Genomic DNA, 115,343 nt, shown 5'->3' with positions numbered 1-115,343 from the left:
ACCGCAAGCTACTTTATATAGACATATCCAAATTTTAGTGGACGAAAACATCATAAAAATTGTGAAGGAGCGAAAAGTCCGTTCTGTTACAGAGAAGTTTTATGCATTAAATGAAGGAGCAGCAAAACTTAGTAAGGAGGATTGGACACAGCTCACAACTAAGCAAAAATTAAATTACATTTCCTACTATCAATTAGCACTACTATCTCAATATCAAAATTATTTACATTCACTTGATGAAAAAGAAAGTATTACAGATTTAGCTACTTTTTCTTTCATTGACTTATCGTTAACAGCTGATCAATTTAAGAGCTTTGAATATGAATTGAACGACTTATTAACTAAATACTATAATATGGCCGACTCAAGTAAAGGTTCGGAGACTAAAACAATTGCAATAAATATTATTCCAAAACCTTAGGTAGTATTTTACGTAAAGAAATGGAGAAGATTTATGAAAAAAGGAAAGTCACTAGAAAACACTCGAAAATTCATTATGATTATTATTGGGGCAGTAATTGCTGCTTACGGACTAGAAGCTGTATTAATTCCAAATGCTGTCATTGATGGTGGTGTAACGGGTCTCAGTATTATGGGGGCACACCTATTTGGACTCCCATTAGGGTTACTGCTCTTTGTCTTAAATATTCCGTTCATCTATATCGGTTATAAGCAAGTTGGAAAAACCTTTGCCCTAATGAGTAGTGCTGGGATCGCAGCATTATCCATATCAACAGTTCTTTTACATGATGTCAAAACCATTTTAGGCCCAAATGATCCCTTACTAATTGTCCTATCTGGTGGTATGCTGCTTGGGGTAGGTATCGGGATTGTCTTACGTAACGGTGGTGCTTTAGATGGTTCGGAAGTTTTAGCTGTATTACTATCACGGAAAATTCCATTTTCAGTCGGCGATATTATCTTATTTATCAATGCCTTTATTTTCTTAGGGGCAAGCTTCATCTTTGGCTTAGAGAGCGCTTTATACTCAGCGTTAACATATTATATTGCAAAAAATGTTATCGATATTATCCAAGTTGGTTTAGAGAAATCAAAAGAAGTCCGTGTTGTTAGTGCTAAATCGGAGGAGATTGGGGACGCAATCCAAGCTCGTCTCGGACGTGGTGTTACCTATACCCATGGACGTGGCGGCTTCTCCAATGAACCAACAGAAATTTTAAACTGTGTCATTAACCGTATGGAAGAAAACAAGTTAGTTACTATTATTAAAGATATCGATGAAGGCGCCTTTGTTGTGATTTCTGATGTTTCAGAAGTTCGTGGCGGGAACTTTAAGAAAAGAGATATCCATTAAAGTAAAAGTAAGTAAGACTCAACCATGTCTTACTTACTTTTTTTATACTTATATAGATGAAACTACTTGTATTTTATTCCATCTAATAAACTCAACGCCCCAATGATTACGACTATTGATAACTATTGGTTTCAAGGTTGTATCCACTACATTTACTAGTCTATCCGTCACTTTTAGGGTTGTATCCACTACATTTACGGTTCTATCCGTCACTTTCAAAGTTGTATCTACCACTTTGAATATGACTTAATTAAAAAGCTGTTCAGTAGTTTTTACGCTACTGAACAGCTCCATTTTAGGAAATAACCGTTTCCGCTATGTTGGATGCATGATCTCCGATTCTTTCCAAATTACTTACGATATCAGCAAATACAATGCCCGCTGAACCCGAGCACACACCTTCATTTAATCGTTTAATATGCAATTTACGTAAACGTCTCTCCATATTATCTATTTCATTTTCCTTTTCTATCACTTGCTGTGCTAAAGATAAATCCTGCTTGTCAAGAGATTCAATAGCGACTTTTACAGTTTCTAATGTAAAAATAAACATATCTTCTAACTCTTTCAGTGCTTGATCACTTAAGCGGACGCGGTTGCTATCTTTATATTGAAGAAGCTCGATAATATTTTCTACATGGTCACCAATACGCTCGATATCACGAATATTGTCAAACAAAGCGTGGTGTAGTTTTGAATCATGGTTCGATAGAGATTGCTTGGATAACTCTATTAAATAGTCTGTGGATTTCCGATCTAAATTATTGATAGCTTCTTCCAATTGTTCGACCTTGCCTACCAATTTTGTGTCAGCTGTTTTTAAAATCGTTAACGTTTCTTCTAATCCTAGAATACTATATTCCCCCATACGCACGACTTCCATTTTTGCTTGGCCTAGTGCAATTGAAGGTGACTTGACAATTAAATTTTTATCCAAAAATTTTGGTTTATATTCGATGACTGAATCTTCACCAGGAATTAATTTTGTTACGACATATGCCCAAACGCCAATAAACGGCAGTTGAACGAGCGTATTAATGACATTAAAAGTTCCATGAGCAAAGGCTATTTGCATTTTTGGTTCTAAATTAAGCAACCCAGCAATCCATTCTACATAGTTCGTAAATAAGCCAAGTATCAGCATAAAGATAATAGTACCCACTACGTTAAATAGTAAATGAGTGGCAGCAGCTCTTTTTGCTGCTATAGAAGCACCTAAAGCCGCTAAGATGGCAGTAATAGTTGTTCCAATATTATCTCCAAACAAAACAGGTAATGCTCCGTGTAAAGAAATTAAGTCCTCAGCATAAAGTCCTTGTAAAATACCTACTGTAGCAGAAGAAGATTGAACAATTAACGTAAATATTGTCCCAACTAGTACACCTAAAATCGGTACATCGGACATTTGGACAGTCAAATCTAAAAATGGTTGCCAATCACGAAGGGGCTTCATCCCACCACTCATGAGCTCTAAACCAATAAATAAACCGGCAAACCCGAAAAGTACTTGTCCAATATTTTGAATGATACTTTTCTTAAAGAAAAATAAGCAAATGGCACCCACTGCCATAATGGGATATGCATATGCACCTACGTCAATCCCTATTATAAAGGCAGTAATAGTTGTTCCAATATTGGCACCCATAATAACGCCGATTGCTTGGCGCAATTTCATAAGTCCAGCACTTACTAGCCCTACTGTAATAACAGTGGTTCCTGAACTGGACTGTATAAGAACCGTAACAATAATACCAACTAGTACACCCATTAATGGATTTGTTGTAAATTTATCTAAAATATCTCGTAGACGGTCACCAGCAGCCTTCTGTAAACCATCTCCCATAAATTTAATAGCAAAAAGAAATAAGCCTAACCCTCCAAGAAATTGGAAAATCATTTCCTGTATATTGATATCCAATCTATTCAACCCTTTCCTTGTTGTCAGACTTTATTATTAATAGTTTTAAGCTTTCTGTACATATCATTTACAATGGATTAAATAAATGTTTACACTACCTTTACAATTAGTCCAAAAAACGGACATAATCAAACAAAATTCAACAAAAAGCAAACAAAAAAACATGAGAAAATTGCTGTTAAGATTTCCACATGTTTTCTTTTGACGACTGAGGAATTTTCCTTTAGGCTTGAAATAGACATAGAAGGGGGCTTTTTATGGATATTTTTATTGCCAGTAACCGTCAACTACCCATCCGTTATTATGTACAAGAAGCTGTTTGGATTCGCCGCGGTGGTAGTACCAAGCTTCCTGATTTAACATTGCCATTTTTCGTTGAAGTGGAAATTAACAGTCACTACAACCTTTCAATCATTAGAGATTATATTATTGATTTTCAAAAGCAATACAAACAGACAGAAATTCAAATATTAATTAAAAACACTGCTTTTTTAGCTGCCATGCAGGATATGCTTGCCAGCCATGAACAACCACATCATGCTATAACCATTTATCCACTTTGGACAAATTAGTTACGTCGTAAAGGGCAGTGAGATAACAAAGTACAATGTTTCGTTCTTGTATTTCGCGTGAATTGTACCTCCGTGAAGCTCCACGATGCTTTTGGCAATCGCTAGTCCAAGCCCCGAGCCCTCCGTCACACTTGTTCTTGATTGATATAGAAATATATATCCTACAAAAAAGCAAAAAAACCCTCCACAGATTTGTGGAAGGCAAAAGAAAACGTTGAAGCATTCTTTATCTATAGTTTTATTGGAAATTAAATGTCCAGGTCATCGTGCCCGTTTTGTTGTTGCTATCCGTGTAATCAAATGTTATTTGAACTGCGCCAACACCCTTTTTTTCCACGTTCAAAAAAACATGCCCCGATGGATTTGGACCCACAATCACTGCAGTTGCAATATTTATATCGTTACTTCTTGGATTACTAAACAGGACAATTGCGTTATCTTCTCCTACTATTACACCTGTCAAATTTACATTAGTTGATGATGAATAAGTTCCACTAATAGTCCCTCCATCAACATATGGTGCTGAAATATTTACTCTTGGTGTATCAGGAATTGAAATCGATACTGGAGCGGACTTGTAGACCACTACTTTTGTGTTAATATCCACAATTTTATAGGCTACAGTTACATCACCGGCTGTTACACCTCTGATAGCCCCAGTACTCGGGTGGATAAAAGCAGAACCTGTTCCATTGTTTGCTGTCCAAATGATAGATTGACCAGTAACTGGAGTCGTAAAACCTGTTGCCGCCGAGCCCCATCCGATAACTGAAAATGGTGCTGAAACTGTCGGTACTGCACCCACTGCTGCTTGGGAATAAACTGTCACCGTTATCGTTCCTTTTTCTACTACTACTCCATTATTGTCCTTCCCTACATACGTAATAACAGAACTTCCTGGACTTATTGCAGTTAATTGACCTGTCGTAGCATTAACCGTTGCCACACTCGTTGTACTAGATACAAAGCTTTTGTTTGTTGCACTGGCAGATAACCCTGTTCCCACTGTAGCTGTAGTTACTTCGCCCATTTGCAATACTTGCGTATAGGTTGGATTTTTTGCCATTGCTTCTCCATGTACGTTAAGATTGATAAAATTTTTTTTACCGTTACTACTTGCATACGAAATTGTTGCTATACCAGGAGCTTTAGCAGTAATTTTACCTGTGGTAGAATTGATTGTCACAACATTAGGATTGTTTGATGACCAAATAATTGTGCCTAACTCTATTGTTGCAGCAATTAATTCAGTAGTTTCACCCATTTGTAAAACAGATGAAGGGGTTCCTACTCCTGTAATTGCTGCACCTATGCCATTCTCGTCTTATCCTTCTTTTTCTTTAGGTTTATAACGAGCCTTCACCGCACAGGCGACTTTCATCGCATACGGCGATCCGTCAGCGAAAGACTTCTTAACTTACTTCCCCTACTATTAATTATATGCATGAATTTAAAATATAATATTGAGGAATGTTAATAATATTTATATATTGTTAATATTTTGGTTTATATAAACGTAAAGGCACTTATTGCACTAGAAGGGTATAGGATCAGTAGAAATATGTGAGACTACATCTATTTTTCCATCTAATATATGTGTGTTTAGTTTTATTGTGAAAGTCGATTTATCCCAAAATGTCATAATTAAATCATCTTCTATATTTGTTTTATAGTTTTCACCAAATTCTTTCTTATATTCTTCTAAATATATCTCATGTATATTTCTAATTGAATTGGATGCTTTCACTTGTGATTTCCAATTATATATATTCGTAATACTTTCAAGTTTTCCATCAAAAAACCCATAAGTAGTTTTCCCATCTAAACCATTCCTACCAACATTTGTAGAATACCATCTATCAGTTTGTTTATTAGTCATACGATGTTTAATTAACTCATATACTTCTGACTTAGATAAACCTAATTTTATCTTAGCATCATTAATCGGTTTATATCTTTCAGTACTCTCAATCAAAGGATCATTCAAAGGTACTTTTATGTTTTGCTCTTCTAAGTATTTAACTAATCTTGCCATAAACACATGTAAATGCATTTTCGTTAAAGGTTCATTGGGCTTAAATGTTCCATTACTATAACCTGTTGTAATCCCTGCTCCAACTAATTTTTTTACAGCTTTGTAAGCATCATTTGATTTTGGAACATCTCTGAACTCTTGATTACCCTCAGGCAAATATTTACCGAATGCTCTAACAATGAATAAAGCAAGATGTCCTCGCGTAAGACTGCCATCAGGCTTGAATGTGCCATCAGAATAACCATTTATAATCCCTAACTTAGATAATTCTAAAACGTGTCCACTAAATACTTCATCATAATCTACATCCTTATATGGAGTATATGTAGTGTACATTTTATAGCCCATTGTTTTTCCTATCATAGTCACAGCATCACCTCGTGTTGCTTTCCTATCTTTGCCAAAAGTTTGTTTCTTACCTACAACAGAATCAGATAATAAATCTTTATCATATAAAAATTTTAAGTCATTGTAATTAGGATTGGTTTCTTCAACATCTTTAAAAACAGATTCCGCACTTGCACTATTAGCAAAAATTGCAAAAAAGCTCAATAAAAATAAAAATGATAAAATCGTTATTTTCTTCATTATAATTCCCTCCATAACCAATAATATACATAAAAAGAGAGGTTTTGACTATATTTCAACAAAATTAACAGGGATAAAATACTAGTTTCTTCAATACTTTCTCTAGGTAATTAGTGACCACCAATTCATTCATGTGCAATATTGATATTCTCAATTTACTAATGGTCATCTATCTTTTCTATCTTTATATATACTGTCGTAATGAAGTGAACGGATATACGCTAAATGTTTCTTTCCTAAAAAGAGTGTCGATGTTTTTTCTCAAAAATCAAGATTTTAACTCGCTCACTGTCAGTTTAGTTAATTAAATCATGGTATACTATTAGTTAATTATTTCATAGTTTAGGAGATGATTATCCATGACATTAGAAGAAAAAATAGTGCAATTAACTAAAGAAACACTCGTTGATCTAGTAAATCTTCGCTACGATAAACTTAAAGAGGAGAATAAGATTAATGATGAGACTGCAGAGTTTTTACACGAAGTTTTTCAAATGCAAGGTACCCTTACCTTACCGAAAAGTGATGAAGAGATGGACATAGATGTATACGAATATAATGATAAAAGCGGCTTTCGTACAGAAGTAAGGTATTTATGGTTTGACGATGAGGAAAGTGCAATAGTACTATTTTGCGAAGCTAAAACAAATGTTGAAAAAACTGAGGTAACTAAGTTTTTTATTGAAACCATTGATGCTTAGGGGCAATTAAGCCCTTTATCAATTTCCCAAATACTCGCTCCACTACGATCTATCTTAATTATTGTTAATTTGTGTATGACTTTACTTTGAACTTTTTATAGCCTTTGAAATTATTGGGTTGAATCATTTTTCAACTTCCTTGTAGCTTCAATTCATACCTTGCCAATCCTCTATCTATTTAAAACATAGCGAATACTTTCAAACCAGTTTCATCTAATAAAGCTGGATGGTAACCATCCAATAAGTCCCCTCTCCCAATAACTCCACACATCTCCTCTTAGGACAAATTATTTTTTTTCGAAAGAGTCATAAAAGGTTAAAAGGTACATTGTTCTAATGATTATTTCCTACACAAATTAGGCATACAATTGCTACCAATCGAATAGAAACCTATATAGGGAACATTTTGTTATGGGAAAAATAAAGTGGGGTGTGAAAGGATGCTTAAAGTAAATGATGCAAAAGAGATGGTACTTGGAATTGTGCAAGATGACCCATTGTTTGTTGCGCTACAGCATACGCCTTTAGAGGAGAGCCTCTACAATGATGATTATTTAACGAACATCGATGAAACTAATCACTATACAATAGCAGAAATCGCTGGCTGGTTCGATATTACAGATGCCATGCTTCGCTACTATTTAAAGCCGTTTGAGCAGTACATTTTCGACAATGCTACACCGAATGAGCATGGAAATATCCGTTTAGACTTACCAGCTATATTAAGGCTAAGAATGATTTTATTATTAAAGGATGAATATCGTGTGAAGGGTATAAAATTATTGCTTGGTATTGATGATAATGGTCAGCTGTTGAGGCATCAAATTACGGCAACGACTATGGACTCCGGGGATTTATCCAATAAAATTGATGTTCTTGGGAATGTCCTACAGCAAATGATTCAAACAGGGCTTTTTCAGATTTTGCCGGATGAGAAGCATGGAACATTACAAGTTAACATTAATCAGGAATTTCTTGCCGAGAACATTCAACGATTATCCTCCGATTCGGCCCTTCAGTTTGAGGAAATTCAAAAGGAAACCTCGGAATTAAAACAGGAAAATGAAAATCTCCAACAACAGATTACCGAGCTACAAGAAAATGGTGTCAAGGAAATTGTACAGAAAATTAGAGAGCGTCATATCGAAAATGAAATCGTTTCTACCTTACGTACAGAAGCATTACAGCAATTTTCAATGAATAATCAAGTTAGTTTTTTCAAAAGGATGTTCAGATCCTCTCAAATTGAAATGGAAAAAGAGCAATTCGTTTTAAATTATATTTCTACACACTTAGAAGAACGCTTGGAAGTTGCATTAAATGATTATTATGGAAAATAATTTTGAATACGCTTAATTAGAACATGAGGTAGGCGATGTGAATGATGCCAATCATGTTCTTTTTCATTTTCCCATTGTTCTATTTCGCATACTTAGCGTTATTCTAGTTTTTATAAGGAGCAAAAATCTACATGGCCCATTCTACGTTATGTAGATTTTTGTGTTTAACTGCTAGCTACTACATTCCCTAAAAATCGCATTAACCGAAAATGCATCGTGACCATTTCTTCTACCGTTAAATTGTCATTGCCCTTTTCCAACCATTCTTGAATCACTCCTAAAATGGCAGATGCTATAAAGGCTTGTAAGTATTGCTGGAATTCTGGGTCCTTCACTTCCTCGCGAACTACCGATAATCTGTCCAAAATATGATTGCCAAATATGGTTTTCATCTTTTGTGTAAAGCTAGGGCTTCCCTGTTCACCTAATAACATACGATAGGCGGGTGCATGCTCTTTTATGCAGGTGATAACCTTGATGAACGGTTGATAGAGTTGTCCCATTTTCAATGTTTGAAAAGCATCTACTGGTTGTACATGTTTCACATAGCGTTCTAATTCCATCAACAGTTCCTGCTGCAAATCTTCCATTACTTTATATTTATCTGAGTAATGCAAGTAAAAGGTTCCTCGATTAATTTGGGCTGTTAGTGCTAAATTTTTTACTGTCACACGTTCAAAGCCCACCTCCTCTACTTGCTGGATCAATGCCGATTTAATGGCTTGTTTTGTTTCAAAATTCATCTTGTCATGTACGGACAATGTACTTCCCTCCATATACTTAACACATACTGGCAAACTGTTTATTGTATTTGCTCACATGCTACCTTAAAATTTTTATCAAATCAACATTGTGTTCAGTGAAGGAGTGAAATTTGTATGGTCGACCATGCCATCTTAATAAAAGACCTTGAAAAAAGTTTCCAACATAAGAAGGTTATTGCCCCCCTTTCTTTAACGATTCCAAAAGGGCAATTAATGGGTTTACTGGGTCCATCAGGCTGTGGTAAAACAACGTTAATTAAAATGATAATGGGCATGCTGAAACCTGATAACGGCACTGTTGAAGTATTAAATTTGGTTGTACCCCACCAACAATTATTGAAAGATATCGGCTATATGGCACAATCAGATGCTCTTTATACAGATTTAACGGGGGAGGAAAATTTACATTTTTTCGCTAAGCTTTATCCCTTATCGAAAGCCGAAAGAATGGAGCGTGTTGCCTATGCTGGCAATCTTGTCCGTCTTACCGATGATTTACAACGTAAAGTGGGGAATTATTCAGGCGGAATGAAAAGAAGATTATCGTTAGCGATTGCCCTTATTCAAGATCCTAAGCTATTGATTTTAGATGAACCAACAGTAGGAATTGATCCTGTCCTCAAAAAAGAAATTTGGCAAGAGCTCCTTCGTTTAAAAGATCAAGAACAGAAAACGATTTTAGTAACGACTCATGCAATGGATGAGGCAGAAAGATGTGATCAATTAGCTATGTTAAGAAATGGTCGAATTATTGCACAAGGTACACCCCAAGCATTAAAGGATCATTACCAAGCAAAGGATTTTGATGAAGTATTTTTAATGGCTGGAGGGGACGTATTATGAGAATGGGTGCAATTGTAACAAGAATCATCCAACAGATGAAACGAGATAAACGGACACTTGCATTATTGTTCTTTGCCCCACTGCTCGTACTGTCATTAATGTACTTTATTTTTAATAGTAACGAAGCTACGATCACACTAGTTGTCTCCGATGCCCCCGCGCCATTAATAGAGAAACTTAAAAATGCGGATTTTTCGATTGTTGTAGACGATCATTTTACGAAAAAACAACTGCAGGATAAAGAGTATGACGGATGGCTAGAAATAGAGCCAAATAGTAGTAAATTAACTTTATTAAATGATGATCCTTCCCAGTCAAAAGCTTTAACCATGCAGCTTGCACAAATTTTACAGCCATCACAAGCCGCAATGAGGAGCTTGAAAACAGACTATGTGTATGGTGATGAAGATACTGCCATTTTCGATATTTTTAGTCCCATGCTCATTGGCTTCTTTGTCTTTTTCTTTGTCTTTTTAATTACTGGCATTGCCCTGTTAAAGGAACGCACCTCTGGAACATTGGAACGTTTACTCGCCACACCGATTAAACGTTCAGAAATTGTAGCAGGTTATATGGTCGGCTATGGTCTATTTGCCTTTCTACAAACGATTATTATCGTGTTGTTTGGTATTTATGTACTAGATATTGTTCATGTAGGCTCTATCTGGCTTGTTTTACTCATTAATATGGTAGTCGCTCTTGTGTCCTTATCATTGGGTGCGCTATTATCAAGCTTTGCCGCTTCCGAATTTCAAATGATGCAATTTATACCATTAATTATTGTTCCACAAGTATTCTTTTCGGGCATTTTCCCACTTGATAGTATGGCTGAATGGCTTCAAAGTATGGGCAGAATCATGCCCCTTTACTATGCAGCAGACGCATTGAATGGCGTTATGTATAAAGGGTATGCCTTCCTGGATATTATCCTGAATCTCAGCATACTTGCTTGTTTCGCCATTGTTTTCATCACTTTAAATATTATTAGTTTAAAAAAATATCGCTCGTTATAATAAAACGTTAAAAGTTCTGCTCCATTCGGCAGAACTTTTTTTATTGCGGGTATGATAATATCTAAATATAGGGAATTTATCCAATTTCATTGAAGTGAAAGACCAAATTTCTTTATAATAATTTTATAGTCGAGATTTATCTAAAGAATAAAGGTGAGTGAAGATGGCTACTATTTTGGAAGTACAAAACGTTAGTAAACAATTTAATGGGAAAACAGTTTTAGAGCATGCATCGTTTTCGATTGCAGCCAAAGAAATTATTGCGCTTGTCGGAAAAAATGGATCTGGAAAAAGCACTTTACTCAAAATTATTGCGGCTTTCATTAAACCAGACAGCGGTAAAATTGTGGCGCATAAAACTTCGCTAAAAGTCGGTTATGTCCCAGAAGTCACCCCTTCCCATATTTTATTTACCCCGCAAGAATATCTGTATCATATGGGGCGGATTCGGGGTATGCCTAAAAAGCGTCTTTTGCAGAAAATAGATGAATTGCTTGAGATGTTTCAATTAAAAGAGTCTCAAAATACAAGGATCGTCCACTTCTCAAAAGGAATGAGGCAAAAGGTGATGATCATGCAGGCAATGCTAGAAGAAACAGATTTACTAATAATGGATGAGCCATTATCGGGGCTTGATGCCAAAGCACAAAATGATTTCGAACAAATATTGGCCACTGTAAGAGATAAAGGACTAAGCATCATCCTAACTTGCCATGAAACGAAATTACTCGAAAGTCTTGTCGATTCAGTTTTACTTATTCAAGAAAATCAACTCATTCAAGCAAAGGATTTGAATAGCCAGCCTGTATATCGACTAATATTTGATATTGCAAGCCTAGCATTACTCGATGAAATTGTACCTTTGATGGAAATTCAACAAAAACAACCTTTAGCGAATGGTCATTATGAAATCGTATCGATAGTGCAGGCAAAGGATTCAGATCAAATTTTGCTAAAACTACTACAAAAAAATGCCTCTATTAAATATTTAGCTAATGGCCATCACAAAAAAGAACAATTTTCTTCTCATTTTTAATAGGAGGTATCGAAAAAGATGAGCAGTTTATTGCGCTATCAATTTATTAATTATTTAAGAACCTATCAATACGTTCCACCTTTTACAATATTCATCCTCTGTCTTGTCGTTAACTATACGTTTGTGCCTAATCCAATATTAGATAGCTATTCATTTACATCGCTTATTCTGTTCTTTTTAATGGGCTGGTTTACTGTTACATTATTTCATGCTGAGGATGAGGGGCAAAAGTTGATTACTACTCTTCATGCCAAAAGTCCAACACATTACAATATTGGAGTTTTCATTATTTGTGGTTTAATTGCTTTTAGCTTAAGTTGTGTTTCAGTCTTCTATCCTATTCTCATTGATGCGTTTTTCGAAAAACCAACACCATTACATATAGGATTAGGTTTCTTGTCTCATTTTAGTTTATCGATTCTTGCTATTGCACTCACTGCCTTGTTCACAAGAGAGATTGTGAACAATAGGCAAAATACTTGGTGGGGTGTCATAAGTATCCTAATTATTTCTGTCGTTATCGCTACTTTAAAAAACAATATCCAAGCTGGTCTCCTGTGGCTACTACCGCCTGTTCATTTTTCACTAGAAATAATGAGCATTGGCGATCAAATAGAAGTAGTCCCTAACGTATTTTACTGGCATTTTGCTTGGATAATCATTTACGCATTCCTTATCATTACTTTATTTTTCTTCCTCGTTAATCGGAGAAGAAAATGATTTAGACATTAAATTAAGGAGAGATCATTTTAATGAAGAACATCAACGTTCTAATTGTGGAGGACGAAAATGATATTGCCAATATTATAAAGGATTACTTAAGCGTTCATCAGTTCGATTCACATATTGTAAGAACTGGCCATGAAGCTATCCTTTATTTGCAAGAATCCGCTCCAGATTTCGTGATCCTTGATCTTTCTCTACCCGATTGTGATGGGATCGAAATATGCCGTAAGATCCGTGAACATAGTAATGTGGCAATACTCATTTTAAGTGCTAGAGGGAGTGATACCGATAAAGTATTGGGGCTAGGATTTGGTGCGGATGATTATATGACTAAACCATTTTCACTAAGTGAACTAGTGGCAAGAATTAATGCCCATTTACGAAGGCAGGATAGATGGCTTCAAGATCATGACGTTCAGAAGGATGTCCTTCACATTGATAATATCATTATTAATAAGCAGGAATATCTTTTTTTGCGCGATAACAAGCCTATTCCCCTGTCAGCAAAAGAGTTCGAGTTACTATTTTTTCTAGCTAAAAATAGAAATCAAGTCTTCTCCAAAAGTCAGTTGCTTGATGCAGTTTGGGGTTATGACACCTATGGAGACGAAAATACAATTACAGTCTACATTAGACGGATTCGAGAAAAAATTGAAATCAATCCTTCTCATCCTGTTTATCTTCAAACCGTTTGGGGAGTTGGTTATAAATTCAGTACATCCAATCACGTATAGGAGACTCAAATGTACTTAAAAAAATGGATCAACAAATGGATATGGACGCTTATCATCTGTGTTGGACTATTGTTTATAGGAACTCTTATTCTATTCTTTGCTACCAACAAATCTCAAGAAGTATCAGAGGATCAATATGTCATCAATCAAATTCGATTATCCGTGAACCAGTTATTATTGTACATAGAAGATCATCTTTCAATTCTAGAACGAGATTCCGAGATACGTAGTATGCTGCAACAAATGAGCGATGACCAAGAAATTGATATGACCGTACTTCACCTAGATGGCAAAGTAATATTCCATACAAAAGAGAATGACCTTACATCTACGATTCAAATTAAAAATGATATACATTATGATTTATTTACATCACAACAAGAACCGGGAAAAATAAATATTGCTTTTCCTATTGTTAATGATGAGAGTCATGAACAAATAGGAAATGCTATTTTTACCCTAAACAAAGATAGTCTATTTCCATCCAAACAACCAAATTCAAACTACTTATTTTTAGTAGTCATGATGGGCGCTCTGAGCTTCTTTATTATATGCTTCGCCCTATATATGAATAGGAAAGTACAGAAAGACATTTTAACACCATTACATGAGCTGAAAAAAAACACCGAGGAAATTGTCAAAGGGAATTACGAACAAATGAGTAGCTATCCGAAATTGGATGAGCTTGGTGAATTGTATGCCGTATTTGACCAAATGCGATTAGAGATTAAACAATTAGTCATCCAACGAAATGAACAGGAGCAACATCAAAAAAAGCTCATTTCGAATATCTCTCATGATGTGAAAACACCTCTAACTACTATAAAAGCTTATTTGGACGCTATATCTGAGGGCGTTTGTCGAGATGAAGATTCACTTATGTCCTACATTCATATCATGCAGATAAATACGGAAAAAATGTCGAGACTCATTGATGATTTATTTATTCATACATTAAAGGAACTCGGCCACATCCCCATCCATTTAAAAGAACAATATAGCCGAGACGTCCTTACAAACATTTTGCAGCCGATTCACTATTATGTCCAAACAACCAATATTCATTTTATCAAACCTGCAATGATTCCTAATGTCCTTATTCAAGTAGATGAGGGACGGCTAGAGCAGGTTATATCCAACCTTGTTACCAATGCATTAAAGCATACCTCCAATGGAGATACCATAACTATTACTACTTATATTGAAGATCAAACACTTTATATCCAAGTAATAGATAATGGCAATGGGATGCTTCCCGAAGATATGCCCTTTATTTTTGAACGTTACTTTAGAGGTCATCAGGCCGAAAGAGAATCTGCTATTAAAAACGAAGGAGCGGGGCTTGGCCTATCCATTTGTCAGCATATTATGGAGGAACACTATGGTTCAATTTCATTTCATAGCAAGCACAAGGAAGGCACTACCTTTACACTTACACTCCCTATCTCGTAAAAAGACTCCCATTTTAGGTAGTCTTTTTATGGTTCATCGTTCTTTTCCGATATGCTAAACAGATGGAAAGGGTCAGTACACTACAAAAAAATGAATCGATGATACGGACAACCCATACCCCGTAGCTGCTTAACGGAATGCCATTGATCCACTGCCAAAAACATACATAAACAAACGTTAAGAAAGCTAGCGCACTCCAAAAAACTATTTTTTTCTGAGGAGATACCGCCGGCACTTTATTATGTTTGATCAAAGATGCCCTGTAATACATATATCCAAAAATAAGCGTAATGCCTAACAATGTACTTCCGTGCTGTAAAAACTTATAAATGGGGATATGAAATCCAAATAAAGTAAATGTTTGAGAAAGAAAACGAAGATTGGTCACCATATACCCATTTTGATGTGTAAATGAATCCCATATGACATGGGTTAGCATACCTAATAATGCTGAATAACTAAAAACAATGATTTTCCATGTTTTAGTCCCTGAAATTTGATAGCTATTAAAATCCTGTAAAAATTCTGGTAAATGGCTCATGATTGGTTGATGGATAAACCGATGATAAATCAAGTAGATTATTAGTACGAGTGGAAGATTGAATAAAAAGAACCCTGCAAATGTATGACCAATCTCCCCTATTGGGCGTCCCCTTAAAAAGTATTCGAAATCTGGAGCCATGCTACCTAATACCAAGGCAGAAAAATGAATATATTTACTTTTTCGAGAAAAAGGTAGGACCGCTGCTGGATGAGCAAATGTTAATGGCATAACTTCCATCTCCTTTTATGACATCTTTCAAATCGTTTACTACAACGTTTTTTTGTTCAAAAGGTTACTTTGACTGTAAGAATTTATTAATAATTTCATAAGGACCTACTAATAATTACATATTACACTAAAGAAAATAAATCAAAAGGAGGCCTTACTATGGAAAAAGAAGTACTGATACGAGCCCAAAATGTATGTAAAACCTTTTCAACGGGTAGCGAACAATTCCATGCCATTAAAAATATGAATATTGATATTTATAAGGGGGATTTCACTGTTATTATGGGGAATTCTGGTTCTGGTAAGTCAACGCTTCTTTATCTTTTAAGTGGACTGGATACGATTACGGCAGGTGAAATTTACTTTCAAGGGGAGAAGCTAGATACCTTTTCAGAAAGAAAGCTAGCGTCCTTTCGCTCACAGAAGGTTGGTTATATCTATCAAAATAGCAATCTCATCCCTGATTTGACGCTGCTAGAAAATATCGCCCTTCCTGGATACATCGCCAAAACTAATAAAAAAGTAATTATCCAAAAAGCAGAACAGCTACTACATTTAATGGGTCTTGATAAGCAACGAAATCGTTTACCTTCTCAAACATCAGGTGGTCAGCAACAAAGAGCTGCAATAGCTAGAGCATTGGTTAATAATCCTGAAGTGCTTTTTGCGGATGAACCAACTGGTAGTTTAAATTACGATCAAGGGGTAGCCGTATTAGATATCTTAACTAATTTAAATAGAAAAGGGCAATCTGTTGTTATGATAACCCATGATATAAAGGCAGCTTGTCGTGCAAATCGTCTTATTATCATTCAAGATGGAAAAATAGATGGGGTATTAAACTTCGAAAAATATGATCATCTTAATATACAAGAGCGAGAACATATTATCTTTTCTTATGTTGCTGGAAAGGAGTAGTCGATGTACGCAATTGTCACTCTTTGTTCCTCCCATTTAAGAAAAAGAAAATTGCAAAATAGTCTGATGGTTGTCCTTATTTTCCTATCAACGCTTTTACTCGCTACTTCTGTAACCATACTAATAAATACGAACAATATTTTTGAAAAAGCCCATTTTGATTCAAATGGTGCCCATCAAATTTTAACAATGGGTGATGATGTTCATAACCCTTTTGCCGTAAACGATTGGTGGCAGGAGCAGCAAGGGGTAACTTCCTCCGACTTAATACCCTATAGAAATTTATCTGGAATTACCTTCGATGGGAAAGAAATGCCCAATCTCTATTTATTTATGATGGATACGCAAAAAATGCCTTCAATGATCGATCAATTATTATTTTCTGAGGGAGAAAAGCAAACATCTCCACCTAAAGGGACCATTTGGATTCCTACCTCATTGGCATCAAGTGCTCACATTTCACTTGGCGATGCAATTGAATTTAATACAGGTGAGAGAACGTTTAGCTTAATGGTTTCAGGTGTTGTAGTAGATATGCCCTATGGTGGTCCTTTTACAACAAACGCTCGTATTTGGATGAACAATATTGACTATCAGTTGCATTTAGCATCCATGATCGGTACTGAACAATACATGATGGCACTACGCTTTGACGATTATCAGCAAAGCTCTAGCTATTGGCGTGATTTTGAAAACTATCTGCTAGGACCTTATCTCGAATCTAAAATGGAATATGAAGAAATAGCTTCTTTTTATTTAATTATTAATAAAATCATTGGTTTTATCATGATTGCCTTTGGTATAGCTATGCTTCTGGTATCTTTATTTATCATTGGTTTTAGCATTTCCGACGCCATTTTAGCGAACTACAGAACAATAGGCGTTATGAAATCTCTCGGTCTATCGTCTCTACAGATAAGTGCTACTTACGTATTACAATTTGGCTTGTTATCTGCTTTCTCGATCATACCTGGACTCATCGTAAGTAAATTTCTTTCCAGAATCATTATAGAAAGCTCCTTATCCTACCTTAAAGCAGGAAATCATTTAGCCATTCACCAAGATACTCGACTAACCGTGCTAATTGCCCTCATCCTATTTGGGATTGTGCTACTCACCGCCTTTTTCTACTCAAACAAGGCACGCAAGGTGGAACCTGTCCAAGCAATCAAATATGGTATGTCGGAAAGTGCAAATAGTAAAATAAATCGTCGTAGAAGCAGCTCGAGTAGACTATTTCGTTTATCTAATCTACCTATTCAACTTCAAATTGGACTGAAAAGCATAACAAAAAATTTAAAAAGTTCCATACTAATTATAGCGCTTACCTCTATAACATCTGCCATACTCGTCTTTAGTGTGGTCATATTGAATAGTTTTATCTCCATCAAAGAGACTTCACCCTCGTGGGGGTATGATGCATCACATGTAGTAGTAACCGTATTTAATAAAGAGACATTTTCAAAACAACAATTTGAAGATTTTTTACTGGAAGATGAACGTATTAAAGATTATGCATGGCTAGATCAATTAACGGGAGTACTTCCTAACGACAACAATTCGCCATTAAATATCAGTGTCAATGTCATCGAGGGTAGCTTTGATGCCGTTGGCTATGAAACCATGTTTGGACGTAATCCTGTCAGTAAAAATGAGATAGCTATCGGCATTAATGTCGCGCGGTCTTTAAATAAAAATATTGGAGATATCGTAGAAGTTTACATTGAGGGGAAGCAGCACTTTCTGATCATTACAGGAATCTATCAATCTATAGCAAATATGTCCAACTCAGCGAGAATTTCAGCAGATGTTATTAAAGTTTATAACGCTACCTATTCTGCTTCTGAAATTAGTATGATGAATCTATTAGATGTAACATCCGCTCCTCAAATTGTCGAGGATTTGAATGCTCACTTTAAAAGCTCTATATCAGCAGTCACACAACAAGTATTACTAGATGCTGTTTTTAAAGAAGTTGTAGCCGTATTAGTTATCCCACTTTCAATCGTTGGCTTTTTATTTATCATCGTAACATGCATCATTATTTTTAGTGTATCGAGAATTAATGTTAGAAAAGAAAGTAGTACGTATGGAATTTATAAATCCATTGGAATGACCTCTCCAAATATTAGGTGGTCGATTACATCCGGTATTTTAATTCTTTCTATTTTCGGCGCAATCGGAGGATTTATTATCGGTATAAAATTAATTCCACTTGCTCTCCATTCCATTATTTTAGAATACGGCTTACTTGAACTTCCGCTTGTGATCAACTGGCCGATGAGTATCGGAATAAGCCTTGTAAGTGTAATGGCAGCTTGTTTTGGCGGCTGGGTCTCTACAAAAGTTATAGCTAAGACTTCACCTCGAATATTAATTGTGGAATAAGCTTGGCCCCTACAAATTAGGGGCCATTTCCATGGAGTGATTTTTGGAGGAACCGTCATTCACTAAATATCTTCTTCCGATAGCACGACAATATTATTTCTTCGAAGTAAGGCAGTGGTTACGCCTTCCCCGACTATTTTAGTACCGTTGAACTCGCCATTATAAATCGCTGCACTACCACAGGACGGGCTATCTTCCTTTAAGACGACCTGTGTCGCTCCCACCTCTAGCGCTTTCTGTAAGGTCGCATACGCCCCCTTCATATATAGCTCTGTGACATCACGGCCAGACCTTTCAATAACGGTAGCTTTGCCATCAAGAACATCGTCTCCATTGCCTCCCACTATTTCAGCAGGCTCACGAGGTGTTGAAAATCCTCCCATGAGCTCAGGACAAACGGTGATAGCCTTTTTCTCTAACACAAGCTTTTGTAATCTGTCATCTATACAGTTCGTACTGTTATAACGAACATTTAATCCTGCTAAACAAGCACTTATTAAAATCACTCTATTCCTCTCCCCTTTACGATCATCGTCTATATGAATAACATCATTTTAACATGTGTCTCTGAAAAATTACTAAGTGGCCTAGTATTTTCTCTGATACAATACGTATCAAAGCAGTTCTAGTTTCTTAGAAATGGAAAGGGAATTTATAAAGAAAAGAAGGAGGAGTAGATTGTCGTGGAATTTACGATTTGTTTTTTAAAAAAGGGTGAGCACATCCTATTACTTAATAGAGACTATCCAACTTGGATGGGCGCATGGAATGGTGTAGGTGGAAAAATTGAACAAAATGAAACACCTTTAGCTGGTGCCCTAAGAGAAATTAAAGAAGAGACAGGTATTACGGTTGAGGATATTACTTATAAAGGTAAAATCACATGGACAGATGGGGTCATTGATTATGGCTGTATGTATGCGTTTATAGCAGAAATTCCTGATTCATTTACATATGTTACACCGATAAAGGTTGCAGAGGGCATTCTTGATTGGAAGGAGCTTACTTGGATTTTCCACCCTGAAAATGTAGGCATTGCAGATTTAAAGTATTATTTGCCTACAATGCTTAATGAAACTACGAACTACGAATACATCTTTACTTATCAAGACAAAAAATTAGTCAATATCTCTTCAACACCGATTGAACAAACATCTAACGTATAATAAATAACTAAGCCTCGTCTATGTAAAAAATACATGACGAGGCTTGTTTACTTAATATCTTGGCTGGGCGCAGCGCATTCGACACATTGACCAATGTAACGTTGTATGCTGAATTTCATCATGAATGTCCCTTAGGCTATCTACTATTCTCAATTCGACATTACGTTCTAACATTGCACTATATATATCATCGATTTCAAATAACGCAATAGGAATTTGAGGCGTTTCACTAACCGAATAGCCCGCATTTTCATCCTGTAGCGTAAATCCGTTACCCTCAAACTCATATAAGTATAATCTTGTACTTTTCAATACCTCCACCCATTTGCGTTCGATAACCACTACATGAGGCGCTGTAGTGAGATAATGCTGTCTGTCCTGATTTGTCGTTTTACTCCCAGCATGAAAACAAACACGCGGACAATCTCTCGGAGTTAAATAATTAGGCAGGCATCTCTCGTTGATCGCCCATACAAGACCTTTGCTTGCATCTAAATCTGGTCGCTCAGGTATACGAGGATGAAAAATCGATATCGTAGGGTCTTCACTAACATGAAATAATCTCACGGTCTCTCCTCCTTAATTTTTCAGTTTAAACACTATAAAATCAGCACAATGCAAATCTTCCTCAAATTGAGGGTACTTTTCAAGCATCTCTTGTGACGGTCTCGGCTCTATAATTTTTTCTATATGAAAGCCCGCTTCCGTAATTGCTTCCACATAGCTTGTTAATGTGCGATGAAACAATACAATAGGTGGGTCTGCAGCTAGTTGTTGATAAACACCTTCATAAAAGTAACGCTGTACCTTCCAATACTGCTGATCCAGCTGCTCATGTCTAATCCATCCACTATTTGGCGTGACAAAGCAGGGATGCAATATTGAAAAAACAAAAGTGCTATTCGGCTTTAAAAGACGATACATCTCACGTATTGTAGCACGATAATCCTCTAAATCTTGAAGTACCATATTCGAAACGATACAATCAAATTGATTGTCTGCTAAGAACGTTAAATTTTCACAATTACCATGAAAAAATTGAACGGGCAACTGCTGTGGTGTTCTTTCCATAGCAATGTCTAGCATTTTTTGTGAAAAATCAACAGCCGTTACGATAGCCCCTTGTTTCACTAGTAATCTACTTAAGTATCCTTCGCCACACCCCGCATCTAATAGATGCTTTCCATCCACCTCTCCCAGTAGAGAAAATATAGTGGGGTTTAATAGTACTTCACGATGAATATCACCATACTCATGATAATTAGCGGTATACCTTTCCGCATATTGATTCCAACGTTTAATGGCTTGTTCTGTATTCATAAAAATACCTCATTTCAATGTAAAATCGTAACGTTACGTCCCATGTGCACTTGTCTATTTTTCCATATAAAGAAAAAAATATATAGACTTTTATTTAATTTTTTAATATCATGTAGATAGAGGCACGCCTTCTTTAAGTAAATGACTCAAGCCAGAAATCCATATAGGATTTCTGGCTTTTATGCTTTATATCGAAATGGTATGTTCAGCAACAGCTTCTTTTTTTATGGTCAGCCATCTGCCCACTAACATCACTAGTAATGCCACAAAGACGATTATACCCGCAAAGACTAGCGCTGCCTTATAGCTATTATAAATATTGACCAGCTGACCCGCGACAATAGGTCCAATTATTTGTCCAAACGCATAAAACGTTGTTAGTAATGATACAACAAATCCACTTTGTGTAGGAAAAAGTTGCCGTGCATAGGATGTAGTCAGTGTCACAATACCTACAAAGGTTAGACCGAATAAAAATGATGCTACTAATACACTCCATACAGTTTGTGAAAATACAGGTAACAAGATGCCTATTACTTGAAGTATGTATGCCACAAACAAAATTTTTATTGCTGAAAACTTCTCTAATAAGATCGTCCAAACAGGTGCCGATGGGATTGCCGCTAATCCTACAATGACCCAGCTATACGAGGAGTACGCTTGGAGAGAAGGAATATTATGAATAATATCCACTAAAAAAGTACCTGTAATAATATACCCTAGTCCCTCAAGTCCATATGACAAAATAAGCCATGGCATAAAGCCCTTTGTCATTTTCGTATTAGAAGAATTCGCTACTTTTAACGTATCTTGAATCTCTAAACCTCTCCATAAAATAGTAGTAATCAGTAAAAAAACAACTGATAGTATGCCTAGTCCTAACCATGTTCCTTGCCATGCAAGTCTCGCTTCAATAAGAGGAACGCATATGCCTGAAATGGCAATTCCTAGCCCTATACCACTAAATACATAGCCCGACCATCGGGATAGTGAGTGTTTCGCCAAATAATCCATGACAATACTAGACGTTAAAACAAAAATTAGTCCACCTGTAATACCAGCGATTAATCGAAGAATTAACCATATACTATACAGCTCCATCAAGCCCATTAATCCAACTGATAGGACATTAAAAATAACACTTACCATTAAAATTTGTTTACGCTGACGATGAATAAAGCCCGCCCATAGTGCACCAATGAAATAGCCAATATAATTACTTGAAGCTAAAAACCCAGCAACTTCTAAAGAAAATCCTACATCCTGTCGCATAAACGGTAGAATCGGCGTAAAAGCAAATCGACTAATGCCCATAGCGATGACGAGTAATAAAATTCCTCCGAAAACAATCCCCATATGTTGACGATTCATAGTGTCCCCCCTTTCCCCTATTGTAATTAAAAGGATACCGAGCAAAAATTAATAAATCTAATATATAATCTATATAAATGCATAAAAATAATTTATAAAAGGTGTGTCTATCATGAATCTACATGCACTGCGGTTATTTACAAAGGTAGCCGAGCTCAATAGTGTTTCCAAAGCTGCGCAAGCCCTTATGATTAGTCAGCCCGCTGTAACCATTCAAATTCGAAATTTAGAAAAAGAACTAGGTTTAACATTGCTAGAATCGAAAGGTAGAGGTATTACACTAACTCAGAGCGGTGCCTTTTTATATAAACAAGCACAGCGCTTATTTGATTTAGAAATAGATATCGAAAATAAAGTAGAACAGTTAAAAAATACAGGCCATGAGGAATTACAAATTGCTTCCACACATGTGCCCTCTCATTTTTTATTACCTAAATTATTAGCCCATTTTAAACAAGTCTACCCAACTACGCATATTCATTTAAAAACAGCTAATTCACAGCAAGTAATAGAGGAGTTACTCCATTATAAAGCAGATTTAGCCTTTATCGTTAAAGAAGATGGTCATCACCCTGATATTCATTACCAATTTCTGATGAATTTAGATTATTGGTTTATTGTGCCATACAATCACTCATTAGCCGGTCAAACGGTTTCACTTTCCGAACTCATGCAACAGCCCTTTGTCACAAGAGAAGATGGTAGCTCCACAAAGGAATATTTAAATGCATTATGTAAAGTACATAAGATACCCCCACCTAAAGTGGGACTACAACTAGATGGAATCAATGAGTCCATTCATGCAATTGCAGCTGGTTTCGGGACGATGCTTGCCCCATCCATAGCAGCATCCAGCTTTATCCAGCAGCAACAAATAGCACGAGTGTTTATTGAAAATATTGACATTCAGCGCCCAGTTTATCTTTGTACACGGAAAAATGAACAACCTCATTCTTCTTCATTTAATAACTTTCTTCATATCATTCATGAAACAACTTCTTAGAAAAAAAGGCACTCTAGCATCAAAAAAGAGTGCCTTTTTCTATCTTTCAGCGTCTGTCAAAGCTGTAAAAATGTAGGCTGAGCCATTTTTTTACCACTAACCACCCCCTATTATTATTCGTTTTTTTATAGACTTAATAGTTTAAATAGCCTATAATAATCCGTGTTATTATCAATAAACGAACATTAAGGTGGTTTTTATGGCTGAATATACGCAAATTTTCAAAGGAACAGCTTTTACTAGTAAATCTGCTACTGAAGTTCAGATTTTAAAAGATTATTTATTTTTCATTAATGCAGATGGCATGATTGAAAAAACAGTCTCTCCTGAACATGTTGATTACCAACAACTATTAACTACATACCAACACCATAAACATTTTCATCCATTAGATGAAGGTCAATATTTCTTACCAGGATTTGTCGACTTGCATGTACATGCACCACAATGGGCGCAATCTGGTACAGCTTTAGACATACCACTTTATGATTGGTTGAACACATATACCTTCCCTATCGAATCAAAATTTTCGGATTTAGTATTTGCTCAAGAGGTTTACGAAGATTTAGTGAGCACACTCCTTGCTAACGGCACTACAACATCCTTATATTTTGCGACGGTTCATAAAGAGGCTAGTATTCTTTTAGCAAAAATTTGTGCTGAAAAGGGGCAACGAGGATTAGTCGGAAAAGTGGTGATGGATGATCCTGAACAAAATCCTCATTTTTACCGAGATGCTACTACACAAACAGCTCTTGCTGATACAGAAGAATTCATTTTAGCTGTTAAGGATTTAGCAAAGACAACTAAGCAAGGTGTATATCCTGTTGTCACTCCTCGCTTCATTCCAAGTTGTACCGACCATGCTTTAAAGGGCTTAGGGGAATTAGCAGCAAAATACAATACACATATCCAATCTCACTGTAGTGAAAGTGATTGGGAACATGGCTACGTCAAGGAAAGATTCCATAAAAATGATGCTGAGGCTCTCCATGATTTTGGTTTATTAGGCGAAAAATCTGTTATGGCCCATTGTAATTTCCTAAGCGATGATGATGCACGTTTATTTGCTGAGACAGGCACAGCTATCGGTCATTGCCCAATATCTAATGCCTATTTTGCAAATAGCGTTATTCCCATTGCCCGTTTCCATGCACTCGGCGTTGATATTGGATTAGGTTCAGATATATCTGGTGGATTTTCCCCTAGCCTTTTCGATAATGCAAGACAAGCTGTCATGTCATCGAGAATGCTTGAAGATGGGGTAGATACAGCAATCGCAGCCAACAGACGTGGTGTTCCAAATTCACGTATTACGATTAATGAAGCCTTTTATCTAGCGACAGCTGGTGGCGGTGAAAGCTTAAGCCTTCCAATTGGTCGTTTACAGGAAAACTATACATGGGATGTACAAATCATTGATACAAAGACCCATTCTGCAAAACTTCCGATTTTCGATAGCCAAGAAGCATTACACGATATTTTCCAAAAAATGATGTATCTTGTCCGTCCTGAAAATATCCGTGAGGTTTGGGTCCAAGGGAATAAAGTTCATTCTAGGGACTAATGATTCATCAACTGTCTATTAAAAATTTATCAATATGAGGTGCACATTTTCGTGGAAACGCAACATAGCAAACTAACTAATACAACGAGAAAAACAACCAAATTAACCGTACTGCCAGATGAAAAAGTTTCGATTGGTCAATCAGCGTTACTAGGTTTACAGCATGTCATGGCAATGGATGTTTACGTTGTCCCATTTTTAATCGCCATGCTAATTGGCTTACAAACTGGTCAAGCCAGTGCATTAATACAATCAACCTTTATTGCTGCAGGGCTTGCAACTATTATACAAACACATTTCTGTATGAAATTACCAATGGCGCAGGGCCCTTCCTATGTTCCACTAGGAGCAATCGTTGGTATTTACGCAGCCAGTGGCAGTGGGGATTTAGGGTGGAGCACAATATTAGGCGCAAGCTTAGTTGGTGCCATTTTAGTAATTATTTTAGGCTACACAGGTATCTTCAATAAAATTGTACTAACATTTATTCCGCCAATTGTAGGGGGAACAATTATTTTTGTTGTTGGTCTATCGTTAATGCCTGTCGGTTTAAGCGATAATATTTTTAATGGAGCAGGTGCATCCATTCAACAAAATATTTATTTAGCATTGATATCAGCAGTAGTCCTAATGATTTGTGTAATGCTAGGTACAGTCTTCCATCAAAAGGGGCGTCTATTCCGTATTGGCTCCGTTATTATTGCTTTAATAGTTGGTAGTATTGCTGCAAATATGATGGGAGTTTTAGATTTATCAGCTGTTTCACAAGCAAAATGGTTTAGTATGCCTCAAATTCCATTCGCGGATTTCAGCTTTAGCTTTAATATTTCTGCCATTATTACAATGGTCATTATTTATATTGTCTTAATGGCGGAAACAACAGGAACATGGTTTGCTATTAGTAATGTTATCGATAAACCTTTAACGGATCAGCAAATTAATCGAGGTGTTGTCGGTGAAGGGATTGGCTGTTTTATTGCTTCATTACTAGGTTCTACACCAGTAACTGGTTACTCAACAAATGCAGGGGTAATTTCCATTACAGGAATTGCCAGTCGTCGCGTATTTATCGCTGCGGGTATTTGGTTTATTGTTTTTGGCTTCTCTGGTAAATTAGCCGCTCTCATTTCAGCCATTCCCTCGGCTGTCATTGGAGGAGTATTTGTCATTGTTTGCGGCATCATTGCTATTAGTGGTTTACAGGTCATGAAAAATGAACATATTGGCGAAAAGGAAATGTATGTGATTGCTATTCCAGTTATTTTAACGTTAGCATTGACATTATTACCAGATGATTTCTTGTATTCATTACCGACAACTGTTCAATATTTATTCGGCTCACCAATTGCCACAGCTGCACTCGTAGCCATTATCCTCAATAAAATATTACCACGCTCAAAATAATGAACAATTTCATGCACAACCCACTTTCACTATTAGTGAGCGAGGGTTGTGCTTTTTTAATTTTTCAAAAATTTCTGTTTCATTTTCTAGCAATCTGTTATACTTGAGTAAAAAAGTAGGGATTATTATGGTATATGATGTCATTATAGTTGGGGCAGGCTCTATGGGGATGGCGGCAGGTTATTATTTAGCGAAGGCAGGAAAAAATGTCTTGATGCTGGATGCTTTTGATCCCCCACATGAGGAAGGTAGCCATCATGGAGAGACAAGAATTATTCGCTTTGCCTATGGGGAGGGAGCTAGCTATGTACCTTTCGTGAAAAGAGCTGGGGAGCTATGGCAGGAGCTCGAATCTTTAGCAGATGAAAACTTATTTTTACAAACTGGTGTAGTAAATATCGGAGAACCAACCTGCAGTTTTATTCAAAATGTAAGAGCCAGTGCTACACTTCATGAATTAGCACTCGAACACTATTCAGCAGCTGAAGCCATGAACAAATGGTCTGGATTATCTTTACCAGCTAATTTAGTGGCCTGCTTTGAGCCGACAGCTGGTGTCCTTCGAGTTGAAGCATGTATTCGAGCCTATAAAAAGCTAGCTTTGGAAGCTGGGGCACGCTTACAAACAAATGAAAAAGTTGTTAGCATCCAAGCTGGAGAAATGGTGCAAGTTCAAACGGCCAATCAAGTCTATGAAACAAAGCAATTAATTGTCACTGCTGGGGCATGGGCAACTGAGCTACTTCAAACGTTGGATATCTCCCTCCCTGTTACACCAACGCGAAAAACCTTTGCATGGTTCGAAGCGGATGAAGAGCTTTATAGTGAAGAGGTCTTTCCAGCCTATTGCTTTGAATTCGCCGATTCCTCTTACTATGGCTTCCCTAGCATTGATGGTGCAGGACTAAAGCTAGGTCGACATGATGGTGGCGAAGAAATAAATCCAAATGGGCCTCTTCATCCATTCGATGACAAGGATCGTGCAGATTTACAACATTTTATTCAGCAATTTATGCCTCGGCATGGCGCATTAAAATACGGGAAAACATGCAAATATTCCATGACGCCAGATGAAGACTTCATCATTGATTTCTTACCTACTCATCAAAATATTATAATCGCGGCAGGTTTTTCAGGTCATGGCTTTAAATTTAGCAGTGCTGTTGGAGAAGCTCTCGCAGAATTAACGTTATATGGTGAATGTCAGCAGGATCTAACACGCTTCCACCTTAGTCGATTCCATTAATTTTGGATACATGTGGGAAACGGCATTAATTGGATGCTTCATCATAAAAGCAGATGGGAACGTAAGGCGGCAATTTCAGTCCTGGAAATAAGCGACGTTACTTTAATTCATTCTAAATCAATCTACTATTTCATTTTTATTAGACTAAAAAGAACCCCAAATGATAGTAACTTTATCAGTCACTATAATTTGGGGTTCATCCATATAGAGAATCTTACGCTTCAATAAGTGCTAAAAAATCCTGCCAATGATGCAATCTTGGTAACTCAACATGCTGATTATACGATTGATTTTTTAACACTACTTTTGTCTGTATATTGTGAAGTGTCTCCAGCACTGCTGGTTTATCATCTACATAAACATCTAAAGCAAGATCTTTTATAATCGCTACCTTCTCTGCATCTTGCATACCACAGAAAAAATGGCCCTCTTTTATTGGAAATCCTTGTGCTCCCATCCATTCTTTTGTTTGTGTACAAAATTGCTTCGGACGAGAGGTAATGTAGTAAATATCATGGCCATGCTCCGCTAAAGCTTGTAGCATTTTTAATGACCCTTCAAAAGAAGGACAGTTCGTAAAATAAATCTCTTCTAATGAACTGTTCCACATCGCTGCTCCCTCTGCATCTGATAAGCCAAATGGCTCATGAATTTCAACTCTTTTTAGCGTATGAAAAATATCAATCGGAATATTTTTTCCCATTTTTTTATTGTAAATAGCAAAGGCATGTGCCCGTAAATCTATTAGTGTATCATCAATGTCAAAACCAAATTTCATTAGGTGTTACTTCCTTTCATGATGCTCTATTGACAAAATGAGCAGAAAAAGTTTGTTCACTCTCTATTTGTACTGCTAAGACATCCTCAATAGCTTGCTTTCGCATATGCTGAAAATCTTGAACATTAAAATGAGCTAATGATTCCTTATCTAATAGAGACGCCAAACAATCAGCATCTTTTAACGCACTGTTCAGGCCAAATGCTCCGGTTGGCGTCATCGTATGAACCGCATCGCCTAATAGCACAAGACCTTTCGTACCCCAACAGTTACAGAGGCAGCTGAAAACATCTAACAGCACAAAATCTTTCCAAGACTGAATATGTTCCTTTACTGGCTCAGATAATGCGGGAAATTGCGTCGTAAGCTGTTGGATAAAAGGTATAAATGATTGTTTTCTGAGCTGTGGATAGCTCCCCTGTTCAATATTCCACCCAATTTGAATAAAGCCACCAGCTTGCGTGAACAATGATAGTTGCTTATCTCCGATTAATGCCATTTTAATAGAGGGCTCCCAGTCTGAAGGCGCTGGAATTTTAGCCCATAATAAGTCAAAGCCATGTTTTTGTTTTTGAACATCAATATGTGCTGCCTTACGAATCGTAGAATAGCGTCCATCAGCACCGATTATTAGTTGACTATTGATCTTTATGGTTGTTCCATCTTTTATGGCGATTACGCCTTTATAATTACCTGATGCGTCCTGGATGAGCTCCGTTACCTTCGTATGTAGCAGGCAAGTAAAGTGAGAAAATAGCAGCGTTTTTTGTAAAATTCCTTTTAATAGATTAGCTTGAGGAACATGAATTCCTAGATGGCCGACAGAGTCATTAGGAAAAATTGTTTTAAAGGCATTACCATCTGCATAATATTCTAGCTTTTCCATACGTAGTAAGCCGAGCGACTCGACTGCTTCGAAAAGTTGATGACTTTTTAAAACAGCCTCGCCTTCTTCATTTAAATGTTCGCCACGAAAAGACTTACCTAGGACCACATTTTGTTCTAGTAGAATGACCGATAGCCCTTTTTTGACTAGTAAATAAGATAAAAGAGCACCAGCTGGTCCAGCCCCTACTATACAAACATCCGCTTCATAGTTCAATTTCCTTCACCTTGCTTTGGATAAGCGATAATACGTAAATCCTCGCCTATCTTATCAAATGAGGCAAATTCAATATCCCATGCCTCATTCATGAAAGAGGGGTTATCGCCCGCAAATGGCGTTAAGGATAAATTCCCTCCTAGAACCTTTGGCGCTACATAAATCACATACTTGTCAATGGCACCTTGCTGTAAAAATGAAGCATTCACTTTACTACCACCCTCTAGCAAAATATCTGTAATGCCGTGTTCATAAAGTCTTGCAAGCATTTCATCAATATTTAGCCCACGCTCGTTCTTCTCTATAGGTAAAACTGTAAGGCCTTTATCTGTAAATGAATCGACCTTTTCCTGGCTAACCTCATTGCTGCAAACAAGAATTGTTGGGGCTTCTTCCGTATTGAACACATTCGCATCTAATGGTGAACGTAATAAACTATCCATAATGATGCGTGTTGGGTTTTTCCCATAGCCTTCGATTAATCTTGTTGTTAAAGACGGATTGTCAGCGATGACTGTACCAACACCAACTAGAATACCATCTACCTCATGGCGAATATGGTGAACATCCTCACGCGCAGCATCACCTGTTACCCATTTAGAATGACCTGTATGCGTAGCAATTTTCCCATCTACAGTCATAGCAAATTTTGAAATAACAAACGGTCTTTTAGTGAGCATATTATGGATAAAGCGTTCATTTAAACGGCGTGCTTGTTGCTCCAAAACACCGACCTCCACTGCTATACCTGCATCGCGTAGCAATTGAATGCCACGACCTGCTACAGTAGGATTAGGATCTTGCATGGCAACCACCACTCGACTAACACCAGATTCCTTCACTAAATTCGCACAAGGAGGCGTTTTACCAAAATGTGAACAAGGTTCAAGCGTGACATATAGTGTAGCATTCTTTGCATGTTCACCAGCCATACGAAAAGCATGAACTTCTGCATGTGGTTCGCCTGCTTTTCTGTGTAAACCAGTACCTACAATAATGTCATTTTTGACAATTACCGCCCCGACAAGTGGATTAGGGTTTGTATTGCCTTTTGCACTAGCTGCTAGGTCTAGAGCTAGTTGCATGTATTTTTCGTCTTTATTAGTCATGGTCGCCACCTCCACTTATTGTTTTTCTCGTAAATGTCCAGATTTCTCAACCTTCGTTTCCAAATAAAAACGATTCGTTTCCGTTAAGCCACCCCATAAAGGAACATGCCCTTCTGCCGCTAAGCCTCGAGCCAGTAAAGCAGCCAATTTTTTAGGATTATTTGTAATAAGTGTCACAGGCTTTGCACGTAGAGTAGCTAAAACTGCGAGTGCTTCTTCATATGAACGTGTATCGTCAGGGAAGCCAAGTGCATGGTTTGCCTCTACTGTATCTAGCCCTTCTTCTTGTAATAAATAAGCGAGTGATTTAGAGAATAATCCGATGCCTCGCCCTTCATGATCAGCTAAATAAAAAATAGCTCCACAGCCGTGCTCTACAATCATTTTCATAGATTCATGCAATTGATAGCCACAATCACAGCGCTGACTGCCAAATATGTCACCAGTGTGACAAATACTATGCATGCGGATTAAAGCATCTTCTGAATGGGTAAAATCACCATATACAAGAACTGATGATTGCTGTAAAAAAGCCAAATTGGCTGTAGCTAAGCCATCAATGATTTCTTCTTTCGATACATTCACATCTACTGTAAGCCAGTTATACCACTGAAATGTAGCAGAAAAGTCACCTTGTTTAACAGGCAAATTCACAGGACCAACTAGGCAAATATTTTCTGTATTCGTGTGCTTTATAACTGTCATTTTATCTTTCACTATGTCCATAATTTTAGTAGTAATTGTCATATTAATCTCCAACCTTCTATAGGAAACAGTTGGTTAAAAACACCAACTGAGCACATGTATTTTCACAACACTTACATAACGTAACTTAGTTTATAATAATAACTAAAAAGTGTCAAACAACAGCTACTATCCTATGATTTTTAATAGTAAATACAAAAATTTTAGCATTACTTTTTCATCATATACTACTAGCTTATGGAGATGCTATTTTTTCTGTGCAGGCTAGTCTATAATAAGCTGTGGTACCTGTAATGACGAAAGGAAGTTTAAAATGAACTTAGAAAAAACTGTGCAACTGAAGCAGCCAAAATATCAACAAATCGCTATCGACCTTGCCTCCAAAATCGTAGAAAGAAAATACCGCATCGGCGATAAAATATATGCAAGATCTTCTCTTGCAAGTCAATATAATGTGTCTGCTGAGACTGCGAGAAGAGCAATCGCTGTCTTACAAGACTTAGAAATTGTAGAGGCATCGAAAGGTAGCGGTGTAATTATTAAGTCGTATGAAAAAGCAGCGCATTTTGTCCGACAATTTCATGACGTTCAATCCATTCATGAAATACAAAATGAACTTCTGACAAGTATTCAAAAGCAACAGCATGAATTAATAAATTTACAAGACAAGGCAAAGCAGCTAATTAGTCGTACGGAGCATTTCCGTTCAGTAAATCCATTTATTCCTTATCAATTAGAAATGACTGCTGAAAGTCCATGCATTCATCAAACTGTACAAGCCTTAAATTTTTGGCAAAATACATCAAGTACCATCGTCGGTATTCGTCGTGGTAATGAATTATTACTATCACCTGGTCCTTATGTATCATTCGAAGAAGGTGATATTATTTATTTTGTTGGAAATGATGAAAGCTTCGCTAGAGTACAAAGCTTTTTATACCCAAATTAAAAACCGTTTAAGCGCTGATATCACAGCGTTTAAGCGGTTTTTTTCTTATTGGTCGGTTTGACAAAAGTAACAACCCTTTGTTACAGTAAGGTTGTTACTTGTTTATTTTTGGGTATCACTATCTTCAAATAGTAATAATCTACGAAAGGAGTGCTTCTATGGAAAAATTAAAAGTAGAACACGTATCAAAAGTGTTTGGCAAACATATTCCCCAAGCACTAGAACTCGTCAAGCAACAAAAAAGTAAAACTGATATCTTAAAAGAAACAGGTGCAACTGTTGGTGTATACGATGCAAGCTTTACAGTGAACGAAGGAGAAATCTTCGTTATCATGGGATTATCAGGAAGTGGTAAATCAACATTAATACGGCTCTTAAACCGCCTTATTGAACCAACGAGCGGAAATATATATATCGATGGAGAAAATATTTCTAAAATGGGTAAAGAAAGTTTACGGACCGTAAGAAGAAACAAAATGAGCATGGTTTTCCAAAACTTCGGTTTATTCCCTCATCGTACATTACTTCAAAACACCGAATACGGCCTTGAAATCCGAGGCATTTCAAAGGATGAACGCCAAGCAAAAGCAGAGCAAGCTCTTGAAAATGCTGGATTACTCGCTTATAAAGATCAATATCCAAGCCAATTATCAGGTGGTATGCAGCAACGTGTTGGATTAGCGCGTGCTCTTGCCAATGATCCTGAAATTTTATTAATGGATGAAGCTTTTTCAGCATTAGACCCATTAATTCGTAAAGAAATGCAAGATGAGCTACTCGATCTACAACAAAAAGTCAAAAAAACAATTTTATTTATCACTCATGATCTGAATGAAGCATTACGCATTGGGGATCGAATCGCTATTATGAAGGATGGCTCTATCATTCAAATTGGTACGGGAGAAGAAATATTAACCAATCCAGCGAATGATTATGTCAAAACATTCGTGGAAGATGTGGACCGCTCTAAAGTATTGACGGCTGAAAATGTCATGGTGCGACCTGTTTATGTCAACGTAGATTTAGACGGCCCTAAAGTAGCACTAAAACGTATGCGACAAGAGGCTGTTAGTTTATTAATGGCTGTCGACAAAAACCGACATTTAAAAGGCTTTATTACAGCAGACGACGCATTAGCTTCTGCTAAGAAGCAAGAGCAAACTGTCCATTCCATTGTGCAATCAGAGGTGTTAACAGTTCCACCAGACATGCTATTACAGGATATATTAGGGATGATTTATAATTCGCCTACTCCTATTGCCGTCGTAAAAGATGGTCGCTTGCTTGGTGTGCTGATTAGAGGCGTTGTCATCCAAGCACTTTCAACGAGTGACGAGGAGGCCGATGTACATGAATAATTTTTTAGATAATATTCCAACAATACCACTAGCTCCATGGGTAGAATCAGCTATGGACTGGTTGACGAGTAATTTTTCAGCGTTCTTTAACTCGATTCAGCAATTTGGAAAACTACTCATGAATCAGGTCACTGATTTGTTAAATAGTATCCCAGCCATTATTTTAATATTACTTGTCGTTGTTTTTGCCTTTTATGCAACTGGTAAAAAATTCGGGCTTGCCTCATTTTCATTAATAGGCTTGTTGTTTATTTATAATCAAGGTCTTTGGACAAATCTGATGGAAACAACCACGCTCGTCATCTTTTCAAGTATTATTTCCATCATCATCGGTATTCCACTTGGGATTCTAATGTCGAAGTCTACAATCGCTGAAAGTATTATTAAACCAATACTCGATTTCATGCAAACAATGCCTGGCTTTGTCTACCTCATCCCTGCCGTTGCCTTTTTCGGCATAGGAATTGTACCTGGTGTCTTCGCATCCGTTATCTTTGCTTTGCCACCAACTGTACGTATGACAAACCTAGGTATCCGTCAGGTACCTAAAGAATTAGTGGAAGCCGCAGACTCTTATGGTAGTACAGCTAGTCAAAAACTATTTAAAGTAGAAATCCCACTTGCTAAATCAACGATTATGGCAGGTATTAACCAAACTGTAATGCTGTCCCTTTCTATGGTAGTTATCGCCTCGATGATTGGTGCTCCAGGTTTAGGACGTGAAGTCTTAACAGCCCTACAACGTACACAGGTTGGGAATGGTTTCGTTGCAGGTTTAGGTTTAGTTATTTTTGCTATTATTATTGACCGTTTAACACAAAGCTTTAATAAAAAGAAAGCCTTATAAAATTAGTTTATTTTCTTGCCATGAAGGCAGTTTAATAGATAGAAATGATGTACAGAAAGGGAGATTAGATGAAACTGAAAACACTATGGAAATTAGGAATGGCTTTAGGTTTAGGCTTCATGCTCGCTGCATGTAGCGGAGGAGACTCTGGTTCTGGAAAAAATAGTGATTCTAAGGAGGTAAACTTAGCCTATGTAGAGTGGGATACTGAAATCGCCTCTACAAATGTAGTGGGGCAAGTCCTTGAAGATTTAGGCTATGATGTGACATTAACTCCTTTGGATAATGCCATTATGTGGGAAGCAGTTTCTAAAGGCGAGGCAGACGGCATGGTCGCTGCATGGTTACCACATACACATGAATCACAATATGAAAAATATAAAGATAAATTAGATGAGCTGGGCGAAAACCTTGCTGGCGCAAAAATTGGCTTAGTTGTACCAAGCTATATGAAAGCAAACTCTATTGAAGATTTAACAGATGAGGCTGATCGTACAATTACTGGTATCGAGCCTGGCGCTGGTATAACAGCCGCAACAGAGAAAGCATTAGATGAATATGATAGTTTAGCAGATTGGAATTTTGTTACGTCTTCGTCTGGTGCAATGACTACTTCTTTAGCTAAGGCTTTGAAAGAAAAGGAAGAAATTATTGTTACTGGTTGGTCACCACACTGGAAATTTGCTAAATATGATCTTAAATATTTAGAAGATCCAAAAGGTGTTTTCGGTGGTGAAGAAACAATCAATACTTTTGTTCGTAAAGGTTTAAAAGAGGATTTACCTGAAGTGTATTCCGTATTAGATAACTTTCACTGGACAGCTGAAGATTTAGAAAGCGTTATGCTAGAAGTAATGGATGGTAAGGATCCAAAAGACGCTGCTAAAGATTGGATTGAAGCAAATCCAGAAAAAGTAGCTGAATGGACAAAAGATGTAAAAAAATAATGTAAAAAAATGCACTTCCTTTTTTCAACGGGAAGTGCATTTTTTATAGTCCTCTTTTATGACAATATTTTCAACATGACGGCTGCTCCTAAAACAAGCACTATACAAACAACTCTTCTCCAATCCTTTGATTCATTAAAGAAGAACATTCCTAGCAAGGCTCCTCCAGCCGCACCAATCCCTGTCCAAATTGCATAAGCAGTACCCATTGGTAAGGTTTCCATAGCATATGCAAGACCTGCAAAGCTTAATGTAAATGCAAATATCAATAACCCCAAGTTTTTTTTATTCTTTTCGTTATTATATTTACTAATCATATAGACACCCATCATCTCACATAAGCCTGCAATTATTAATGCCATCCACGCCATTATTCAGTCACCTCTTTTTCCTTCGGCTCTCCTGTCACAAGCTTTAAACCAACAACCCCTGCCAATAAAACAACAATACATAGTATTTTTGCTAGCTTCCATGGCTCTCCAAACAGCAAACTATCCGCGCATACAGTGCCCGCTGTCCCTAAGCCTACAAAAATTGCATATACCGTGCCAACTGGTAAATGCTCTCCCGCTTTAATAAGCAAATAAAAACTAACATAGATTGCAATTGCAGTGCCTATCCATTCCCATACAGTTGAAGCATGCTTTAAACCAATGACCCAGCCTACTTCAAAGCAAGCAGCGATAATGACACTTAACCAATGCTTATTCATAAAAAATCCCTCCATTTTATAGGACACGATGAATGACTACCTAGATGACTATCCTTTCTCAGCTTTCGCCAAATCACCTGATTTTAGCCAAAGAAAAAAGCCTAGAAGAAACTGTCCATCGACAGTATCTCCCAGGCTTTTATCCCTCCGTGTCACAAAAAAATTGTGGTTTTCTCTCGGACCAGACTAGCATCAGCTACGGAACCCTAGAAAACTTTACAATATTTTATTAACCTTAGTATAGCAAACTATTTAATAATTTTCCACTGGAACATAGCCGACTTTTTCTACTAATGCTTGACCTTCATCGGTACGTATCCAATCGATTAGCTTTTGAACATTTTCATTTTCTGTCCCTGCAGTGACTGCATAAAACTCGGATACTAAAGGATATGTTCCATTTCGAATATTCTCTTTAGTTGGAGCTACTCCATCAATGGATAGTAATTTGATTTTTTTATTTTGAACCATTTCTGTCGAATAATATCTAAAGATATAGCCCATCGCATTTTTATAGTTTCGATATTGTGATACTTCATGGATAATGCCCCCCATTCCTGAAGCAATATTTTCAGAAGGTGCCTTCATAATCGGCATGTTGCCCATTAATTTCTCTAATGCCGTTTGACTTCCACTATCCGCCAGACGCTGGAAAGCACGGATGGCTTCATCCTCACCGCCTACATCACGCCAATTGGTAATGTCACCAGCATATATTTTCTTCACCTGTTCTAATGTAACATTATCCACATTGTTTTTATGATGGACGAAAAAAACAAATGCCTCTCGCCCTATTGGTGTCATATCAAACGTAAGTCCTTCTTTTTCTGCTTGCCATTCTTGCGAGACAGAAGGTGCTGCCACAAAAATAAGATCCACATATCCCGCTATTAAACTTTGATAGGCTTCTGGCGTACGGCTCACTTGGACCCTACTATTATATGGCTGGTAGTCTCCTTTAGGGTAAGTAGCCTCCACAAAAGCTGCATATAAAGGATACATAGCCGTGGCTCCATCTAATCGCGGTAATGACTCTGTCAATTGTAATGAGGCTACTTCGTCAGGCTTTACCACTAGATTGCCCCGCGTAAATGGTTGATAGGCAGATATATCAATTTCTGCATCTACAGTGGGAATACTCAGCTTATAATAATGTTGAATAGGAGTAATTAAAGCAATTACTATTGCTACACCTAATACACTCATTAACCATCTCCTTTTCTTTTTTGTATGTATCCAATTAAATATTCCACCAACAAACAACACAAATAAACAAACGGGAACTGTATAAACTAGTGGTAGAAAGTGCATATGACCATTCAGAATGACAATAAGTGCTACCATTACTGTCACTACTGATAAACCAATCATAACGCTCACGATTTGTAAAAATTTAATCAAGACGCAACCCTCCAGTGTAATTTTACACTTTCAAATTCATCGTACTAGAAAAAGCAGGCATTCGCAACATTATAATCTGAAAATTATGTTAAAATTAAATTTATCTTGATTCGACATCTATTTGAAACAAGATCATGCCTAAGGTGATGGAAGAAAAATCGCCAAGGCGTAACTGATGATTAGGAGGAATGTACATATGGCAATAGAAAAAGTACGCAGCCATTTAGCCCAATGGCATGTGGAACACAAAATACAAGAGTTAGAGGAGAGCTCTGCAACTGTTGAATTAGCAGCTCAGGCACTTGGCTGTGAGCCTGCCCGCATAGCAAAATCTTTATCCTTTCTTGTCAATGATGGCGCTATATTAATTGTGGCAGCCGGTGATGCAAAAATCGATAATGCCAAATATAAAGCAGTGTTTGGGACAAAAGCAAAGATGCTAGGCAAAGATGATGTGGAAGCTATGATTGGTCATGATGTCGGTGGAGTTTGTCCCTTTGGTGTGAATGAAGGTGTTGTTATTTATTTAGATGAATCCCTTAAACGGTTTACAACGGTTTTTCCTGCATGTGGCAGTAGTAATTCCGCGATAGAGGTTACTATTTCTGAGCTTGAAACCTATACGCCCTATGAAGAATGGATTGATGTCTGTAAGGGCTGGCATGATTAGACGAACAAAAATCGGTGAAACTTTTCAACAGTCTCACCGATTTTTATTGTAGCTATTTCTCCAATTCTCTTTCATCAATGGAAAAAATCATAGAGCTTTTATGATTGCTTTTTCACAATTTTTTTACCATATGTCATATAGCGCCATAGCTTTTCAAATGGACCAATGGAAAAGAATTTGAACCAAATCATGCTAAAGATAATTTGGATGATAAAAATAATGCTTGCGATTACTACAATATCTGATGGTGAAACGACTTCTAAGCCCATAATCGAGATGATGGTCATACCAATAAAGCTTTGGGCTAAATAGTTGGTAAATGCCATTTGTCCCACTCGTCCGATTGGCTGAAAAATTTTCTCTATTTGACGATTCTCTAAAATAGTAAATAAACAAGCTAAATAAAAATATGTTGTCGGAACTACTCCTAAACCAATAATAGATTGTAACTGTTGGTCATCAGCTTGTGAGGCAAACCATATCCATAGTGAAAAACCAATAAAGAATGGGCCCGTAACAAGAAGCAGCCATTTTATTTGTTGGATATGAGCGCCAATATGACCAATCCAACCAGCTTTCGCTACTAAAAATCCACTTAAAAACATGATAAATATAGCGATAGCATCATTCCCTAAAAGACCTAAAATAGTGGCCATTATCGAATTAGTTGGCATATACAATTGACCTAATATAGCAAGAATATGAAGTGTAATGATTGTAAAAAGCCATTTACAAATTGTTGAAATTTTCGCAGAGTAAAATGGTAGCAATAAAAATCCAATAACTGCATAGATAGCTAAGATTGAACCCCAAAACAGGAAAATATGAATGATACCAATAATCAATAATGCAACTAAACGTCTTGCAAAGCGTCGTTTTGGTTTATCCCCACGAGCTTCTGCCCGAGAAGCAAAAATATAAAAACCAACACCGAATAGGAATGAAAAGATTGAAAAGAATTTCTTTTCAATAAAGATATCAATAAGTGAATCGATCACTCCATTGATGCCACTATAATCAGGCATAGGGCCGCCCTCTATTATGACCTGATAGGCGCCTACATTAATAAATAAAATACCAAATAATGCTAATCCTCGAATAATGTCCAAGGAAAGAATTCGTTCTTTTTGTGTAACGGATGGATTCATGTTCAAATAACTCCTTATCTTTTATGCTATAGCTAGCATAACTCTTCATCCTTACAACTATTTTTTTTTAAGCTTACAGGAACCTTACAAATCAAAAGATTAACTTTATAGTTTTTTATCCGATTCTCCCGAAAAAAATAACATATTTTATAGTAAGAACATAGTAGAAAAGAGGTTTCTCCGATGAAAAGAAATCGCAAATTTGGTTTTTGTTACCCGGGCTATCGATACTGTGGACCTGGTTGCTCGGGACCAGGTGAACCCACAAATGCTGTGGATAGTTGCTGTAAACAACATGATGAATGTTATGATCGTTACGGTAGCATAAGATATTGTGATGAACTATTTCAGAAATGCCTCAGACCTCACATGCATGCACCCAATAAGATGGCGAGAGATGCAAGACTATTCAATCGGGTATTCGAACTACGTAATCGATTCTTTTAACAATGAAGCTCACGTTATGTTGAAAACAGCGTGGGCTACTTTTTTGTATAAATCGCATATTTCTGTGGACCCATAAAGCCAAGCTTTGTCCCTAAATAAATGGATGCTGTATTGGAGATATCACAATCCCAGCAAGGCTTTAGCTCGTTGGCCAAACAATGATTGATAAATGTTGTCGCGATCAAACTAGCCAATCCCTGACCTCTATAATTCGAATCTGTCATAATATCAATTTCAGCATAGTCATTTGATTTAAAAATAGAAACGGCTTCACTGACGATTTGCTCCTTATGTATTAGACAAAAGCCAAAACCATTTGTCAGGAAATTAGCCGTAGAATCCCAATATTCATCATAGTAAGCACATGTAAACTCCATTGCGTTATTTATATGATGTTGAGTAATTGGCATGACCTCAAAATTGGATACTTCTTGCTTCTCCTTCCCACCATACAAGCTTTTATCAAATGTAAAGGTATAGCGTTCTAATTTTCTAAGCTGCCCATTTACAAGTTGTTCAATTTTAGTATTCCATTGCTCTGAATAAGAAAATAAGGTAAAGCGCTTCCCTTGCTCTACAGATTGCTCGAGGCAAATGGCAAGCTGACGGTCAAACTCAGTTGTAGTTGAATCACCATATACAAAATAAATTCCTGATTTTGTATGTATTAGGAGCGTTTGAAAAGTAGCTGTATCTGCATAGACTGTCCCTTCTATTAATTGATCAAGAATACTATAAACAAATGTTGGAGCCCTTAGAATGTTTTGTTTAATGATTGGATAATGATTCGCTGTAACTTTTATCACGACGTTTCCCCCTTTTATTGGCATTAAGCACCTTATATTTTATAATAAAATATAGATCTAGTTGAAGGGACTGAATGATGCACAGATAGCAATATTTTTCATCCAACACCATTAAAATCTTGGAGGTAAAAGTATTGATTGAATGTATGGACACGGAAAGATTATTATTACGAAAAGTGGCTAGTGCTGATGCTAAAAGTTTATGGGCGATTTGGTCAGATCCTGCTGTGACCAAATTTATGAATATCTCAAACTTTACACACGAAGAACAGGCGCTGGAAATGATTGAATTACTCAATCAATTAGCTAATGAACATAGGGCCATTCGCTATTCTATCATTGAAAAGATAGGCAATTGTATCATTGGCTCCTGTGGATTTAATAACGTAGATTTCGATAAAGCTACCGCAGAAATTGGCTATGACTTGGCGAAGACTCATTGGGGCAAGGGCTACGCCACAGAAGCTATTATCGCTTTAATCGATATTGCTTTTACACATTTGGAGATGAAGACAATTGTAGCAAAGGTCGATGCCGCGAATATTAATTCCATCAAAGTCTTGCAGAAATTGAATTTTATTTTGCAGGGCTATGATAGCAATGAAGAAAATTTACAAGTATACACACTATGTAAAAGGTAATATAGAAAGCTAAGAATGGTTATCTAACCATTCTTAGCTTTCTGCTTAGTGATACATGCCGTTATTAATTTTCCCCGTCAACTTTTCTATTTGTACTTCGAATAACTCTATTTTAGGCATAATTGGATAGCCCTCTTTTTTCAAATGTCCATTCAGGATTACCGTATTTCTCTAAAAGCGCATCAAAGAGCCATTCCTTCCTTGACTCCTCTTCAATTCTTACAACTTGTCCAAATAGTACTACACTTTGGTAGACAAGTGCAGATTGACAAGCATATTTTTCCCCTGAGTGTAAATCGCCCATTTCACTTACTTCTATACTGATTTTAGGGTTTTGTTTAATATTGGACCAAAAATGGCTTTCTCGCATATTACAGATATGCAAATAAAGTTTATCATTTCTCTCATACACATAAACAAATGGAATCACATAAGGATATCCTTCTTCATCAACCGTCGCAACATGTGCTACTTTCCCCATCTTTAAAAATTGCAGTACTTCATCATGAGAAATTTCTACCCATTTGTTTTGAATCATACCCCTTATCTTATTTTAACCCCCACATCTAAATATGGAACGATTAAAAAAAAATCGTTCATTCTAAACATATATATATTTTACATCTTTGTGACACCTAAAAAAAGGATATTTTTTCTTTCAACAATAAGTAAAGCCAAGAATGCATTTGTTTAGCATTCTTGGCTTTACTTTATCGTTATTTAATTGGAATCCAAATTTCTGAGTATGAATCAGGACTATATGCATCTTCTTCAGGGTACACCTCAAGCTCCGCTGTTCCTGCTGGCTCATATGGATTGGATGGGAACCATTCTGAATATATTTGTTTCCACGTATTTTGCATGGCATCTGGCATAGGGCCATGTACCTCAAATACAACCCATTTTGATGCAGGCACTTCCATTGTTAATAGATCTTCTCCTACATCCCCTTCATGATTTGTAGCAATCCAATAATCAATGAACCCCTGTTGTCCTTGGCTTGTATTAGGTACACATACGCCCAGTACCCCATTGATATTGCCATTATTTAATTGATATAGATGGTGATCGAAGGCACTCTCATTGATTTCCTGCCAGAATAATGGTATTTCTCGAGTATTCTCTCCATCTTGGCAGTTGTACGTTCTTTTTACCCCAACAACTTGAAACTTGTCTTTTTCTACGATTTTATACTTCATTGGTTCTGCTCCCTTCAAGCTTACCTGTATAACCAGGCGATTGTATGATTGTAATGGTCCTTGCTTCTTTCTCGCTTCACTCGGCGTTACATAATGCTGTTTACGAAACGCTTTTGTAAAGGCTTCAGGAGTTTCATAGCCATATTTGTAGGCGAGATCGATTATTTTTTGATCTGTATCCATTAATTCCTGAGCTGCTAATGTTAATCTCCTCCGTCTTAAATAATCCGCAATCGACATATCCGTTAAAATCGCAAACGTTCGCTGAAAATGAAAGACAGATGAATTAACCTCCTGTGCAATTTGTTCAATGGTTATGTTTTCTAATAAATGATCCTCCATAAAATTAATGGCTTTTTGAATCGACTCAATCCAACTCATTGCTCTCACTCCCTGATAACATCTTAAAATAGTTCATGCTTTCCAGCCTGTCTTTTTATGCTAACTTTGGACAGGTATGTGTAGAAGCAGTTTTTCATCACTAACACTCCTTCTATTTTCGTTACTTTACATACGATTTTCGCTCTTTCTCCACTAAAATCCATTGTACTAACTATCAAAAAATATCGAAAAATAACCATTATATTTATAATAACGGACAAGGCCTTTATTGTCCTTAAATCAAGGATAGTCAACATCGTATCTTACCAAAGGAGGAAGAAAAGACTTAGGCTATGCCTTCAGATGAAAAGGAGGCAATGGGAAATTTCCAAGCATGTTGTAATCATGAAGTATACGAAGAATTAGGCTACAGGTAGTATTGATGATAAATCTAATGCAGCTGTAGAAGTCAGTTACTTTGAAGCCATCATAATTGGCGGACAAATGACCCTTCTTAATCTTGAATAAATTAATGTACGATATCGCATGGCAATCTAAAGATGATGTTGCACGACTACCATTGACATTCCCAGAAGATCGACCATTTCTCTTATCTTTATTTCCATAAAAAAAAGTCACGTCTTCTCGACATGACCATCCTTTTACATATAAATTTAATGGCTACTCTCGTCTGGATGTTGATAAATAATTAAGGCAGAATGGATGACCGTTTGTTCTCCGATATAAAGGGTATTGTATTTGATATCAAGTATGAAAAAGTAACTTAAATCTAATAAAGCCCGATTAATATCATGTTCAAATTGCACAATATCGTTGTTTTGAATTGTCACAACTTGAGTCGTTTGTGTCATTGCCCACACCCCTTTTCTTTAATAAAGGGTATGAAAGTCAGTATAAAAATATTGGAGCTTTTTAGCTCCAATATTTTTTAGTACATCGTTAAATATTCCTCACGCTCCCAGTTATGGACCCGTGTGCGGTATTTATCCCATTCGATTTCTTTGGCAACATTAAACTTTTCATAAATATGATCACCTAGAGCATCTCGTACAACTGAATCCATTTCTAATTCAATTAACGCATGTTCTAATGAAGAGGGTAAGCTATCAATGCCATTTAATTCACGCTCTGGACCTGTCATTTTATAAATATTTCGATCTACCGCTGCTGGAGGCGTTAAATCCTTGCGTATGCCATCAAGCCCCGAAGCCAAGATCACAGCCATTGCTAAATAAGGATTCGCCGCTGGATCCACTGAACGTAATTCAACACGTGTTGATAATCCTCTAGCTGCTGGTATACGAATAAGTGGTGAACGGTTTTGAGCAGACCAAGCAACATAGCATGGGGCCTCATAGCCTGGGACTAATCGTTTATAAGAATTAACAAGTGGATTCGTAATTGCCGTAAATCCGTGTACATGCTGGATGATTCCTGCCATAAAGCTACGAGCTGTTGCACTTAATTGAAGTTCTGCGTGTTCATCATAAAATGCATTTTTATCCCCTTCAAATAATGATAGATTAAAATGCATACCAGAGCCGTTAACTCCGAATAATGGCTTCGGCATAAATGTTGCATGTAGCCCATGCTGTGCAGCGATTGTTTTTACGACTAATTTAAATGTTTGAATATTGTCGCATGCTTCAATGGCACTAGCATATTTAAAATCAATTTCATGCTGTCCAGGTGCTACTTCATGGTGAGATGCCTCAATTTCAAAGCCCATCCCTTCTAGCTCTAAAACAATATCCCGACGACAATTCTCTCCTAAATCTGTCGGAGCTAAGTCAAAATAACCTCCGCTGTCATTTAGCTCAAGTGTCGGATGCCCCTTTTCATCCAGCTTAAAAAGGAAAAATTCTGGCTCTGGGCCCAAGTTAAAGGAAGTGAAACCTAACTCCTCCATTTCCTTTAAAACGCGCTTTAAATTGGAGCGTGGGTCTCCTTCAAATGGTGACCCATCTGGCCTTGCAATATCGCATATAAGGCGTGCCACCTTACCTTTTTCAGCTGTCCAAGGAAAAATGACAAATGTATTGAAATCTGGTCTCAAGTACATATCAGACTCCTCTATACGTACAAAGCCTTCAATCGAAGAGCCATCAAACATAACCTTATTGTCTAAAGCTTTTTCTAATTGACTCACAGGTACTTCTACATTTTTAATCGTTCCTAATATATCAGTAAATTGTAGGCGAATAAACTTCACATTTTCTTCCTTTACTCGGCGTATAATACCTTCTTTTGTATAATGTTTCATTTTCCACCACTCCAATGTAAATTTAGTTAACACATTTTTTATAACTGCTTTTAAAATACATCATTTTATTGTTATTAGCAATATGTATGTAAAGTTTTATAACATCGTTTTTTTAGAATATATTTATCTTGAATTTCGATACATAAAAAAGGCGTACCCATTTACTAAATGGATACACCTTATATATATTTTTAAAATTGAAATAGCATATTAACGAATACTACGAGTATGACAGCAGGTACTATGATTAACATTAACATCCTGTAAATCGCATAATACCCCTGCCCCATCTGGCTTCCCATTAGCAGTTCTCTTTTCACAAATTCCTTATCCACTACATATGCAATAAAAATCGCAATGGACAAGTTACCCAATGGCAGCATTAAGTTTGATACTAAAAAGTCAGTTGCATCAAAAATATTCTTCCCAAAAACCGATACATCCGCTAGCAGGCTAGAGGAAAGGGATGCTGGGATGGCCGCAAGAAAGACGACTATACCTAGGCAAGAAGTCCATACGAGACGAGACTTCTGACTATTTTCCATAAATGCCGCAACAATAATTTCGTATAAACTAAACGAGGACGTTAATGTGGCAAATAAGAATAATAATAAAAACATCGCTAAAAATACTTCCCCAAATGGCATTTGGCTAAATGCTGTCGGTAACACCATAAATAACAAGCCTGGCCCAGCTGCCGGCTCTAAATCAAAAGCAAAAACGACCGGGAAGATAGCTAGTCCAGCTAAAAATGAAACAAGTACCGTTAGCATAACGACGGAGCCTGCTGAATTCGGTAAACTCACATCTTTTTTGAGGTAGGAACTATATGTAACAAGGCAAGAAAATCCAACGGCTAACCCAAAGAAGGATTGCCCTAAAGCTTCTAATAAGGCTTTTCCGGTAATATTTGAAAAATCAGGCCATAAAAAGAATTTTACCCCGTCCATGGCGCCATCTAATGTGACAGCACGTATCACTAGGACAATGAACATAATAAAGAGCAATGGCATCATCCATTTATTCGCCTTTTCAATACCATTTTGGACACCTAACGAAATAACAAGTACGTTTGCTAATGTAAACAAAGCCAAACCTACAATTGTAATCCAAGGTGTACCAATTATCTTTCCAAATAGTTCTCCAGGATCAATAGCCGGATCAATGACAGCACCCGCTACGCCTAGCCCACTATAAATAAAAATCCAGCCACCGACAACGCTATAAAATGTTAGTAATAAAAAACATCCGAGAACACCCATGCGGCCAATCCATGCCCATCCCTTTTTCGTAGGAGCAATTTTTTTATAGGCAGTAATTGCCTCTGACTGTGTACCTCGTCCTAAAATATATTCAGATAATAGCATCGGGAGCCCAATTAACAATGTAAACAATACAAAGATTAAGAAAAACGCCCCTCCGCCACTTTGTCCGGTTACATACGGAAGCTTCCAAATCGCTCCTAGTCCTATTGCAGCACCTGCTGATGCTAAAATAAATCCTAACTTACTAGACCACTGTCCTTTTTTTCCACTCATCTCTTCAAACTCCTCTAACTTTCTAAACTCTTCTCTAATTTTACATGAAATTATAGCTTTCGACTAGGTATTACTAAAAAAGAACTAGTTATACTTGGACAACCCATTACCTTTTTCTATTTTTTCTACATTTCGCCATAAAAAAGCCTCGAGTTCATCCCTCGAGGCTTAGTACATTTTATTTTGTTATATACATAGAACGCTGGCGGTCAATCCATTTACGCATTGTCGTAAATAATAACGCCATAATACCCGTTAATAAAATCCCTTTGACAATATTAAATGGTAAAATACCAGCGATAATCATTTTATAAAGTGAGTCACCTACAACAGGCTCCATTCCTAAGAAGTAAGTGTACATTGGTAAAAATACAGCATAGTTTAAAACACTCATTCCTACTGCCATCACAACTGTTCCTATTGCTAAACCTCCAACAAGACCAGCGATTGTTTTAAATCGATTAAAAATAAAGCTTACTGGCAAGATGAATAAAATACCTGTTACAAAATTGGCCATATGCCCTACCGGAACGCCTGTTGGAGTGCCTGAGAAAATCCAATCCAACACATTTTTAAACAATTCTACTAAAATACCAGCTACAGGTCCCATTGTGATTGCTGCAAGCAAGGCAGGCATATCACTGAAATCCACTTCCAAAAATGCTGGGAATGGCGGAATTGGGAAATTAAAAAGCATTAATAAAAATGAAATACTGCTCAGCATCCCAATCGTAATAAACGATTGAAGTTTGACATTTTTCTTCATAGAAAACTCTCTCCTCTTTGCTGATTCAATCTCGCAAGAAGAAAGGTGACGATCTTTCAATTGTTTCATGAAAAAACCCTTATGCGTTTAATAAAGCATAAGGGAGAAAGGCATAACGAATAAGCGTCCTCATCAACTAATTTTTGAGCACAGTTTAATAAAACATACAAAAAAGCGCTCGGTCATAGTTCATTTCATGACAATGAATGACGATCGTACCTTCATCTTCTCCCATCCAGACTTTAACTGTCGGCCTTGGAATTTCACCAAGTCAGCCATGCGAAAATTCGCACAGGTCGCGGGCTGAAGAGTTTAACATAAATCAAGCGAGCTAATGAATATATTCACTAGCGATTTATGACTCTATTACCGCCGGTCGGGATTTTCACCCTGCCCCGAAGATGAATCATATTATTTTATACTACAGCTTTACTATAATGAATTACGAAGTAAAAGTAAATAGTTCTGCTCAAAAAATCCGATTAAATTGCTATGTTTTATAAATAGAAAAGGCACTCCCGCCATACAGGAATGCCTCTCTTGTTTTTTTCTTCCTTCGACTATGGTAAAAATTGTTTATTTGGTCCCACTGGCTTTGGTAAATAACCCTTCAAATCAAAGCCTTCCCAGCTTTCTTGCACAACATTATCTAAAAGGAGCTGTTGATTAAAGCTAGCAGCAGTTAACATCATGGCCTCAATTAATTGAGTAGCTCGTATTGGTTCCATAGATGTTAAATCAAGCGGAATATCAAAAGTAACAACGACACCTTCCGCTTGTTCAGTGACTGTGTATGTTACATTTTCAGGCACTACGGATGTATAGACATCATCATTTTTATTTTTCATCAGTGTAAGTGCCTCTGTGACTGTCTCAAAAGATTGACGGAAATCTGGTGATAAATATTCTGCACCATTGGAATCATGGTACAAGTAATAATTATAGTGCTTTGCATTCGTTAAGGACATTCCTTGACTTGGCTCACCTTCTTGAGAAAACTCATACGGGGTTCCATCTTCATTTTGGATTTCCACTTCGGTGTATTCAGAGTCCGAGAATGTGTCTTCCATTGTGCCTTTATATTCATTTACTGCAGCAGAGGCAACATCATAGTCATTCCCCTTTGGCAAGACATGGATAAGCTTATCATCCTTTTCCTTCAGCTCACCTTTATAAGGATGATACTCTGTAAACCCTTTGGCCTCCTCGTCAATTTGAGGAGCATACTTTTCATATATCCGTAAGGTAGAAGGCTTCTCTTCTCCAAAATCCGTAGCCACACGTTCATTTGGAATCACATACGTCATAGGAACACTTTCCGCATCACGCCCTGCCAAACCAATACGGAATACGACAGCATCTTTTACATCCTCCTCATAGACAGATGTACGTAAAGATAAAATGCGCTCATGTTCCGCAACAATACTTTTGGAATCCAGCATTTCATCCTGCGTGGCCGCTTCCTTTGCTGCTGAATCCTCTTGCATCGTCGAAAACTGAGCCGTTTCAGGCATACTCGCTTGATCTTTTTGCTCACCTTGATTGTTCTTCAATATTGTGCCAACTAGTATTGTTAGCACAAAGACTGCGGCTACACTCATATAAATCTGCATATTACGTACTTTTGATTTCGTCGCAGGCTTTTGAATGATAGCACCTTCCTGTTGAGATGGTTCATCTTCTATAGGTTCTTGCATAGCTTCTTGAAGGTGGATATTATCTTGCAAGCGAGCATCTGCCATTAACCGATTTAATATATCTTCTTTCGAACGGTGGTCAGAAAGCTTAGGGGCATTGTTCAGTACATGTTCAAGCTGCTCATCATCAAATGCCTTATGTGTCATTGCCGTTTCGCCTCCTGTTCTCTGATCGGCTGTAGCTGTTGCCTTAAAAATTTAATGGCTCGATGCTGGGTTGTTTTTACCTTCGCTTCTGTCCAATCAAGTATTTGCGCCGTTTCTGCAATCGATAAATCCTGGAAATAGCGCATAATAATGACCATTTTTTGATCGCCAGTACAGTTTTCTAATGCTGACTCTACTTGCATAAATTCATCACTGGCCTGTAGCATTTCCTCCGGTGATGGTGTGTTTGAATGGAGCTGTTCCGTTTCCCAGTCAAAGAAATCAAGCGAATGCTTCTGACGCACTGCTTGCTTTCTAAAATGATCAATCGCAACATTTTTGGCTATTGCAAAAAGCCATGTTTTCTCACTACTATTGCCTGCAAATTGATCGTATGAGCGCAATACTCTTACATAAACTTCATGCGCTAAATCTTCAGCAAGTGTACGGTTTTTTACTAGATAGATTAGAAACTGGAACACGTCTTGATGATAGGCATCGTATAGTCGATGGAACACGGAGTCATTCAATGCACTCCACCCCCGTTCTATATTATTTGTCGTCTTACATTCACAGAAGTTACAGTCAATTAATAACAAACCATGTTATTAATCGAACGGTAAATAAAATGTGAAGGTAGTACCTTCCTTAAGCACACTATCTACCATAATATTTCCTGAGTGTGCCTTTATAATATTTCGTGCAATGGCTAAGCCAAGTCCCGTACCACCCTTAGATCGAGTACGTGCCTTATCTGCTTTATAAAAGCGTTCAAAGACATAAGGTAAATCATCTTGAGGAATACCATGTCCTGTATCTTGAACAGAAATTTTAGCGAATGTTGGCTCCTGCTCCACTTTTACTGTGACAGATCCCTCTTCCGTATGTCTTAGTGCATTGTCGACTAAATTTGTGAGTACTTGCTCGATGCGATCCTCATCTATATTAATCATCGCATCGTCATTAAATTCACTATCAAATAGTAGACGAATATGCTTTTCTTTTGCAACCTGTGCAAATTTTTGGGTAATACGTTCGAATGTAGAATTAATTGGCAATTCATCTTTATAGAGTGTCATATGCCCTGATTCCATGCGTGCTAAATCTAATAAATCCGTGACAAGGCGACCCATTCGTTTGGATTCATCATAAATAATTTTTGTTATTTCATTACGTTCTTCCAGATCTTGAATAAAATCATCATCCATCAATGCTTCAGAATAGCCTTGAAGCATGGCGATTGGCGTCCGCAATTCATGAGAGACGTTCGCAATAAAATCGGATCGAAGTTTTTCTAAGCGGTGTTGTTCAGTCATATCACGAATAACAGCGACTGCACCACGAATGTTTTCTCCACTATAAAGAGGACTAATTGTAAACGTATAGTAATTACCATCCATTTCAATTTCCTCTTCTAGCTTATCCTCAAACATGAGTACATGATCCAGCATATGATACAGCTCTGGCGGTATTGGCTTCGCACTTTGTGAGCCTTTGTTTACAAACCATTTTTGCATCAGACGTTCCGCTGGTGGATTACTTAATAATATTGTACGGTCGCGATTAAATGTAATCACTGCATCTGTCATAGATGTCAAAATATTGGATAGCTGTTCATTCTCTTGATTGATGACCTCTAAATTATGCTTTAATTGACGACCCATTTGATTGAAAGCAACTGCAAGCTGTCCAATTTCATCATTTTGAGTCGTAGGCATTTTCGCTTCAAAATTCCCTTTTGCAATTTCAAATGCCAGCTCACGCATTTTTCTAAGTGGAGAAGTAATACGTGAAGACAAGAAGAACGCAAAAAATGTAGTCAAGACAAATGCTATGAAAGCTGCCAAAAAGACAATTTTCGTCGTTTCCTTGGACGTTTTATGTAGGGCATCGGGGCTTTGATAGATGAAAACTGCTCCATGTACAGCATTCTCTACATTTAATGGGAAACCAAGTACAACGTAAGATTCCATTTTCTCTTGATCTGTAGAGGAGGGCATCATCATTTCTTTAGTAATTGGTTCATCTGATTGAAAAACCTCACGGAAAGATTTATTTGCCAAAATAGTATCTTGAATTTCCTTTTTATTGAGTCCCTCTTGCATGGCAAAGGATACCTCTACATGGCTGATTGCGATTAGTGCGTTGGTGCCTTTAGGTAAAATATCTTTTAATAATTCCGAAGTCGATTCAGCTGTTTCATTGTCATCCACTATACTTGCCACAGTGGCAGCGGTTTGACGTAAAGATATTTCCGCTTGCTGCATATGGTAGTTTTGAAGAAATTCAAGCATTAATACCGTGAAAACAAATAATACAAATGAAACGAGAAGCAATATGGTTACCCATAGCTTCCCGACAACACTATTCCATATTCTATTCATTGACAACCTCAAATTTGTAACCAACGCCCCAAACCGTCACGATCATTTTAGCAGCGTTTTCAGAAACACGGTTGAGCTTTTCACGCAAACGTTTTACGTGTGTGTCAACTGTACGTAAATCACCAAAGAAATCGTAATGCCAAACCTCTTTTAGTAGTTGTTCACGGTCAAATACTTTGTCTGGCGATTTCGCTAAGAAGTAAAGTAATTCATACTCTTTTGGTGTTAAATTCACCTCAATGCCCTCTGCCGTTACACGGTGTGCATCATGATCGATCATCAAATGCTGGAACACCACTAAATCTTTTGAAGAGGATGCATTTGTCGTTGGTGAGAATGCCTGTGAACGACGTAAAATGGCCTTCACACGTAACACTACCTCACGAGGACTAAATGGTTTTACAATATAATCATCTGCTCCTAGCTCGAAGCCTTGAACACGATTAGCTTCCTCGCCTTTAGCAGTTAATAAAATAATAGGAGTTGCAGCGCGTTCACGAATTTCTGCACACACTTCTAGCCCATCTTTTTCAGGCATCATAATATCAAGTAAAATACAGTGATATTCTTTTTCTAAAGATTTTTCGATCGCTTGTTCACCATTTTCTGCCTCGTCAACAAGGTATCCTTCTCGCTCCAGATACATTTTTAATAAGCGGCGAATTCGATCCTCGTCATCTACTACTAATACTGAAATATTTTCTGACACTTTCACGATCCCTCTCTTCCAATCTTTCTCTAACTTCTATTGTACATGGTGTGACACATATTGAAAAGAAAAGAAAGCCTCTTCGCTAGAGCGAAAAGGCTTGTTGTTTCACAGGTTATGCGTAGGAGTGTAAACCTGCAAGAATTAAGTTAACAGCAATTAGGTTAAATAATATAATACCAAAACCAATTAATGCTAACCAAGCAGATTTTTGACCTTCCCAGCCTTTTGATAAACGTAAATGTAGGAATGCCGCATAGAATAACCATGTAATAAGAGCCCATACTTCCTTAGGATCCCATCCCCAGAAGCGACTCCAAGCAATTTGCGCCCAAATCATCGCAAAGATTAAAGCACCTAGGGAGAATACAGGGAAACCAATTAGCACTGAACGATAACCAATTTCATCAAGTAATTGTAAATTAACACGCTTCACAAGTGGTTGGAAAATAGCACTTATTCGACGACGTGCAATTAAGCGAATTAATAAATACAATACTGACCCTACTAATAATGACCAAAAGACAGTTGTTAATTTCTTCGCATTAATTAATGCTGGCATTTCTACTATTGGTGACATGCCATGCTCTTCAACCGCCTCATACTCATTCATACCGAAAACTGGTGGTAAATTGTAAATGATTTTACGCGTAGTTCCTTCTTTATCCACATAATTGTAGCTAGATTCATAATCCATTGCACTGAATGTAGATGTCACAGCGACAAACCCAACAACTACTACAAGACAGTACATAACGGCTTCTAACCAAAATCGTTGTTTAGAAGGCTTCGTTAAATCTACAACCTTTAATAAGTAAATAAGTCCAGCCACAGCACTGATCGCTAAAATAGATTGCCCTAATGCCGCTGTAATCACGTGAATTGTTAACCAATGGCTTTGTAATGAGGGCACTAATGGACTTACTTCTTTCGGGAACATTGAAGCATAAGCGATAATTAAAAGTGCTACTGGTAATGCTACCAATCCAAGTGCAGATAAACGATAAATAAAGTAAATTAAAATAAACGCACCAACAATGAACATACCAAAGGCAGTTGTAAATTCAAACATATTACTTACTGGCGCATGTCCAGTATAAATCCATCGTGTAATAAAGTAGGCAAGCTGTGATACAAATCCAATAATTGTTACCACAATGGCAAGCTTACCCCATTTACCAGTGTTTTTACCTGTAGCATTCGCTTGTTTAATGGAACCACCAAATAATAACGTCGCAACTAAATAAGCAATAAAAGCTACAAATAACAGGTTTCCACTTATGTCAATCAAACTCATAAGGTGTTGTCACCTTCCTTTTCTTTAATGCCACCATCAGTGGACTCTTCGTCAGCCTCTTCTTTCTCTAACTGATCTTTGTATGAAGGCAATGCAGCAAATGCTGTAACAGCATCTAAATCCTTTTTCATGCTGAACATATTTTTATTAACATGGGCAGCCATTAAAACACGGCCATCCGGCTCTACTTGAAGCCATAAACGACGGTGATTCCAGTAAGATCCAATTACGACACCAATCATAAAGATAACGCCACCAACAAATAAGATAGGAATTGTACTATCTTTACGAACCGTAATACCAGACATATCACGCATCTCTGCTGCAGCAAATTTCATTCTATATTGATTTTCCCCCAGCGGTTCTAGTGGTGGCTGCATAATTTCCACAAAGCTTACTTCGCCTTCTGGTGTTTCTGGCGTAGTCATTTTAAATAAAAATGCTGGATTATTTGGAATCGATGTTTTTGTTTGGGGTTCTCCATTTTCAAAGCCATCAAAATCTGGTGTATAAACTAGAATTTGCACGGAAGACCCATTACCTAAATCATATTCTTTTTTAGGATTTGTTAAATCAATTTCCACTTTACCAAGTGATTTTTCACTCGCCTTATTAATTAATTCAAAATTCATTTGCTTTAATTCATTCAGACGATAATCCATTTGATAAAGAGCATAGCCATCTTCTTTTAATGGGTGATTGACACGAATCGAATAATCTTTAACTTTTTCCAGATTTTCCGTATCACCCGGGATTGCATCTTTAGGCTGTTTGTAAAGCGTAATGTCAGTTTGGAAGTTTTTTGCAACCACATTAACATTTTGCTTTACTTGCTCTCCTTGGGGTTCATTATCATGAGTTTCTAAAATAAAATCTCTGTTTTCAATGAAATAACCGTCCATGCCAGTAATAGCACGTGTTTCTCCCTCGCGGACCCATATCGACTCATCCACATAGAAGCCTGGTACAAGACGTAACATAACCCCACTTATGAAGATAATGAGCCCAACATGGTTTATGTACGGACCGTAACGAGAAAAGCGACCTTTTTCAGCTAAGAGAGCGCTACCATCTCGACGGACAGAGTATCTCATTTCAGTCATCTTTTGAGCCACTTTATCAAGCGTTTCCTCAGCGTCAGCCGTTATTTGACCCTCACCAAAAATGCGTTGACGCTTCATAAAGCTTTCATGTCTTTTAACACGTTGATTCTTTAGAGATTTATAGAGCGGGATTCCTCGGTCCAGACTGGCTACAATAATTGACACAGCTAACATGCCAACTAAAATTTGGAACCACCATGAACTATATAAATCTGAGAGTCCTAGCGTGTAATAAATTTTACCGAACGTACCATATACGTCAGCGTAATAAGCTCCCTTCTCCATATCAGAGGCTTTTACGTAAAACTCTTGTGGTAGTAATGTTCCGATTGAAGCAGCAATTAATGTGATAATAATTAAAGATATACCCACTTTAACACTCGAGAAGAAATTCCAAATTTTGTCGACAATCGATTTATTATAAGTCTTAGAACGAATGGCAGTACCATCATAGCGCATATCGACAACTTTATTTTGCTTCTCTTCTTCCGTTAAAGGACGACCACATTTCTCACAGAGCTTCGTGCCGTAAGGATTACTATGACCACAAGCACAAATGATTTTTTCCATCGTCATTTACTCCTTATTTCGGCTTCACTAATTCCATGTACGAAGCAATATTTGCATCTGTCATTTCACCAGTAATAATTTTTGCCACTTTTCCTTCTGGATCAATTAACACTGTAGCAGGTAATTGACCTACGTTATAAGCAGTCATAACACTTTTTGTTTTATCAATGACAACTGGGAAAGACAATTTATATCGATCAACAAAATTCTGAACTTCAAAATCTGTTTGAGCGATATTGACCGCTAAAGTTTGTACACCTTGATCTTTAAATATTTGATACTGTCTGTCCATCGCAGGCATTTCCTTTTCACACGGCTTACACCAAGTTCCCCAGAAATTTAAAAATACCCCTTGTCCTTTATAATCCGACAATTTATGTTTTTCACCGTTTAAATCTACTAACGTGAAGTCAGGTGCTTCTGAGCCAACTGCTACTAACTCTACTTTTTCCTTTGTTGCTGTTCCATATACCGTGTACCCGATTGCCAATGCTAATACTGCTAAAATGACAGTCCGTAGTACGAGACGCTTTTTCTTTTTCTCCAAGTTAATAAACCCCCTATCATTTACGACTTTGCGTAAACATTGTAGACATGAAGCTTTTACATTATAAAGACTTTAGCATAGAACTTTTTCATTTTATAAACGTCTTTACGTATGTACAAACATCTATGAAAATTGTACGTTAACGATGTACGAAGTTCTTCTGGCTAAAATGTAACTAGGTGTACTATTCTCACCTATTATAGCAAAATGATACAAAAACACTTAGCTATTAATTATGAATGATTTATGAACGATTTCACCAAAAAGAAAGTGAAAATAGTTTTTATTACCTTTTAAGGTACTATCACTTTCTTCTGGCAAATTATTTAATCCAGTTTCCCTGTCTCTGCTAACACGCGTAATTGCTTGACTTCGTGCTTCGACAATTCACGGAACTCACCTGGTGCAAGGCCAAATAAATCTAAAAAGGCAAATCGTTCACGTTTTAATTTGACAACAGGTGTACCAATTGCTTCAAACATACGTCGAACTTGGCGATTACGGCCTTCATGAATTGTAATTTCGCAAATTGCCTTGCCAGCTTTTTCGTCAAAGGACGTCATACTTACTTTGGCAGGTGCAGTTTTGCCATCCTCTAATTTAATACCACGTTGAAGCTTTTTCAGACCTTCAATTGTTGGAATACCTTTGACACGAGCGATATACGTTTTGTCAATTTTAAATTTCGGATGCGTCAACATATAGGAAAATTCTCCATCATTTGTTAATAGCAATAATCCAGATGTATCGTAATCAAGACGACCAACTGGGAAAATACGTTGCGGAATATGATGAAATAAATCTGTGACAGTTTTGCGTCCTTTATCATCCGTCACGGCCGAAATTGTTCCGCGTGGTTTATACAGTAAGAAATAAACTTTATCTTCTTTTTCAAGCTTTACGCCTTCCACTTCAATTGTATCTGAGTTAGACACCTTTGTTCCTAATTCACGGATAACTTTACCGTTCACTTTAACTTTACCTTCTAGTATCAATTGCTCTGCTTTTCGCCTTGAAGCAATCCCCGCATAGGCAATGACTTTCTGTAATCTTTCCATTTCTTCACCTCTAGTTTTCTTTCACATTAACAATTTCGTCGAAAATCGATTTCTCGTTCAATTGAATAGGGTTAATTTTCCCGCTAATCTGTGAAAATTATGTCATACTTTAGCGTAATATTAAAGAAAAACAAATTTCACATTCATTGTTGGAGTATTCGTAATACTTTTTCATTAGCGCATTGAACACCATATTGATCAATATTAGAATAGAATTTTCCTTGCACCATGCTAGTAGTATACTCTTTTTACCAAAAAGCAAATCGTTTTAAAAAAATGTTTATATTTCCTGTTTGCACTCCGATGTAGTGGAAATTTTTGTAGAACAAAAAAATCAGCCAATCGTTTTTCAACGATCCGCTGATTCAACTTTTACTGGTATTGCATAAATACGTTCTTCGCCTAGAAAGATGGATAAGACAGCTTCCTGACGCTTTCTTGAAACATGTAAAACTTGCCGCACTTGCGCTTTTTCCTCTTTATTTAACTGCAGGCGAACTGGCTCTTCTAATCGAATAGCCAACTTTTTATTCACGTTGTATTTGCCCTTCTTCACCACTGTTTCAAGATCATAATCTGTCCACACTTGATTGGAAAAGCTTCGATGAACATTCCAATCATCCGATACATTTAACGTGACAACTATGCAGGTTTGCCCGTCCTTTTGAAAGGCTGTTGCAAGCGTACGACCAGCTACCTTTGTAAAACCTGTTTTACCTGCATAAGCAACGCCAGTAGCAGATTTTAAAGAACTCACAGGCTGCTCCGTCTCATCATCAATTTCCGCAGCCATTCCTGAGCCTTCTCTTAATAGTCGATGCTTATTTTCCCATAGCATGCCGTTCACCGTATTCGCTCGATAAAGAACCGTTGAAGCAATTTTTTCAAATGTTTTGTTTTGCAAGGCAACTCTTAGCATCTCGGCTGTATCCCTTGCAGAAGATAAGTGGTCTTCATGATGTAAGCCAGAGGGGTTCATAAAAACCGTATTGGTAAGACCCGCAATAACAGCTCTTTCATTCATTAATTTGACAAAGCCTTCTACAGAACCACCTACATGCTCTGCCAAAGCAGTCGCAGCATCATTGCCTGAACGCAGCATTAAACCATATAATAACGTTTCTACGGTCACCGTTTCGCCTGCCTGCAAATAAATGGAGCTCCCTTCAGCCATGGCAGCCTTAGGTGAAATGACAACTTCCTCTTGCAAATCACTATTTTCGATGGCCACTAGGGCCGTCCAAATCTTCGTTAAGCTAGCAATTGGTAGCCGTTCATTACTATTTGAACCTATTAATACGCGACCTGTATCTCCATCTAAAACCGCGTAGCCACTTCCACCTCTCGCAAAGCTTGTTTGCGGAAGTATTACCATTAACACAATGATCATCAACATTATTAATCGAAATAACCGAAGCAACGAGCCACTCCTTATTCAATATGATAGGAAAGTATAGATTTATATTTATGTTGGTCGTTATGCTTTATTCCTATACATTACTTTGCACCATTAAACGCTTCTTGGAATTTAGTCATAAATAAATCGGTTTCTTGTTCATTTTCTGCAAGCTCTTCCTCAGGCAGAGGTGGCATTTCCTCTACGCTGTTTAAACCAAAATAATGTAAAAATTCTTTAGTTGTTCCATATAGGATAGCACGTCCAGTTCCCTCTGAACGTCCTACCTCTTTAATCAACCCTCTAGACACTAAAGTCTGAATAGGTCTTTCGCATTTAACACCTCGTAAATCTTCTATAGCTACCCTAGTAATTGGCTGTTTGTAAGCTACAATTGCTAATACCTCAAGAGAGGCTTGGGATAATGATTGTGCAGTAGGGTTTTCTACTAATCTTTGAATAGTATCTGCTAAATCGGATTTTGTAATAAGCTGAAAAACGCCTGCCATTTCTTTCACAGTTATTCCTCTAGCTAAATCTTCATCATAGACTTTTCGCAAGGCATCCATTGCCTGTATAATAATCTCATCCTGTTCACCTAACAGCTGAGAAAGTTGTTTAATCGTTAAGCCATCATCTCCGACAACGAACAATAAGGCTTCAATTTTACTCTGTAACATCGATGTTTTCGTCATCTTCCCATTCCTCCTTCTGTAGGGTAACCATTAATTCTTCAAAGTTACCATCTTGCTCTACGATGACGACTTGACGTTTCATCAATTCAAGAAGGGATACAAACGTCAAAATAAGTGTCGGCTTATCTTCATAGGGAAAAAGCTCGAAAAATGATGCACGTCCACCTGTTGATCGTAAAGTATCTACAACCGAACGCATTTGATCCTTCACGGACCGTTCTTGCCTCGTTACTGTCGTTTTTAGAGGCTTCTTTAATTTTTTTCGACGCATCAATTTTTGAAATGCTCCAAGCATATCATAAATATTTACATTCAAATCAAACAAAGCCATTTGTTCATCTGAAGCTAAACCTGTTAAATCGGCTGGCGGCCTTGTAAATACTTGTGCTCGATCTGTTTCAAGCTCTTGCAGATTGCTAGCAGCTTCCTTGTATTTCTTATACTCGATTAATCGCTGCACCAGCTCCTCACGCGGGTCTGGGCCATCTACTTCCAATTCGGCATCCTCCATTTCACCCTCATGAATAGGTAATAGCATACGGCTTTTAATCGCCAGCAGTGTTGCGGCCATTACTAAATATTCACTTGCTTCATTTAATTCCAATACTTGCATGGCATGTATATGGTCGATATATTGTTGTGTGATTTCAGCCATTGGGATATCATAGATATCAATTTCCAACCTGTGAATTAAATGCAATAATAGATCAAGAGGCCCTGAAAAGGCATCTAATTTTACTTCATAAGACATTATTTTACCACCCTGAGATTCTATGTTCTTATAGTATAGTGGAAAGGAGTTCAAAATGCATCCACAGCATCATACTTTATTTATCGAATACTGTGCTTATTTTAATGGCAATCAGGATTTTTTCGAATGCCATGAAGTGCTTGAGGAATATTGGAAGGAAATCGCGCCTGGTTATAAAATGCACCCATTGGTTGGCTATGTACAGCTCGCAACAGGCTTATACCATTGGCGGCGTGGTAATGATACTGGCGCTATACGAATTTTAGAAAAAGCACTTCATAATTTTCAACAAAATGAAGGTCATATCTTTTTCCATGAAATTAGTTATTATCAACTCCTGACCGAACTAAAAAATTGTCTCGCCGCGATCCAAGCAGGCAAGTCCTTCCATGCATTCCAGCTCCCCCTTTCACCCAAGTTGCTGGAATTAGCACTAGCGCGTATAGAAATTATGCCACCTAGTAACTCAAACTATCTTCTTCATAAGCATATGCTAAGGGATCGCTCACATATACTTGCAGAGCGACAAGAAAGCAAACAAAGAAAAAGTAGACGTTAATTTCCACTTTAGACAGACGCTTTCGGCTTGTGGAAATGAGTTGATTTCATCGCTTCCCTAGCTTCACTCTGACCAGAATCTCGATTTCATCGCTTTTCCCGCAGGTGTTGCCGGCTTTTATTCCATTCAACTAAACTTTGGCGATGCTAACCATTAATAGCCGAGTAGTGAATGAATGAACGTGGTCAATTAGTAGTTGACCACTTATAGAACGACAAAAACCATCGATAAGAGTTTACTCTCGATGGTCTTTGTTTACATTATGTGCAGACGATGTTACTCGTCTGCTTTTTTATCGATGCAATTGATACATTTTTGAACTAGTTGACGTGTTTCATCTGTCGCACGTACATTTTCATATTGGCCTAGCTCTCCTATTTCCTGAAGCATTTCCTTCGCAACACCCTCGCCTCTATAGGAAGGCACAACAGATACATGTTGGATCGTAGCAGTATTATTCTCATCTGTTACAAGCCCAACAATGCCAACATATTCATCATTTTTTTTCCATAAGTATAAAACCCAATTATCATCATTTTCATAGGAGTGGATGGTCTCGGTAAGCTTTTTTACGTCTTTTTCGTTCGGCATAAACGAAAGTAGCCCCATTGCTATTTTCTCTAAAGCTTTTTTATATCGAATTAACATATTTGTCTATTCCCTCTTTTTCTAGCTGTACATAATCTTTGACTATCCTACACGATTTGTACTTTTACCGCAAGCCAATTTCTGTCTTACGAACCAGGTCCGAGAATTCCTTTAGACGCCAACACCCAATAGACAATACCCCACAACACAATAAAAGTTGAAATGGATGCTAGTAATACCCATTTATTCTTTCTCAATTTTACTCACCCTTTTTTAAAGTTAGCGGGAGATCGTTTTGCACAATATCTTCATAACTTTCGCGGCGAATAGCTAATTGATGCTGTCCATTCTCTACAAATACAACAGCAGGTCTAGGAACACGGTTATAGTTACTTGCCATAGAATAACCATATGCGCCTGTACAGAAAATGGCTAAAATATCACCTGAAGCTGCATCTTGTAGTTTAGCATCAATAATTAATTTATCGCCAGATTCACATAATTTACCAGCAACCGTATAAATTTCATTTTTTGGCTCATTCGCTTTACTTGCAATGATTGCCTCATACTTAGCGTCGTATAATGCTGGGCGGATATTATCACTCATCCCACCATCTACAGCAATATATTTTCGCACATCTGGTACTGTTTTTTGTGATCCGATTGTATAAAGAGAAGTTCCTGCATCACCGACAAGTGATCGACCTGGTTCAATCCAAATTTCTGGCATTTTCAGTCCAAGTACAGTTGCTTTGTTTTTCACTACTGTAATCATGTCCTCTACATATACTTGTGGTTCAAGCGGTGCATCTTCTTCAGTATAACGAATACCAAAGCCCCCACCTAAGTTTAACACAGTACATGTAAATCCGTGAGCCTTGTTCCAATCAGAAATTTTGTCAATCAATTTTTCTCCTGCTAACCCAAAGCCAGCAGTGTCAAAAATTTGTGAGCCAATGTGACAATGTAAGCCCAATAGCTCTAGGAATTCATGGTTAAATGTTTGTTGGAATGCCTCATCCGCTTGACCATTGTTTAAGTCAAAACCAAATTTAGAATCAGCTTGACCTGTCGTAATGAAATCATGCGTATGTGCTTCAACCCCTGGTGTAACACGTAATAATATACGCATTTTTTGTTGACGACGTTCAGATATTTCTTTTAAAAGCTGAATCTCATAGAAATTATCTACAACAATACAACCGATTTTGGAGTCAAAAGCTAGCTCTAATTCTGAAATGCTTTTATTATTGCCATGGAAATGAATGCGCTCAGCTGGAAAACCTGCTTTTATGGCTGTAAATAATTCTCCACCTGATACAACATCCAAAGATAAGTTTTCTTCTGCTGCTAATTGATACACAGCTACACATGCAAATGCCTTTGAAGCATAAGCTACTTCTGCTTTTACGCCTAGTTTTTTAAACGTATCGATAAAGCTGCGAGCACGCTTACGAATAAGTGCAGTATCATACACAAAAAGTGGTGTACCGTACTCTTTGGCAAGCTCTAGTGTGTCTACCTGTCCAATTGTTAAATGACCATTCTCAGAAATCGCTTGTGTTCCATATAAATGCATGTGCATCTCTCCCTTTTCACTTCGTTCCATTCTGTCACTTTTACAGAAATATGATAGGATCTACCATTGGAAATAGAGCTATCCCATCAAAAATTAATTTCATCCAGCTTCAAGAGGCGTATGTATAAAACCTCCCTTTTGCTGAATGAAAATAATTTTTGCAAAAATCACAAAATACTATATGTGAACTTTATCACATGAAAAAAACGAGTGCAACGGCTCCTATGATCTTTTTCGCTGTTTGGAAGCGACTACATAAGGTCTTAATGCATCTGCCGTCATTGGGAAACGAATTAGGACACGTAGCATCGCCATTGGGAAGAATGGAACAAGCGGCCAAAAATAGGGTGCCTGCATTGGTCGTAATGAACATAAATACGTAAACACTAAGAATATGCCAATGAATAAACCATTAACTCCCCAAATACCTACCATAAGCAATAAGAATAACCTAAATATTTTTATGGAGATACTTAGCTCATAGGACGGAATAATAAAGATGAGAATAGCTGCAACAGCCGTATAGAGGACAACCTCTGCTGAGAACAGTCCCACATCGATCGCAATTTGACCAATAATTACCCCCGCAACCAAGCCCATCGCTGTAGACAGTGGTGTTGGAGTATGAATGGCGGCCATCCTCAAAAATTCAATACCAATATCTGCAATAAGTATTTGCAATAATAAGGGTACATGCGATTTCTCCTGCGTCCCTAAAAAAGAAAGAGCATCAGGAAGCAATGATTCATTTGTTGCAAATACATACCACAAAGGTAATAAAAGTAAACCCATAATGGCGCCGAAATACCGCATAAAACGTACAAATGTACCAACTAGTGGCGCCTGTCTATATTCCTCTGCATGCTGTAGTAAATGGAAAATCGTAATTGGCACAAGAATAACAGACGGTGAAGTATCTACCATTATGGCGATATGCCCTTCCAGTAAATGCGCCGCAGCAATATCTGGCCTTTCCGTGTAACGGACAAACGGAACTGGATGGAATTTTTGCTTAAACAGCCATTCTTCTAATGATTTATCAGCCATTGTCAAACCATCATGGTTAATTTGGTCAAGGCGCTGTCGTAATTTTTCGAGCATATCTTCATTGGCAACATCCTTCATATACGCTATGGCGACGTCGGTTTGGCCGATTTTGGATATTTTATGTAGCTCGAAACGTAAATTACTATTGCGAATCCGCCTACGAATTAAAGCTGTATTTTGAGATATTCCTTCTGTAAAACCATCCCTTGAGCCACGTATAACCTTTTCATTGTCGGGCTCCTCAGGGGAACGTCCTGGATAGTTTCTGAGCTCGGCAACGTAGCAATAGCCACTTTTAGTAATAAAGGTCACTTGCCCGCTTAAAATGGCTAATAAATAAGCTTTACGCTCAGTTTCCTCTGAACGTCCGTGAAAGTTAAAATAGGACTCGAAATACTCCTTCTCATCCTCCACATCAATTTCATAGTCCTCATCTGGGAGCATACTTGAAAGTAATTGTGTTAGGGCTTCTCCATCCACAAGTCCACTAATATAGGCACAAAGAACCGGCAAATCTTTGACAAATAAATGCTTAATTCCAACGTCAAATGATTCGCCGTCACCAAATTGCTCCTTAAGAAAATCTTCGGCTGCTTCTAAGTTGCTAAATAATTTATTTGTCATGCTGTCACCATTTTCTTAGATGTCTTTTTTTATTGCTTCTTGCTCTACAGTTGCGCTTGTAGCCATCCAACTTTTTAATTGAGCAAGAATTTTTTTCTCCAAACGGGATACTTGCACCTGTGATATGCCTAACCTATTTGCAATTTCAGTTTGCGTACAATCTGAAAAATAGCGTAAATAAATGATAGACTGTTCTCTCGGTTCAAGCCTTGTAAGCACTTCTTTAAGGGGGATATAATCAAATGGCTGCTCAGATTTTTCATCCTTCATTTGATCCATCAATGTGATGGAATCTCCTTCACTTTCATACAATTGCTCATGTAGAGATGCTGGATCTCTTAATGCATCCGATGCTGTCACGATTTCCTCGGTTGTCACACCAAGTACTTGTGCCAGCTCCTGTATCGTTGGCGGATGTTCATTCTTTTTAATAAATTCGTCTGTAGCATGTCGGATTTTAAAGTTCAGCTCCCGGATAGAGCGACTCACCTTCACCATGCCATCATCCCTTAAAAAGCGTTGAATCTCACCAATAATCATAGGTACTGCATAGGTTGAAAATTTAACATCATACGATAAATCAAACTTATCTACTGATTTCATGAGTCCTATGCAGCCTATCTGGAATAAATCCTCGAGCTCAACACCTCTCGTTGTAAAACGTTGAACAATGGACCACACAAGCCTCGTATTGCCTTCTACCATTCGTTTACGAGCCTCATGATCGCCCTTCTGTGCGCGTGCTATTAAATCACGCATTTCCTCCTGAGACAAAAGCTTTTCGGACGACTGTTCTAACGGCTTCACGATGATACCCTCACATTACCGCTGTGCGAACTGTGTAAAATTTCTTCGTAAATGTTACAGTTGTGCCTTCACGCCACTTGGACATAACTGTTAGCTGATCAGAAAAACTGTCCATAATCGTAAAGCCCATACCTGAGCGCTCCATTACACTTTTTGTAGTAAATAACGGCTCCATTGCTTGACTCACGTCTTCAATGCCTACCCCTTTATCCATCACAGACACCGTTACAATGTCATCTTCACGTTTAGCATGAACAGTAACAACACCTCTGCCATCCTCTTCATAGCCATGAATAATGGCATTGGAAACTGCTTCTGAGACGACTGTTTTAAATTCAGATAGCTCATCAATAGTTGGGTCTAATTGAGCAATAAAGCCAGTGACTGCTACACGGGCTAAGGCTTCATTTTCACTAAGTGCTAAAAAAGTTAATGTCATTTCGTTATCCATTTACAATCCCCCTTACGCGATCAATCGCTTGTTCCTCTGTTGCATCCATCATCCAAGGCCCTAAACCTGAAAATTGAAAAACTTTCCGCATGGTTGGCGATGGATTCAATAAAATAGTTCGCCCAGCAACTGCCTCTAACTCACGCATACGACCAAGCACTAAGCCTACTCCCGAACTATCCATAAAAGATAGCCCTTCTAAGTTCCATATGATGGTCGTCACAGTGCCTTGGAAAATTGCTGCAGAAATTTTCGCTCGAATTTGCTCTACTGCATGATGATCGAGCTCCCCAAATAAACGTATAACGACTGTCTCTCTTGTGACCATTTCTAATTGAAAATGCATGAACATCGCCTCCTCCTCGTGCAATTCCACATTTAATACGCTGATTCCTTGCGGCTGACAGAACTAGTGCAAAGTCTTCTGAAATAGTGTCAAATCGACATACTTATAGCTTTTTAGGTTTAAGTGCAGTATGGGATAAGTGAACGTGTTTTAAACAAGCTGCTGTTATCTCAATATGAAATTTCTACGAAAATGTAAACATTTCATAGGTTTAATGTTGGAACGATAAAAAAAGCGAGAACCCTCGTATGTGAGAGCTCTCGCAAATAAAATGTTATGAAATTGTATAAGCTTGCTGTATTTTATGAATCGTATCTTGATCGATTTGGTTATTGGAATATAAATAAGCAATAATATCCCCATTTTTTACACGATCGCCTTTTTTAGCAATCAGCTGAATGCCTGCATCGTAATCCAGCGCAGATTCCTTCGTTAAACGTCCAGCACCTAGACTAACACTAGCTTCACCAACTAAAAGGGCATTAATTGTTTCCACAGTACCCTCTGTAACTGCCGTTACTGAAACTTTATGGGCTGTTTCATTTTGTACGATATCTGATACGTCCCCACCTTGAGCAACAATAAACTCCTCAAATTTAGCAGCGGCAGAACCATCTGCCAGTACGCGCTTAACAGCGGCTGTTGCTTCCGTTTCATCAACACCTGCGGCAACTTGATACATTAAAGAAGCAATGACTACACATTCATCTAGTAAATCCTCATGTGTTTCTTCCATACGACCGCTTAATAATGCATAGGCTTCCAATACCTCAAGTTTATTGCCAATCATTTTACCTAGTGGATTATCCATATCACTAATATGAGCAACAACTCTGCGCCCAAGTTTTTCCCCAATAGCTGTCATTGTATCAGCTAATCGCTGAGCTTCTTCTTGCGTTTTCATAAACGCTCCTGATCCACATTTAACATCTAGCACAATACCATCCGCACCACTAGCGATTTTTTTACTCATAATGGATGCAGCAATTAATGGAATCGAATCGACCGTTCCTGTCACGTCTCTTAATGCATACAACTTTTTGTCAGCTGGTACAAGATTGCCTGTTTGCCCAGCAACTGCAATTTTATGTCTATTGACATTGTCAATGAATTCCTGTGAGGAAAGCTCTGTTTTGAAGCCTTGGATTGACTCTAATTTATCGATTGTACCACCTGTAATACCTAGACCTTTACCACTAAACTTGGCTACTGGAATTCCTAGAGATGCAATAATAGGTGTGACCACAAGTGTTACTTTATCTCCAACGCCACCTGTTGAGTGTTTATCAATTTTAAAACCATCAATAGACGTTAAATCAATAACATCTCCTGATTCAATCATTGCTTTTGTTAAATAAAACGTTTCATCATCAGACATTCCTAAAAGTCGAATCGCCATTAACAGTGAGCTTGCTTGATAATCAGGAATCGAACCTGTCGTATAGCCATCTACAAAATACTGAATGTCAGCTTGTGAGAGCTCTAATCCTTGTTTTTTCTTTTCAAACAATTGCACCATATTCATTCTAAAATCCCCCTTATTTCAATTCTTGTAAGAAACTTTTGCCGAATGCTGGGGCCTCTACTTGGAAGTTCTCAGCCACTGTAGCTGCAATATCAGCAAAAGTTTCACGAAGCTCTAATTCAGCTCCACCATTAAAACGTGGAGAATAGACAATTAACGGTACATATTCACGTGTATGATCTGTGCCATGGAAGGTTGGGTCATTCCCGTGGTCTGCTGTAATAATTAATAAATCATCCTCTGACATTGCACTTGTAATTTCTGGTAGTCGTGCATCGAATTCTTGTAGAGCTTGTCCGTAGCCTAGTGGATCACGGCGATGTCCAAAATTAGCATCAAAGTCTACTAAGTTTAAGAAGCTCATTCCATGGAAATCACGGCGGACAACTTCAGCAAATTTGTCCATTCCATCCGTATTATTTTTAGTACGTACAGCATCTGTAACACCTTCACCGTTGAAAATATCAGAGATTTTACCAATTGCAATTACATCTAAGCCTGCGTCTTTCAAAACATTCATCGTTGTACGACCGAATGGCTTTAGTGCATAGTCATGTCGATTTGAAGTACGCGAGAAGTCCCCTGGAGTACCTATAAATGGACGTGCGATTACGCGACCCACTAAATATTCAGGCTGTAATGTTAATTCACGTGCAATTTCACAGATTTTATATAATTCATCTAATGGTATGATTTCCTCGTGAGCAGCAATTTGTAAAACTGGATCAGCTGATGTATAGACAATAATTGCTCCAGTTTCCATATGCTCTTTACCGAAGTCTTCTATAACCTGCGTACCACTTGCAGGTTGATTGCAAAGTACTTTACGACCCGTACGTTTTTCTAGCTCAGCAATCAACTCTGCAGGAAATCCATCCGGATATACTTTAAAAGGCTTATCAATATTCAACCCCATAATTTCCCAATGTCCTGTCATCGTATCTTTTCCGACAGAAGCTTCTTGCATTTTTCCATAGTATGCTTTCGGCTCATTTGTCGCTTGCATACCTTGCAGCGGCTCGATATTTGCCAAACCCATTGACTCCATTACTGGCATTGTAAGCCCATTCATTTTTTCAGCGATATGTCCTAATGTATGTGATCCTACATCGCCAAAATTTGCAGCATCTGGCGCTTCACCAATTCCTACAGAGTCCATCACAACTACATGGATTTTGTTAAACGGTTTATTCATTATTATTGCCTCCAATCTCATGACTCTATTTTACCAAAAAAATGCGAAAAATAAAGGTCAGACATCCGACCGAAAAAAATTTTCTGAAATTTTTAAGCACGGGGATGAAATTGCTTATATACTTCCGATAATCTTGTTTTGCTAATATGTGTATATATTTGCGTTGTTGAAATATCTGCATGACCTAGCATCTCTTGTACGGCGCGTAAATCAGCCCCATTTTCGACTAAATGAGTAGCAAAAGAGTGACGCAATGTATGTGGTGTTAACTCATGTTGGATGCCAGCTTTTAAAGCATGTTCCTTCATTAATTTCCAACAACCTTGTCTTGTTAAACGTTTCCCTCTTTGATTAATAAAAAACGCATCAGTTTTTGGATATTTTCCCTGTAATTGACCACGAGCATTGTTTAAATAGGTGCTTATGGCTGATAAGGCGCTTTTGCCAAGAGGAATGATTCTTTCTTTTCCACCCTTCCCAAACACCCGAACAAAGCCCATTGTTAAATGAATATCAGCTAAATCTAAAGCAATAAGCTCACTGATTCGCATACCTGAGCCATATAATAATTCAAGCATCGCTAAATCACGGATACCTTGTGGCTTACTTCGATTCGGCGCCGTCAATAAGGCTTCAATTTCTTCTATAGATAAAATATTCGGTAATTTTTGCTCAATTGTCGGCATTTCTAAGTGTACTGTTGGATCTGATTCAGCACGCTTTTCTCGGAGTAAAAATTGGTGGAAACTACGAATAGATGAAATATGGCGAGCAATCGTACGGCTTGTCTTCCCTTGTGCACGTAGTTGCTCTAAATGTCGTAGTATGGTCGTTCTTTCTACACGATTAAAATCAGCCATACCTTCTGCATTTTGCAAAAAATTCACATAGCTTTCTAAATCTCGGCGATAGGATGCTAATGTATTAACAGATAACTGCCGTTCCACTTGGATAAAATGGATATAATCCTCTACTGCATATTGAAATTCATTCATCACAACGCCCCCTTACTGTCAATTATTTTCTATTTTAGCATGGCTATTAGAAATGTGCTAAAGCCTCCTCTATTCGACATAAACCAACGGTAATAAGGATTTATTATTTCATAAAAAAACAAAAAACTGCCCGATTTAATCTATAACAGAGATTAAAACAGACAGCTTTTCGTTAATTTTCTTCATTCGATTCGTCGTTTTTATCATGACAGCGCCAGCATATGCCGTGGAAAGTTAGTCGGTGATCCTTTATGATAAAGTTCCAACGCTTTTCAACAACGGCTTCCACATCTTCAAGTAAATCTTCTTGAATTTCATCAACAGCTCCACATTCAATACAAACTAGATGATGGTGGAAATGGGCAGCTCCCTCTTGGCGTAGGTCATAGCGCGACACGCCATCGCCAAAGTTGATTTTGTCGACAATTTTGAGCTCAGTTAATAATTCTAACGTTCTATAAACAGTAGCTAGACCGATCTCTGGTGCTTTTTCTTTTACTAAAAGATATACATCCTCAGCACTTAGGTGGTCTTCTTCGTGCTCAAGCAAGACAGCAACTGTTGCTTCTCGCTGCGGCGTCAGCTTGTAACTAGCACTATGCAACTGTTTTTTTATACGATCAATTCGGCTCTCCATGTGACGCCCCCCTAAACTCTTTCCATTATACCAAAGGAGTAAATCCTATTACAAGATAGTGAATAGATTTCTAACATGTTCTACTTTTTTATCTGATCACAATGTCTGTCTATTAAACCCATCATTTTAACACATAAGAAACAACAATAAACTCAGCAACTATTATGATGAAAAATGCGATAAAATTCAACAAAATTGTCCGACCAGATACTTGTTTCCCGATTTTTCGCTTTGACCAAGCAGGTACAAGTAAATTGCATAGGACTAGCAACAATATACAATAGATAAGCTGAAATGGAAACCACCAAATCGTATAAAGCCAAAAAGCTTCAAGTTTTTGTAATAAAAAAACAGAACTAAAGCCAAAAAAAGTGGCACGCATGGCTACAGTTACACGTACTAAAACTTTTAAAACACTGTGAGTTGCTAGTAATAATACAAGACCTATGGAAATGGCGACAGGAAGCACTAAACGAAAAATCGAATGCCTGTCCCCATCGGCTAAACGAGGTTCTATAAATAAAATAAACGGTTCCGCTTTCGGTCCACCAAAAATATGAAAGAAAATAACGCCACAAACAAAGCTAACGGCAATGATGGAAGCGTGATAAAATATAGACACCGTACGAGACATAAACATGCTCCTTTTCTATCAAGGTTTGTACAGCTTATGCTCGTCCGTCTCTATTATGCTAAAGATTATTTTCTAAATGGGCAGCAAGCCAAAGTACAGCAAATGCAGTTTTAGCATCAAATATACGTTGATCTGCGACCATTGATTGTGCTACTTCCAACGAAACTTCTATAAGTTCGACAAACTCATCCTCATCTAATGCTGCTTTATTGTCGATGTTATACAAATCCTTCGCTACATATAGATGAATGACCTCGTCTGCAAATCCCGGCGACGTTGCAAATGTTTGTAAATATGTAAGGCTATGCGCGCCGTAGCCTGTCTCTTCCTCTAATTCACGGCGAGCTGTCATTGCTGGTTCTTCACCAGGTTCAAGTTTCCCTGCTGGAATTTCAACAATAGAACGTTCAAGTGCCTTACGATATTGCTCCACTAATACTAATTTACCCTCATCTGTCACGGCAATAACCGCAACCGCTCCAGGATGTTTAATAATTTCGCGCTTTGCAACCTGACCATCTGGCAACATGACATCATCAACTTGTAGTTTTACAATTTTTCCGTCATAGATTGGTGTCGTTTTTGTCGTTTTTTCCTCAAACTTTTTCATAGACGATAACCTCGCTTGTCCTTCAGATATGTTCATTGTACCATTACAAGTAAAGAAATCGAAGGAGGTCGTTTCATGAAAAAGAGGAAGCTTGGCACTAGTGAATTATTCATTTCTGAAATTAGTTTAGGAGGCATGTCACTTTCGACAGATAAAGAGCAAGCAGCTACTATTGTCGATATGGCATTAGATGCGGGCATAAATTATATGGATACTGCCGATTTATATGATTTAGGGGCTAATGAGGAGATCATTGGCGCGGCATTAGGAAAGCGTCGTCAAGAGATTATCCTTGCCACAAAGGTAGGTAATCGTTGGACTGAAGGTGTAGAAGGCTGGCAATGGGATGCTTCGCCATCTTATATAAAACAAGCTATTCATGCTAGTTTGAAACGGTTAGGGACGGACTACATCGATGTTTATCAGTTACACGGTGGTACAATCGAAGATGACTGGGATGGTATTATTGACACTTTTGAGGGCTTGAAAAAAGAAGGACTTATCCGTGAATATGGCATTTCCTCCATTCGTCCAAATGTTTTACAACGTTTTTTACCTGCAAGCTCTGCTAAAAGTGTCATGATGCAATATAGTGCATTAGATCGCCGCCCCGAAGAGTGGTTGGAGCTCATTGCGAACGAAGGTGCTTCTGTTGTAACTCGTGGCACAGTGGCAAAGGGCTTATTAACAAATAGCTGGCAGCAACGCCTTCAACGAGTAAACGGTTTTAACAACTATTCTTCAGAAGAGTTAACAACAACGTTAACAAACTTAGCTTCACAGTATAATGATTTACATGCATTGGCACTAGCCTTTAATTTAAAAGAGTCTGCAATCGCTTCTACAGTAATTGGAGCAAGTTCACAGGAGCAACTAGCACAGACCCTCTCTGCCTATGAAAATATGGCAGCTATAACCAATTTTGAAGCAGCAAATACGTTAACAAAAAATGAGCAATATGTAGAACATCGATGAAAAAGTGGTTAATCTTCATCATCTGTCTAGTTGTGCTTATCATTTCCTCGAGCATGACTTACGAACAACAAAGTATTTTACCAGAGCTTAAAGATTTATTAGCTAATAAACCTTTTGAAAAACAACTATCCGTTTTAAAGATCCCTTATTGGGACACAGTCGTATCAGTTGAAGAACGTGGTTATTTTCCATTTGTTGAATTTTTAATTCGTAAACTAACACATTTTATCGGTTTTGGATGCATTGCGCTTGGTTTGTACTTTGCATGGGGAAGACGCCGTTTTGCAGCAACTATTGCTATTACTGGAACGGCTTTTATTGCTATGCTTGATGAATTTCGTCAAAGCTTTACACCAGGTCGCATTATGAGCGGCCAAGATGTACTTGTTGATACAGCTGGAGCCATTATTTTTGTTGTTGTCGTTGTGGTCTTCAGGAAATTGTTGAAAAATAAAAGACAAAAGGCACTAGTTTAGCCTTTTGTCTTACCTATATAATCCTTATAGGAATCTCCAATAATAAAGAGACTCAGTTTCTTTATATAAGGTAGCCCCTGCTTTTTCTAAAACTCGATGGGAAGCGAAATTATCTTTTTCTGTATCTGCAATAATAGACTGAACATTTGGTTGATGATGTAGCCAGTTTATCATTGTTATAATGGTTTCTGTCATATAACCACGTCCTTGAAAACTAGGAAAGGTATAATAACCAATCACCACTTCCTGCCTCTCATTTGGCATCCCTTTTAGCATAATGCCCCCAATAGCACAATTCTGTTCTTTACATACAATTAACCAATTCGTATGCCAAATATAATTTTCTTCATCTTCCAAGACTTTGGAGCGTCTATAGTCCAATGCCTGTTTTAGCTCATCATCAATAATTCCCTCTAGCTTATGTAAAGAGAATTCAATTGCTAAATCATTCTCATGCTCAATTAGCAATTGTAAATAATTAGCATTTAAAGGAATTAATCTTAATCTTTTAGAATATAATTCAAACATCATTGTTCTCCTATCATAATTTAATCTACTTACTAAACTATAATAAGGTATATGTTATTGGCAGCGTCTCCCACATCATGAATTGTTACTTATATATTATCGACTTTTTCTGTATCCAAAAACAGTGAACCCACATACGCGAATTCACTGTTTCCTTATTAATATTTCGTGCCTTTATCGCCATACTCGTTTAATAATTCTTCAAACGATTTATTTTTTTCTCGTTGCTTACGTTCAAAAGCTAGTTTTGCTTGACGCTCTTCTTCTGCCGCCTGTTCTTTCACGGTTAAATCTTGCTTTGCCGCTTTTAATTTAGCTAACACATCGCCACCTAGTTGGTCTGCTAATGTGACTGCCTCCTGCTTTGGCAAGCTTGCTGTCATGCTATTGCTTGTCTGTTGTTGTTTTCGTTTCTTTCCCATTTCATTCACCTTCTTATTGACATCAAGGACGCTTTACTACTGTGGCTACACCTTGACCACCACCGATACATAATGTGGCTAAACCCATTTTCGCATCACGCTTTTCCATCTCATGTAAGAGTGTGACCAAAATACGAGCACCACTTGCACCGATCGGATGACCAAGAGCAATCGCGCCCCCGTTGACATTTAGTTTATCATGATTAAAGCGTAATTCACGATCAACAGCAATCGATTGTGCTGCAAATGCTTCATTTGCTTCAATTACATCTATTTCATCTAATGTTGCTGCTGCCTTTGCCAGTGCTTTTTGGACTGCTTTAACTGGACCAGTTCCCATAATTGCAGGATCTACTCCTACGCTTGCATTGGCTGAAATAATTGCCATTGGTTGAATACCAAGCTCTTGTGCCTTTTTCTTCGACATCACAACAACTGCCGCTGCCCCATCGTTAATGCCTGAAGCATTCGCCGCTGTTACGGAGCCAGCTTTTTTAAATGCGGGACGTAGCTTACCTAGAGATTCCTCTGTTACACCTGCACGTGGAAATTCATCCTTGGCGAATACAATAGGCTCTCCCTTACGCTGTAGAATCTCAACAGCGACGATTTCATTTTCAAATTTGCCTGCTGCAATTGCTGCCTCTGCGCGTTGCTGAGAACGAGCTGCAAAAGCATCCTGCTCTTCTCTTGAAATTTCATACTTATCACATAAATTTTCAGCTGTAATTCCCATATGATAATCATTAAAAGCACACCATAGACCATCATGGATCATAGTATCCACCACCTTTTGATCGCCCATTCGGAAGCCTTCACGCGCATTTTTTAAAACATAAGGTGCCTGGCTCATATTTTCAAAGCCACCAGCCACGATAATATCAGCATCACCTGCTAAAATAGCTTGCGTTGCTAAATGCACAGCTTTTAAACCTGATCCACATACTTTATTAATTGTTAATGCTGATACCTCATGTGGTAAACCAGCCTTTATCGCTGCCTGACGAGCTGGATTTTGTCCAAGACCAGCCGATAACACATTCCCCATAATGACCTCATCGACTTGTTCCCCTGCTACTCCTGCACGCGCTAAAGCGTCCTTAATAACAATGCTACCTAAAGTTACAGCTGGTACGTCTTTTAATGTCCCCTGAAATGAGCCTATAGCTGTTCGTACAGCACTCACGATTACTACCTCATTTATCATGTCCATTCTCCCCTTTTCCCCGTTCAAAAATCAACACTGCTGCATATGCTACTAGCAGATATGTATATTTTAACAAATATTTTGACGATTTTCGATAATAGAAATAATCGCAGTTTTGCCAAAGTTATTGTAAAATGTTGACGTGTTTTAAACAATCTCAGTTGGGAACATTACAAATAAGAAACAGCATGTGGAGGTGTTTTATGATGAAAAAAAAGATGCTTTTATTCTCTGGTATTACAACAACGCTTGCCGCAGCAGCTACTGGTCTGTTCGGCTTCGCGCTTTCTAATAAATTAATGTATATTCAACAAAAAGATCCTGAATTTGTTCGTGAACGAGAAACGACAGCCAAACGCTTTGATGAGGCTTGGTACAATAAAAACTTGAAATGCGAATTAAATATTGATTCTCCTAATGGTTATACGATTCGAGGAATTATGCTTCAGCCGTTGCAAACCAATAACACGATCATCATATGTCACGGTGTTACCGAAAATAAAATAAATTCCGTTAAATACGCTCGGTTATTTGAAAGGCTTGGCTATAATTCGGTCATCTTTGACCATCGCCGTCATGGCGAATCTGGTGGCAAAACAACTAGCTATGGCCACTATGAAAAAAATGATCTTGATGCTGTAGTCAATACAGTGAAAGCCATGATTGGTGAAGATGCAATACTAGGTATTCATGGAGAATCAATGGGTGCAGCAACAATGTTACTTTATGCAGGTACGGTTGAAGATGGTGCTGATTTTTATATATCTGATTGTGCATTCTCCGATTTTTCCATGTTGCTCAAGCAAATTGCCAAAACTGAATTTAAATATGGCTCTATTATTCCCATCCGTTTTGCCGATTTCTTTGTCCGCCTCCGGGACGGCTACTCCTTCAAAAGTGTGACCCCCGCCGAAGCAGTGACCCATATTGAAAAACCTGTACTTTTTATCCATAGTATCCCTGATTCATTTATTCCAGCGTCCATGTCACTAGATCTTTACAATAAAAAAGTAGGTCCTAAAAAATTAAAGCTTTTTGATACTGGGGCACATGCCCAATCCTTTAATGAAAATATGGATGAATACGAAGATTTAATTCATGATTTTTTAGAAAGTTTTATTTACCAAAAAATAAATCGTGATTCCTCCTCCTCCAATGTCATTCCATTCCATTTTTAACGCAAATAAAAACCTTGCTTATATTATTCCCGCAAGGTTTTTTTCCATATTTATTCTTCAAAAACGATATGCCATTCTTCTCGTTTCGCTAAAAATTCCTTCGCTAATGCTTGTGCTCCTTCTAAGCTATGACTCGCAGCCCAGCCACATTGTACCTCATTACATGCAGGCACTGCTGTCGCCTTTGTCACGTCAGTAAATGTCTTTTCTAAAATAGTTAATAGGTCCTCATAATCTTGATGATTAATAAGGGATACATAGAAGCCTGTCTGGCAACCCATTGGACTGAAATCAACGATATGGTCAGAATAATTACGAATGATATCCGCAGATAAATGCTCTAAGGAATGCAAAGCCGGCATTTCCATATGCTCTTTATTAGGTTGCTTCAAGCGAATATCATATTTGTACACTTCATCGCCGTTTTTCCCTGCTTTAACTCCCGCTAACCGAACATACGGGGCTTTTACTTTTGTATGATCTAGATCAAAGCTTTCTACATTTGTCTTTTCGCGTTCCATATTTAACAGCTCCTTTTCTATGAATACTATTTATTATAGCTAGTTTTCCCAAAATTAGTGGGAATATTTTAAATTGCTAGTTTTTTTATGTTTTCATAGAATATTTCAAACGAATAGAGTTAAAAATTTTTTCATTCTTGTTTCTAAAAGACTGCTACACATCTTACCAACATAAGAAATTGCGTTGTAAAAAATTTTTTACAGCCTTTTGTTAAAGAATTTTTCAGGATTTACTTCCGTATAGACGGCTTGTAATATCATAGTCAGTTTCAAATTTCTAAATCGCTGAAACCAGTTGAGACGGGGGAATTAAATATTTACGGATCATTAGAAAATCCAAGGGGTGAATCCTTTTTAGGTAGGGCTACTCAAAGGTCCGAATCCGACATGACATCCATACAACATTTATGCTGGGTGCAGTCAAGCTTCTAAAGGCAAAAGAAAATGACATTAACGGTATAGTAAAAATCATGTTTCAGCCAGCAGAAGAAATTGGACTAGGCGCAAAGGACATGATTGAAGATGGATTACTCGAAAACCCAAAAGTAGATGCAGCCTTTGCTCTCCATGTGAGTCCTGATTTAGAAGTTGGAAAATTTGGCTACAAGCCAGGTGTAGCCGCTTCTTCACTTGATGGCTTCTTTTTGAAAATACAAGGTAAGGGTGGCCATAGCTCAGAGCTACAGAAATGTGTGGATCCTTAAAAGAAGTCGACCCAAAAGAAAGAGCCATACTCATTATTGGGAAAATGGGCGGCGGAACAGTTGCCAATATTATTCCCGATACAGCTGTTATCGAGGCAACATTAAGCTCCTTCAACCCCGATGTTGTCAAAGAAATAGTCAGTGAGGAAAACTTACAGATAGACGAAGAACCTTTAGCTGGTACATATTAGCCAGCGTGTACCAACGATGTTTATGTGGGCTGGATCAAACGGTTTAGGAAATCAAAACTATCCATTTCATAATCCAAATATTATTTTAGATGAGGGTGTTCTACCGTTAGGTGTAGCAGTTGTTGTACATAGTGCAATTAACTGGCTGAACGCTTCTCATCATTAAAAACAAGGGGATGTCTCAACGATTTTGAGACATCCCCTTTTATTATGAGTCCATGAAAAAAGCAACCAGTTACCTTAACCAGCTGCTCCTTAAAAATTCCAATTATTTTTGGAATTTATTCATTTGTGCCATCATTTGACGTACTTGCTTTTCAGACGGCGTACGACCCATTTGTGCCATCATCATACGAATCATTTGCTCATTAATAGGTGGGTTTTCTTTTAAATATTTCATCATAGCTTGACGAGCGAAATAGAAACCAAGTGCCGCTCCCGCTGCTAATGCGATAATTACGATAATAATCCAGCCCCATGTAGGCATATACAACCAACCTCCTCCACTACAATATACCGAGAAAAAACTCTCCACGCTCCATTATACACCAAATGATAGCATGTTACTATATATTGTAGTGAAATTTCCTAGTGCATTGTATACTTCATAGGTTTCAACCACCCACATTCATTATCTTGTTTATTGAAAGCAATGAATCGTTCACTCATCTTGGCAAGCATTTGAAATAAATCTAAATCTAGCATTCGTGAACCTTCACAATAAACACAAATCTTACGATCGACTAAATAAATAGCCATTTTGCCTTTTATCGGATGTTCTAAAAACAAAGCATTACGAGCTCTTTCTAAATGTGCATATTTGGAATCAAGTTGATGCTCCAACATTGCTGCTATTTCATCAAAACGAACGGATTCACATATATACGCAAGCTCTTTTAAGGATTTCTCATTGGCGTCTTCACAGCCTTGCATCATCTCTAACAACTTTCGCTCTCTGCCAAAAATAAACGTTAAATGCTCTTCTTTTATCTTATATATGGAATAGGTTCTCACCAGAAATCCTCCTTCGCTCAGTTTATTTTCCATAAGTATAGCTCATCCCATCTTGTTAATTTGTCAAACGGAGGAAGGTTTCATCTTCTATTTTTGTCGAAAAGCTTCTAGTTTAGGATCTAAAAATTACTTTATGGCAGATCATAATTAGCTCTTAAAATGAACTGCTATTTTTCAATGAAAACAAGCAAGATACACTCATTGTGTACGCCAAAAACCCACTTTTGTTGCAGCCTAGATAGTTCTCAGCCTCAAGACCTAGTAGAAAATCAATTTCGAGTCCGTTTTAGACAATCTTGTAAATAGGTAACATAAAGGTACAAACGAAAGGAGCTAAAACAAATGAGAAAATTTCTTTTATTAACTGGAGGGGTTATCGCAGCATGTGTTGCACTAGCCTTAATCGGACCATTGGCAGGCTTACTATTCTCCGGATTATTTGTAGCACTAGGGATGCATTTTTACATGGCGAGCAAGTCTAATTTCGGTAAAATCTTTTGGTTCGCGGTTGGTCTAATCGGTATCCTATCAGCAGTATCGAACATTCCTGCAATGATTGGTCTTGCAGCAATCGCAATTGTCTATGTCATTTATAAAAAATGGAATGGCGAAGATGTAAAAATCCCAACAATTGAAAATAAAAAAGAAGAAGATCCATTTACAAACTTCGAAAAAGAATGGTCAAATTTAACAAAATAAAAGGAGAGAATGAATATGAATTTATTTCAACGTTTTAGATATACAGTAGAGGCAGACTTACATCAGTTATTTGATAAGAAGGAACAAAAAAATCCAATTGCTATGTTAAATCAGTACATCCGTGAAGCTGAAAAACAAACGGAAGAAACAGGTAAATTATTAGAACGTCAAGGACAATTAAAAGAAAAGCTTGAGCAAGAATATCAACAAAATGCAGATTTACTTGCTAAGCGTGAATCTCAACTGACATTAGCACAAACTAGTGGCGAGCAAGATTTAATTGATTTTGCAACAGATGAAGTGACAGCTTACACTGCCCGTAATCATACGTTACAGGCGAGTATCGAAGCAAGTACACGTGAATATTTCGAGTTAGAGCGTAAATTTGAAACAATGAAACATAAAATTAAAGACATGAAAGTTCGTCAATTACAGTTAATGGGCAAAGAAAACGTCACTCGTGCCCATCATCAAATGGATGGTATGATTGCCAAAAATAATAAAACAAATTTTGAAGATTTGGAAGCTTATATTGATAAATTGGCTTATCAAATTGACAAAGATCATGAAGTTACAACATTTGAAGCAAGATTGGCACAATTAGAAAAAAAAGCTTCAGAGGAAAGCTCTCCACTGCTAATTGAAAATAAATAACATGTTATAATGGAAGCAATGCGCCAACTCTAACCGGCGCATTCTTTCACGTTTTAAAACAGAGGGTCCCATTCCCTCTTTTATACTATTAGTAGAAAGAAGGATGACCCTCTTGCAAAATTTCACTACAAATAAGCTCACATTTTGGGTACTATGCTTCTTTTTACTCGTTTTTGTGGAGCTTACTATTTTTAATAATGGTGGCGCCTTTTGTTTATTGATTGGGGCCGTACTGCTTTATTTAAGCTTTTCTAAAAAAGTCCGCTTTTTTAAATGGACCGGCATATTCTTCATTGCGATTGCATTATTCACAATGTGGAGCCTCCGTCTATTCATTGTAATTATGCTCTTATATATGCTTTATCAATACTTACAACGAGAAAATGAACCAAAAATAGTTGGTGCTGAGCTTTTTGAAAAACTATCTACCTCGAAAAATGACTTAATTGGCACCATACCAGCACCAACTGAAGCATATAAATGGCAAGATGTGCAAATTCAACGTTTAGCAGGAGATATTACAGTTGACACGACGCAAACGATTTTGCCTGCTGGCACAAGTCTAATTACAATTCGTCAAGGTATCGGTAAAGTTCAAATCTATATCCCCTATGAAATACCTTTTCGTATACACTATACAACCCTATTTGGTGAGCTTACTTGCTTACATGTGGGTCCACAACGTATTTTAAATGAAAGTGTTAGCTTTTCTGATGGAAATCCTGAGGATGCAAAACGCATTTTAATTATTCATGTTGCAACATGGCTTGGAGATTTGGAGGTGCTGCGTAAATGATTGCCTTTATCTCAAGATTATTTACCTTATTATTCATTTTAATGAGCGCTACATTCGGATTGCTTGTTGCAGTATGGGGAAATCCTGATGAGAAAACTTGGGAACCTTTATGGCGACAAAATTATGATAATTTTCCTCTTGGGGGAATTATTGTAGTCAGCTTATTTGCTCTTAGCTTCCTCTTTGCCAGTTGGATTAGTATGACTGCTCGTGCCCGAGAGGCTCAAGCAACGAAAATTGTAAAGCAGTTAATCGAACCTGATTTTGTGCTTTCTAAAAAGCAAGCCCTTCCGAAACCATTAAAAAAAGCACTTGTGCAAACAAGTGAATTAATAGATACACAGCGTAAAAGTCTACAGCGCTTATCCAATGAACGTGCAGAAGCTCATGACAAAATTATACAGGAACGCATCATTGCTGAACGTCAACGTCTGGCTAGAGAATTACATGATTCTGTGTCGCAGCAATTATTTGCGGCCTCCATGTTGCTTTCTGCATTAACGGAAAATGACGAAAATGCGACTAGCTTAAAGCAAGTGGAAAAAATAGTTCAGCAAGCACAGCTCGAAATGCGTGCATTATTATTACACTTACGACCTGTTGCACTTCGCAATAAAACACTTGCGCAAGGCTTAGAGGAATTAATTATTGAGCTTCAGCAAAAGGTTTACTTCCATATTGAATATGAGCTAGAAGAAATGGCATTAACGAAAGCAGAAGAAGATCACCTATTCCGCATTGCCCAGGAAGCCCTCTCTAATACACTTCGACATGCCAAAGCCAGTGAGGTTGAATTGTTGCTTGTTGCACGAGATGACTTAGCCATTTTACGCATTCAAGATAATGGTTTAGGCTTTGATGTAGAGGCAGATAAATCCACTTCTTACGGCTTGCAAAATATTGCCGAACGAGCTGTTGAAATTGGCTGCACATATAAAATTGTGTCAGTCCCTGAAGAAGGAACGATTGTCGAAGTTAAAATTCCACTACATAAAGAGGAGGTCAATGACAATGATACAAGTGCTCATAGTGGATGATCATGAAATGGTGCGTATCGGCGTTTCGGCGTACTTATCCGCACAGCCAGATATTACAGTTGTGGGAGAGGCTGAAAACGGGCAAGAAGCAGTTGAGCGTGCCCTTGCCCTAAAGCCTGATATTATTTTAATGGATAATGTTATGCCCATTATGACTGGTGCTGAGGCAACAGCAGAAATTTTAGCCGCCTGGCCAGAGGCAAAAATCATGATGGTGACTAGCTTTTTAGATGATGACAAAGTCTACCCTGCTTTAGAGGCAGGAGCAGTGAGTTATATATTAAAAACATCTAATGCAAAACAAATTGCGGAAGCCATTCGTAAAACAATGGGTGGCGAAACGGTATTAGAACCAGAAGTTACATCTAAAATGATGCACCGTATGCGCCACGGCAATAATACACCCCTTTACGACCATCTTACTGACCGTGAAATGGAAGTTTTATTGCTGATGGCACAAGGCAAAGCCAATCAGGAAATTGCTGACGAGCTATATATTGCTTTAAAAACTGTCAAAACACATGTAAGCAATATTCTAGCAAAGCTTGAGGTTCAAGATCGCACACAAGCCGTTGTCTATGCCTTTCAGAATGGGCTTGCGAAATAATTTCTACATAAAAAACTGCATAACCATATGCAGTTTTTTTAATTAGACATATTTTAGAAGACCCTTGCCACCGGATGTATTCCTTTAGTGATACGACAGCCAATAGTAAAAAAAATACCGCAACACCCTGCGAATTCATACGTACGCTGAGTGTTGTGGTATTTTATTAAAAATCTTATAGTGCTTTTACTTTTGCAACTACATTCTCTACAGTGAATCCGTATTTTTCCATTACAATTTCCCCTGGAGCTGATGCGCCAAATTTATCGATTGCAAGCACATCACCTTCAAAGCCGGTATATTTATGCCAGCCGAATGATGCACCCATTTCTATCGCAAGACGTTTAGTGACAGCTTTTGGTAAAACAGATTCTTTGTAAGCAGCATCTTGTTTTTCAAAGCGGTCCATAGATGGCATTGAAACGACAGCTACATCCATGCCTTCAGCTTTTAATGCTTTTTGTGCCTCAACAGCAAGTGAAACCTCTGAGCCTGTTGCAATTAAAATCGCATCCGCTACTTCTTTAGTAGCAGGAGATACTGTGTAAGCACCCTTCGTCACACCTTCACGTACTGTTTCAATAGAAGCGTTAAGTACAGGTAAGTTTTGACGAGACAATACTAATACTGTTGGCGTATTTTCTGATGCAACGGCAAGCTCCCATGCAACAGCTGATTCATTGGCATCCGCAGGACGAACAACAGATAAATTAGGCATTGCACGTAATGATGCAAGGTGTTCGATTGGTTCATGTGTTGGACCATCTTCTCCTACAGCAATCGAGTCATGTGTAAATACATACGTTACAGGAAGACCCATTAATGCTGAAAGGCGAACTGCCGGACGAACATAATCTGAGAACACGAAGAATGTACCACCAAATACATTTAAACCACCGTGAAGTGCCATACCGTTTAAAGCAGCGCCCATTGCAAATTCACGAACACCAAACCAGATGTTGCGACCAGCATAATCGTCTGCAGAAAAATCGCCTGCACCCTTCATCGTTGTTTTATTAGAGCCTGCAAGGTCAGCAGAGCCACCAAAGAATGATGGTGTTTTCTTAGCGATAGCATTAATCGCATCACCAGAAGAAGAACGTGTTGCTACAGATTTACCAGCTTCATACACTGGTAATTCAGAAGCGAAGTCTGCTGGTAATTCACCATTCATAGCATGTTCAAATTGAGCTGCTAACTCTGGGAATTCTTGTTTATAAGCAGTAAATTTCGCATTCCAAGCTTCTTCAGACTGTGCTCCTTGCACTTCAGCTGCAGCATTAAACGTATCATATACTTCAGCAGGGATTTGGAAAGGCTCGTGTGCCCACTCATAAGCAGCTTTTGTTAATACCACTTCATCTGTACCAAGTGGAGCACCATGAGAATCTGCTTTACCCGATTTATTTGGAGAACCGAAACCAATCACTGTTTTCACTTCAATCAATGTTGGTTTGCCAGTTGATTTTTTAGCTTCTTCAATAGTTGCATTAATCGCATCAACATCTGTGCCATCTGCAACTTTTAAATAATTCCAACCATAAGATTCAAAACGTTTTTGTACGTTTTCTGAGAATGACTTTTCTAAGTCACCATCTAAAGAAATATCATTAGAATCGTAAAGCACGATTAATTTTTCAAGTTTTAAGTGACCAGCTAATGAAATAGCCTCTGCTGCAACGCCTTCCATTAAGTCACCATCACCACATAATGCAAATGTATAGTGGTCAACGATGTCATGACCTGGTTTATTGTAAGTAGCTGCTAAATGACGCTCAGCCATTGCCATACCTACAGTCATGGCAATACCTTGTCCTAGAGGACCAGTTGTCGCTTCCACACCTACTGTATGACCATATTCAGGATGTCCTGGTGTTAATGAATCCCATTGGCGGAAGCTCTGAATTTCCTCCATTGGTAAACCATAGCCGCCTAGATGAAGTAGGCTGTATAGAAGCATGGAACCATGACCAGCTGATAATACAAAACGATCGCGATTATACCATTTTGGGTTCGCTGGATTATGGCGTAATTGTTTTGTCCAAAGCGTATAAGCCATTGGCGCTGCCCCCATTGGTAAACCTGGGTGACCAGAATTTGCTTTTTCAATAGCATCGATTGACAAAGTTCGGATAGCATTAATTGCTAATAAATCCGCATGTTGAGTCATTATATTGTGACATCCTTTCTCGTCCTATAATTGTTCTTCTACAGTTTAGTCAACATTGCTTTAGAAAACAATGCTTTTGTAATACTATTTGTATTTTCATACATACTTTATTGAATTGTGTCACATTAATTTAGAAATTTATTTTTTTTCGCTTGTCTTACCTTCTCAGGCGTGACATCATTTCCTTCTGCATCAACCACTTTTACGTTTTCAATCGTATCACGCATTGTTGCTCTAAATGTATCTAAGTATTCCTTACGAAGCGCTGTTCGCTCCTTTGCCTCTTCATCCGTTAGTTGACCGCTTTTCGCTTTAGCAGAAAGTTCATTTATACGGTTAATTTTTTCTTTTGATAACATCGTTACACACCTTTCAGTACCTACCTTATTGAACTCAGTATGCAAAGTATAGCACGGTTTCCCATTAAATGCAGTTATACCAACCCCTATTCAAGCTGTTGAAATAAAAAATACATGACTTCCAGATGTTTGAAGTGTATAAATATTATATGGAAGGAAAAATTTAACTATCTATTGGAGGATATACATGTGAACGTGACAACTAAGCGATTACTCATTCGAACATTTCAAGAGCAGGACTGGGAAGCTGTTTATAGCTATACTTCAGATGAAAAAGTGATGCACTATATGCCTGAAGGTGTTTTCAATGAAGAACAGGCAAAGAAATTTATTGCAGAAAATAGTAACGACAAAGCAAAACATTTTGCTATTGTTTCAAATAATTGCGAGCAAGTGATTGGTCATATCGTTTTCCATCCTTGTTTCGGCGATCATACTTATGAAATCGGTTGGGTACTAAATCCAGCTTATCAAAATCAAGGCTTTGCTTCTGAAGCTGCTCGTGCTGTATTAGACTATGGATTTAATGAAAAGAAACTTCATAGAATTATTGCAACGTGTCAGCCCGAAAATATCGCTTCCTATAAAGTTATGGAAAAGATCGGAATGAGGCGTGAAGGATATTTTAAAAAGTGTATACCATATGGGAATGAATGGTGGGACGAATACTATTACGCAGTTTTACGTGAAGATTGGAATATTTTATTAGAAGATTAGAAGAACGTTAAACGCTTGTGAAAATGCGCGCCTATAAACGTTGTTGGGCACTGCATCTATGATCCGACCATACAATTTAGCTTGATGAACTTCTGAAGAAGTCCTATTGAGGAGGTATGTTTCGATGGCAAAATTTCATCCTGATTACATGATTACTATGAAAGATTTTGTAAAAGAACACTCAGACCTATTACGAAAACAAACGCAAGACGTTGCAATACCAGTTCCCTTAGAGGACCGACATATATTATTTTCTATGCTTCAATATTTAAAAAACAGCCAAGACCCGATTTTAATAAAAAAGTATAAACTCCGTCCTGGTAGTGGCCTCTCTGCCAATCAAATTGGCGTAGATAAGAGAATGTTTGCTGTACTTTTTGAGAATCACGACCAAAAACATGAAATGATGTTCATTAACCCAAAAGTAATGAGCCATTCTTTCAATATGATCTATTTGCCTGAGGGTGAAGGGTGTCTGTCTGTTAATCGACCTGTTCACGGTTTTGTACCAAGATATGAACGAATTAAAGTAAAAGCCTATAATATTGATGGACAGGAATTTATTATGTCTTTAAAAGGCTATGAATCTATCGTTGTACAACATGAAATCGATCATTTAAACGGCATTATGTTTTATGATCGAATTAATAAAGATAACCCTTTTCAGCTACCCAAAAATGTTATTATTGAAAGCTTATATTAAAAAAAATTAGCGGGCTATATTATTTGCCTGCTAATCTTTCTTGATGCTCTTGGAATCGGCGATGTACGGTTGCCTTACTTACCTCAAAGCCTAGTCCTCTAAGCGTAATGGAAATTTCCTCAAAGGTAAAACCACGATTCCGTAGCTTCACAATTTCATCAACAGGGAGTTCTTTACGTTCCTGACCATGTGGATTGCCACGATTGGATAGGTTATTTTCAGGGCGATAGCCATTTTCAACAGCACGTCGCATACCTCTGCGGATTTTTGCATTATGTATTCTACGTTGATATTCCTCTACAATTGCTAAAATCTCTAGTAGCATCGTATCCATTTCGTTTAATTGGACTGGTCCTGCATCACGCATCGAATAAACATCTGTTGCTGATTTTTGTAATAAATGCAATACTGCCATTCTTGCATTTCCACGACCTAAACGAGTTTCATCTTGTACAAAAAGAGCTTTTATTTCCTTCTCTTTTATAAAATCAAGCATTTCAAGTAAGCCTTCGCGTTCAACATCATAACCGCTATGCTTATCTTTAAAAACACCCTTTACTTCATAGCCTTGTTCTTTAGCATAGTGCACTAATTCTTCTTGTTGGCGCTCTAATGAGGAGCTTTGCGTTTCTTTTTCAGTACTTACTCGGCAATAGATAACAGCCGTCATTTGATTATTTTTCATTGTTCGTTTCTCGCAATTTCAATAGTTTTGATGGGACTGGCTTGATCACTCAAAACTGGAATGACTAGAGATTTACCTGCCACGATTTTAATGTCTGCTAACTCATTTTCTGATTTGACAAGCTTAATCCAATCTTCTTTACTCATTTTACCACGGTATTGTTCTGCTAACGACCACAAGCTATCCCCATGTTCGATTTGAATTTCAGCGTAATTAACATCCCCCGGATCAGTGATGTAAAGGTAACTTGCGAAGAGTAAACAAGCACCTAATAATATAGTGATATGTGTATTTTTCTTTAGCCATGTCATCATTAAAACCTCATTTCTAGAATGTTTGTTCGGAATGTATGTTCTCATAATAAAGCGAACAAACGTTTTTGTCAAACACTTTTCGAACCTATGTTTGCATACGTGTTCGCATTCTGTTATACTATCAAATAAGAAGATTGATATTAGAAAAAAGAGGTGAGCAATCATGAAAAAAGTATCGAAAAGACAAGAGGACATTTTAGCGTTCATTAAAGACGAGGTACGAGCTAAAGGGTATCCGCCATCAGTCCGTGAAATCGGGGAAGCTGTTGGACTTGCTTCAAGTTCAACTGTTCATGGTCATTTGGCTCGATTAGAACAAAAGGGTTTTATTCGTCGAGATCCAACTAAGCCACGTGCTATTGAAATTCTTGAGCCTGAGGAATCCATCCAAAAGCAACATGTCATCCATGTACCACTTGTAGGGAAGGTTACAGCAGGTTCTCCTATTACAGCTATCGAAAATATTGAAGAGTATTTCCCACTGCCAGATACATATGGCACGAGTGAGGATCAGTTATTCATGTTAGAAATTATGGGTGAATCGATGATTGAAGCAGGAATTTTAGATGGTGACTTAGTGATCGTAAAGCAAAAGTCAACGGCCATTAACGGAGACATTGTTGTAGCCATGACAGCTGAGGATGAAGCTACTGTAAAACGCTTCTTTAAGGAAAAAAACCATTTCCGTTTACAGCCTGAAAATTCATCAATGGAACCGATTATCGTCGATCAAGTATCAATTTTGGGACAAGTTGTTGGTCTTTACCGCCGTGTACATTAATTAAATGAGGGTTTGAGGATTGTGTTCCTTCACTGAGCATATATCCTCTTTTTTACGCAAAAAAAAGAATCCATTAACTATTGGATTCTTTTTACAATGACCTCTCTATGCTTCTTTTTTAAATTTCAAGCTCGCTTCAACAAATGCTGCAAATAACTTTTGTGCATGCTGATCTCCCGCTACAGCTAATTCCTCTGGGTGCCATTGGACAGCCAAACAGAATGGTAATTCTTCATGCACCACTGCTTCAATAATGCCATCACATGATTTCGCTGCAACTTTTAAATTCTCCGCTAGTACATTCACTGACTGATGATGAAAAGAATTGACGGCAATTTTCTCTTGTTCCAGAATAGTCGCTAATAAATTCTCCGCAATAATTTGTACATAATGCGTTGCTACTGACCTACCAGCTTGTTGCATATGTTTGATTAGCTTCGTACTATAATGGTCACTATCAATGTCCTGATATAACGTCCCACCTAATGCAACATTTAATATTTGGATACCCCGACAAATGCCAAAAATAGGCATTTTACGTACAAATGCAGCCTCAATTAATGCTAATTCCACGGCATCTCTAGCTGGATGAATTTTACCTAGCTTTGGTGAAGGCTCCGCTCCAAATAGAAAAGGATGTACATCATAGCCTCCCGATAGCATTAAGCCATCCGTAAGGGCTAAAATTTGAGCAGCATCTTCCTCCACACCTAACGGAATAATAAGGGGGATACCACCCGCCTTAATAATACTTTTGCTGTAAGCAGCATTTAAATGAGCTGATAAATCATCTTCTACAAAAGCTGTAATTCCAATAATCGGCTTCACTTGATTCCCCTCCACAACATTGAAGATTAAACACTTACCAATAACCTAAATACCAATTGATGAACGAATCTCCGTAGAAATAAACAATAGTAGCGGCTAATGCAATAGATGGACCAAAGGGAATATGTGTTTGTCTTCCTTGTTTATGCTTTAATAAGACAACTATTCCGATTATCATACCTATGATAGCGGCAATAAATAAAGTCAACAACGTATGAATAGTACCGAGAACGAGACCAATTAAAAAGAAGAATTTAATATCGCCCCCTCCCATTCCACCTTTCGATAAGACCGCAATACTGTATAATATGCCAAAACCAACGAGTGCACCCACTAGGCTGTCCCACCAAGGTGTTAAGGGTGACAGTACACGTCCTATGACCAAAAAAGGCAAAAAGAATAAAAGAATCTTATCTGGAATTAACAGATAGATAAAATCTGAAACAACTATAATGACTAACAATGAGATGAACGATAAAGCTACTAAAAATTCTAAACTCCAGTTTAGCTCCAAATAAGCAAAGGCGAATAATCCCCCAGTTAACAATTCTATCACTGGATATAGCCAAGAAATTTTAAAGCCACAGCCTCTACATGTTCCTCTTAAAAACAGATAAGACAATACTGGCACTAAATCAAGAGCCGTCAATTGTCTCTGACAGCTCGTACAATGGGAGGAAGGATATACAAGAGACTCCTTCCGCGGCACACGTAAGCCAACTACATTATAAAAAGAGCCAAAGACTAGACCAACTAAAAAAATGATAATTGTATAAGCCATTTCCAAATTTATGTCCTCCTAAACCAATAGGCGCCCATACAATAAGTATGATGCGCCTATTCATATAATTATTGTAGTCTTGCTCAGCAATCCCCGTATCGAATGTTATTCAAAACAATGGACATTGAAAATGAGTGATGTATTTGAAGAATATTTCATAAAAGGTTTGAAGTCATACGGTACGAAGAAAGAGGGAGTAGAGTAAGAGTAGTATCAGTTTAGCACAATATAAAAGAGATTCCAAAAATTATTGGAATCTCTTCAATTTATTTCCTCAGCAACCTACCTGACAAGAGCATGCCAATGCCACCAATTGTTATAAATAGAACAGCTCTAATTAATAAATCAAGGGCTGATAAGTCAAAGAAAATAAGCTTGATAAACGCAATGACTAAAATAACAAAACCTGTAGTATGAAGCGTTTTTAAATGTTGTGTGGAACTAAGCCATAGCGAAATGCTCGCTGTGAGGAATAATGTAATCGTTGTAAGAGCTATACTTAGCTTCCAATCAAGTAGATGACTATACGTAAATTGATGAACAAGCCCCCATATTGAGATCATTGTGAGTACGACACCTGAGCTAACAATAGTGTCTACATATTTCCCCATTCGCTCTTCATACAGCCGATAAATACGGCCCTTTACTAGAACGTCTATAATAATCGCCATAATTACTGCTATATAAACTAATCTGGTCATCATATTTAAGCTATCCATCATAGAAGGCTTTGTGCTGATCATCAAAGATAATACTATAAAGAATGCTCCAAGGACAGGTGTTAAAGCACGCCCTTTGAATTTCTCTGACACGAGCAGAGATCCTGCAAACAAAGCAGCTAGTGCAATACACATCAAATACTGAATACCATTTGTTGCCGCGAAATAGGCTGAATCTAGTTTGCTCATATATGCTAAGAAGTAGCCTGTGGCTATTACTGCTAAAATATCTATGGCATATAAATCCTTCATGACTTTCTCAAAAGGTGATAACGTTTCTTTTGGGCGTCTAGCATACAAGTAAATGACTACTAGATAAATAATTGGCATGAACAGACTTAAATGCTCAAAGCTAATAAATGGTGTCGGTTCATGGAAAATGAAGTTTAGCAATAATGTAATCACAAGGAAAAATGATGTGACTACCTTCATCATACTGGCACGTAATCGTAAGCTCATCATTACACCTGCAAAAGCGATCAATGGATATAGTAAATCATCCACTTTATCAGGGATATTCATAATAAGTAGCGTATTGCATACGGCAATAAACGCGAGTGTTATAGCACTATCAAATACTTCCTGCCATTTTTGACGATGACTATAAAACGCTAATGCTATTAATAAACCAATGAAAATAAGTAGCACCGCTTCTCCATATTCGAGTGAACGTATGATCAGGTTCATCAGCAATAAACTAAATGACCCTAACGAAAATTGGAGACCAATATGAAGAGGTTTCCATTTAGATTGTGCATTATATAATCGACACCAGCTTACATAAAAGATTGCTAGTATAGCAAGTAAACCAAAAGCAAAGACAACTTGCTTGTCATGATTCATAAATGCTACAACACCTATTGCTAGCACTGAGAAAAAGGTTGAAATATAAAGAGCAAGCTTTTGCTTGTGCTGTTGGACAACCAATTGCAGCATGGCAAATAAAACGATAACAAATAGTAAAATAATGACGGCACTAAAGTCCATATATTCTAATAAATAAGGTAGTAATAACGAGGTAAAAGCAACAAAAACAGTTAATGCCTCATTTTTCTTTAAGTAACTTATGGCAATACCATAGCCAATATAAAGAACCGTAATACCAAGTGCTGGTGTAAGATGGATGATTTCATACAAAATGGCACTAGCTGCAGTCGTTAATATCCCAACAATGAATGCTCCACCATATAATGAGACCGTAATAGCAGGTGAGCCTACTTTTCTACGTTCCAGAATATAAGCGATAATCGCCAATCCTACCGATAATGAATAGGCAAGGATGATTTTCACGCCATTCGATAAATAACCATAGTCACTAACAAGTTTGAGACCCCAAAGTACCCCCATAACTAAAATAACCATGAATACTTTTGGAAGTGCCCACATAACACGTTCCTCCATCGATGGCTGTGGTTGCACCTCTTTTTGTGCTGTTTTGACTGGGGTAGACTTCGGCTCCACTGTCGGTTTCGGTGTTGGTGTTGGTGTTGGTGTTGGTGTTGGTGTTGGTTGTATTGGAACCGATTGCTCGATCATGGACTGTCTTGCATCAAGAGTATTTATTTTTTCATTGCTTTGAATTCGCCTTAATTCACTTAACTCCTGGCGTAAATCTGCCATTTCCTCCTCAAGTTTAGCCACTCTTCGTTCCATTTCAAGGGACATTCAATCATCCTCCCCACTTTATCAATTTTCTAACATTATAACATATTTATCCTTATTGTAAAATTACACTTTTTTGAATAATTTATCGTGGTCTCCTATACATTAATGCCTTTTCACTATCACTTGTACCTTTTGTCGTTGGGTCCACTATGACACCCATTAATACAAGAATAGATAGAACTGTATTTAAAATAGATGCAATTTGCTCACTCATTGCAGCTGTCAAATCAAAGCCGAAAATCGCCCCTACTTGTTGTGCGAGTAAGAGTAACAATGAAAATAGCCCTAGTAAAAATGGTATATGTTGAAGACGAACCTTCCAGTTAATTCTCATAAAAGCTCACCTCCCCCCCTCTTGACCCAGTATATGCAGGGAGGTTATGTGACACATATGCAAAAATGGAGCTTTTGACAAGTTTACTAGATGTTTTTAATAATAATTTGCGAACTAAACTATTTTCGAGTGACGAGACAGACCAGTTGTAACCAGAATGCCAAATTCATATAGTTAGTTAGGTTGCATCCTGGAGGAGATGCTCGCCAATTTACTGAAATCGAGGGTGATTGAGATAGTGTACGAGTGGAACGCATTGAGAGCTATTGCTTGTTTAAGTATTGTGCTATTGCACGCAACGACAAATATTGAAATTATTAATGGCTTTATTGATCAACCATTCTATCAATTTTTTAGACTATTACTATGTGCCGCTACACCCATTTTCATTTTATTATCTATACTAATATTAGCTAATCGCTATCAACATCAGCTACCTTCCCATTTTTTATGGCATCGATTTCAGTTTATTGTCATGCCGTTTGTAGCTGCTGGTATTTTATATGCGGCTAATGCAGCCTTTCATTATCACGAAAATTTTTGGAATGCCTTGTATCGTCACATTATTTTAGGGGATTTTTCTGGCTGGTTTGTCATGACCATTTTTCAGCTCTATATTCTCTTTTTTATTGTGAAAAAATATCAGCTATCCAGTATATGGTTTGCTCCTATTATGTTCTTACTGGGGATTTTTTATATGACACTAGCAAAATTAAATCTAGATACCTTCGTAGAAAATGATCATTTTATGCGACTGCTCTTCATAGGCTGGCTTCCTTATTTTGTATTTGCCTATTTCATTGGTCGTCATTATGAAAAATTCACGTATTATATCGTTAAATATAAGTTCTTTACCGTTTTATCGGTCATACTTGCAACAGTCATGATCTATATAAATTATTATTTAGGCGACCAGCAAATTACATCACGAAGAATCGATATGATGCTATTCGTGTTAGCGATGACGATTTTTATTTTAGCGTTTGCTCAAATTTTGCCTAAGCTCCCCTTCATCCATATCATCAGTCGTTATTCCTTTGGTATCTTTTTAATTCACTGGCTTATTCAAGAATATCTAGCACCCTATAGTGCCTTACTCCCTACTACTTCTCTACAAGTTACTTCACTTTTTCTAGCTACTTTACTCGTCTGTATGCTGCTCATAAAAATTATTTCCTTTCTCCCCTTTAGTGCTTACTTGATCGGCAAATCTCACCAAAAAAAGCCAATCCGTGATTAAGGTAAAAATTTGATACAATGGATAATAGTTCATTAATTATGGCGAGTACATTTATTACGTGTTGAGAATTTTAACATCATTTTAGAATGTATTTCCCTATTCTTTTCGGAAGTACTTTCTTTTAAGTGTCTTCTTATTAATTACTGCTAGCATGATTAGGAGGAAATGAACAGAATGAAACAAAAAGTGATTGCCAAAATAATTGGCTTAGAGTTTCTTATCATACTTTTCTATGTTGGTAACGGAGCTTTTGTTTCTATTAAACAACCATCTGGCCCTTTGTTACAGTTTGTTATGTTAGTTCCGCTAGCATTGGGACTCTTCTTTTATATTGCTCTGAAAAAAAACTGGCAAATGTATTTCTTTCATCCCATTCAAAAGAATCATTTATTAATGATTTTACCGCTACTTTTCGTTTTAGGAATCATCTTTGTAAGTACAAAAGGATTAAATCTCACATCATTTAGCGATCTTATTTTTATGTTTTTAATGCAAGTGCTTATTGTGGCATTTATAGAAGAGACCGTATTTAGGGGCCTTATGCTGCGAATACTTCTTGCCAAAGGTGCATTTACAGCGGTATTCATTTCTAGTTTATTGTTTGGCATTACACATGCTTTACAATTACTTGGTGGGCAATCGCTTGAAGATACTATTATTCAAATCATCTATGCCCTTTTAGTGGGCCTTGTTCTTTCTTTACTTATTTTAGATGGGCAATCGATTATTATTACGATTCTTTTCCATGGATTCAATAATTTCTTTAACTTTATGGGAAATGTAGAGAGCCCTACGCTTAGTGGTTATCTTATTATTTTAGTGTTATTTGTCTATATGCTTGTTTTATGGAAGCGAGTAAAGAAATCCTATGCTATTAATTTCATGAAAAATGCCAAGTCCACCTAGGGCTTGGCATTTTGATTAGAATAAAAGGTGTCCCACTAATGCAGCAATTGGAAGTGAGATAAGTGTACGTAATATAAATATCACCACTAAATCGAAAAATTTCAATGGAATTTTCGTACCTAAAATAAGTCCACCCACCTCAGACATATAAATTAACTGTGTGACAGAAACAACTGCTATGACAAATCTAGTGGTATCAGATTCAATACCCGCACCTAAAATAGAAGGGAGGAACATATCTGCAAAGCCCACCACCATTGTTTGTGCAGCTTCTGCCGCTTCTGGTAAGCCAAGTACCGTTAAAATAGGCTCGAAGGGTTTGCCTAAAATCACAAAGATACTTGTAAATTCAGCCAGCATCAGAGCAACCGTACCAAAAGCCATTACAATAGGCGCAACACCTATCCATAAATCAATGACATTTCTAGATCCATCTTTTATAAATTTGCGTGGATCACGATTGGCATGGGCAACAGCTAGTGCATTTTCTAAACCATGTGAGACTAAATTATAGCCCTCTGGTAATTCCTCACGTGAATAGTCTACAGGCGTACCATCTATATAGGTATCTTCCTTTTGTGCAAGTGGATAGATACGAGGCATAATAATCGCTAATACAATTCCACAAAAGACAACTGTTAAATAGTAAGGAATAAAATAGCGTGCCAAATGAACCGTATCCAATACTACGATACAAAATGTAATAGATACTACAGAGAAGCTTGTTGCAATAATGGCTGCTTCTTTTTTGGTGTAGTTCCCCATTTCATATTGTTTACTTGTCATTAACACACCAATCGTTCCATCACCGACCCATGATGTAAGGGCATCAATGGAAGATCGTCCTGGACTTTTAAATAGGGGGCGCATAATTCTCACCATCATTGTACCGAAAAATTCAAGAAGTCCGAAATTAGTCAAAAACGGCAGAAGGAATCCTGCAAACAAGAAGATGGTAAATAAAAATGTTACAAGTCCACCATTAGGGTCCATCAGTAATCCACCAGTATTTTCGTTATTGATGGCAAAAGGACCAAAGTTAAAGACAACCATCGAAGCAAAAACTAAGCCGATACAGCGGGTAATCGTCCAAAACCAATTAACATAAAACAATGTATCTAAAATACTTGGCTCTTTCACGTTTTTACGTGGTATGAATTTAGCCATAAGTGCGCCAATTGCTGAAATGGCAAACATAATAATTGTAAAATAACTAATGATAGGAGCAACAATAGTTGCTAAAACATTTGCTAAAATCGCAATCGGTACCTTCCAGCCTTCTTCTGTTAAGACAGGTGTCATAAATAAAAAAATACCAATTAAAGAAGGGATAATAAAATAAACATATGTAGAAACAGCATACTTTTTCATTTTTTGATTAAAACCTCATTTCTATTAAGCATGAAATTGCAATTTGATCTATTTCCCAATCTACTATTCTACGAGCTCGACATGTTGTGTCCATTCAAAATCTCCCCTCATACCTTGTTAAAATACTATTACAAAAACAATTAAGTTTTGAGCTTTAAACAGAAAAACACTTACATCATTCATGTTTTTATAACATTACTTTGTTATAAAACTAGTTAAACGCCACAAGTAAATTGGTTAAAACTTACAGCTAATTGAATTTTTATACAGACAAACTACTGACACTTCAATCTAGTATAACAATATTTCAACATAACAAACAGAAATTTTTTAGGAAAAAAAAGTGAATAAACACGACATTTATTCACTTTGAGGAATGATATACTTTATGAGGTTAAACGAGCCTTTTGATTTTAGGACAGGAGATACAATAGTCATTTGTTTCGTCAGATGTATGATAATAAAAACAACATGTTTTTCTTAAGCGTATAGGGTGCTTGGATTCCTTTATCTTCACTTTCGGTCCACAATATTTTTTCAAAGGATTCTTCTTTTCGCCAAAGAGAGCACCTGGTGCTTGATTTACAATGTAGTCATAGTCCTCTTGTAGGCGATTGATTTCTTGCTCATTGGCCCCTTCTCTTATTTTCGTTTCGTATAGCCAATTGACATAAATAGCGGTATTTTCCCATAAAATTGTTTTTGGAATTTTACTTATTTTCGTTAATGACTGCCACGCTTTTGCTAGATTATCCGCAAAAATCCCTTTAAGCACCTCGTCACGCCATGCGTTACGATCTGTTGTAGGTTCTGACACCATATGATCAATAAACCGAACGTTAGGCAGCCATGGTTTCGCATGACCTTCTGCTTCTACCCAAATATTTTCGATAGCAACTTGTAGCCCTTTATCATATCTCGACATGGCATAGAATGCTGAAGCCATCGTCAAAACACTATAGCGCTTTCCAAATAACGATGCCGTCACTAATAAAGAAGGCGATTGAAAAAAAGGAGCGATTGTTTGTAAATAGACTAGAGCCTGTTCAGCGTCCAATAGATTTTTGGCACTTATGGAGTAAGTAGCGTCTATTGCTGGCTCAAACGTCAATCGATAATCCCTTAATAATATTGGTATTTCTTCAGCTGACAGTTTGTTGCTCAAGTGGCCGCAACCTCCTCAAATGCTTCCATCTGAACTGTTCGTCCCTTACCATGCGGAACACATAACGGCGTTCCAAATAGAGGGTCTCTCATTATGGTACAGTCCATCCGAAAGACAGCTTGTACCATCTCAGGTGTCACCACTTCCTCTGGCTTACCTTGTGCGTACACCTGTTTATTTTGCACAGCTACAATATGATGAGCATAACGACAAGCTAAGTTTAAATCGTGCAATACCATAACAACTGTACGGCCTTCATTTTCATTTAAATCAAATAGTAAATCTAAAATTTCTACTTGATGAGCCATATCTAAATAAGTTGTAGGTTCATCAAGTAAAATAAGATCTGTTTTTTGAGCTAATGTCATAGCAATCCACACACGCTGGCGCTGCCCCCCGGATAATGCATCTACTGGGCGATCTGCAAATTCGGTCATCTGTGTCACCTCAAGAGCATTGTTCACAATATTTTCATCCTCTGTAGACCATTGCTTTAACCAGCTTTGATGAGGATAACGACCTTGTTTAATCAATTGTTGAACAGTTAATCCTTCTGGCGCAACAGGTCCCTGTGGGAGAATGGCTAAACGTTTTGCCACCTCTTTAGTTGAAATCGCATCTAGTGGATGATCTTCTAAAAAAATTTCACCCGACTTTGGTTTTTGCAGTCGGGCAAACGTTCTTAGGAGCGTAGATTTTCCACAACCATTGGCACCTACTAGTACCGTAATTTTCCCTTTTGGTATTTGAAGATTCAAATCTTCCAAAATAAGATTTTCACCATAGCTAACATCTAGATTTTGTACTTCTAAGACGTTTTTCAAAATCCCTTCACCTTCTTCTCTCACGCTTTTAACTCATTTATCATTAGGCATTATTGATTGCGCGTTCTAAATAGTAAATAAATAAAGAATGGTGCTCCAATAGCAGCCGTAAAGACGCCTGTTGGTAAATCCTTTGGTAAAAAGGCTGTTCGTGCAACAATGTCAGCTACAATGACAATAATGCCACCAATTATAGCAGTAACGGGTATTAATCCTGCAAAAGAACGCCCTACAAGCAGTCTACTCATATGAGGGGCTACTAATCCAACAAAGGCAATTCCACCTGCAAAAGCAACCGCAGAACCAGCTAGCATGACACTAATGAGTAAAAAAAGCAAACGGTACACTTGAACCTTTACACCCAGTCCTGTCGCAATGTCATCTCCTAATTCCTTCACATTGACTGTTCTCGCTAATACAAATGTTAAAGGTAATAAAAGAGCCACCCACGGTAAAAGCAAATAGACATCTGTCATATTCGCCCCATACAAGCTTCCAGTCAGCCATAGATAGGCCTTCGTAGTAGCAGCTACCTCGCTGATGACCAGTAACATGGTTACAACTGCCTTTGCTAATGCGGAAATCCCAATTCCAATAAGCACCATGCGAATAGGTGTGACACCTTTTCTCCATGATAGCAAGTAAATGATAAAGGAGATAATGGCCGCACCTGAAATGGCCGCTAATGGTAAAAATTGAATACCGACTGATCCCATAAAGTACACGATAAAAATAATTGCACCCATAGACGCTCCACTCGTTACACCAATAATATCTGGAGCAGCTAACGGATTGCGTATGATTCCTTGTAAAATTAAACCAGCAACTCCTAGCGCAGCACCAACTAATAAGGCCATCAATATACGTGGGAGCCTTAATGTATGTAAGACAAAATCATACTCTCCGTTCCCGTAACCTAATAACTCCTTCACTACTATGAAAGGATGAATAAAATCGCTACCTGCAGATAAGCCAATAATCGTAATGATGACTAATAATAAGCTTAATAATAGTATAATCCAACAAGTTCTTTTGGCGATTTGAAAAGATATGCGATCGGATTTCATTCGAATCGTCCTATAATTAGACATTTTTTGCTAACCCCTTTCGTGCAATATAAATAAAGAAAGGAGCACCAATTAATGCAGTCATTACACCAATTGGCATTTCTAATGGCATAATTACGTATCTTGCTGCTATATCTGCAAGCAGCAGCAAGATAGCTCCTAATACCGCACTGTACGGTATAATCCAACGATAATCCATACCAACAAGATGAATCGCAATATGAGGGACAATTAAACCAATAAAGCCAATTGAACCTGCTACAGCAACTGAGCTACCTGCAAGAATAATAATGATGATACCAAGTGTGAGTTTCGTCAGCATCGTTCGTTGTCCTAAGCCTTTTGCAATATCATCGCCTGATTGTAAAATATTTATTGAGCGACCCATACCTATTGCCACGACTGTGCCCCCTAAAATAAATGGTAGGACAGGTATGAGCATGTCAATGCTTCGACCGGATACTGACCCAGCTAACCAAAAGAGTACACTTTGTAAACCTTGCTCATCAATCACTAAAAGCCCCTGCGTAAACGAGACAAATAGAGCTGTAATCGCTGCACCAGCTAACACTATTTTAATCGGTGTTAAACCATCTCTCCCTAATGATCCAAGGAAAAACACCATAGCTCCCGCTGCACCAGCACCTAAAAAGGCAATCCACATATAACTCATTAAGGAATTAACAGAAAAAAGAGTAATGGCACTGACAATAAAAAATATTGCCCCTGCATTAATACCTAAAATATCAGGAGCTGCTAAAGGGTTTCTAGTTAATGCCCGCATTAATGCTCCCGAGATAGCAAGGCTTGCGCCAACTACTGTAGCGATCACAGCTCTTGTAAATCTAGATGTTCGAATAATGACATGCTCCTTATTAGCAGCATCATAATGAAAAATGGCATCATAGATTGACGAGAAGGGAATGGATGTTTGACCAATAGTTATGCTGAACATAAACGTCAGCAAAAGGATCAAACAACTGATGAACAACCCTAGTTGTTTCATCGAGGTAGTAGAAAGAAAAATTCTCATTTTGCGCCAACTTTCTTGATCCACATTTTAACTTATGAGAAAAGTTGCAGGTTTTTATAGGTTAAACACTACAAGGAGAGGGCTGTCATTTAAACAGCCCTAATCACTTTCTCTATTTATCTAATTCAAATTTGTCATAAATATCATCTAGCATTAAATTAGCACTAATAAATCCACCAGCTAGATTCCAATTGATTTCATCTACTTGATAAACTTGATTTGCCTTCACAGCATCAAGCTCTTTCCATAGTGGATGATTTGTCCATTCTTCATAATTCTTTTTCACTGCCTCATCATTTTCCATGAACATATAAATGACATCGGCATTCATTTGCGTAATACTCTCTTTATCCGTTAGCTTGACGATCTCCAATGAGTCATCTGTTAAATTTTTAGGACCTTGGAAGCCAAGCTCCGACAATATAGACCCTGCATACCCAGTTACATAAATACGTGCATGGTCTGCTCTGAAATTGACAACCGAAACATGGAATGGCCATTTATCGCCAAGCTTCTCTTTAATTTTTGTTTGGAAATCAGCAACTCGCGTATCCCATTCTCCAAATAACTCTTTAACCTTTTCTTCTTGATTCATTGCTTGACCCATCATTTCAGCTGTACCTTTGAAATCAAATACCGTTTCATGAGCAACAGTTGGTGCAATTTGTGATAGCTGATCATAAATTTCCTCATGACGAACTTTCGATGCAATGATTAGATCTGGTTTAAGCTTTGCAATTTCTTCAAGATTTGGTTGTGTTTCTTGTCCAACAACCGCAACACCATCTAAATCTTTCTTCAAATAATTATAAAAAGGTGCTTCAGCCCAAGATTCTACTGCTCCTACTGGCTTAATGCCCATTGCTACTGCTACATCAGTAGCCCCTTGGTATAGAGTAACGATTTTTGTAGGTGTTCCTTCAATTGTCGTAGTGCCCATAGCGTGGGTAATTTCACGGCTAGAAGACTCGTTATTACCTTCTTCAGCTTTATCCGTTTCTTGTGAACTACTACTAGAGTTTGTTGCTTTATCTCCACATCCAACCATCAAGAGAGATACTATTGATAATAAAGCAAAAAGAATAAAAATATTTTTATTGCGTAGTGATAATTTCGACATACATTTCCTCCTAAGTTATAATCAATAACGATAATCATTATCAATTAAAGAGTATACTGTATGACTGTTTTATTGACAATATCTATTTTTTCAAAAAATATACTTTTTTATTAATTTTTTATGCTCATTTAGCTTCCAGCTCGATTATCTATAGTTTAGAAGCATTAGGTTTGTTGTTTATTTGTAAAAATTTCGACACAATCATGCCAAGATGTAGGGAATTATTATTTCAACATTAGGTCGATTCAACATCATTATGACAGCGGTAAAATGTGAAAAAAGCTTTTGGTAGTTCATTCTTTCACCTAATTTGTAGGCAAATCAACATTAGATTTTCTACCATTTCAGCGACTTGTTAGATTTACCTATTCAATAATAGGCAAATAAATAGTCCCTATTGACGTCTATCTCATATCTTAATAATGAACGACAACTTATCAAAACAGGAGGTTATAACATGTTTCAACGAAGACGCCATCCGGCAAAAGGTCCACACTGCTGTCCGCCACAAACAATGCCAATGCAATTTGATCCACCACAATTTTTACCACCCGAGCAATATGTCCGTACAAATTATATCCATACAGTTGTTCCACATGTACAACCAGCACATGTCACAACAGTGAATAAACATATGATTGATCATCAATACTATTTCCCATGCACAGAATCAGTTGTTAATGAATGCTGTGAAACACATACAATGTGCGGTATGCCACCTAACCCTTGTCATATGCCGCATCATCCCCATAAACATATGGGCTATTAATAGATAGTGAGGGGCGAGTAATGCCCCTTTATTATTTCAAACAAAACAAAAACCGAGTAGCCTCTCTCAGAGGTACTCGGTTTTATGCGTTATTAATACATTTTTAAATATTGATCGCGTTCCCATTGATGTACAGTTGTACGATACATATCGAACTCGATTTCTTTTGCTTCTTTAAAGTTAGCGTAAATATGCTCACCTAAAGCAGCTTGTGCTACTTGATCTTTAGCCAATAATGTTAAAGCATCATCAAGTGCCGCTGGTAGGTTTTCAATGCCATTTGCTTGGCGCTCTTCTTCTGACATCACGTAGATGTTGCGGTTAATAGCTGCTGGTGGCGTCAAGTTTTGACGAATACCTTCTAGACCTGCCTCTAAAATAACAGCCATTGCTAAATATGGGTTTGCAGAAGGGTCCACTGAACGAACTTCTACACGAGTTGAAAGGCCACGTGCTGAAGGAATACGAATAAGTGGTGAACGGTTTTGTGCTGACCATGCTACATAACATGGTGCTTCATAACCTGGTACTAGACGTTTATAAGAGTTAACTGTTGGATTTGTAACCGCTGTGAAACCTTGTACGTGTGCAAGGACACCAGCCATAAATTGCATAGCTGTACTAGATAGTCCTAATTCTGTAGATTCATCATAAAATGCATTTTCTTTACCTTTAAATAGCGACACGTTGAAGTGCATACCAGAACCTGCTTCACCAAATAATGGCTTTGGCATAAATGTAGCGTGTAGACCGTGTTTACGAGCGATTGTTTTCACTACTAATTTAAATGTTTGGATATTGTCACAAGCTGTAACAGCGTCCGCATATTTAAAGTCGATTTCATGTTGTCCAGGAGCAACCTCATGGTGAGAAGCTTCGATTTCAAAGCCCATTTCTTCTAGCTCTAATACGATATCACGACGGCAGTTTTCACCTAGATCTGTTGGAGCTAAGTCGAAGTAACCACCATGGTCATTTACTTCTAATGTTGGTTCGCCTTTTGCATCTAATTTGAATAAGAAGAATTCAGGCTCTGGCCCTAAATTGAAGCTTGAGAAGCCCATATCTTCCATTTTTTTAAGAATACGTTTTAGGTTGTTACGTGGGTCACCAGCAAACGGTTCGCCTTTCGCAGTATATACATCACAGATAAGACGTGCTACTTTCCCTTTTTCGGAAGTCCAAGGGAATACTACGAAAGTATCAAGATCAGGATATAAATACATATCTGATTCTTCGATTCGAACGAAGCCTTCAATAGATGAGCCATCAAACATCATTTTATTTTCCATTGCTTTGTCTAATTGACTTACAGGAATCTCAACGTTTTTGATTGTGCCAAGAATATCTGTAAATTGTAAACGAATAAAGCTTACGTTCTTTTCTTCGATGAGACGTTTAATGTCCTCTTTTGTGTATTTACCCACAGTTTTCCACACTCCTATAATTTGTCTAGCTTTTATGTTTACCCTACCCTATTTTTAATAGAATCGAGATAAATCCCCTCGTCGGATGGATGATTTTTGCATGCGCTGTGCTTGTCGCATTTCTTCGCGCATAATTTGACGTAATTCAGAATCACTTAAATCTTGTTCTTCAATTGTAGCAACAGGATCTTTCCTTTTAGCAAATATTTTTTTAATCTTCGCCATATTCATACCCTGTTCTAAGTAGTCTTTAATTTCAAGCAATGTGTCGACGTCATTTAATGAAAACATTCGACGGTTGCCTTCTGTTCGGTGCGGCTCAATTAAATGGTGTTCTTCATAATAACGAATTTGTCGTGCCGAGAGCTCAGTTAATTGCATTACAATACTCATTGATAATAACGGCATAGTTCGTCTAATTTCACGACTCATTTAAGTCCTCCTCCAATACCCGCTTATCATATAACGAAATTTTTTCACTGTCAACCAACCATGTTAGGTTTCCTAACATGGTTGGCACTATTTTTTTCAATCCGAGAGAAAATTGTAAAAAACTATTCAAATTTACGGTTTGTCCATTTCCTCCTCTCTATTTTTGAATAGCTTGTACCGCACTACAAATGGCAAATTTTACATGCTCATATGTTAGTCCACCCTGTATAAAGGCTGTAAAAGGCGGACGTATTGGACCATCTGCTGTAAGCTCTATGCTAGAGCCTTGAATAAATGTTCCCGCTGCCATAATGACATCATCTTCATAGCCTGGCATATAGGCTGGTTCTGGTGCGTAATGAGCATTAATTGGCGAGTTGGCTTGTATTTCCCTACAAAAGGCGATCATTTGCTGTGCGGTTTGGAAAGAAACCGATTGTATTAAATCTGTCCGATGTGCCTGGTAACTTGGAGATGTATTCATCCCGATTTCCTCCAGCATAGCAGCCGTAAAAATGGCACCCTTTAACGCTTGTGATACAACATGTGGAGCTAGGAAAAATCCTTGATAAAAATCACCTAATGTATTTAATGTCGCTCCTGCTTCTGCCCCAATCCCTGGTGATGTCATCCGGTACGCACATTTCTCCACTAAATCTGCTCTGCCTGCAATATAGCCTCCAATTTTCGCTAATCCTCCACCAGGATTTTTAATGAGGGAGCCTGCCATTAAATCAGCACCAATCTCTGTAGGCTCTTGCTTTTCTACAAATTCACCATAGCAATTATCAACAAAAATAATGGCCTCCGGTGCTAACTTACGAATGTTTGCACACATATCAGCAATTTCTGCAATAGAAAAGGATGGACGTGTTGCATAGCCTTTTGATCGTTGAATGGCAATCATTTTCGTCTTTGCTGTTATGGCCCCTTTCACACCGGCCCAATCGATGGTTTGATTATCCAGTAAATCAACATGTGAATAACCGATTTGATAATCTTTCAGGGAACCTGTATCTTTGTCACCACCATCGACAATGGATTGTAACGTATCATATGGCTGACCAGAAATATACAGCAGCTCATCACCAGGACGTAGCACACCGAATAGACTAAGCGTAATTGCATGTGTCCCTGAAATAATCTGCGGTCGAACAATGGCAGCCTCAGCTCCAAACACCTCGGCATAGACACGCTCTAAATTATCGCGTCCCTCATCGTCATAGCCATAGCCATTGGATGGGTGTAAATGATAATCACTAACTTGATGTTTTCGAAATGCCGCTAGCACTTTTTGCTGGTTATAAAACGCCATCTCTTCCACCTTAGCATGAAAAGGTCTCACTCTCTCTTCTATTGTTGCCGCTAAAGATAGCGTCGATGCTGATAAATTAGATGTAAACGTCATTCTTTTTCTTCTCCATTTCACAATTGTCATGCATATCATTCCGTAAACTTGAATCTAAATGGACCTCGATTATGCTAGAATTCCCTAATCGTCTACTTGTAATGAACGCTTATAACAGATGTTTTTCTTTATTTCATTAACATCTTATCAATTTGTATAGGTACCTGTAAAACTTGCCTATTGTTTCTCAGCGAAATTTACGCTAAGCTAATGTGCGGACTTATTTCAAGAAGAGTATTTAATGATGGATTTTGGCTATTAAATTCATAGATTTTGTTACTTACAGGATCTTTCTGCTTTAGGAATGAGATTCATTTATTTATAGAAGGGGTGAAAGGGATGGCTTGGGAAGTTTTTAGTATTATTGGTACAATTGCCTTTGCTATTTCTGGGGCAATTATTGCAATGGAAGAGGAATACGATTTATTCGGTGTTTATATACTCGGTATCGTCACTGCTTTTGGTGGAGGGGCTATCCGAAATTTACTTATCGGGCTACCTGTCACAACATTATGGGGACAGGATATGATGTTTCAAATTGCACTTGCAGCAATTACCATATTTTTTATTTTCCCTCATCATTTGATTCAACACTGGCATCGTTGGGGCAATTTCACAGATGCAATTGGCTTATCAGCATTTGCTATTCAAGGCGCACTCTACGCTGTAAAGCTGGATATGCCGATTAGTGCTGTCATTGTAGCTGCGGTCTTAACAGGGTCAGGTGGTGGAATCGTGCGTGACTTATTAGCTAGACGAAAACCACTTGTTCTTCGTGACGAAGTCTATGGTGTTTGGGCTGCTCTCGCAGGGCTTGTTATTGGATTTGATATTTTTACAGGAGACATTTTCCTTTATATGTTATTTGCGGTAATTACAGCATTACGTATTCTTTCCTATATGATGAAATGGCGTTTACCTTTGCGAAGGTTGAATCGGGCATAGAGTCTATCATTGATTAAATAAGCGCAAATTGTTCCTTAACTATTTGCGCTTAATTGTTTTTCGGTAACTATTTAGCCAAAAGATTCATTGCTTCTTCCAGTGTCACCATATTTTTCATCATTGAGCAAGCAGCATCTAATAGAGGAAAGGCTAGTGTTGCACCGGAACCTTCTCCTAGCCGCATATTCATGTTTAGCATGGGTTCCACTCCTAGTAATTCAGCGGCAATTTTAGCCCCTGGCTCCTCCGATGCATGAGAAGGTATAATAAAGTCCTTTACTTTTGGTTCAATTTGATAAGCAATAAGCGCAGCAATAGTTGAAATAAATCCATCAATCACAACAGGTTTTCGGTAACTTGCGGCTGCAAGGATGATACCAGCCATAGCCCCAATCTCTAGCCCTCCAACTTTAGCTAGAACATCAATGATATCGTTAGGATTGGGCTTGTTGAGCGTAATTGCTTTTTCAATGACCTCTGCTTTATGAGCAATTCCTCCTTGACCAACACCTGCTCCAAACCCTGTTATTTCAATTGAGTCATAGCCAGTCAAAACAGCTAAAATCGCAGTACTCGGCGTTGTATTACCGATGCCCATCTCTCCTGTTCCAAGTAGATTGGCTCCTTTTATAATTTCATCTGTTGCCACACGAATCCCCACTTCAATAGATTGAATGGCCTCCTCTCTAGACATAGCAGGGCCTTGTGCCATATTATCTGTACCATATTTTACTTTATGAACGATTACGCCCGCATTGAGTGGAAGATCATCCTTTACTCCAACATCTACCGTTACAACCTTCGTATTCGTCACACTTGCAATCGCACAAACACCCGTACCTCCTTTTGGAAAATTTAATGTTTGAAATAAAGTAACATCTTGTGGGTTCGTCGTCACACCTTCCTTACAAACTCCATGATCTGCTGCACAGACAATCATCACCTTTTGATCAATCACCGGATATAATTGTCCTGTAATCCCAGAAAGTTGCACAGCAATGGATTCTAATTTACCTAGGCTACCTGGCGGCTTACATAGAATATCTATTCGCTTCCTTGCTTGCTCCCTACTATTTTTATTAGCGCCTTGAATGTTTTGAATTGTGTCATGTAATAATTGCATTGTCATTTCTCCTCTCGTTCTTCATGAAGACAAAATAAAAAGCCTGTAGTTTATTGTCATGACAAATAAACTACAGACTTTTCCATCATCTATATCCACTTAAAGCAAATAGGCAGGTCTCCTGGCTTAAGTTCAACATTTCATAGTACCTTCCCAGCAATGAGCTAGTGGTCTTCACTATTAAACTCCCTTTTACAGTGGCGGGTCCGCTAAAGCTTTTCACTTTATTCCCTATTCTCCCTTAATGGGCACCTAATGCTTGTATTAAACTACTTTTAATCTACGACAGCATATTTCTTCTGTCAATATTTAAATGCGATACTCGTATGCCTATTCTTTTTCTAGCTCGCTTAGCAATGTTGACCCTAATAATAGGACCGCTCCTATTATTTGTAGATGCGTCATTTTTTCTCCAATAATCATCGTTGAAATGACTAATGATGTTAGTGGAGCTATATAGCTAAGTATGGCTATACTTTGCCCTTTCAGCTTTGACATGCCCCAAAAGAACAATAAAAATCCAACCCCTGCATGGACAATACCTAATGTCATTAATAATAGGACTGACTTAAAACTGAGTGTCATAACCTGAAACCCTGTTGTCCCAAGTATATAAAAACAAAGGAAAAAAGCTGCTAAAGATAGTTGAATAATTGTATTTTCCGGTTCTTTTAAGCCACATATACATTTATTTGTAAATGTTAGAGCTGTATAAAAGCATGCGGCGATAAGACTGTAGACAATGCCAATAAAATGTTTACTGTCTCCAGTGCCTTGACTTTGGACAATCAAAAATAGGCCAAAAATGGCCACACAGACATACAGTATTTTTCTGCTAACTAGCTTCTCTTTTAAGACTATTGGAGATAAACAGATTACTAGTACTGGTGCAAAATAATAGCTGAGTGCAGCATTAGCAATTGTTGTTTCTTAGCCTGAAATAAGAAAATCCAATTCCCACATAAGGCAACACTAGAAAGTATTAATCTCCACTTATTTTTGAGAATACTTCTTTTCGTTAAACTTTCCTTTATATAAATAAAAATCACTATCAAAAAACAAGCACCAATCAAACTCATCCAAAAAGCGATTTCACTTGAAAACAAAGGGATATACTTGGCAAAAACACCAACTGCGCCAAAAATAATCATGGATAATACAAACGCTAATTTTCCGCTCATTACAATTCCTACTTTCTACGTATAAGCATTAACCTACACAGTAGAATCTATTGAAAATGAGCAAACTGTTATTGTATGCCTTGACAGTAGATTCTACTGTCAAGACATTGTTGGGGGTGCTATTGAACGAAACATACAAAATCCCTCCTTCACCGATATAATTGTAACATATTTCTGAAAATTATAGAGTACGATTTATAGATAAAGGGAAAAGGAATCGCTAATTACTTCATAGGTATGGATAAAATTTTCTTTTAAGGAGGAGTTAGAATGAATGCAAGAGAATTAAGAAACGCTATTGCAGAGACTTGTGAAAATTATGATAGTCATTACGCTCAGTTAGTGAAACCGATTAATCAGTTATTAATGAATGTTGATGCTTCCATCAGTGAAGAAACAGCGTATGTCATTATGGAAAATTTGAAATTATTTTATAATGGAGATAAATACATGGCGGAATGTCATTTCGATGAGAGTGAAAATTTCTTAAAGGATGGCATTGAGCTTTTACAAAAGGGAGATCTTGCGAATGGCGCTTTACAAATATACGGTGCTGGTTTAAATTTTGCCAGCTATGCTTCAAAGGTTCGCGGGCAAAAAAATGTGAACCCGTACAAGAACTTTGAAAAAAACTTTAGCCTTATCATGGACTCACTCCAAAAATAAGCATATGAAAAAAGAAAGAGTATACACTCTTTCTTTTTTCATTATGTCATTATTTAAATTCTAATTCACCATCGTAAGCTAACATGCCGCCTTCTAGGTTTGTCACATCAAATCCTTGTGCCTCTAAATAAGAACAAGCATTAGCTGAACGACCACCAGCCTTACAAACGATAATATATGGCTTAGTTTCATCTAATTCCTCTAGACGTTCTGGGATTGTCCCAAGAGCAATATGCTGAGCACCAGGAATCATGCCATGTGCAACTTCATCCTCTTCACGTACATCAATAATATATAGGTCTTCATTTGCATCTAATAGTTCTAATAATTGTGTTGTTTCCATTGATTTCATCAAACTCGTCCTCCAAATATCTATTTCCTCTATCATTATAGCCTGTAGCAAAAAAAACAGCCAGTGTGGAGAACACACTAACTGTTTAACAATTTTTTTAAGCTTCTGTCTCTAAAAATTCTATTTGTTTAGCTGGAACGAATGTAGAAATGGCGTGCTTGTAAATTAGGTGCTGCTTATTTTCAGCATCCAATAATAAAACTGTAAAATTATCATATGATTTCACAGTCCCTTTTAACTGAAATCCGTTTAATAGAAATACAGTTACAAAAACACTGTTTTTACGTAGTTGGTTCAAGAACGTATCTTGCAAGTTGATTGATTTCATCAAATAGCCTCCCTACTAACTTTCTACCTCTTCATTCCTATAGTAGCACGTTCTACCAATTTATCAATTAGTAATTTTTAGAAATTTTTCTTTAATTTTATAATTGCTCATCTGTCATCACAAAATGGACATCCATTTTATTGCGGAAATAAGTAAGTTGCCTTTTCGCATAGCGGCGAGAGTTTTGTTTTAAGCTGTCAAGAGCGCCTTCTAGCGAACATTTACCATCTAAATAATCATATAATTCCTTATAACCAATGGCTTGTATAGACTGCACACCTCGGATATTTTGTTGCCATAGCCCTCTGACCTCTTCTAAAAGCCCATTCTCCATCATCAAATCGACACGACGGTTAATACGGTCATAAAGCACGTCTCGTGACATATTTTGACCTAGACCTAAGATCAAGTGATTATAGAGAGGCACTTCACCTCGATTTTGAGCTTCAGCTGCCTTCGATACACCGCTTAATTCTAGCATCTCTAATGCGCGAATGACACGACGTGTATTATTTGGATGAATGGCCTCTGCAGTTTGAGGGTCTAGTTGTTTTAATTTACCGTGCATGGCCTCAGGACCAAGCTTCGCTAATTCATCATAATAGGCTTGACGTGCTGCCTCATCCACTTTTTCATCAGTAAATTGAAAATCAAACAGAACAGCTTGTACATATAAGCCTGAGCCACCTACTATAATCGGTAGCTTATGACGAGCTTGTATGTCAGCAATTTTCGCTCTGACTAGCTTTTGATAATCGGCCACTGAAAATGATTCTGTCGGCTCCAGAAAACTTAATAAATGATGAGGGACTCCCTCCATCTCTTCTTCCGTAATTTTCGCCGTACCTATATCTAACCCTTTATAAACTTGCATGGAATCACCGTTAATGATCTCTCCATTATACTTTTTGGCAAGTTCAATACTTAATGCTGTTTTTCCAGAAGCAGTTGGTCCCACTATTGCTACAACCTCTGCCTGCTGTAATTTATTTTCTATCATATTTTTCTAACCACCGTAATAATAGTTGAAAGACTGCTTCTTGATTGTCTTCATTTAAAATTTCATGTCTCTTATCTTCAAATAAATAAACAGTGACATCCTCCACACCAGCAGTTGCTAATTGTTCTGCCACTGCGTACACGCCTAGTCCCTGTTCACCGACTGGATCTTGACTGCCACTTATCAAAAGTATTGGAAGATCCTTTCTTACTTTGGCAATCTCCTTTTTGCGATTCAATATTGAAAAGCCTGTAGTCAAATCTACAAAAAATTGATTGGTTGGAATAAAGCCACAATATGGATCATCTATATACTTTTGAACTTCTCCCTGTACGGAGCATAGCCAATCATAGGCAGTCTTCGGATTTGGAAACTGCTTATTAAAACTACCAAAACTTAATTGATTGAGGAGCCTGCTTTCTGTCTCTTTACCAAGACCTTTTGCTAAAGCCTTGGATACAATATTACCAATTGCATGTAAAGCTGTAACATTGCCAGTTCCACAGAGCACAACATTGTCTACCTGTCCCCCATACCGTTGGATATAGCGTCTCGTAATGAATGAGCCCATACTATGACCAAAAATAATGAGCGGTTTGTCAGCAACCGGTGCATGTAATTGAGTAATGACTTCATGTGCATCTTCTACAACACGTTCAAAGCCGTTATTTTCAGCAAAAAATCCTAAAGTTCCATTATAAGCAGCTGTTTCACCATGTCCACGATGATCGTGCATCGTCACTACATAGCCGGCATTTTGAAGCGTGTGAGCAAATGTTAAATAACGACCACTATGCTCTGCCATGCCGTGTAAAATATGGATATGTCCAATACATGTCCTTTTAGATTCTAGTGTTCGTGTGAATACAAAATGTCCATCCGACATTTGAATATAACGCTCCATCGCTTATTCCCCTTCTTTCACGAAAATAGTGGCATCCATGATGGCTTGATCTAATTCAGCCATATAAGCATTTCGTTGTTCCTCCGTATAATTCAAGTGTTGTTGCATCACTTGAAGCACTTGTTGCTTATAGAGCTTGACTGCTTCAATGTCAAAATATAGCATGCCAGTACGACGAATAAAGAAGTCACTTGGAGTATAGACCATTTCAGCTTCTAAGCCATATAATAGCATCGCATGTAAAGTAAGTGGCATTGTACTACCATGCTCATGTAAGTATTTTACACGATCAAATAAAGCATCCACATTCGTGCCATATTTTTGGACAAGTTGCTTGGCTTCATCATAATTTAAACCATACTGAACACCCTCTCGAGCTTTATAAGCAATATAATCTGGGAAATTGATGGCGTTAATACCCTTTGCTCCTGACAATGATAATTCTCGAGTGATGGATGCACTCGCATGCTTATAACGACGGGTTTTTACGATTTTATCTACAATCGATTCTGCCATTTGGCGGTAGCCTGTTAGCTTGCCACCTGCTATCGTCATTAAACCACTCGGAGCCGTCCAAATTTCATCTTTCCTTGAAATTTCTGAAGGATTCTTTCCTTTTTCATAAATTAATGGACGAACGCCTGCCCACGATGATTCAATTGTAGCTCTTGTAATATTGGCGGTAGGGAAAACTTTCTTTGCCGCCTCAACTAAATAGTCCACATCTTGCTGTGTTGCAACAGGATGTACTGGATTGCCCTCAAAGACAGTATCCGTTGTACCTACATAGGTTTTACCATCACGCGGGATTGCAAATGCCATACGTCCATCAGCAATATCGAAATAAACTGCTTGCTTTAATGGAAAATCTTTTTGATTCAGGACAATATGAACACCCTTCGTCAATCTTAATTGCTTATTATCAGCTACTTTATCCCTTTGTCGTACATCATCCACCCAAGGACCTGTAGCATTGACAATTTGAGCAGCATGTACATTCAACATGCGTCCTGTTAAATGATCTTCTACTTTAATTCCAACAAGCTTTTTCTTGTCGTAGATGAACTCCTTCATCTCCGCATAATTAAGACAAAGTGCCCCATATTCAACAGCTTTTTTTAATACTTCAATTGTAAGACGTGCATCATCTGTACGATATTCAACATAATAGCCTCCACCCACAAGTCCTTCTTGATTGAGTAAAGGTTCTAATGCTAATGTTTCTTGCACATTTAGCATCGTTCTACGTTCCTGTTTTTTGACACCTGCTAAACGGTCATAAACTCTTAAGGCTAGAGATGTTGTCATTGGGCTAAGGGAACCCTTTTTATATAAAGGCAAAAGCATTTTTTCTGGTGTTGTCACATGAACAGCATTGTCATAGACGATTTCACGTTCACGTCCCACCTCTGCTACAACTCCTACATCAAATTGCTTTAAATATCGTAGTCCACCATGGATGAGTTTAGTCGATCGACTCGATGTTCCAGCAGAGAAATCCTGCATGTCGATACATGCGACGGACAATCCCCTTGAGGCAGCATCCAGGGCAATACCTGCACCAGTAATGCCTCCACCAATGACTAAAACGTCAAAACTATAGTGCTCTAAATAATATAAAATTTTTGGACGATGCTCATATGAAAACATACCTTTTTCCCCCAATAGCTAAGATTTAAAAATTCGTGTTGCCTCTACAGCTCTTTGCCAGCCAGCATAAAGAGCTGTCGCTTGGTCTTTTTCCATTTTTGGCTGGTAGGTTTGACCATTTACCCACAGTGCTGATAAAACCTCTTGATTTGGCCAAAAATTTGTAGCAAGTCCTGCTAAATAAGCTGCACCTAGTGCTGTTGATTCATTGAGTTTTGCCAGTTCTACATGCAACTGTAAAACATCACTTTGGAATTGCATTAATAACTCATTTTTTACAGCACCACCATCTACACGGAGTACTTCAATAGGTGCACCGGCTGCTTCCTCCATCGCATCGAGTACATCCTTCGTTTGATAGGCTAATGATTCAAGTGTCGCACGGATGAAATGTTCTTTAGACGTGCCACGCGTTAAACCAAAAATGGCACCACGAGCATCTGTATCCCAATAAGGTGTACCTAGTCCAACGAAGGCAGGTACAACATAGACACCATCCGTATTGGCTACTTTTTTAGCATAGGTTTCTGAATCCTCAGCAGTCCGAATCATACGTAGTCCGTCTCGTAGCCATTGGATCGCTGAGCCTGCTACGAAAACACTTCCCTCTAATGCATAGGTCACCTTACCATCTATTCCCCAAGCAATTGTCGTCAATAACCCATTTTCCGACTTTACTGCCTGTTGCCCTGTATTCAATAACATAAAGCAGCCAGTACCATAAGTGTTTTTAGCCATTCCTTTTGTAAAACAAGTTTGACCAAAAAGTGCTGCCTGCTGATCACCCGCAATACCGGCAATCGGAATTTTTTCGCCAAAGAAAATACTTGCTGCCGTTTCAGTGTAAATTTCTGATGAATTTTTCACTTCAGGAAGCATCGACATCGGAATATCTAATAGCTGACAAAGTTCCGTATCCCATTGTAATTCATGAATATTGTATAGTAACGTTCGAGCCGCATTTGAATAATCGGTAACATGGGCCTTTCCCTTTGATAATCGCCAAACAATCCAAGAATCAATCGTGCCAAATAATAAATCTCCATTGTCAGCCATTTCACGGGCGCCCTCTACATGATCTAACATCCATTTAATTTTTGTGGCTGAAAAATAAGCATCTAGTCGTAATCCCGTTTTTTGCTGAAAAAGCTCCTCATGCCCTTGTTCTTTCAGGTCATTCACGATTTCCTGCGTTTGACGCGACTGCCAGACAATGGCGTTGTAAATAGGCTTTCCTGTATGTTTATCCCACACTACGGTTGTTTCTCGCTGATTCGTTATTCCAATAGCATGGACCTCACTAGCATCATGCCCACTTTCTGTTAAGACAGTTGCAATTACTGAAAGGACCGAACCCCAAATTTCATTGGCATTATGTTCTACCCAGCCAGCCTTCGGAAAAATTTGCTGAAACTCCTTTTGTGCTACATGAACAATTTCACCTTTTTTATTGAATAAGATAGCTCTTGAGCTTGTTGTGCCTTGATCAATTGCTA

124 protein-coding genes, 1 pseudogene and 3 riboswitches (2 of these 128 cut by a window edge) are annotated in these 115,343 nt (G+C 37.7%); of the genes and pseudogenes, 45 read left to right on the top strand and 80 right to left on the bottom strand.

Features of this window, described 5'->3' with window-relative positions; genetic code table 11:
* Positions 1 to 421 carry the 3' portion of a transcriptional regulator gene (locus AC1Q6O_RS04865; protein ID WP_036147586.1) on the top strand. Its footprint begins 119 nt before the window's first position, so only the last 421 of its 540 coding nucleotides appear in the window; its start codon lies off the left edge, out of view; it ends in the stop codon at positions 419 to 421.
* Between the two features lie 33 nt (positions 422 to 454).
* Complete coding sequence (locus tag AC1Q6O_RS04860; protein WP_008174493.1) at positions 455 to 1,315, top strand: YitT family protein; 861 nt, start codon at positions 455 to 457, stop codon at positions 1,313 to 1,315.
* A 295-nt stretch (positions 1,316 to 1,610) separates the two neighbouring features.
* On the opposite strand, the gene AC1Q6O_RS04855 is transcribed toward AC1Q6O_RS04860, so the two are convergent.
* The gene (locus AC1Q6O_RS04855; protein WP_171365314.1) at positions 1,611 to 3,212 is read right to left on the bottom strand and encodes a Na/Pi cotransporter family protein; all 1,602 of its coding nucleotides are present in this window, start codon (positions 3,210 to 3,212) and stop codon (positions 1,611 to 1,613) included.
* 278 nt (positions 3,213 to 3,490) lie between these two features.
* Between AC1Q6O_RS04855 and AC1Q6O_RS04850 the strand changes: the two genes are divergently transcribed.
* Positions 3,491 to 3,805: a hypothetical protein gene (locus AC1Q6O_RS04850; RefSeq protein WP_008174498.1), complete on the top strand. Its 315-nt coding sequence runs from the start codon at positions 3,491 to 3,493 to the stop codon at positions 3,803 to 3,805.
* Here AC1Q6O_RS04850 and AC1Q6O_RS04845 read toward each other — a convergent pair.
* From AC1Q6O_RS04845 to AC1Q6O_RS04835, 3 genes and pseudogenes are all read right to left on the bottom strand, one after another.
* A pseudogene (locus AC1Q6O_RS04845) lies at positions 3,806 to 3,949 on the bottom strand (ATP-binding protein); the annotation flags it as partial.
* Between the two features lie 94 nt (positions 3,950 to 4,043).
* Positions 4,044 to 5,069: a hypothetical protein gene (locus AC1Q6O_RS04840; protein WP_375105604.1), complete on the bottom strand. Its 1,026-nt coding sequence runs from the start codon at positions 5,067 to 5,069 to the stop codon at positions 4,044 to 4,046.
* A gap of 270 nt (positions 5,070 to 5,339) precedes the next feature.
* Positions 5,340 to 6,428, bottom strand: coding sequence for an S-layer homology domain-containing protein (locus AC1Q6O_RS04835; RefSeq protein WP_258954640.1), 1,089 nt, complete (start codon positions 6,426 to 6,428; stop codon positions 5,340 to 5,342).
* Between the two features lie 359 nt (positions 6,429 to 6,787).
* Here AC1Q6O_RS04835 and AC1Q6O_RS04830 point away from each other — a divergent pair, with 359 nt between their 5' ends.
* Complete coding sequence (locus AC1Q6O_RS04830; RefSeq protein WP_090001113.1) at positions 6,788 to 7,129, top strand: DUF7668 domain-containing protein; 342 nt, start codon at positions 6,788 to 6,790, stop codon at positions 7,127 to 7,129.
* A gap of 440 nt (positions 7,130 to 7,569) precedes the next feature.
* Positions 7,570 to 8,469, top strand: coding sequence for a hypothetical protein (locus AC1Q6O_RS04825; RefSeq protein WP_008174535.1), 900 nt, complete (start codon positions 7,570 to 7,572; stop codon positions 8,467 to 8,469).
* A 164-nt stretch (positions 8,470 to 8,633) separates the two neighbouring features.
* Here the strand turns inward: AC1Q6O_RS04825 and AC1Q6O_RS04820 are convergent, their stop codons facing one another.
* Positions 8,634 to 9,230: a TetR/AcrR family transcriptional regulator gene (locus AC1Q6O_RS04820; protein WP_089985450.1), complete on the bottom strand. Its 597-nt coding sequence runs from the start codon at positions 9,228 to 9,230 to the stop codon at positions 8,634 to 8,636.
* A gap of 117 nt (positions 9,231 to 9,347) precedes the next feature.
* Between AC1Q6O_RS04820 and AC1Q6O_RS04815 the strand changes: the two genes are divergently transcribed.
* The 6 genes from AC1Q6O_RS04815 (at position 9,348) to AC1Q6O_RS04790 (ending at position 15,037) form a co-directional block, all read left to right on the top strand.
* A complete protein-coding gene (locus AC1Q6O_RS04815; RefSeq protein ID WP_107921472.1) occupies positions 9,348 to 10,076 on the top strand; it encodes an ABC transporter ATP-binding protein in 729 nt (242 codons plus the stop codon).
* Positions 10,073 to 11,089 carry an ABC transporter permease gene (locus tag AC1Q6O_RS04810; RefSeq protein ID WP_008174538.1) on the top strand — a complete coding sequence of 339 codons (1,017 nt, stop codon included), beginning with the start codon at positions 10,073 to 10,075 and terminating at the stop codon, positions 11,087 to 11,089. Before AC1Q6O_RS04815 ends, AC1Q6O_RS04810 begins: the two co-directional genes overlap by 4 nt.
* 163 nt (positions 11,090 to 11,252) lie before the next feature.
* Entirely contained in the window at positions 11,253 to 12,125 is an 873-nt protein-coding gene (locus tag AC1Q6O_RS04805; protein ID WP_008174539.1) for an ABC transporter ATP-binding protein, read from the top strand.
* An 18-nt stretch (positions 12,126 to 12,143) separates the two neighbouring features.
* The gene (locus tag AC1Q6O_RS04800) at positions 12,144 to 12,845 is read left to right on the top strand and encodes a resistance to Congo red protein (RefSeq protein ID WP_043989765.1); all 702 of its coding nucleotides are present in this window, start codon (positions 12,144 to 12,146) and stop codon (positions 12,843 to 12,845) included.
* A 32-nt stretch (positions 12,846 to 12,877) separates the two neighbouring features.
* The gene (locus AC1Q6O_RS04795; RefSeq protein WP_008174542.1) at positions 12,878 to 13,585 is read left to right on the top strand and encodes a response regulator transcription factor; all 708 of its coding nucleotides are present in this window, start codon (positions 12,878 to 12,880) and stop codon (positions 13,583 to 13,585) included.
* Positions 13,586 to 13,594: 9 nt separating this feature from the next.
* Positions 13,595 to 15,037, top strand: coding sequence for a HAMP domain-containing sensor histidine kinase (locus AC1Q6O_RS04790; protein WP_089985446.1), 1,443 nt, complete (start codon positions 13,595 to 13,597; stop codon positions 15,035 to 15,037).
* Positions 15,038 to 15,050: 13 nt separating this feature from the next.
* Here AC1Q6O_RS04790 and AC1Q6O_RS04785 read toward each other — a convergent pair whose 3' ends face one another.
* The gene (locus AC1Q6O_RS04785; protein ID WP_492400950.1) at positions 15,051 to 15,809 is read right to left on the bottom strand and encodes a DUF4184 family protein; all 759 of its coding nucleotides are present in this window, start codon (positions 15,807 to 15,809) and stop codon (positions 15,051 to 15,053) included.
* 159 nt (positions 15,810 to 15,968) lie between these two features.
* Between AC1Q6O_RS04785 and AC1Q6O_RS04780 the strand changes: the two genes are divergently transcribed.
* Together AC1Q6O_RS04780 and AC1Q6O_RS04775 are read left to right on the top strand one after the other, a co-directional pair.
* Complete coding sequence (locus tag AC1Q6O_RS04780; RefSeq protein ID WP_008174547.1) at positions 15,969 to 16,727, top strand: ABC transporter ATP-binding protein; 759 nt, start codon at positions 15,969 to 15,971, stop codon at positions 16,725 to 16,727.
* 3 nt (positions 16,728 to 16,730) lie between these two features.
* Positions 16,731 to 19,115 carry an ABC transporter permease gene (locus AC1Q6O_RS04775; RefSeq protein WP_492400948.1) on the top strand — a complete coding sequence of 795 codons (2,385 nt, stop codon included), beginning with the start codon at positions 16,731 to 16,733 and terminating at the stop codon, positions 19,113 to 19,115.
* Between the two features lie 62 nt (positions 19,116 to 19,177).
* Here the strand turns inward: AC1Q6O_RS04775 and AC1Q6O_RS04770 are convergent, their stop codons facing one another.
* Positions 19,178 to 19,621: a 2-thiouracil desulfurase family protein gene (locus AC1Q6O_RS04770; protein ID WP_239355322.1), complete on the bottom strand. Its 444-nt coding sequence runs from the start codon at positions 19,619 to 19,621 to the stop codon at positions 19,178 to 19,180.
* 177 nt (positions 19,622 to 19,798) lie between these two features.
* Here AC1Q6O_RS04770 and AC1Q6O_RS04765 point away from each other — a divergent pair, with 177 nt between their 5' ends.
* On the top strand, positions 19,799 to 20,281 hold the full coding sequence (locus AC1Q6O_RS04765) for an NUDIX hydrolase (protein WP_008174551.1): 483 nt from the start codon (positions 19,799 to 19,801) through the stop codon (positions 20,279 to 20,281).
* Positions 20,282 to 20,332: 51 nt separating this feature from the next.
* Here AC1Q6O_RS04765 and AC1Q6O_RS04760 read toward each other — a convergent pair whose 3' ends face one another.
* The 3 genes from AC1Q6O_RS04760 to AC1Q6O_RS04750 all read right to left on the bottom strand — a co-directional run bounded on the left by AC1Q6O_RS04760 (position 20,333) and on the right by AC1Q6O_RS04750 (position 22,972).
* Positions 20,333 to 20,848, bottom strand: a complete 516-nt coding sequence (locus AC1Q6O_RS04760) for a DUF6886 family protein (RefSeq protein WP_492400947.1) — start codon at positions 20,846 to 20,848, stop codon at positions 20,333 to 20,335.
* A 12-nt stretch (positions 20,849 to 20,860) separates the two neighbouring features.
* A complete protein-coding gene (locus tag AC1Q6O_RS04755) occupies positions 20,861 to 21,601 on the bottom strand; it encodes a class I SAM-dependent methyltransferase (RefSeq protein WP_008174553.1) in 741 nt (246 codons plus the stop codon).
* A 186-nt stretch (positions 21,602 to 21,787) separates the two neighbouring features.
* Positions 21,788 to 22,972: a YbfB/YjiJ family MFS transporter gene (locus AC1Q6O_RS04750; protein WP_008174554.1), complete on the bottom strand. Its 1,185-nt coding sequence runs from the start codon at positions 22,970 to 22,972 to the stop codon at positions 21,788 to 21,790.
* Between the two features lie 112 nt (positions 22,973 to 23,084).
* On the opposite strand from AC1Q6O_RS04750, the gene AC1Q6O_RS04745 reads away from it, so the two are divergent.
* The 4 genes from AC1Q6O_RS04745 (at position 23,085) to solA (ending at position 28,192) form a co-directional block, all read left to right on the top strand.
* Positions 23,085 to 23,975 (top strand): LysR family transcriptional regulator, encoded by an 891-nt coding sequence (locus AC1Q6O_RS04745; RefSeq protein ID WP_089985435.1) that lies wholly within the window; start codon positions 23,085 to 23,087, stop codon positions 23,973 to 23,975.
* A 199-nt stretch (positions 23,976 to 24,174) separates the two neighbouring features.
* Positions 24,175 to 25,542, top strand: coding sequence for a guanine deaminase (gene guaD, locus AC1Q6O_RS04740; RefSeq protein WP_427535507.1), 1,368 nt, complete (start codon positions 24,175 to 24,177; stop codon positions 25,540 to 25,542).
* 51 nt (positions 25,543 to 25,593) lie between these two features.
* Positions 25,594 to 26,946 carry a uracil-xanthine permease family protein gene (locus AC1Q6O_RS04735; protein WP_492400946.1) on the top strand — a complete coding sequence of 451 codons (1,353 nt, stop codon included), beginning with the start codon at positions 25,594 to 25,596 and terminating at the stop codon, positions 26,944 to 26,946.
* Between the two features lie 127 nt (positions 26,947 to 27,073).
* Positions 27,074 to 28,192 (top strand): N-methyl-L-tryptophan oxidase, encoded by a 1,119-nt coding sequence (gene solA / locus AC1Q6O_RS04730; protein WP_492401027.1) that lies wholly within the window; start codon positions 27,074 to 27,076, stop codon positions 28,190 to 28,192.
* A gap of 214 nt (positions 28,193 to 28,406) precedes the next feature.
* Here solA and AC1Q6O_RS04725 read toward each other — a convergent pair whose 3' ends face one another.
* Genes AC1Q6O_RS04725 through AC1Q6O_RS04710 form a run of 4 tightly spaced genes read right to left on the bottom strand, consistent with a single transcriptional unit; the run spans position 28,407 to position 31,928 of the window.
* A complete protein-coding gene (locus AC1Q6O_RS04725; protein WP_008174559.1) occupies positions 28,407 to 28,970 on the bottom strand; it encodes a 5' nucleotidase, NT5C type in 564 nt (187 codons plus the stop codon).
* A gap of 16 nt (positions 28,971 to 28,986) precedes the next feature.
* The gene (locus AC1Q6O_RS04720) at positions 28,987 to 30,072 is read right to left on the bottom strand and encodes an FAD-dependent monooxygenase (protein WP_492400944.1); all 1,086 of its coding nucleotides are present in this window, start codon (positions 30,070 to 30,072) and stop codon (positions 28,987 to 28,989) included.
* A complete protein-coding gene (ribD, locus tag AC1Q6O_RS04715) occupies positions 30,069 to 31,181 on the bottom strand; it encodes a bifunctional diaminohydroxyphosphoribosylaminopyrimidine deaminase/5-amino-6-(5-phosphoribosylamino)uracil reductase RibD (protein ID WP_492400942.1) in 1,113 nt (370 codons plus the stop codon). The genes AC1Q6O_RS04720 and ribD overlap by 4 nt, the downstream gene beginning before the upstream one ends.
* A 15-nt stretch (positions 31,182 to 31,196) precedes the next feature.
* Entirely contained in the window at positions 31,197 to 31,928 is a 732-nt protein-coding gene (locus tag AC1Q6O_RS04710) for a GTP cyclohydrolase II (protein ID WP_008174564.1), read from the bottom strand.
* Between the two features lie 271 nt (positions 31,929 to 32,199).
* On the opposite strand from AC1Q6O_RS04710, the gene AC1Q6O_RS04705 reads away from it, so the two are divergent.
* From AC1Q6O_RS04705 to AC1Q6O_RS04690, 4 genes are all read left to right on the top strand, one after another.
* Positions 32,200 to 32,835 carry a GntR family transcriptional regulator gene (locus AC1Q6O_RS04705; protein WP_008174565.1) on the top strand — a complete coding sequence of 212 codons (636 nt, stop codon included), beginning with the start codon at positions 32,200 to 32,202 and terminating at the stop codon, positions 32,833 to 32,835.
* A 158-nt stretch (positions 32,836 to 32,993) separates the two neighbouring features.
* The gene (locus tag AC1Q6O_RS04700) at positions 32,994 to 34,193 is read left to right on the top strand and encodes a quaternary amine ABC transporter ATP-binding protein (protein WP_008174567.1); all 1,200 of its coding nucleotides are present in this window, start codon (positions 32,994 to 32,996) and stop codon (positions 34,191 to 34,193) included.
* The gene (locus AC1Q6O_RS04695; protein WP_008174570.1) at positions 34,186 to 35,040 is read left to right on the top strand and encodes an ABC transporter permease; all 855 of its coding nucleotides are present in this window, start codon (positions 34,186 to 34,188) and stop codon (positions 35,038 to 35,040) included. The genes AC1Q6O_RS04700 and AC1Q6O_RS04695 overlap by 8 nt, the downstream gene beginning before the upstream one ends.
* A 68-nt stretch (positions 35,041 to 35,108) precedes the next feature.
* Positions 35,109 to 35,987: a glycine betaine ABC transporter substrate-binding protein gene (locus AC1Q6O_RS04690; protein ID WP_492400940.1), complete on the top strand. Its 879-nt coding sequence runs from the start codon at positions 35,109 to 35,111 to the stop codon at positions 35,985 to 35,987.
* Between the two features lie 56 nt (positions 35,988 to 36,043).
* On the opposite strand, the gene AC1Q6O_RS04685 is transcribed toward AC1Q6O_RS04690, so the two are convergent.
* The 3 genes from AC1Q6O_RS04685 to AC1Q6O_RS04675 form a co-directional block, all read right to left on the bottom strand.
* Positions 36,044 to 36,358 carry a DMT family transporter gene (locus tag AC1Q6O_RS04685; protein ID WP_008174577.1) on the bottom strand — a complete coding sequence of 105 codons (315 nt, stop codon included), beginning with the start codon at positions 36,356 to 36,358 and terminating at the stop codon, positions 36,044 to 36,046.
* Positions 36,358 to 36,699: a DMT family transporter gene (locus AC1Q6O_RS04680; RefSeq protein WP_036124306.1), complete on the bottom strand. Its 342-nt coding sequence runs from the start codon at positions 36,697 to 36,699 to the stop codon at positions 36,358 to 36,360. Before AC1Q6O_RS04680 ends, AC1Q6O_RS04685 begins: the two co-directional genes overlap by 1 nt.
* 126 nt (positions 36,700 to 36,825) lie before the next feature.
* Positions 36,826 to 36,920, bottom strand: a riboswitch (guanidine-I (ykkC/yxkD leader).
* A 31-nt stretch (positions 36,921 to 36,951) separates the two neighbouring features.
* A complete protein-coding gene (locus AC1Q6O_RS04675; protein ID WP_492400939.1) occupies positions 36,952 to 38,100 on the bottom strand; it encodes a PstS family phosphate ABC transporter substrate-binding protein in 1,149 nt (382 codons plus the stop codon).
* A 196-nt stretch (positions 38,101 to 38,296) separates the two neighbouring features.
* Here AC1Q6O_RS04675 and AC1Q6O_RS04670 point away from each other — a divergent pair, with 196 nt between their 5' ends.
* Positions 38,297 to 38,770 carry a YbaK/EbsC family protein gene (locus AC1Q6O_RS04670; protein ID WP_008174582.1) on the top strand — a complete coding sequence of 158 codons (474 nt, stop codon included), beginning with the start codon at positions 38,297 to 38,299 and terminating at the stop codon, positions 38,768 to 38,770.
* 98 nt (positions 38,771 to 38,868) lie between these two features.
* Here AC1Q6O_RS04670 and AC1Q6O_RS04665 read toward each other — a convergent pair whose 3' ends face one another.
* Complete coding sequence (locus tag AC1Q6O_RS04665; RefSeq protein WP_239355317.1) at positions 38,869 to 39,918, bottom strand: DUF418 domain-containing protein; 1,050 nt, start codon at positions 39,916 to 39,918, stop codon at positions 38,869 to 38,871.
* 183 nt (positions 39,919 to 40,101) lie between these two features.
* Here AC1Q6O_RS04665 and AC1Q6O_RS04660 point away from each other — a divergent pair, with 183 nt between their 5' ends.
* The gene (locus tag AC1Q6O_RS04660; RefSeq protein WP_083796472.1) at positions 40,102 to 40,365 is read left to right on the top strand and encodes a Parvovirus coat protein VP1-like protein; all 264 of its coding nucleotides are present in this window, start codon (positions 40,102 to 40,104) and stop codon (positions 40,363 to 40,365) included.
* A 35-nt stretch (positions 40,366 to 40,400) separates the two neighbouring features.
* Here AC1Q6O_RS04660 and AC1Q6O_RS04655 read toward each other — a convergent pair whose 3' ends face one another.
* Complete coding sequence (locus tag AC1Q6O_RS04655) at positions 40,401 to 41,171, bottom strand: GNAT family N-acetyltransferase (RefSeq protein WP_043989774.1); 771 nt, start codon at positions 41,169 to 41,171, stop codon at positions 40,401 to 40,403.
* Between the two features lie 134 nt (positions 41,172 to 41,305).
* On the opposite strand from AC1Q6O_RS04655, the gene AC1Q6O_RS04650 reads away from it, so the two are divergent.
* Positions 41,306 to 41,812, top strand: coding sequence for a GNAT family N-acetyltransferase (locus AC1Q6O_RS04650; protein WP_090001085.1), 507 nt, complete (start codon positions 41,306 to 41,308; stop codon positions 41,810 to 41,812).
* 112 nt (positions 41,813 to 41,924) lie between these two features.
* Here the strand turns inward: AC1Q6O_RS04650 and AC1Q6O_RS04645 are convergent, their stop codons facing one another.
* The 17 genes from AC1Q6O_RS04645 to AC1Q6O_RS04565 all read right to left on the bottom strand — a co-directional run bounded on the left by AC1Q6O_RS04645 (position 41,925) and on the right by AC1Q6O_RS04565 (position 60,274).
* Positions 41,925 to 42,350, bottom strand: coding sequence for a pyridoxamine 5'-phosphate oxidase family protein (locus AC1Q6O_RS04645; protein ID WP_239355316.1), 426 nt, complete (start codon positions 42,348 to 42,350; stop codon positions 41,925 to 41,927).
* 178 nt (positions 42,351 to 42,528) lie between these two features.
* Positions 42,529 to 43,392 carry an AraC family transcriptional regulator gene (locus tag AC1Q6O_RS04640; protein ID WP_008174590.1) on the bottom strand — a complete coding sequence of 288 codons (864 nt, stop codon included), beginning with the start codon at positions 43,390 to 43,392 and terminating at the stop codon, positions 42,529 to 42,531.
* A gap of 614 nt (positions 43,393 to 44,006) precedes the next feature.
* The gene (locus tag AC1Q6O_RS04635) at positions 44,007 to 44,204 is read right to left on the bottom strand and encodes a hypothetical protein (RefSeq protein WP_043989777.1); all 198 of its coding nucleotides are present in this window, start codon (positions 44,202 to 44,204) and stop codon (positions 44,007 to 44,009) included.
* Positions 44,205 to 44,281: 77 nt separating this feature from the next.
* Positions 44,282 to 45,616: a type I glutamate--ammonia ligase gene (glnA, locus tag AC1Q6O_RS04630; protein ID WP_008174595.1), complete on the bottom strand. Its 1,335-nt coding sequence runs from the start codon at positions 45,614 to 45,616 to the stop codon at positions 44,282 to 44,284.
* 191 nt (positions 45,617 to 45,807) lie between these two features.
* Positions 45,808 to 47,154, bottom strand: coding sequence for a sodium-dependent transporter (locus tag AC1Q6O_RS04625; RefSeq protein WP_089985417.1), 1,347 nt, complete (start codon positions 47,152 to 47,154; stop codon positions 45,808 to 45,810).
* 178 nt (positions 47,155 to 47,332) lie between these two features.
* On the bottom strand, positions 47,333 to 47,920 hold the full coding sequence (locus AC1Q6O_RS04620; RefSeq protein WP_008174600.1) for an ECF transporter S component: 588 nt from the start codon (positions 47,918 to 47,920) through the stop codon (positions 47,333 to 47,335).
* Between the two features lie 219 nt (positions 47,921 to 48,139).
* Positions 48,140 to 48,327: riboswitch (FMN riboswitch) on the bottom strand.
* Between the two features lie 153 nt (positions 48,328 to 48,480).
* A complete protein-coding gene (locus tag AC1Q6O_RS04615; RefSeq protein WP_089985416.1) occupies positions 48,481 to 49,764 on the bottom strand; it encodes an RNA polymerase subunit sigma in 1,284 nt (427 codons plus the stop codon).
* Positions 49,761 to 50,294, bottom strand: coding sequence for an RNA polymerase sigma factor SigX (gene sigX / locus AC1Q6O_RS04610; RefSeq protein ID WP_036124281.1), 534 nt, complete (start codon positions 50,292 to 50,294; stop codon positions 49,761 to 49,763). Before sigX ends, AC1Q6O_RS04615 begins: the two co-directional genes overlap by 4 nt.
* A gap of 78 nt (positions 50,295 to 50,372) precedes the next feature.
* On the bottom strand, positions 50,373 to 52,148 hold the full coding sequence (locus AC1Q6O_RS04605) for an ATP-binding protein (RefSeq protein ID WP_008174604.1): 1,776 nt from the start codon (positions 52,146 to 52,148) through the stop codon (positions 50,373 to 50,375).
* Positions 52,141 to 52,857, bottom strand: coding sequence for a response regulator transcription factor (locus AC1Q6O_RS04600; protein ID WP_004232215.1), 717 nt, complete (start codon positions 52,855 to 52,857; stop codon positions 52,141 to 52,143). The genes AC1Q6O_RS04605 and AC1Q6O_RS04600 overlap by 8 nt, the downstream gene beginning before the upstream one ends.
* 115 nt (positions 52,858 to 52,972) lie before the next feature.
* Positions 52,973 to 54,154, bottom strand: a complete 1,182-nt coding sequence (gene ccsB, locus AC1Q6O_RS04595) for a c-type cytochrome biogenesis protein CcsB (RefSeq protein ID WP_008174608.1) — start codon at positions 54,152 to 54,154, stop codon at positions 52,973 to 52,975.
* Positions 54,151 to 55,827, bottom strand: a complete 1,677-nt coding sequence (resB, locus tag AC1Q6O_RS04590) for a cytochrome c biogenesis protein ResB (protein WP_043989778.1) — start codon at positions 55,825 to 55,827, stop codon at positions 54,151 to 54,153. Before resB ends, ccsB begins: the two co-directional genes overlap by 4 nt.
* A 13-nt stretch (positions 55,828 to 55,840) precedes the next feature.
* Complete coding sequence (resA, locus tag AC1Q6O_RS04585) at positions 55,841 to 56,374, bottom strand: thiol-disulfide oxidoreductase ResA (protein WP_008174612.1); 534 nt, start codon at positions 56,372 to 56,374, stop codon at positions 55,841 to 55,843.
* Between the two features lie 326 nt (positions 56,375 to 56,700).
* Positions 56,701 to 57,432, bottom strand: a complete 732-nt coding sequence (locus AC1Q6O_RS04580) for a pseudouridine synthase (protein WP_008174614.1) — start codon at positions 57,430 to 57,432, stop codon at positions 56,701 to 56,703.
* A 349-nt stretch (positions 57,433 to 57,781) separates the two neighbouring features.
* Entirely contained in the window at positions 57,782 to 58,828 is a 1,047-nt protein-coding gene (locus tag AC1Q6O_RS04575; RefSeq protein ID WP_008174615.1) for a D-alanyl-D-alanine carboxypeptidase family protein, read from the bottom strand.
* A gap of 101 nt (positions 58,829 to 58,929) precedes the next feature.
* Positions 58,930 to 59,523, bottom strand: a complete 594-nt coding sequence (scpB, locus tag AC1Q6O_RS04570) for an SMC-Scp complex subunit ScpB (protein WP_043989780.1) — start codon at positions 59,521 to 59,523, stop codon at positions 58,930 to 58,932.
* A complete protein-coding gene (locus AC1Q6O_RS04565; protein WP_008174619.1) occupies positions 59,495 to 60,274 on the bottom strand; it encodes a segregation/condensation protein A in 780 nt (259 codons plus the stop codon). The genes scpB and AC1Q6O_RS04565 overlap by 29 nt, the downstream gene beginning before the upstream one ends.
* 55 nt (positions 60,275 to 60,329) lie before the next feature.
* On the opposite strand from AC1Q6O_RS04565, the gene AC1Q6O_RS04560 reads away from it, so the two are divergent.
* A complete protein-coding gene (locus AC1Q6O_RS04560) occupies positions 60,330 to 60,833 on the top strand; it encodes a DUF309 domain-containing protein (protein ID WP_492400936.1) in 504 nt (167 codons plus the stop codon).
* Between the two features lie 276 nt (positions 60,834 to 61,109).
* Here AC1Q6O_RS04560 and AC1Q6O_RS04555 read toward each other — a convergent pair whose 3' ends face one another.
* From AC1Q6O_RS04555 to AC1Q6O_RS04500, 12 genes are all read right to left on the bottom strand, one after another.
* Positions 61,110 to 61,481, bottom strand: coding sequence for a GNAT family N-acetyltransferase (locus tag AC1Q6O_RS04555; protein WP_008174622.1), 372 nt, complete (start codon positions 61,479 to 61,481; stop codon positions 61,110 to 61,112).
* 199 nt (positions 61,482 to 61,680) lie between these two features.
* Positions 61,681 to 63,000, bottom strand: a complete 1,320-nt coding sequence (lysA, locus tag AC1Q6O_RS04550) for a diaminopimelate decarboxylase (protein WP_089985414.1) — start codon at positions 62,998 to 63,000, stop codon at positions 61,681 to 61,683.
* 222 nt (positions 63,001 to 63,222) lie between these two features.
* Positions 63,223 to 64,671 carry a spore germination protein gene (locus AC1Q6O_RS04545; RefSeq protein WP_036124270.1) on the bottom strand — a complete coding sequence of 483 codons (1,449 nt, stop codon included), beginning with the start codon at positions 64,669 to 64,671 and terminating at the stop codon, positions 63,223 to 63,225.
* Between the two features lie 15 nt (positions 64,672 to 64,686).
* Complete coding sequence (gene sigF, locus AC1Q6O_RS04540) at positions 64,687 to 65,478, bottom strand: RNA polymerase sporulation sigma factor SigF (RefSeq protein ID WP_008174628.1); 792 nt, start codon at positions 65,476 to 65,478, stop codon at positions 64,687 to 64,689.
* A gap of 10 nt (positions 65,479 to 65,488) precedes the next feature.
* Positions 65,489 to 65,929 (bottom strand): anti-sigma F factor, encoded by a 441-nt coding sequence (spoIIAB, locus tag AC1Q6O_RS04535; protein WP_008174630.1) that lies wholly within the window; start codon positions 65,927 to 65,929, stop codon positions 65,489 to 65,491.
* Complete coding sequence (gene spoIIAA / locus AC1Q6O_RS04530) at positions 65,922 to 66,275, bottom strand: anti-sigma F factor antagonist (protein WP_025114066.1); 354 nt, start codon at positions 66,273 to 66,275, stop codon at positions 65,922 to 65,924. Before spoIIAA ends, spoIIAB begins: the two co-directional genes overlap by 8 nt.
* A gap of 274 nt (positions 66,276 to 66,549) precedes the next feature.
* Positions 66,550 to 67,800 carry a thymidine phosphorylase gene (locus AC1Q6O_RS04525; protein ID WP_239355315.1) on the bottom strand — a complete coding sequence of 417 codons (1,251 nt, stop codon included), beginning with the start codon at positions 67,798 to 67,800 and terminating at the stop codon, positions 66,550 to 66,552.
* Positions 67,801 to 67,813: 13 nt separating this feature from the next.
* Positions 67,814 to 68,995, bottom strand: coding sequence for a phosphopentomutase (gene deoB / locus AC1Q6O_RS04520; protein WP_008174636.1), 1,182 nt, complete (start codon positions 68,993 to 68,995; stop codon positions 67,814 to 67,816).
* Between the two features lie 92 nt (positions 68,996 to 69,087).
* Complete coding sequence (gene xerD, locus AC1Q6O_RS04515) at positions 69,088 to 69,990, bottom strand: site-specific tyrosine recombinase XerD (protein ID WP_008174638.1); 903 nt, start codon at positions 69,988 to 69,990, stop codon at positions 69,088 to 69,090.
* 172 nt (positions 69,991 to 70,162) lie between these two features.
* Positions 70,163 to 70,627, bottom strand: a complete 465-nt coding sequence (gene fur / locus AC1Q6O_RS04510; RefSeq protein ID WP_008174639.1) for a ferric iron uptake transcriptional regulator — start codon at positions 70,625 to 70,627, stop codon at positions 70,163 to 70,165.
* A gap of 121 nt (positions 70,628 to 70,748) precedes the next feature.
* Entirely contained in the window at positions 70,749 to 71,261 is a 513-nt protein-coding gene (locus AC1Q6O_RS04505) for a hypothetical protein (RefSeq protein WP_025114062.1), read from the bottom strand.
* Between the two features lie 58 nt (positions 71,262 to 71,319).
* Complete coding sequence (locus tag AC1Q6O_RS04500) at positions 71,320 to 71,871, bottom strand: NUDIX domain-containing protein (RefSeq protein WP_107921490.1); 552 nt, start codon at positions 71,869 to 71,871, stop codon at positions 71,320 to 71,322.
* Between the two features lie 75 nt (positions 71,872 to 71,946).
* Between AC1Q6O_RS04500 and AC1Q6O_RS04495 the strand changes: the two genes are divergently transcribed.
* Together AC1Q6O_RS04495 and AC1Q6O_RS04490 are read left to right on the top strand one after the other, a co-directional pair.
* Entirely contained in the window at positions 71,947 to 72,846 is a 900-nt protein-coding gene (locus AC1Q6O_RS04495) for an aldo/keto reductase (RefSeq protein ID WP_090001075.1), read from the top strand.
* On the top strand, positions 72,843 to 73,322 hold the full coding sequence (locus AC1Q6O_RS04490; protein WP_492400932.1) for a VanZ family protein: 480 nt from the start codon (positions 72,843 to 72,845) through the stop codon (positions 73,320 to 73,322). The genes AC1Q6O_RS04495 and AC1Q6O_RS04490 overlap by 4 nt, the downstream gene beginning before the upstream one ends.
* Positions 73,323 to 73,346: 24 nt before the next feature.
* Here the strand turns inward: AC1Q6O_RS04490 and AC1Q6O_RS04485 are convergent, their stop codons facing one another.
* The 3 genes from AC1Q6O_RS04485 to AC1Q6O_RS04475 all read right to left on the bottom strand — a co-directional run bounded on the left by AC1Q6O_RS04485 (position 73,347) and on the right by AC1Q6O_RS04475 (position 75,479).
* The gene (locus AC1Q6O_RS04485; protein ID WP_239355313.1) at positions 73,347 to 73,853 is read right to left on the bottom strand and encodes a GNAT family N-acetyltransferase; all 507 of its coding nucleotides are present in this window, start codon (positions 73,851 to 73,853) and stop codon (positions 73,347 to 73,349) included.
* Between the two features lie 155 nt (positions 73,854 to 74,008).
* Entirely contained in the window at positions 74,009 to 74,272 is a 264-nt protein-coding gene (locus AC1Q6O_RS04480) for a YqkE family protein (protein ID WP_008174653.1), read from the bottom strand.
* A 22-nt stretch (positions 74,273 to 74,294) separates the two neighbouring features.
* Complete coding sequence (locus AC1Q6O_RS04475) at positions 74,295 to 75,479, bottom strand: acetyl-CoA C-acetyltransferase (protein WP_492400931.1); 1,185 nt, start codon at positions 75,477 to 75,479, stop codon at positions 74,295 to 74,297.
* A gap of 206 nt (positions 75,480 to 75,685) precedes the next feature.
* On the opposite strand from AC1Q6O_RS04475, the gene AC1Q6O_RS04470 reads away from it, so the two are divergent.
* Positions 75,686 to 76,657 carry an alpha/beta hydrolase gene (locus AC1Q6O_RS04470; RefSeq protein WP_036127701.1) on the top strand — a complete coding sequence of 324 codons (972 nt, stop codon included), beginning with the start codon at positions 75,686 to 75,688 and terminating at the stop codon, positions 76,655 to 76,657.
* Between the two features lie 50 nt (positions 76,658 to 76,707).
* Here the strand turns inward: AC1Q6O_RS04470 and AC1Q6O_RS04465 are convergent, their stop codons facing one another.
* Complete coding sequence (locus AC1Q6O_RS04465; RefSeq protein WP_008174660.1) at positions 76,708 to 77,178, bottom strand: S-ribosylhomocysteine lyase; 471 nt, start codon at positions 77,176 to 77,178, stop codon at positions 76,708 to 76,710.
* A gap of 380 nt (positions 77,179 to 77,558) precedes the next feature.
* Between AC1Q6O_RS04465 and AC1Q6O_RS04460 the strand changes: the two genes are divergently transcribed.
* From AC1Q6O_RS04460 to AC1Q6O_RS04450, 3 genes are read left to right on the top strand one after another with little or no spacing between them, the layout of a single operon-like run.
* Positions 77,559 to 77,882, top strand: a complete 324-nt coding sequence (locus tag AC1Q6O_RS04460; protein ID WP_309545011.1) for a M20/M25/M40 family metallo-hydrolase — start codon at positions 77,559 to 77,561, stop codon at positions 77,880 to 77,882.
* Positions 77,867 to 78,073 (top strand): hypothetical protein, encoded by a 207-nt coding sequence (locus tag AC1Q6O_RS04455; protein WP_090001069.1) that lies wholly within the window; start codon positions 77,867 to 77,869, stop codon positions 78,071 to 78,073. The genes AC1Q6O_RS04460 and AC1Q6O_RS04455 overlap by 16 nt, the downstream gene beginning before the upstream one ends.
* Before the next feature lie 16 nt (positions 78,074 to 78,089).
* Positions 78,090 to 78,239 carry a hypothetical protein gene (locus tag AC1Q6O_RS04450; protein WP_492400930.1) on the top strand — a complete coding sequence of 50 codons (150 nt, stop codon included), beginning with the start codon at positions 78,090 to 78,092 and terminating at the stop codon, positions 78,237 to 78,239.
* 102 nt (positions 78,240 to 78,341) lie between these two features.
* Here the strand turns inward: AC1Q6O_RS04450 and AC1Q6O_RS04445 are convergent, their stop codons facing one another.
* Positions 78,342 to 78,560: a YneF family protein gene (locus AC1Q6O_RS04445; RefSeq protein ID WP_004232154.1), complete on the bottom strand. Its 219-nt coding sequence runs from the start codon at positions 78,558 to 78,560 to the stop codon at positions 78,342 to 78,344.
* A gap of 101 nt (positions 78,561 to 78,661) precedes the next feature.
* On the bottom strand, positions 78,662 to 79,087 hold the full coding sequence (gene sirA / locus AC1Q6O_RS04440) for a sporulation inhibitor of replication protein SirA (protein ID WP_025114054.1): 426 nt from the start codon (positions 79,085 to 79,087) through the stop codon (positions 78,662 to 78,664).
* Between the two features lie 342 nt (positions 79,088 to 79,429).
* Here sirA and AC1Q6O_RS04435 point away from each other — a divergent pair, with 342 nt between their 5' ends.
* The 5 genes from AC1Q6O_RS04435 (at position 79,430) to AC1Q6O_RS04415 (ending at position 82,880) form a co-directional block, all read left to right on the top strand.
* The gene (locus tag AC1Q6O_RS04435; protein ID WP_008174677.1) at positions 79,430 to 79,786 is read left to right on the top strand and encodes a lmo0954 family membrane protein; all 357 of its coding nucleotides are present in this window, start codon (positions 79,430 to 79,432) and stop codon (positions 79,784 to 79,786) included.
* Between the two features lie 15 nt (positions 79,787 to 79,801).
* On the top strand, positions 79,802 to 80,440 hold the full coding sequence (locus tag AC1Q6O_RS04430; protein WP_036124247.1) for a PspA/IM30 family protein: 639 nt from the start codon (positions 79,802 to 79,804) through the stop codon (positions 80,438 to 80,440).
* Between the two features lie 112 nt (positions 80,441 to 80,552).
* Positions 80,553 to 81,236 carry a cell wall-active antibiotics response protein LiaF gene (liaF, locus tag AC1Q6O_RS04425; protein ID WP_043989784.1) on the top strand — a complete coding sequence of 228 codons (684 nt, stop codon included), beginning with the start codon at positions 80,553 to 80,555 and terminating at the stop codon, positions 81,234 to 81,236.
* Positions 81,233 to 82,273, top strand: coding sequence for a sensor histidine kinase (locus tag AC1Q6O_RS04420; RefSeq protein WP_025114050.1), 1,041 nt, complete (start codon positions 81,233 to 81,235; stop codon positions 82,271 to 82,273). The genes liaF and AC1Q6O_RS04420 overlap by 4 nt, the downstream gene beginning before the upstream one ends.
* Positions 82,248 to 82,880, top strand: coding sequence for a response regulator transcription factor (locus AC1Q6O_RS04415; RefSeq protein ID WP_008174684.1), 633 nt, complete (start codon positions 82,248 to 82,250; stop codon positions 82,878 to 82,880). The genes AC1Q6O_RS04420 and AC1Q6O_RS04415 overlap by 26 nt, the downstream gene beginning before the upstream one ends.
* A 175-nt stretch (positions 82,881 to 83,055) precedes the next feature.
* On the opposite strand, the gene tkt is transcribed toward AC1Q6O_RS04415, so the two are convergent.
* Together tkt and AC1Q6O_RS04405 are read right to left on the bottom strand one after the other, a co-directional pair.
* Complete coding sequence (gene tkt, locus AC1Q6O_RS04410) at positions 83,056 to 85,050, bottom strand: transketolase (protein WP_089985406.1); 1,995 nt, start codon at positions 85,048 to 85,050, stop codon at positions 83,056 to 83,058.
* 125 nt (positions 85,051 to 85,175) lie between these two features.
* Positions 85,176 to 85,409 (bottom strand): DUF896 domain-containing protein, encoded by a 234-nt coding sequence (locus tag AC1Q6O_RS04405; protein WP_008174688.1) that lies wholly within the window; start codon positions 85,407 to 85,409, stop codon positions 85,176 to 85,178.
* 189 nt (positions 85,410 to 85,598) lie between these two features.
* Here AC1Q6O_RS04405 and AC1Q6O_RS04400 point away from each other — a divergent pair, with 189 nt between their 5' ends.
* Positions 85,599 to 86,126 carry a GNAT family N-acetyltransferase gene (locus tag AC1Q6O_RS04400; RefSeq protein WP_170844072.1) on the top strand — a complete coding sequence of 176 codons (528 nt, stop codon included), beginning with the start codon at positions 85,599 to 85,601 and terminating at the stop codon, positions 86,124 to 86,126.
* Between the two features lie 124 nt (positions 86,127 to 86,250).
* Positions 86,251 to 86,829 (top strand): peptide deformylase, encoded by a 579-nt coding sequence (gene def, locus AC1Q6O_RS04395; RefSeq protein WP_089985403.1) that lies wholly within the window; start codon positions 86,251 to 86,253, stop codon positions 86,827 to 86,829.
* A gap of 19 nt (positions 86,830 to 86,848) precedes the next feature.
* Here def and AC1Q6O_RS04390 read toward each other — a convergent pair whose 3' ends face one another.
* Both AC1Q6O_RS04390 and yneA read right to left on the bottom strand, forming a co-directional pair.
* Positions 86,849 to 87,514, bottom strand: coding sequence for a YneB family resolvase-like protein (locus tag AC1Q6O_RS04390; RefSeq protein ID WP_089985401.1), 666 nt, complete (start codon positions 87,512 to 87,514; stop codon positions 86,849 to 86,851).
* Positions 87,511 to 87,873, bottom strand: coding sequence for a cell division suppressor protein YneA (yneA, locus tag AC1Q6O_RS04385; protein ID WP_253734855.1), 363 nt, complete (start codon positions 87,871 to 87,873; stop codon positions 87,511 to 87,513). The genes AC1Q6O_RS04390 and yneA overlap by 4 nt, the downstream gene beginning before the upstream one ends.
* A 118-nt stretch (positions 87,874 to 87,991) precedes the next feature.
* On the opposite strand from yneA, the gene lexA reads away from it, so the two are divergent.
* Positions 87,992 to 88,609, top strand: coding sequence for a transcriptional repressor LexA (gene lexA / locus AC1Q6O_RS04380; protein ID WP_008174697.1), 618 nt, complete (start codon positions 87,992 to 87,994; stop codon positions 88,607 to 88,609).
* Positions 88,610 to 88,714: 105 nt separating this feature from the next.
* Here the strand turns inward: lexA and AC1Q6O_RS04375 are convergent, their stop codons facing one another.
* The 4 genes from AC1Q6O_RS04375 to AC1Q6O_RS04360 form a co-directional block, all read right to left on the bottom strand.
* The gene (locus tag AC1Q6O_RS04375) at positions 88,715 to 89,437 is read right to left on the bottom strand and encodes a gamma-glutamyl-gamma-aminobutyrate hydrolase family protein (RefSeq protein ID WP_089985400.1); all 723 of its coding nucleotides are present in this window, start codon (positions 89,435 to 89,437) and stop codon (positions 88,715 to 88,717) included.
* Positions 89,438 to 89,471: 34 nt separating this feature from the next.
* Entirely contained in the window at positions 89,472 to 90,224 is a 753-nt protein-coding gene (locus AC1Q6O_RS04370; protein WP_089985398.1) for a prepilin peptidase, read from the bottom strand.
* A gap of 260 nt (positions 90,225 to 90,484) precedes the next feature.
* Positions 90,485 to 92,602: a DUF2339 domain-containing protein gene (locus AC1Q6O_RS04365; protein WP_492400925.1), complete on the bottom strand. Its 2,118-nt coding sequence runs from the start codon at positions 92,600 to 92,602 to the stop codon at positions 90,485 to 90,487.
* A gap of 82 nt (positions 92,603 to 92,684) precedes the next feature.
* Positions 92,685 to 92,936 (bottom strand): phage holin, encoded by a 252-nt coding sequence (locus AC1Q6O_RS04360; RefSeq protein WP_025114039.1) that lies wholly within the window; start codon positions 92,934 to 92,936, stop codon positions 92,685 to 92,687.
* Between the two features lie 226 nt (positions 92,937 to 93,162).
* Here AC1Q6O_RS04360 and AC1Q6O_RS04355 point away from each other — a divergent pair, with 226 nt between their 5' ends.
* Positions 93,163 to 94,176, top strand: a complete 1,014-nt coding sequence (locus tag AC1Q6O_RS04355) for an acyltransferase family protein (RefSeq protein ID WP_258955920.1) — start codon at positions 93,163 to 93,165, stop codon at positions 94,174 to 94,176.
* Positions 94,177 to 94,350: 174 nt separating this feature from the next.
* The gene (locus tag AC1Q6O_RS04350; RefSeq protein ID WP_089985393.1) at positions 94,351 to 95,082 is read left to right on the top strand and encodes a CPBP family intramembrane glutamic endopeptidase; all 732 of its coding nucleotides are present in this window, start codon (positions 94,351 to 94,353) and stop codon (positions 95,080 to 95,082) included.
* Positions 95,083 to 95,097: 15 nt separating this feature from the next.
* Here the strand turns inward: AC1Q6O_RS04350 and AC1Q6O_RS04345 are convergent, their stop codons facing one another.
* The 6 genes from AC1Q6O_RS04345 to AC1Q6O_RS04320 form a co-directional block, all read right to left on the bottom strand.
* Positions 95,098 to 96,453 carry a YjiH family protein gene (locus AC1Q6O_RS04345; protein ID WP_008174711.1) on the bottom strand — a complete coding sequence of 452 codons (1,356 nt, stop codon included), beginning with the start codon at positions 96,451 to 96,453 and terminating at the stop codon, positions 95,098 to 95,100.
* A gap of 394 nt (positions 96,454 to 96,847) precedes the next feature.
* On the bottom strand, positions 96,848 to 97,618 hold the full coding sequence (locus tag AC1Q6O_RS04340) for an IucA/IucC family C-terminal-domain containing protein (RefSeq protein WP_089985391.1): 771 nt from the start codon (positions 97,616 to 97,618) through the stop codon (positions 96,848 to 96,850).
* On the bottom strand, positions 97,615 to 98,442 hold the full coding sequence (locus AC1Q6O_RS04335; RefSeq protein WP_043989814.1) for an ABC transporter ATP-binding protein: 828 nt from the start codon (positions 98,440 to 98,442) through the stop codon (positions 97,615 to 97,617). Before AC1Q6O_RS04335 ends, AC1Q6O_RS04340 begins: the two co-directional genes overlap by 4 nt.
* Before the next feature lie 50 nt (positions 98,443 to 98,492).
* Positions 98,493 to 99,533 (bottom strand): FecCD family ABC transporter permease, encoded by a 1,041-nt coding sequence (locus AC1Q6O_RS04330; protein WP_008174715.1) that lies wholly within the window; start codon positions 99,531 to 99,533, stop codon positions 98,493 to 98,495.
* Positions 99,526 to 100,542 (bottom strand): FecCD family ABC transporter permease, encoded by a 1,017-nt coding sequence (locus AC1Q6O_RS04325; protein WP_171365262.1) that lies wholly within the window; start codon positions 100,540 to 100,542, stop codon positions 99,526 to 99,528. Before AC1Q6O_RS04325 ends, AC1Q6O_RS04330 begins: the two co-directional genes overlap by 8 nt.
* 112 nt (positions 100,543 to 100,654) lie before the next feature.
* A complete protein-coding gene (locus AC1Q6O_RS04320) occupies positions 100,655 to 101,662 on the bottom strand; it encodes an ABC transporter substrate-binding protein (RefSeq protein WP_008174719.1) in 1,008 nt (335 codons plus the stop codon).
* Between the two features lie 457 nt (positions 101,663 to 102,119).
* Here AC1Q6O_RS04320 and AC1Q6O_RS04315 point away from each other — a divergent pair, with 457 nt between their 5' ends.
* Complete coding sequence (locus AC1Q6O_RS04315) at positions 102,120 to 102,431, top strand: CotD family spore coat protein (RefSeq protein WP_025114030.1); 312 nt, start codon at positions 102,120 to 102,122, stop codon at positions 102,429 to 102,431.
* A 92-nt stretch (positions 102,432 to 102,523) separates the two neighbouring features.
* Here the strand turns inward: AC1Q6O_RS04315 and glnA (AC1Q6O_RS04310) are convergent, their stop codons facing one another.
* The 3 genes from glnA (AC1Q6O_RS04310) to AC1Q6O_RS04300 all read right to left on the bottom strand — a co-directional run bounded on the left by glnA (AC1Q6O_RS04310) (position 102,524) and on the right by AC1Q6O_RS04300 (position 105,698).
* Positions 102,524 to 103,858 carry a type I glutamate--ammonia ligase gene (glnA, locus tag AC1Q6O_RS04310; RefSeq protein ID WP_008174724.1) on the bottom strand — a complete coding sequence of 445 codons (1,335 nt, stop codon included), beginning with the start codon at positions 103,856 to 103,858 and terminating at the stop codon, positions 102,524 to 102,526.
* A 54-nt stretch (positions 103,859 to 103,912) separates the two neighbouring features.
* Positions 103,913 to 104,290, bottom strand: coding sequence for a MerR family transcriptional regulator (locus tag AC1Q6O_RS04305; RefSeq protein ID WP_008174727.1), 378 nt, complete (start codon positions 104,288 to 104,290; stop codon positions 103,913 to 103,915).
* A 157-nt stretch (positions 104,291 to 104,447) separates the two neighbouring features.
* Positions 104,448 to 105,698 carry a methionine gamma-lyase family protein gene (locus AC1Q6O_RS04300; protein WP_089985390.1) on the bottom strand — a complete coding sequence of 417 codons (1,251 nt, stop codon included), beginning with the start codon at positions 105,696 to 105,698 and terminating at the stop codon, positions 104,448 to 104,450.
* Positions 105,699 to 106,037: 339 nt separating this feature from the next.
* On the opposite strand from AC1Q6O_RS04300, the gene AC1Q6O_RS04295 reads away from it, so the two are divergent.
* Complete coding sequence (locus AC1Q6O_RS04295; protein WP_043989801.1) at positions 106,038 to 106,643, top strand: trimeric intracellular cation channel family protein; 606 nt, start codon at positions 106,038 to 106,040, stop codon at positions 106,641 to 106,643.
* A gap of 67 nt (positions 106,644 to 106,710) precedes the next feature.
* Here the strand turns inward: AC1Q6O_RS04295 and cobT are convergent, their stop codons facing one another.
* From cobT to AC1Q6O_RS04280, 3 genes are all read right to left on the bottom strand, one after another.
* The gene (cobT, locus tag AC1Q6O_RS04290) at positions 106,711 to 107,766 is read right to left on the bottom strand and encodes a nicotinate-nucleotide--dimethylbenzimidazole phosphoribosyltransferase (protein ID WP_492400922.1); all 1,056 of its coding nucleotides are present in this window, start codon (positions 107,764 to 107,766) and stop codon (positions 106,711 to 106,713) included.
* A 94-nt stretch (positions 107,767 to 107,860) separates the two neighbouring features.
* Positions 107,861 to 108,037: riboswitch (cobalamin riboswitch) on the bottom strand.
* Between the two features lie 59 nt (positions 108,038 to 108,096).
* Positions 108,097 to 108,579, bottom strand: coding sequence for a DMT family transporter (locus tag AC1Q6O_RS04285; protein WP_239355307.1), 483 nt, complete (start codon positions 108,577 to 108,579; stop codon positions 108,097 to 108,099).
* Between the two features lie 65 nt (positions 108,580 to 108,644).
* Positions 108,645 to 108,947 (bottom strand): hypothetical protein, encoded by a 303-nt coding sequence (locus AC1Q6O_RS04280; RefSeq protein ID WP_239355306.1) that lies wholly within the window; start codon positions 108,945 to 108,947, stop codon positions 108,645 to 108,647.
* Positions 108,948 to 109,217: 270 nt separating this feature from the next.
* Between AC1Q6O_RS04280 and AC1Q6O_RS04275 the strand changes: the two genes are divergently transcribed.
* Positions 109,218 to 109,613 (top strand): hypothetical protein, encoded by a 396-nt coding sequence (locus AC1Q6O_RS04275; protein WP_089985387.1) that lies wholly within the window; start codon positions 109,218 to 109,220, stop codon positions 109,611 to 109,613.
* A gap of 49 nt (positions 109,614 to 109,662) precedes the next feature.
* On the opposite strand, the gene AC1Q6O_RS04270 is transcribed toward AC1Q6O_RS04275, so the two are convergent.
* From AC1Q6O_RS04270 to glpK, 6 genes are all read right to left on the bottom strand, one after another.
* Complete coding sequence (locus AC1Q6O_RS04270) at positions 109,663 to 109,965, bottom strand: rhodanese-like domain-containing protein (RefSeq protein ID WP_025114024.1); 303 nt, start codon at positions 109,963 to 109,965, stop codon at positions 109,663 to 109,665.
* A 97-nt stretch (positions 109,966 to 110,062) separates the two neighbouring features.
* Complete coding sequence (gene hfq, locus AC1Q6O_RS04265) at positions 110,063 to 110,293, bottom strand: RNA chaperone Hfq (RefSeq protein ID WP_025114023.1); 231 nt, start codon at positions 110,291 to 110,293, stop codon at positions 110,063 to 110,065.
* Between the two features lie 97 nt (positions 110,294 to 110,390).
* Positions 110,391 to 111,293: a tRNA (adenosine(37)-N6)-dimethylallyltransferase MiaA gene (gene miaA / locus AC1Q6O_RS04260; RefSeq protein ID WP_008182020.1), complete on the bottom strand. Its 903-nt coding sequence runs from the start codon at positions 111,291 to 111,293 to the stop codon at positions 110,391 to 110,393.
* Complete coding sequence (locus AC1Q6O_RS04255; protein WP_089985385.1) at positions 111,280 to 112,197, bottom strand: alpha/beta fold hydrolase; 918 nt, start codon at positions 112,195 to 112,197, stop codon at positions 111,280 to 111,282. Before AC1Q6O_RS04255 ends, miaA begins: the two co-directional genes overlap by 14 nt.
* 3 nt (positions 112,198 to 112,200) lie before the next feature.
* A complete protein-coding gene (locus AC1Q6O_RS04250; RefSeq protein ID WP_043990821.1) occupies positions 112,201 to 113,847 on the bottom strand; it encodes a glycerol-3-phosphate dehydrogenase/oxidase in 1,647 nt (548 codons plus the stop codon).
* A gap of 18 nt (positions 113,848 to 113,865) precedes the next feature.
* Positions 113,866 to 115,343, bottom strand: partial view of a glycerol kinase GlpK gene (glpK, locus tag AC1Q6O_RS04245; protein ID WP_089985383.1) — the 3' portion only. It continues 16 nt past the right edge of the window; 1,478 of the gene's 1,494 nt are visible here — the last part of the coding sequence; its start codon lies off the right edge, out of view; the stop codon is at positions 113,866 to 113,868.

This window comes from Lysinibacillus sp. GW823-FHT06C08 (assembly GCF_058795135.1).
This window is presented reverse-complemented; position numbering and strand designations above follow the sequence as displayed.

Coding starts and splice junctions, on each gene's coding strand:
- AC1Q6O_RS04625 (WP_089985417.1), bottom strand. CDS start 47,154: ATGAGTGGAAAAAAAGGACAGTGGTCTAGTAAGTTAGGATTTATTTTA.
- AC1Q6O_RS04605 (WP_008174604.1), bottom strand. CDS start 52,148: ATGAATAGAATATGGAATAGTGTTGTCGGGAAGCTATGGGTAACCATA.
- AC1Q6O_RS04780 (WP_008174547.1), top strand. CDS start 15,969: ATGGAAAAAGAAGTACTGATACGAGCCCAAAATGTATGTAAAACCTTT.
- AC1Q6O_RS04855 (WP_171365314.1), bottom strand. CDS start 3,212: ATGATTTTCCAATTTCTTGGAGGGTTAGGCTTATTTCTTTTTGCTATT.
- AC1Q6O_RS04255 (WP_089985385.1), bottom strand. CDS start 112,197: ATGGAGCGTTATATTCAAATGTCGGATGGACATTTTGTATTCACACGA.
- AC1Q6O_RS04365 (WP_492400925.1), bottom strand. CDS start 92,602: ATGTCCCTTGAAATGGAACGAAGAGTGGCTAAACTTGAGGAGGAAATG.
- spoIIAB (WP_008174630.1), bottom strand. CDS start 65,929: ATGGATAACGAAATGACATTAACTTTTTTAGCACTTAGTGAAAATGAA.
- AC1Q6O_RS04545 (WP_036124270.1), bottom strand. CDS start 64,671: ATGACAAATAAATTATTTAGCAACTTAGAAGCAGCCGAAGATTTTCTT.
- AC1Q6O_RS04525 (WP_239355315.1), bottom strand. CDS start 67,800: ATGAATATGGTGCAATTGTTTGAAAAGAAAAAACAAGGATTAGAGCTC.
- AC1Q6O_RS04850 (WP_008174498.1), top strand. CDS start 3,491: ATGGATATTTTTATTGCCAGTAACCGTCAACTACCCATCCGTTATTAT.
- AC1Q6O_RS04445 (WP_004232154.1), bottom strand. CDS start 78,560: ATGCCTACATGGGGCTGGATTATTATCGTAATTATCGCATTAGCAGCG.
- AC1Q6O_RS04685 (WP_008174577.1), bottom strand. CDS start 36,358: ATGGCGTGGATGGCATTAATAATTGCAGGCTTATGTGAGATGATGGGT.
- AC1Q6O_RS04670 (WP_008174582.1), top strand. CDS start 38,297: ATGGCAATAGAAAAAGTACGCAGCCATTTAGCCCAATGGCATGTGGAA.
- hfq (WP_025114023.1), bottom strand. CDS start 110,293: ATGAAATCAATCAACTTGCAAGATACGTTCTTGAACCAACTACGTAAA.
- AC1Q6O_RS04505 (WP_025114062.1), bottom strand. CDS start 71,261: ATGTCTCGTACGGTGTCTATATTTTATCACGCTTCCATCATTGCCGTT.
- AC1Q6O_RS04415 (WP_008174684.1), top strand. CDS start 82,248: ATGATACAAGTGCTCATAGTGGATGATCATGAAATGGTGCGTATCGGC.
- AC1Q6O_RS04420 (WP_025114050.1), top strand. CDS start 81,233: ATGATTGCCTTTATCTCAAGATTATTTACCTTATTATTCATTTTAATG.
- AC1Q6O_RS04815 (WP_107921472.1), top strand. CDS start 9,348: ATGGTCGACCATGCCATCTTAATAAAAGACCTTGAAAAAAGTTTCCAA.
- AC1Q6O_RS04645 (WP_239355316.1), bottom strand. CDS start 42,350: ATGATTCAAAACAAATGGGTAGAAATTTCTCATGATGAAGTACTGCAA.
- AC1Q6O_RS04470 (WP_036127701.1), top strand. CDS start 75,686: ATGAAAAAAAAGATGCTTTTATTCTCTGGTATTACAACAACGCTTGCC.
- AC1Q6O_RS04690 (WP_492400940.1), top strand. CDS start 35,109: ATGAAACTGAAAACACTATGGAAATTAGGAATGGCTTTAGGTTTAGGC.
- deoB (WP_008174636.1), bottom strand. CDS start 68,995: ATGAATAAACCGTTTAACAAAATCCATGTAGTTGTGATGGACTCTGTA.
- resB (WP_043989778.1), bottom strand. CDS start 55,827: ATGGAAAAAATCATTTGTGCTTGTGGTCATAGTAATCCTTACGGCACG.
- AC1Q6O_RS04830 (WP_090001113.1), top strand. CDS start 6,788: ATGACATTAGAAGAAAAAATAGTGCAATTAACTAAAGAAACACTCGTT.
- AC1Q6O_RS04705 (WP_008174565.1), top strand. CDS start 32,200: ATGAACTTAGAAAAAACTGTGCAACTGAAGCAGCCAAAATATCAACAA.
- AC1Q6O_RS04635 (WP_043989777.1), bottom strand. CDS start 44,204: ATGACACAAACGACTCAAGTTGTGACAATTCAAAACAACGATATTGTG.
- tkt (WP_089985406.1), bottom strand. CDS start 85,050: ATGACTCAACATGCGGATTTATTAGCAATTAATGCTATCCGAACTTTG.
- scpB (WP_043989780.1), bottom strand. CDS start 59,523: ATGACGAAAACATCGATGTTACAGAGTAAAATTGAAGCCTTATTGTTC.
- ccsB (WP_008174608.1), bottom strand. CDS start 54,154: ATGAGTTTGATTGACATAAGTGGAAACCTGTTATTTGTAGCTTTTATT.
- AC1Q6O_RS04795 (WP_008174542.1), top strand. CDS start 12,878: ATGAAGAACATCAACGTTCTAATTGTGGAGGACGAAAATGATATTGCC.
- AC1Q6O_RS04485 (WP_239355313.1), bottom strand. CDS start 73,853: ATGATGTTTGAATTATATTCTAAAAGATTAAGATTAATTCCTTTAAAT.
- AC1Q6O_RS04840 (WP_375105604.1), bottom strand. CDS start 5,069: ATGGGTGAAACTACTGAATTAATTGCTGCAACAATAGAGTTAGGCACA.
- AC1Q6O_RS04475 (WP_492400931.1), bottom strand. CDS start 75,479: ATGATAAATGAGGTAGTAATCGTGAGTGCTGTACGAACAGCTATAGGC.
- AC1Q6O_RS04575 (WP_008174615.1), bottom strand. CDS start 58,828: ATGTTGATGATCATTGTGTTAATGGTAATACTTCCGCAAACAAGCTTT.
- AC1Q6O_RS04325 (WP_171365262.1), bottom strand. CDS start 100,542: ATGAGAATTTTTCTTTCTACTACCTCGATGAAACAACTAGGGTTGTTC.
- AC1Q6O_RS04390 (WP_089985401.1), bottom strand. CDS start 87,514: ATGAAAAATAATCAAATGACGGCTGTTATCTATTGCCGAGTAAGTACT.
- AC1Q6O_RS04660 (WP_083796472.1), top strand. CDS start 40,102: ATGAAAAGAAATCGCAAATTTGGTTTTTGTTACCCGGGCTATCGATAC.
- AC1Q6O_RS04680 (WP_036124306.1), bottom strand. CDS start 36,699: ATGAATAAGCATTGGTTAAGTGTCATTATCGCTGCTTGCTTTGAAGTA.
- AC1Q6O_RS04640 (WP_008174590.1), bottom strand. CDS start 43,392: ATGAGTTGGATTGAGTCGATTCAAAAAGCCATTAATTTTATGGAGGAT.
- AC1Q6O_RS04455 (WP_090001069.1), top strand. CDS start 77,867: ATGTGTGGATCCTTAAAAGAAGTCGACCCAAAAGAAAGAGCCATACTC.
- AC1Q6O_RS04555 (WP_008174622.1), bottom strand. CDS start 61,481: ATGTTAATTCGATATAAAAAAGCTTTAGAGAAAATAGCAATGGGGCTA.
- AC1Q6O_RS04775 (WP_492400948.1), top strand. CDS start 16,731: ATGTACGCAATTGTCACTCTTTGTTCCTCCCATTTAAGAAAAAGAAAA.
- AC1Q6O_RS04435 (WP_008174677.1), top strand. CDS start 79,430: ATGAGAAAATTTCTTTTATTAACTGGAGGGGTTATCGCAGCATGTGTT.
- guaD (WP_427535507.1), top strand. CDS start 24,175: ATGGCTGAATATACGCAAATTTTCAAAGGAACAGCTTTTACTAGTAAA.
- AC1Q6O_RS04450 (WP_492400930.1), top strand. CDS start 78,090: ATGTTTATGTGGGCTGGATCAAACGGTTTAGGAAATCAAAACTATCCA.
- AC1Q6O_RS04710 (WP_008174564.1), bottom strand. CDS start 31,928: ATGACAATTACTACTAAAATTATGGACATAGTGAAAGATAAAATGACA.
- AC1Q6O_RS04615 (WP_089985416.1), bottom strand. CDS start 49,764: ATGACACATAAGGCATTTGATGATGAGCAGCTTGAACATGTACTGAAC.
- AC1Q6O_RS04490 (WP_492400932.1), top strand. CDS start 72,843: ATGAAAAAGTGGTTAATCTTCATCATCTGTCTAGTTGTGCTTATCATT.
- AC1Q6O_RS04300 (WP_089985390.1), bottom strand. CDS start 105,698: ATGACGTTTACATCTAATTTATCAGCATCGACGCTATCTTTAGCGGCA.
- AC1Q6O_RS04315 (WP_025114030.1), top strand. CDS start 102,120: ATGTTTCAACGAAGACGCCATCCGGCAAAAGGTCCACACTGCTGTCCG.
- AC1Q6O_RS04755 (WP_008174553.1), bottom strand. CDS start 21,601: ATGAATACAGAACAAGCCATTAAACGTTGGAATCAATATGCGGAAAGG.
- AC1Q6O_RS04800 (WP_043989765.1), top strand. CDS start 12,144: ATGAGCAGTTTATTGCGCTATCAATTTATTAATTATTTAAGAACCTAT.
- AC1Q6O_RS04360 (WP_025114039.1), bottom strand. CDS start 92,936: ATGAGAATTAACTGGAAGGTTCGTCTTCAACATATACCATTTTTACTA.
- AC1Q6O_RS04345 (WP_008174711.1), bottom strand. CDS start 96,453: ATGAAAAAGTATGCTGTTTCTACATATGTTTATTTTATTATCCCTTCT.
- AC1Q6O_RS04560 (WP_492400936.1), top strand. CDS start 60,330: ATGCATCCACAGCATCATACTTTATTTATCGAATACTGTGCTTATTTT.
- cobT (WP_492400922.1), bottom strand. CDS start 107,766: ATGCAATTATTACATGACACAATTCAAAACATTCAAGGCGCTAATAAA.
- AC1Q6O_RS04295 (WP_043989801.1), top strand. CDS start 106,038: ATGGCTTGGGAAGTTTTTAGTATTATTGGTACAATTGCCTTTGCTATT.
- AC1Q6O_RS04330 (WP_008174715.1), bottom strand. CDS start 99,533: ATGTCTAATTATAGGACGATTCGAATGAAATCCGATCGCATATCTTTT.
- AC1Q6O_RS04835 (WP_258954640.1), bottom strand. CDS start 6,428: ATGAAGAAAATAACGATTTTATCATTTTTATTTTTATTGAGCTTTTTT.
- AC1Q6O_RS04695 (WP_008174570.1), top strand. CDS start 34,186: ATGAATAATTTTTTAGATAATATTCCAACAATACCACTAGCTCCATGG.
- AC1Q6O_RS04750 (WP_008174554.1), bottom strand. CDS start 22,972: ATGAATCGTCAACATATGGGGATTGTTTTCGGAGGAATTTTATTACTC.
- AC1Q6O_RS04665 (WP_239355317.1), bottom strand. CDS start 39,918: ATGAATCCATCCGTTACACAAAAAGAACGAATTCTTTCCTTGGACATT.
- AC1Q6O_RS04700 (WP_008174567.1), top strand. CDS start 32,994: ATGGAAAAATTAAAAGTAGAACACGTATCAAAAGTGTTTGGCAAACAT.
- AC1Q6O_RS04465 (WP_008174660.1), bottom strand. CDS start 77,178: ATGGAACGCGAAAAGACAAATGTAGAAAGCTTTGATCTAGATCATACA.
- AC1Q6O_RS04430 (WP_036124247.1), top strand. CDS start 79,802: ATGAATTTATTTCAACGTTTTAGATATACAGTAGAGGCAGACTTACAT.
- AC1Q6O_RS04480 (WP_008174653.1), bottom strand. CDS start 74,272: ATGGGAAAGAAACGAAAACAACAACAGACAAGCAATAGCATGACAGCA.
- AC1Q6O_RS04810 (WP_008174538.1), top strand. CDS start 10,073: ATGAGAATGGGTGCAATTGTAACAAGAATCATCCAACAGATGAAACGA.
- AC1Q6O_RS04805 (WP_008174539.1), top strand. CDS start 11,253: ATGGCTACTATTTTGGAAGTACAAAACGTTAGTAAACAATTTAATGGG.
- solA (WP_492401027.1), top strand. CDS start 27,074: ATGGTATATGATGTCATTATAGTTGGGGCAGGCTCTATGGGGATGGCG.
- lysA (WP_089985414.1), bottom strand. CDS start 63,000: ATGCATTTATATGGAACACAAGCGATTTCTGAGAATGGTCATTTAACA.
- AC1Q6O_RS04565 (WP_008174619.1), bottom strand. CDS start 60,274: ATGTCTTATGAAGTAAAATTAGATGCCTTTTCAGGGCCTCTTGATCTA.
- AC1Q6O_RS04405 (WP_008174688.1), bottom strand. CDS start 85,409: ATGTTATCAAAAGAAAAAATTAACCGTATAAATGAACTTTCTGCTAAA.
- xerD (WP_008174638.1), bottom strand. CDS start 69,990: ATGAATGAATTTCAATATGCAGTAGAGGATTATATCCATTTTATCCAA.
- AC1Q6O_RS04745 (WP_089985435.1), top strand. CDS start 23,085: ATGAATCTACATGCACTGCGGTTATTTACAAAGGTAGCCGAGCTCAAT.
- AC1Q6O_RS04350 (WP_089985393.1), top strand. CDS start 94,351: ATGAAACAAAAAGTGATTGCCAAAATAATTGGCTTAGAGTTTCTTATC.
- miaA (WP_008182020.1), bottom strand. CDS start 111,293: ATGATAGAAAATAAATTACAGCAGGCAGAGGTTGTAGCAATAGTGGGA.
- def (WP_089985403.1), top strand. CDS start 86,251: ATGGCAAAATTTCATCCTGATTACATGATTACTATGAAAGATTTTGTA.
- AC1Q6O_RS04320 (WP_008174719.1), bottom strand. CDS start 101,662: ATGTCGAAATTATCACTACGCAATAAAAATATTTTTATTCTTTTTGCT.
- spoIIAA (WP_025114066.1), bottom strand. CDS start 66,275: ATGCATTTTCAATTAGAAATGGTCACAAGAGAGACAGTCGTTATACGT.
- AC1Q6O_RS04280 (WP_239355306.1), bottom strand. CDS start 108,947: ATGAGCGGAAAATTAGCGTTTGTATTATCCATGATTATTTTTGGCGCA.
- AC1Q6O_RS04825 (WP_008174535.1), top strand. CDS start 7,570: ATGCTTAAAGTAAATGATGCAAAAGAGATGGTACTTGGAATTGTGCAA.
- AC1Q6O_RS04725 (WP_008174559.1), bottom strand. CDS start 28,970: ATGAAATTTGGTTTTGACATTGATGATACACTAATAGATTTACGGGCA.
- AC1Q6O_RS04270 (WP_025114024.1), bottom strand. CDS start 109,965: ATGAAATCAATGGAAACAACACAATTATTAGAACTATTAGATGCAAAT.
- AC1Q6O_RS04785 (WP_492400950.1), bottom strand. CDS start 15,809: ATGCCATTAACATTTGCTCATCCAGCAGCGGTCCTACCTTTTTCTCGA.
- AC1Q6O_RS04275 (WP_089985387.1), top strand. CDS start 109,218: ATGAATGCAAGAGAATTAAGAAACGCTATTGCAGAGACTTGTGAAAAT.
- glnA (WP_008174595.1), bottom strand. CDS start 45,616: ATGAAACATTATACAAAAGAAGGTATTATACGCCGAGTAAAGGAAGAA.
- AC1Q6O_RS04790 (WP_089985446.1), top strand. CDS start 13,595: ATGTACTTAAAAAAATGGATCAACAAATGGATATGGACGCTTATCATC.
- lexA (WP_008174697.1), top strand. CDS start 87,992: ATGAAAAAAGTATCGAAAAGACAAGAGGACATTTTAGCGTTCATTAAA.
- AC1Q6O_RS04495 (WP_090001075.1), top strand. CDS start 71,947: ATGAAAAAGAGGAAGCTTGGCACTAGTGAATTATTCATTTCTGAAATT.
- AC1Q6O_RS04620 (WP_008174600.1), bottom strand. CDS start 47,920: ATGAAGAAAAATGTCAAACTTCAATCGTTTATTACGATTGGGATGCTG.
- AC1Q6O_RS04860 (WP_008174493.1), top strand. CDS start 455: ATGAAAAAAGGAAAGTCACTAGAAAACACTCGAAAATTCATTATGATT.
- fur (WP_008174639.1), bottom strand. CDS start 70,627: ATGGAGAGCCGAATTGATCGTATAAAAAAACAGTTGCATAGTGCTAGT.
- AC1Q6O_RS04305 (WP_008174727.1), bottom strand. CDS start 104,290: ATGAGTCGTGAAATTAGACGAACTATGCCGTTATTATCAATGAGTATT.
- AC1Q6O_RS04250 (WP_043990821.1), bottom strand. CDS start 113,847: ATGTTTTCATATGAGCATCGTCCAAAAATTTTATATTATTTAGAGCAC.
- ribD (WP_492400942.1), bottom strand. CDS start 31,181: ATGACTAATAAAGACGAAAAATACATGCAACTAGCTCTAGACCTAGCA.
- AC1Q6O_RS04580 (WP_008174614.1), bottom strand. CDS start 57,432: ATGGAAAGATTACAGAAAGTCATTGCCTATGCGGGGATTGCTTCAAGG.
- AC1Q6O_RS04500 (WP_107921490.1), bottom strand. CDS start 71,871: ATGAAAAAGTTTGAGGAAAAAACGACAAAAACGACACCAATCTATGAC.
- yneA (WP_253734855.1), bottom strand. CDS start 87,873: ATGAGAACATACATTCCGAACAAACATTCTAGAAATGAGGTTTTAATG.